This is a genomic window from Pseudobutyrivibrio ruminis AD2017, from assembly GCF_000424305.1.
Classification (GTDB): Bacteria; Bacillota; Clostridia; order Lachnospirales; family Lachnospiraceae; genus Pseudobutyrivibrio; species Pseudobutyrivibrio ruminis_B.
Genome location: NZ_AUJQ01000003.1, coordinates 173,015 through 288,357 on the forward strand (window position 1 = coordinate 173,015; position 115,343 = coordinate 288,357).

Genomic DNA, 115,343 nt, shown 5'->3' on the forward strand with positions numbered 1-115,343 from the left:
TCATACTTAGTATTTATCGTATTATCAGGCGTGCTTTTCTTCGGTGGATTTGATATTTTGCTTGTTGTATTTTCACTTTCTACAGCAGCAATGTTCTTAATCCTTGCTTCAACATCAACTCATTCACCATACTCTGCACAGGGTACTCACAGAGAGCTTGTTCAGATTATGTCATGTGAGCCAATGGAGCTTTTAGTTGCAGTTGGATTTTATCTTGCAATCGGTACATTTAATGTAAACGAAATCATCAAGACATCGATTTCACCAATCGCATACCTTCCTGGATTCTTTGTAGGATTCGTATTTATCCTTACAATCAAATTCAGAAAGTCACCATTCGATATTGCTACATCTCACCACGCACACCAGGAAGTTATCAAGGGTGTTACATCTGAGATGGTAGGTAAGGAATACGGTATGGTAACACTTGCTGAGTGGTACGAGAATGCAATTCTTCTTGGTATAGTTGGATTGTTCTTCCTTAACAGCAACCCAGTTTCAATCGTAGCTGCAATTATCGCAATCCTTGTTGTATGGTTCCTTGAAATCCTCATCGACAATACATCAGCAAGAGTTAAATGGCAGCTTATGCTCAAGCTTGCTTGGGGCGTAACAATTGTAGCAGCCGGAATGAACCTCTTATTATTAGAGATTATTCGTGGTTAATGGGTGAGTATATAATTAGGAGGAATTAAAATGAGTACAATACATAAATCACCATGGTTACTCCACTATGATGGAAGTAGCTGTAATGGATGTGATATAGAAGTTCTAGCATGTACAACACCTGTTTATGATGTAGAGCGTTTCGGCGTAATCAACACAGGTAACCCAATGCATGCAGATATTTTCCTTATTACTGGTGGTATCAACTCTCAGAACGAAGCTGTTGTTAAGCAGATTTATGAGCAGATGCCACAGCCAAAGGTAGTTATCGCCGTAGGTACATGCGCATGTACTGGTGGTATTTTCAAGGAATGCTACAACATCAAGGGCGGAGCAGATACAGTTATCCCTGTAGATATTTATGTTCCAGGATGTGCAGCTCGTCCAGAGTCAATCATCGATGGTGTTGTTAAGGGTGTAGCACTTTTCAAGGAAAAGGCAGCAGCTCTTAAGGCTTCTGAGAATGCAAATTAGTAGGAGGATATTATGCAGGAAATTAAAAAGGATATGTATTTAATTGATAAGGCAGAGCTCCTCCAGGTCATCATGGAGAAGAAGAATGCTCTTTGGAGACTTTGCCAGATTTGCTGCTCTTTCCCAAAGGCAGAAAATCATTACGAGGTAACATATTCATTCGCTAATGGATATGACTTCGCTAACTATCGTCTTATCGTTGAGAAGGACGAGGATGTTCCATCAATCTCTCGTGTATACAAGTCAGCTATCTACTATGAGAACGAGATGCACGAGCTTTGGGGACTTAACGTAGAAAACATTAAGGTTGATCTTCACGATAAGCTTTATCGTATCGATGTAGAGACACCATTTATCGAAAAGGAGGACAAGTAGCATGGGAAAAAGAAGTATAGTACCTTATGGCCCACAGCATCCTGTTCTTCCAGAGCCTATTCATCTTGACTTAGTTTTGGAGGACGAGAAGGTTTTAGCTGCTATTCCTTCTATTGGATTTATTCACAGAGGTCTTGAGAGCCTTACAAGCAAGAAAGATTTTAACGAAATGGTATACGTTGCAGAGCGTATCTGCGGTATCTGTTCATTCATGCACGGTATGGGTTACTGTATGGCAGTAGAGGACATTATGAACGTTGAAGTTCCTCGTCGTGCAGATTACCTCCGTACAATCTGGGCAGAGATGAGCCGTCTCCACAGCCACTTATTATGGCTTGGACTTCTTGCTGATGGATTCGGATTTGAATCACTCTTCATGCATTCATGGAGACTTCGTGAGAACATTCTTGATATGTTCGAAGCATCAACAGGTGGACGTGTTATCTTCTCAGTAAACACAATCGGTGGTGTTCTTAAGGATATGCCTAACGATATGCTTAAGGAATTCGTTAAGAAGCTTGATGACATGGAGAAAGAAATCCGTGAGACAACAAGCATCTTCCTTAACGATTACACAGTTAAGAGCCGTCTTGTAGGCGTTGGTATCCTTACAGGTGAGGATGCGATTCGTCGTGGAGCAGTAGGTCCTATGATGAGAGCATCTGGTATCAACGTAGATATGAGAAAGAACGGTTATGCAGCATACAACGATATCGACTTCGATGTAATTACATCTAACAACTGCGATTCATACGCTCGTTGTGAAGTACGTATTGGAGAAATCTTCCAGTCAATCGATATCATCAGACAGTGTGTAGCAAAGATTCCTGATACAGAAATCAATACAAAGGTTACTGGTATGCCAAACGGTGAGTCAATCATCCGTGTTGAGCAGCCAAGAGGTGAGGCTTTCTATCATGTACGTGCTAACGGCACTAAGTTCTTAGACCGCTTCAGAGTCCGCACACCTACATTCGCTAACATCCCTGCTCTTACACAGACACTTCAGGGATGCCAGTACGGTGACGTGCCACTCTTGGTATTAACTATCGACCCTTGTATCAGTTGTACTGAACGATAATTAAATGAGCTTAGTATACAGAAATTATAAATAGCTGATAGTCTGCAAGCTCTGATAATTCTCAGCGAAGCATTCTTAGCTGAGCAGAGAATTATTCAGGCTTGTAGGCGTAATCAGCGGGAGAAAGATTAGGCTATACTAAGCGGATTGGAGGATATAGAATGGGACAATTTTTACCATTTACTAAACAAGTTTTAAAGAACCTCTTTTCTGAGCCAGCTACAACTCAGTATCCTTTCGTACCAAAGGAGTACCCAGAGCGTACAAGAGGTCATGTAGATATTAATAAAGACCAGTGCATTCTTTGCGGAATGTGCATGCGTAGCTGCCCTCCAGGGGCAATCAAAGTTGATAGAGCAGGTAAGACTTGGACTATCAATCGTTTTGATTGTATCCAGTGTGGCTACTGTGTAGAAAAGTGCCCAAAGAAGTGCTTATCTATCACAGCAGGTTATCAGGAGCCAGGTCCTGAGAAGTTTACATACTCAGTAGAAGTTCCTTATGAACCACCAAAGCCAGCTGCAAAACCACAGGCATAAAATTAAGGCTAACCCAAACGGGTTAGCCTTCTTTATTTAAAGCTTATCTTGCCCTAATATCTAAAATTTCTCCAATATACATCGTATGGAAATCATCCAAATGCTTGGCAGTGTAGTTTTCATTCAGAATCTTCTCATCCAATATAGTGTTTTCAGTCATAGGAACAGCAGCAATTTTTCTGCAAAGGATAATGAAATTAGCCTCATCAATATAAGGTGCATTAAGTGCATGCTCAATGTTAACATGACAAAGGTGAAGCTTGTCTTCGTTACGTCCGCTAAGCTGGTCTAGAACCTTCATAAGCTGAACATTGTTTTTCTCACTCATATCAAAAAAGCATGCTGAGAAGTACTCGCTTTTGTCTAAAAGCTCTTTGGTGTAGCGTGTATTTCTAAGAAATGCATAGACTACATTTTTTCCCCACATATGCCCGACACCGCCATTGTGTGATGACATGGCATTAACGGTGCCATCTGCTTCTGCAACGATGGCAATTCCTTCGTCTGCCACCTTTTGAATTGGGTTCCATTCTAGCATGTCGATTGGATAAGGCTGAAAGGTATGCATATTATTCCTCGCTTTCTATATTATAGATTGAATTGTTGTATAAATCTTAAAAATTCATGTTCAGGCAATGGATATGAAAAATAATATCCCTGGAGGTAATCGATACCAAGATCTTCCATAGCAATCTTTTGTTCCTCGGTTTCAATACCTTCAGATATAATTCTAAGCCCCATGGAATGTGCCATTTGAACAACTGTTTTTACAATGGCCTGAGCCTTAGGGTTGTTAAAATATTCTTCGGTCAAATGCTTGTCCAATTTAACGATTTCAACAGGCATATCAACAATATAATTCAAATTAGAAGAGCCAGCACCAAAGTCATCTAAAGAGAATGAGATGCCGTGTTCCATAAGCTTTTCCATATTTGCTAAAACGGATTCCTTACTTTGAATAGAATTTGTCTCTGTAATTTCAAAGTTCAAAAGCTTAGGGTCGATAGTATTATTGTTAATCAGTTCTAATATTCTTGAAACAAAAACAGGATTCTCGCTTTGCTTTACTGAAAGGTTCAGCTCTATCTTCTGGATACCAAGCTTTTCAATACGGTAAGATTTCATAAAGGTAAAAACATTCTTGTAAATGCTATCAGATAAAGGAACGATTCTACCTGTTTCTTCAACGATAGGAATGAAGTCGTTAGGATATACGAGAGTGCCATCTAAAAGCTTAATACGAACAAGTGCCTCAGCACCGGTATAGGTTTTAGTTTGTACGTTATATATAGGCTGATAGTGAATCTCTAATCGGTTATCCTCCATAGCCGCTACAACCATCTTTTCAATCTGCTTACGCTTCTGAAGGTCAGCCATGGTGCTCTTATCAATGATTATTTCGTTTTTAGCGATGGTCTCATGATTGTTAGGAAGAAAATTCGTCAGCAACATCATAAGCTCATCGGCATCGAAAGCAATACTGCTGTCAGGAACTATGGTGTAGAAAGGATGAAGCAGTGTGACAGCATCCGCAATATCTGGGTTATCTTCAATGGATTGGAAGTAAGTGGCAATCTTAAATTTGGTGCTTTCCATGAAGTCATTACTTTCAAATACAAGAAGGAAATAACCTTCGGCTGTATCAAATACCTTTGCTGATTCAATATTAAATAGAAAATCAGATAGCATATTTATGGTTTTTCTAAGCATTTTATTTTCTGTAGCGGCATCACCTAATGTTTTGAAGGAAATCATCATTACAGAAAATCGCTGTTTACTTTGATATAGATAATTAAAGTAATCGTGAATAACGGCCGAACTAAAATGGCCTGTCTTTCTTGAAATGGTACTTTGAGGATTTTCCATTTCAAAATACATTATTAACGCGCCAATACAAGCGGCGAAGCTGACAATCAGAAACTGAGGCTTGATGAACTGGATAATAGCGCACATGCTCCATATAGCCATCCAAACCAGTATTGCATTAATCTTTCGTTGTTTTAGATGAGCCTTGAAAAATATAGTGGAACCAATGATTGCTAATATATGTAAGGCAACCAAAAAATAGGTGGCGTATGTAGCTGGACCGTAAGAATAAAGAGATACGCCATCGTAATAATAACTAATTGGAAGAGAGATGGTGATAAACATTCCTAATATATAGAAGAACTGTAGGAATCGTCCAATCATCTTCTCGTGGTACGTGCCGTAGAATGTAAATAAATCTGCAATAGTATAGCCTAAAGTTGCAAAAGAAACAGATTGCAAGCTCAGCAAATAAAGCTTACAAAATATCAGCACAACTGTTTCCTTATACCTTCCGGAATTTACTATAAAATAGCAGGACGCAATATCTAAAATGACACATCCTATAATCATATATAAAGTTATTATAAAACGGCGTTCGGAACTAAGTCCCATGGTAGGCTCTTTTTTATAGAAGAAAAGGAGCACTGCAATGATGGCTAGACCACAAAGTTGAGTGTAAATATTCATAATCATTTCCTTATTTCAGATATTTACTTGATTATAACATTGATTATCACACCATGACTCTAAAACTCAGAAAATTCAAAGAATGTTCAAAAATGAACCAAAAAAGTGGATTTAAAAATTTAACGATTTAGTGTATTGAAGTGTTGACTCAGGTATACAAAAGTTAGATAATATAGGGAAAATAAGTGATTTTAGGCGGAGGCAGATAAATGGATATCAGATTTGAAAAAAGGGAGCAATTAAAAGAAAAGCCAGATTGGAAAAATCTTGGTTTCGGAAAGTACATGACAGATTACATGTTTGTATGTGATTGGGATAGAGAAATAGGATGGCACGATGCACGAATCGTCCCAGAAGGACCAATTGAGCTTGATCCAGCATGCATGACACTTCACTATGCGCAGGAAACATTCGAAGGAATGAAGGCTTATCGTAGAGAAGACGGAAAGATTCAGCTTTTCAGACCAGAAATGAATGCAAAGCGTATGATTAATTCTAATGAGAGACTTTGCATGCCAGCATTTCCTGTAGAGGATTTTGTTGCAGCAGTAAAGGCATTAGTTAAAACAGAAGAGGCTTGGGTTCCTTCTGAAAAGGATACATCTCTTTATATCAGACCATTTATGTTTGCTACAGAGGCAGCACTTGGGGTTCATATGGCAAAATCATACAAATTTATGATTTTATGCTGTCCAGTTGGAGCATATTACGCAACAGGTCTTGACCCAGTTAAGATTTTAGTAGAAAATGAATTGGTAAGAGCAGTTGCAGGCGGTACAGGCTTTACAAAATGCGGTGGTAACTACGCTGGTTCTATCGCAGGTCAGGTAAAGGCTGAGAAGCTTGGTTATTCTCAGGTTCTTTGGCTTGATGGTAATGAGAGAAAGTACGTTGAAGAAGTAGGAACAATGAACATCATGTTCAAAATAGACGGAGAAATCTGGACAGCACCAACAGTAGGTACTGTACTTCCAGGTGTAACCAGAGATTCTATGATCCATCTTCTTAGAGACTGGGGATACAACGTAAGAGAAGAGCGCCTTGCAATTGATGACCTTATGAAGGCTGGCCACGATGGAAAGCTTGAAGAGGTATTCGGAACAGGAACAGCAGCAGTCATCTCACCTGTTGGAGAGCTTCGCTTCAAGGATGATGTTGTTGTAATAAATGGAGGTAAAACCGGCGAGCTTACTCAGAAGCTTTACGATACACTTACAGGTATCCAGTGGGGTAGACTCGAGGATAAATATGGATGGACACAAGTAGTAGACTAAATTTAGAATTAGACATCAATACTGAAGATATGCAGTCGTTACAGGATGTGTTCTGTAAATCTAACGACTTGTATTTAATGTGTATTGGGAAAAAACATGGTCAAATCACATCCTTCTCAGGCTCTCAGTCTGAGGAGGATTTTGTTGAAAGAGAATTTCCATCATCACTCAGACAAGAAATCATGGATTCATTTGTTGATGGAATGGCTGAAAACATCGTTGAAAGATTTGGCAAAGAAGAACACTTCATGTATCGAGGCGTGGCAATTCGCGGTACAAATGGCGAATTATTAGGGGCATGGCTATGCTTTGGTATCAATCAAGATAAGCTTCCAGAGACAATGCAGCTGCCAACTGAGATGAAAGTCACAACAAGTAGCGCATTTGACAAATCAATTCTTCTAATTGAAACTCTGACAAAATACTATTTCGCAGAAAAATTAAAAACACTTGCCCTTCAGGCTCAGCTTATCCACGAAAAGGATACAGGCCAGGACATAAAATATAAGCTTAAGAAAAATGAAATCATGACAGATATCCTGAGGTTTATGGAGTCTGAGAATTCATTTTCAAAGATTGCAAAGGACATCTTGAAGGATGCAGGCAAATATTTAGACTGCACAAACACAGCACTTTTGCAGATATTTGAAAACAACAATAGTGTTGATATGATTGCAGAGTGGAGCAAGACTGAGGAAGACGCTCTTATGGAGCAGTTCGTTCATATCCCAAGAATGGAGCTTCCTTTTACTAATGGCAAACCATATACCATTTCATCTGATGCAACACTCCCAGAGGCATTTGAAATCTTTTTCCTTAAATATGGAATAAAGGCTGCAATCTTTTTACCTATCAATGTTAACGAATCTCCTGCAATGTACATGTGCTTTTTCGTATTAGATCAGGAGAGAAAATGGAGCGTAGAGGATTTACGCTTTGCCAACGATATTAAGCGCATGGTTCAGACTGTGCTTGTGAAGAAGATTACAACCAATTCACTTGCCAGCTCCTATAGCGCCCTTGAGGCAATTCTTAAAAATGCAGGATACGGCCTTATCGTTGCTGATATGGAAACAAAACAGGTGCTTTATCGAAACGACACCTTTAACAAGATGTTTGCCAACGAGGCGGACCGCGCAGCCGTCAGGGAAATCATCTATGATGATAAGTACGTGCAGCCTGATTTAAATGGATTTTCCGTACCAGGCTCAGGAAGATGGTTCGACATTTCTGTAAGTACTATCAAGTGGGTAGATGAAAGAGATGTTAGGATGATTACCTTCTATGACACTACTGACTTAAGACTATATCAGAAGAAGGTTGAAAAGCGTGCATCACAGGATGCTCTTACAGGCTTGTTTAACAGAGGTATCTGCGAAAGAGATATTGCACTTGAACAGCATGTGGCTAAAAAGCTTAATAAGGAATTTGCAGTCCTTATGCTTGATATTGACGATTTTGCAAATGTTAATGAAGGCATGGGATTTAAGGTGGGAGACGAATTACTTGAATATGTTGCCCACAGTATCAACGATATATCTCAGGTTAAGGATAGATGCTACCGTGTAGGTGGCGATGAGTTCGTAATCATTGTAAATTGCGAAAACTACGGACATTTAGATTACATAGTTAAGCGAATAACCAACCTATTTAAGAACCCTTGGACTTTAGAAGGTGTGGATTACTTCTGCTCTATGAGCATGGGTTGTGTAAAGCTTAAGGATAATGAGGACAGTGTATCAGACATATTCACTTATCTTAATATCGCCGTACACAGCGCTAAAAACAAGGGCAAAAACAAATTAGAATATTACAACGAAAAGTCAAAGGCAATTATCGCTGAACGCAAAAAGCTAGAGCAGAATCTTAAGGAAGCTGCAAGTGATGATTGTAATGAATTTGATATTTACTATCAGCCAATCATGGAATTTGTAAATGGTATTCCAATCTGCCAGGGTGCAGAAGCTTTAGTTAGATGGAATTCCAAGGAATACGGTATCGTCAGACCAGACAAATTTATCCCAGAGGCTGAAAAGCTTAGGGTTATGGATGCAATCGGAAACCATGTTATTGAAAGCGCCATCAAGGCCTGCAAGCACTGGAACGATTTCGGATGCCCAGAATACAGAATCAACATCAATCTATCTGTTTACCAGTTATCTCAGAAGGATATTTTGGAAAAGATAAAGGCTGTTATCAAAAAGACATCCATCAATCCTGCTAACATCATCTTTGAGGTGACCGAGGCGTTAACATTAGAGGATATGGAATGGGTTACAAGAATCCTATCTTCTATCAAGGAGCTTGGTTGTAAGGTCGCCCTAGACGGATTCGGCAAGGCAAATTCTTCTCTTATGAGTATTAGAGACCTGCCAATCAACCTGTTGAAGATTGATAAGAGCTTAGCCGCTGATATGAACACTGATAAGTTCGCGGCAGCCTTCATAAAGACTATTACTGAACTTGCAACTTCAATCGATGTAGATGTTTGCGTTGAGGGAATAGAAGAGGATAGTCAGTTAGAAAAGTTAGGCCTCTACGGGGCTAAAATGGCACAGGGCTACTACTTCGATGAACCACTTACAAAGGGAGATTTCGAAGAAAAATATTTATAACAGAAAGGTAAGGGGAATAATGTACACACTTGAAGACATCAGAAACACAGATGCAGAAGTAGCAGAGGCTATAGTAAAAGAGTTTAACCGTCAGTCACAGCACATCGAGCTTATAGCATCAGAAAACTGGGTATCACCAGCAGTTATGTCAGCCATGGGTTCAGTACTTACTAACAAGTACGCTGAAGGCTATCCAGGCAAAAGATACTACGGTGGATGCCAAGAGGTAGATGTTATTGAAGAGCTTGCTATCAAGCGTGCTAAGGAGTTGTTTGGCGCTGAATACGTTAACGTGCAGCCACATTCAGGAGCACAGGCTAACATGGCTGTTCAGTTTGCAGTTTTAAAGCCAGGCGATACTGTAATGGGCATGAACTTAGACCACGGCGGACATCTTACACATGGCTCAAAGGCTAACTTCTCCGGAACCTATTTCAACATTGTTCCTTATGGCGTAAATGATAACGGCTTTATCGATTATGATGAGGTTGAAAGAATTGCACTTGAGTGCAAGCCAAAGATGATTATCGCAGGAGCATCTGCATACTGCCGCAAGATAGATTTCAAGAGATTCAGAGAAATCTGTGACAAGGTTGATGCAGTACTTTTTGTAGATATGGCTCACATTGCTGGTCTTGTTGCAGCAGGTGTGCATGAAAGCCCAGTTCCTTATGCTGATATTGTTACCACTACTACACACAAGACATTACGTGGACCTAGAGGTGGTATGATTATGGCAACTGCTGAGGCCAATGAAAAATACAACTTCAACAAGGCTGTCTTCCCAGGTATCCAGGGAGGCCCACTTATGCACGTAATTGCCGGCAAGGCTGTTTGCTTCAAGGAAGCCCTTGATCCAAGCTTCAAGGAATATGGCAAGCAGATTGTAAAGAACGCACAGGCTCTTTGCAAGGGATTGCAGGATAGAGGAATCAAAATCGTTTCAGATGGTACAGATAATCACCTTATGCTTATCGATTTAACACCATTTGAACTTACAGGAAAGGTAGTAGAAAAGCTTTTAGATGAGGCTCATATCACTGCCAACAAGAACACAATTCCTAATGATCCTAAGTCTCCATTTGTTACATCTGGTATCCGTCTTGGAACACCAGCTGCCACAACAAGAGGCTTAAAGGAAGAAGATTTTGATAAGGTAGCCGAAGCTATTTCCATTGTCATCAAAGAACAGGAAGCTGGCATCGAAAAGGCTCGCGCTATTATCAAAACATTAACAGACAAATATCCACTTTTAGGTGGTCAGGAATTCTAAAAAATACATGCAGCCATTCAGTAGACCTTCAATTGCAAGCTGGCAATAACACTGCAAAATCAGAGCGAGTGTGGTCTGCTGCGAAGGCTGCATCATTTTTATTAAAATAAATGTAGGATGGCTTTGAAAAATTATCTGCGATTACGTCATCCCAGGTTAAATCTACGTTGTAGTACATACCATCTATATAGACGATGTTCCAGGCATGATTTATGCCTTTTGAAGTCCCTGTCACATAATAGCAAGGAATGCCCACTTTGTTGCAGGCCAGCTGGAAAGCTCTTGCATAGCCGGCGCATACAGAGTAAGAAGATGTAAGGGCAGAATATGCGCTTTGATTTAAAGGCGAATCTACGTTATATGCTGTGTTAGAACAGATATAATCATGTATATATTTTTCTTTTTCAATATCAGTAGACAAAAGCGATGCATTATATACCAGATGATTAAGCTTGGTCTCAAATAAAGTATTTGCATTTGGAAAATCTGAAGGACTAATTCCGAATTTCAATTGAAGCTTAATAACGGTCTGGCTGCTGTTTAATGCATATCTATAAGATGTATTAAGCCAAAATAGCTCTGGATGATCAAAGAAGAAGCAGTTCATTGTGTAATCCAGCTCTGAAGCAGAAAGAGGTACCTGTAAAGAGAACATAGAATCATCAAAGGACATAGCTTTATCATAAATCTGGCTATATACGGTCAGTTCGTTTTGGGAGAGACTATTTCTGTATACTGCATAGTCAAGGGGGTACTCCTTAGCGCGCGCAGTTGTAGAGACGGATAGTGCTAACATCATAAGAATCGTGTATAATGTTTTAAAGAGCATCAAAGAATTTCTCTTTTTTTTCATACCTGCAATCCCCTAATTGATGTTTTAACAATTTGAAGTATTATTCATTATAGAAAATAAATATGAACAATTTTCAAACAATAAAGAGATTCACAAAGAATTCACAGAGATAATACACACGTGTGTATTAAAGTGCCATTGTACTAGAATTTATGCCGCTTTGAAGAATATCTGGTAATTGACAAAAAATTATCATTTAGAGTATATTATATATACAGGAAACTCTTTTTTTGAGTTAGAGTTTACTAACACACTTTATAAATGTAGGAGCAAATATGCTAGATTACAAGGTAATTGAAGTTAAGCAAAGCATCTTTGAAGACAACGATGCTGACGCCGAAAAGCTTCGAGCAGAAATCAAGGCTCAGAAGACATTCTTAGTCAATTTGATGTCGGCTCCAGGCTCAGGCAAAACTACCACATTATGCCAGACAATTGCTCGTCTTAAGGACGAAATGCAAATCGGTGTAATGGAGGCTGATATTGATTCTGATGTAGACGCTGCTACTATCATAGCGGCAGGCGCTCGTGCAATTCAGATACATACAGGAGGCATGTGCCATCTTGACGCAGATATGACTCGTCAAGGCTTACACGAATTTGGCACAGAGGATTTAGATCTGGTCTTCCTGGAAAATGTTGGTAACTTAGTTTGTCCAGCGGAATTTGATACCGGTTCATCAAAGAACGTTATGATTCTCTCAGTTCCTGAGGGAGACGACAAACCTGCTAAATACCCACTGATGTTTTCAGTGTGTGACGTAGTTCTTATCAACAAATGCGACACACTTGAAGTGTTTAGCGAATTTTCAAAAGAGACAGTTGTTGAACGCATCCACAAGCTTAACCCTAACGCAAAGGTTATTTTTGTTTCGGCAAAGACTGGCGAGGGCTTCGACGAATGGGTCGACTGGTTGAGGGGCCAGGTAGCTGAGTGGAATGCATAGTGTCTTTTTGACTGGAGTTAATAATTAAGGGTTGTAAAAGGAGGAAAGAAATTATGGGAATTGGACCAGATAATTTGGGCGATTTCTACCCTGATTGGGTAAACGAGTTAAAGGATGAGGATATCCGTCCTGAGATTCTTGAACTTGGAAAACTTATTACAGACCGTGCTAAGATTAAGCTTGGTCTTCAGAAGATTACAAAGTATGATCCAGAATACTGGGCAGTTGCTAATCTTGCACCAACAAAGGAAATTGCAGAGCTTGCACTTTCTATGGGTGGCATCAGAAAGCCAAAGACATTCAAGCAGCTTCTTGAAATCACAGGTCTTGATGAGAAGACATTAACAGAGCGTCTTGAGAAGGCTAGCTGGACAGGTCTTTTAGAGTGGAACTATGAGAACGATGCTCACGAGAAGCAGTGGGTACTTCCAATGTTCGTACCAGGTTCTGCAGAGTTCTCTAACATGAACCAGGATTTCCTTGCAGAGCATCCTGAAATGGGACGTTTCTTCGAGAGAATGAGCCGTCTTCCACTTGAGGGACTTACACACATGGTACCACCAGGAGGTGCTGGTATCGGTATGCATGTTATCCCTGTAGAGGATGCTATTTCTATGGAGCAGGAAGCAATCGGACTTGAGAAGATTTCTTACTGGCTCGATAAGTACGAAGGAAAGTATGCTAAGTCACCATGTTCTTGCCGTCTTTCTAGAAAGACATATGACGAAGGCTGCGCTGACGATCCAGAAGGATGGTGTATCGCAGTTGGTGATATGGCAGACTACGTTGTTGAGACAAACAAGGGTGGTGTTTACATCACTAAGGAAGAGGCTCTTGATATCTTCAAGCAGGCTGAGGACAACGGCTTCGTTCACCAGATTACAAATATCGATGGCGAGAACAAAATCTTCGCTATCTGTAACTGTAATGTAAATGTATGTTATGCGCTCAGAACATCACAGTTATTCAATACACCTAACATGTCACGTTCAGCATATGTAGCTCACGTTACAGCTGAGGACTGTGTCGCTTGTGGTAAGTGTGTTGAGAACTGTCCAGCAGGTGCTGTTAAGCTTGGTCAGAAGCTTTGCACAGCTGATGGAAAGCAGGTTACATATCCTAAGCAGGTACTTCCTACAGAGCGCAAGTGGTCTACAGACGAGTGGAATGATAACTACCGTGACACTAACAGAATCAACTGCTATGACACAGGTACAGCTCCATGTAAGACAGCTTGTCCAGCACACATCGCTATCCAGGGTTACCTTCGTATGGCAGCTCAGGGGCGTTACAAGGAAGCTCTTGCTCTTATTAAGCAGGATAATCCACTTCCAGCTATCTGCGGTCGTGTATGTAACAGACGTTGTGAGGCTGCTTGTACAAGAGGTACAGTTGATGAGGCTATCGCAATTGATGAAGTTAAGCGTTTCTTAGCAGAGATGGATCTCAAGGCTGAGACACGTTACATCCCTAAGAAGATTGTTCCTTCACAGAAGGGTGAATTTACAGAGAAGGTTGCTATCGTTGGTGCAGGTCCTGCAGGTCTTTCATGTGCTTACTACTTAGCACTTAAGGGTTACAAGCCTACAATCTTCGAAAAGAGCAATCATCCAGGTGGAATGCTTCGTTATGGTATTCCTTCATTCGTACTTGAGAACAACGTTATCGACGCTGAAATCGAAATCATCAAGGAACTTGGTGTTGAGATTAAGTGTGGCGTTGAGGTTGGTAAGGACATCACTCTTGATGAATTACGTAGCCAGGGCTACAAGGCATTCTACGTAGCTATCGGTTGCCAGGGTGGTAACCTTCCAAACGTACCAGGTGATAAGGCTATCGGTACAGCAACAGCTGTTGATTTCCTTCACGAGTGCTCAGAGAACGAAGCATACGATATCAAGGGTGACCTTGTTGTTATCGGTGGTGGTAACGTTGCTATCGACGTTGCTCGTTCTGCAAGACGTGTTGGTAATGAAAAGGTTTCTATGTTCTGTCTTGAGAGCAGAGACATCATGCCAGCTTCACCAGAGGAAATCGAAATCGTAGAGGCTGAAGGCGTTGAGCTTAACTGCGGTTGGGGTCCTAAGGAAGTTCTTGTTGATGAGGCAGGAGCTGTTAAGGGAATCGTTCTTAAGAAGTGTACACGTGTAAAGGATGAGACAGGACGTTTCAACCCACAGTACGATGAGAACGACACAATCACAGTAGAGTGTAAGCACGTTATCTTCTCAGTAGGACAGCGTAGCGTATACGGAGACCTCTTCAAGGGTTCTAAGGTTGTTATCGAGAGAGGCCCTAAGGCTGACGCTCTTACATACCAGACAGACGAGCCAGACATCTTCGTTGGTGGTGATATGTACACAGGTCCACGTTTTGCTATCGATGCTATCGCAGCAGGTCGTGAGGGTGCTATCTCTATCCACCGTTTCGTACAGCCACACAGCTCACTTACAATCGGACGTAACCGTCGTGACTTCATTGAGCTTGATAAGGAAAACCTTAAGATTGGTGATTACGATCACAGCCCACGTCAGATTCCAGGCGTATCTAAGACTACAGTGGACGGAGAGCTTACATTCCGAGATAAGACAGTAGAGCTTACAGAAGAGCAGATTAAGGTTGAGACAGCTAGATGTCTCAAGTGCGGTGCTTCAGTTGTTGACGAGAATAAGTGTATCGGTTGTGGTGTATGTACAACTAAGTGCGAATTCGACGCAATTAAGCTTTACCGTGAGCGCCCAGAGTGCTCTAAGATGACTCCATCTGAGGACAAGCTTAAGTACGTTCTTCCAAACGGCTTAAAGCAGCGCATCAAAGTTGCTTTCAAGCATAGATAATTTAAAAATGTAATTTGAGAAACAACCCGTTGTTACCTACGGGTTGTTTTTTTTGACGATTTTAGTCGGTTGCTTAGTTCATTTGAATAAGATGGTTATTTTGTTAAGTTTATAAACTAAGAATCTGCATTTCACTTAAAAATTGGAATATGAGTTAAGTGAATATAAAAAAAATAGAAATAAACTTAAAATAGGTTAAATACTTTTAGGCAAACTTAAGTTTATTAAAGAGATTAAAAAATTCACTTAACTTATCATGGAGAGATTATAAGTTTATTTTGGATAATTCATTAGAGACTTAACAAATTCAAAGATTGGAATTATAAAGTTAAGTTTATTTTGATATGATTCTTTTTCACTTAAGTGGATTTTGCATTTTTAAGTGAAAATATTCAAATCTGAAATTCACTTAATTAACAGCTGGTTTATATATAAGTGAATTTGATAAATATATATATAAAACTTAACATCAAAAATAAGGACAATTTATGCTATCATATAGGCATAGGAGGGACATATGCGAAACATTTATTTATTTGCAAACGGATTTGGCGAGACAGTAAGAACTCTGATTATCGCATACCTAATTCTTACATTCGTATTTACGGTATATTCAATAGCAAGAATGTACTACATTGAGCATAAATCAAATAATGTGAAGACAGGAAGGACCAGAGTTAAATATCTTCAATATACAGGGCGATTCATACAAATGCCTGTTTATTCCATGGAAGAAATGGCAGCGGATAAACACAAGCGAGATGTTAAGCTTATGTATTTCCCAGCAGATAATCCAAAGAGCAAGCGATTTATTATGATTCTACCAGGTGGCGGCTACGCGCATCTTTGCACCAAGCAGGAGGGATACCCTGTTGCAGCAACTCTTAACAAAATGGGAATCAATGCATTTGTATTAGAATATAGCGCAGGAAGAGACTGTGAGCCTTATTCACCTATGATAGATTTAGGTACAGCGCTTGTTCTGATAAAAGATAATTTAGAGAAGTTTGACGTTGTTATGGATGGCTATGCTCTTATGGGATTTTCCGCAGGAGGAAACCTTGCCGGAATATTCTCAAGCCATAAATTTGGTTATTTAGATTACCAGCTTCCAAAGCCAGCAGCTGTCATCCTGGGCTATCCTTGGACATGTGTTAACGATTGGCTACATCATCCATATTGGAATATTTGGATTGGTTTACTTGGAATATGGCTTAGCAACAGAGGAAGCTTTTATATGTTCGGCTTACGCCACATCAGAAAAGGTCGTCAGATGTTAGATGTTCAAAAATACATCGGTGATGATTACCCACCTACATTTATGTATTCTGGCTCTTGGGATGTATTAGTCCCAGCCAGCCGCCATGCAGATGTATTTGACGCAGCCCTTACTGAGCACGGTGTAAAGCATGTATACGAAAAGTACTTCGGCGTCCCACACGGCATCGGCCTCGGCCTCCACACCAAAGCTGAAGGCTGGCTAGAGCGCGCCGTAGAATTTTGGGAAGCAAACTAAGCCTTCTCCCTCTGGGAGAAGGTGTCACCGCAGGTGACGGATGAGGGTTTTCTCCAATTCTATCTTTCCTAGAATTTAACTCTAGTATCACATAATCGCAACTCTACGACACATAGGTTTCTATATCATCCTGCATCTTGTACCCTAAAGGTGTAACAATTGTAGCGACAGGAGGTCACTATGTTAGATTTAATCAAAATCGGTTCGTTTATATCTAATGTCAGGAAGGAACAGGGCTTAACGCAAAAGCAGCTGGCAGAGCTTGTAGGAGTTAGCGATAAGGCCGTATCCAGATGGGAAACAGGCAAAGGATTGCCGGACACTAGCATCATGCCTGAATTATGCAAGGCCCTTGATATTAATATAAATGAACTGTTATCTGGTGAGCGCCTGGACGCAGATACCTATAGTGGAAAGGCGGAGAAGCTTATGGTTGATTTAGTAAGAGATGCACAAAAGAACAGAAATGAAAGAAAATCAGTAATAATTGGGCTATTGCTAGGTGTTGTATTTTTGATAGTAGGCTTGCTGTTTATTGCGTTTGTCAGTGGAAGCAGCCTGGTCTATTATTTGGATACACCATCCTTTATTATTGTTATAGCATTTCAATTTATATTATTAGGGGCTGGTGGACAGATGCATAGCTTTATATCGGCCTTTAAGCTTATTTTTAGCAAGCATAAGGAAGACTTGATGTCAGAGGTGGAGCAGTGTGAATATGCAATTAAGTATGCCAGAAGGGCAGCAATCTTTGGAGGCATTCTTTCTAGCATAATGGGATTTGTTACAGTATTTGCTATAGTATTCCGTGAAGCTTACGATGTTCTCGGACCTAATCTTGCCGTTGCAGTACTGTCACTGTTCTATGGCCTGCTTATTTCAATTATACTCATGCCAATCCAAGGCAGATTACATAAAATGCACTAGTTTTATATTATGTATTACTACCTGAGAGCAAAAATAGAGGATAGGTAGTAGTGGAAAAAATATGTATTACTACCTGAGAGAAAAAAATTTGAAATAGATAGTAGAGAAAAATACATGTACTACTACCTGAGAGAAAAAATAGAGGATAGGTAGTAGAGAAAAAGATATGAACTACTACCTGAAAGAAAAAATAGAGGATAGGTAGTAGAGAAAAAGACAAGTACTACTATCTGAGAGCAAAAATAGAACATAGATAGTAATACAATGAAAAATGCCTACTATCTCAGAAATAAAAAATGTGCTAGATAGTAATAAAGCGGCTAGTCAGGATAATCTGGCTAGCCGCTAAATAATTATCAGGTTTTTTAGGTCTCAATTCTTGTGGATGAACTTACAGTGGAGATGTTTTCCATGTAGGTTAGATTAGTTCCAGCTGGGATACTGAATCCTGCGCCCGCATTAGTGCCTGCAGAGCTGTTGTTCTCAGGCTTGTAGGTGCCGTTCTTCCACTGACTAAATTTATCTTCTACAGCGTCGTAGGTCTTCTTAGAAATGTCAGGCAAATCCTTGCCCCAGGTGCCTGTGGCCTGCTCGTAGCCTTTCTTGAAGGCGTCTAACAGCATATCAGCCTTTGATGTGTCACCACCAGAAAGAGCAATTGCAAAATCTACAATTCTATCAGATGTTTTGTTAACACCCCAATATCCATCTTCAGAAATGTCTTCCTTTGCTTTTTCAATAGTTTCAGGGTCTGCATCGAATTTGCCCTCAGCTAAGAATTTCCACATGTCATCCTGAGTAGCAATAGCGAATGTACTTCCCTGCCCATTGATTGTCTTCATAACAATATCAAGAAGATTGTTTAACATCTTCTCCTGGTCAGCCTTTAACTGCTGGATTAAAGCAGTGCGGTCGCCCTTTTTGTAATTGTCAGTGGTGAGAGCCTTGTCATCTGATGATTTTTCGTAAACAGCTGCCTCATCAGAAAACTTTGAAGCCTTGATTTCTTCTTTAGAAGCGTTAAATTCTAATGACTCAGTAACCGAACCATCAGCATTAGTAGTCTTGGTGTAGGTTCCTGCTATATTAGAAGAAACGCTAGAGAGTGTACTTAATTCCATAGTATAACCTCCTTGTTATGTGGTTTAAAACAACAAAACCATATGGAAATCCTTTTCCTATCTCTAATATCGGTAGCTTAATGATAAAAATTAACGATTAGATTGTATTTATTTTAATACAAAATCCTTGCCAATATGTGTGTTCTTTGTTAAAATTTATAAGGATTGAATACAATGTACACGAGTGTACAAAATTTGGAGTATAGATATGGATAGCATTTCACTTAAGGCGTTAGCCAAGATTAATATAGGACTTGATGTTACAGGCATTAGAGAAGACGGATATCATGAAGTAAGAATGATTATGCAGACAGTCAATCTTTTTGATAAGGTTACCATTACAAGAACTACTGATGGTAGCATTACTATGTCTACAAATCTTAAGTTTTTACCAGTAAATGATGATAATTTATGCATAAAGGCTGCTAAGCTTTTGATAGAAGAATTTGGCATCAAGGAAGGCGTGCACATCGATTTGGAAAAGCACATTCCAGTAGCTGCTGGTATGGCTGGTGGTTCCACAGATGCAGCAGCTGTTTTATTTGGCGTTAACAAAATCTTTAATCTCAAATTAAGCAAAACAGCTTTAATGGAAAGAGGAGTTAAGATAGGCGCTGATGTGCCTTATTGCATCATGCGTGGCACAGCACTTGCAGAGGGTATTGGCGAAGTACTATCACCACTTCCTCCAATGATAAAATGTTCAGTGCTTATAGCAAAGCCAGGTATTTCTGTATCTACTAAGCAGGTATATGATTCGCTTGACGCATGCTTTGACAATGTTACTCACCCTGACATAGATGGACTTATAGATGATATCAAAGCAGAGGACTTACAGTCTCTTTGCTCACATATGGGGAATGTGTTAGAGGAAGTTACTATCCCATTGCACCCAGTCATTGCAGATATCAAAAAGTGCATGATGGATAATGGTGCTGTCGGTTCAATGATGAGTGGCAGTGGCCCAACAGTATTTGGATTTTTTGACGATAATAGGAAGGCAAAGGCTGCAAAGGAAGCCCTTACAGCTTCTGGCATGGTAAAACAGCTATACCTTACTACTATTTTCAATAATAAGATTTAATGAAGAGAAGGAGATATATAATTCATGACTGAAAACCTTACATTACAAATGGATGATTATTTGCCACTTCGCGATGTGGTTTTTAACACCCTTCGTGAGGCTATTCTTAAGGGGGAACTTAAGCCAGGCGAAAGACTTATGGAGATGCATCTTGCGACAAAACTGGGGGTAAGTCGCACACCAATTAGAGAAGCTATTAGAATGCTTGAGCATGAGGGATTGGCAGTAACAATCCCACGCAAGGGTGCCCAGGTTGCCAAGATGACAGAAAAGGATTTACAGGACGTTTTAGAGGTAAGAGACGCTCTTGACGCTCTTGCTGTGGTATGCGCTTGTAGACGTATGACAGATGCTCAGTTTGTAGAACTAAAAGAAGCTATGAAGGCTTTTGAAGATGCTACCAGAACTGAGGATGTGAGAAAAATTGTGGAGACTGACGAAGCCTTCCATGATGTGATCTACGCATCAGCCAAAAATCCTAAGCTTGTTAATATAATCAATTCAGCCAGAGAGCAGATGTATAGATATCGTTACGAATACGTTAAAAATCCATCTGTTTACTCACAGCTTATTGCAGAACACAAGCAAATCATCGAAGGCTTTGATAGAAGAGACGAGGAATTTTTAAAAGGAATAATGCACGTCCATTTAACCAACCAAATAAACGCAGTGCGCGAGGTTATTAGAGAGCAGAAATAATTTATGGAAAAAAAGAATTGTAAAATCCGTCTTAAGGCCATTCAAAAAATGGGCAAGGATGTTGAGACAACAAATCAGGAATACATTGGTGAATTAGCTGAAAAAGAGGATAAAAGATATCTTACCTACAAACGAGGAAGCGAAGAGGGCGATATCAGCTGCTTGCTTACTTTTGACAGACGCAGCATGTCACTTACCCAAAGAGGTGCCATGAATTCCAAAATGAATGTATTTCCAGGTAAGAAAACGGAATATATCTATAGCACCCCAATGGGCAATCTGAATCTTTCTATTTTCACGAGAGAATATCAGGTGTCAGATTTTGAAAACAAAATCAAGCTTGTTATAGATTATGATTTACTTACAGGTGGGGAAGCCATCAGAATATCCATGAATATCGAAATTGAATATGTGTAAAATAAACAGGATGAAAGCAAATGCTTTCATCCTGTTTTGGGATTATATATTTAGTTAGTAGCCATATCCTTAAGATTGTTCATAAGCTGCTTAACTGGTGGTAAGCATAAGATAACGATTGTTATAGCAGCTTCTGCGAAGATGTAGATTGCATTGTAAGCAAGTGAGTATGCAAATGGATTCCAACCTTCCCAAGCCCATTCGCCAAAGAAAATCCATCCAGAAATTACCGCAAATATGTAGCGACCTAAAACAGCTGCGATGTAGCCTTTGATAAGCCCGTGCTTTGCGTTCTTGAAAAATCCAGATAAACCAAGTGCACCGAAGGCTAAAATGTAATCAACAATAACCTGTGCAGGGAAAAGAATATATGGGTCAACGATAAGGTTTAATAATCCGTAAGCAACACCAGTGATGATTCCTACGATTGGTCCAAACCAAAATCCTGGAAGGCAGGCAACAAGCATTGAAAGTAATGTAATTGAACCACCTGTTGGGAATTTGAAAACCTTAATGTTTGAAAGTACAAATGCAAGCGCCATAGACATTGCGCAAAAAGCAATCTTCTTAGCTGTAAAGCTGATCTTTGAGTTAGAATTTGTGATGTGATTAATCATGAAAAAATCTCCCTTCATACATACATGCTAGGAGATCGTAAAAAGCTTCCTTCCGCTGGTATTATCCAGTTCAAGTAATAAGGGTCGGTGATAACACCTCTCAGCATATGCGCGCCCCTAGCGTCATTATTTATTTCTCAATAAAAATACCACGTTAAAATCTTTTCGTCAATGTTCAAATCAAAAACACATCTTAGCATAGAAAGAGTCCCAATAATTTGGTACACTAACAGTATGATAAACACAGATAAGATAATAGAAAAAGTAATACTTGTATCAGTGAACGAAGGAGACGAGGCAGAAGCCAAGGATTCCCTTAAGGAGCTTGCAGAATTATGCAAGACTGCCGGGGCAGAGGTTGTAGGCGAGGTCATGCAGAATCTTGAGCGCCGCAACCCAGGCACCTATGTAGGCACTGGTAAGGTAGAAGAAATAGCAGATTTAATATGGGAAAAGGAAGCCACAGGTATCGTATGTGACGACGAGCTTACACCAGCACAGATGCGTAATCTTGCTGATGCCCTTGACACAAAGGTCATGGATAGAACACTTATCATCCTTGATATCTTTGCCGCAAGAGCAGGCACAGCAGAAGGTAAGATTCAGGTAGAGCTTGCTCAGCTTAGATACGAAATGACCCGTCTTACAGGCTTCGGTAAGAACATGTCCCGTGTAGGTGGTACTGCAGCAGGTGGCGGCGGAGCCATCGGAACACGTGGCCCTGGTGAGAAGAAGCTGGAGATGGATAAGCGTCTTATCGCTGGCCGTATATCTCAGCTTAAAAAGGAATTAAATGATGTAGTAAATCATCGTGAGCTTACACGTTCCAGAAGACAGAAGAATGGCGTGCCAGTAGCAGCAATAGTAGGCTACACAAACGCTGGCAAATCCTCACTTCTAAATAAGCTTACAGATGCAGATATATTAGAGTGGGATGCATTGTTTGCAACACTTGATCCTACCACTAGAGAATTGCTTTTAGACAACGACCAAAAGCTTCTTCTTACAGATACAGTAGGATTTATTAGAAAGCTTCCACATCATCTGGTTGACGCGTTTAAGAGTACCCTTGAAGAGGCTAAATACGCAGATTATATCATTCACGTTGTGGATGTCAGCAATCCACAGATGGATAGACAGATGGAAATTGTGTATGAAACATTAGATAAGCTGGGAGTTAGTGGAAAACCTATCCTTACAATCTTTAACAAGGTGGATAAGGTACCAGACGAACTGGATTATCATGATTTGCGTGCAGATTACACAGTTCATACATCTATCAAAACAGGAAAAGGCTTAGATAAGGTACGAGAAATCCTTGCTACTATGATGCGTGGCAACAAGGAATATATCGAAAAGCTGGTGCCATACACAGAAGCTGGAAGTATTGCAAAAATAAGAGAAAACGGAGAGCTTATTTCAGAAGAATACCGCGAAGACGGCATTTTTATTAAGGCATATATTTAATTTTACCAAATCTTTACCATTATTACATAAAATACTTAGACAATGACCGGTTAACGTGTTATCATATCTAAGGACAAAAAGAGAAGGATTTGGTTTTTACTTTTCATGAAGGAAAAGTACGGTAGATAAAAGGAGAAAATAATGACAATTGCAGAAGTATTATCGCTACTAGGTGGAGTAGGCTTGTTTTTATTCGGAATGTCTATAATGTCCACAGGTCTTAAAAATAGTTGCGGTGACAATCTACAGGTTATCTTAGAGAAAGCTACTACTAACAAAGCAGTGGCAGTCTTTGTGGGACTTCTTATGACAGTCCTTGTGCAGAGCTCATCAGCTACAGATGTAATGGTTATCGGTTTTGTTAATTCAGGCATGATGACATTAGCACAGGCTATAGGAGTTATCTTAGGTGCCAATATCGGTACTACTATCACAGCTCAGATTACAGCTTTTAATATTGCTACATTCACACCAGCTATATTGTTTGTTGGCGCTGTTATGTATCTTTTCATGAAAAAGGATTTAGTGAAGCATTTAGGTTCATTCTTTATGGGATTTGGTATGCTCTTCCAGGGTATCACCATCATGAAGGCAGCCATTGCACCACTTGCACAGTCGGTAATGTTTAAGAACTTCCTTGCAGGACTTACAAATCCATTTGTTGCCCTTGTATTTGGTATTGCATTTACTGCATTATTACAGAGTTCATCATCATCTACAGTTATCTTCCAGACATTTGTAGCTCAGGGAATCTTGGATTACAATGTTGCAGTTTATTTGGTAATTGGTGCCGCTATTGGTTCTGTTGCACCTAACCTTTTAGCATCACTTACAGCTAACAGAAATGGTAAGCGTTCAGCTATTCTTAATCTATTGTTCAATGTTATCAGAGCAATGGTTATTGTAATTATTATCAATGTTACACCACTTCTGACATGGATTCAGTCTACATCATCTGATCCGGCCAGACAGATAGCTAACACACATACAATATTTGCTTTTATTGCAGTGCTTATCATCTTCCCATTTACAGATTACATCATTAAGCTTACATACATGTTTATTCCAGAACTTCCAGAAGAAACACGTGCTGCTGAGGATAGACAGCTTGTATTTATGACACAGGTTAACAATGTGCCACCTAACATGGCTATTCACCAGGCACAGCTTGAAGCAGCCAGAATGGGCGCTATTGCAGCAGAAAACTTTGAAAAGGCTATTGATTGCTTCTTTGATTATTCACCAGAAAAGGTGGAGGACGTTGAACAGCGTGAGGAAACAGTTAACATCCTCAACCATTCTATTCAGGATGCTATGGTTAAGCTTCAGACTCTTAACCTTACACCTGCAATGCTTAGAAGAATATCTGCAATCACTATTGCAGTTACTGATATGGAGCGTATTTCTGACCATGCAGAAAACATCATCGAATACGCTACCCGTATGAAGAACAAAAAGACAAAGCTTTCTAAGAAGGCAGCCAAGGAGCTTAAGGATATGGCTGATAATTCCATGGAAGAGGTAGAGCTTGCTATCGATATCTTCACATCAGAGAATTATGAGAACTTAGGCAAGATAGAAAAGCTTGAAAAGAAGGTTGATAAGCAGGAGAAGCAGCTCATCAATCACCATGTTGAGCGTCTTATGGAAAACAAATGCGAGCCAATCGCAGGTGTTATCTTCTCTGACATGGTAACAGACTTAGAACGATGCGCCGACCACGCAATTAACATTGCATACGCATTAAAAGAGCACCCTTAAAATCCAAGCCCTTAATTGTTAGCGTAACAATTAAGGGCTTGCTTTTTTATGTAGCTTATAGTATATTGTACTCAATTAAATAGGAAATCTTCAGGGCAAGGTGCGAAAGCGTAGGCTTTCAATTCCTGACCGGCGGTATAGTCCGCGAGCCTTCGGGCCGAACCAGTGAGATTCTGGTACCGACAGTATAGTCTGGATGGAAGAAGATAAGCGCAATATGTTTATTGAATTTACAGCCCTGAGTGTATCTCAGGGCTTTTTGATTGCGCACAATCAAATGAAGATTCCTAACAAATAATAATTTTATTTTTAGGAGGATGAATTAATGGATTCAACACAAATGACAAACGGGAGAGCAGTAATGAAATCAAGGGTAAATGTAAGAAAGATGACAGTGACAGCAATGCTATCAGCCATCGCTTTTGTGCTTATGTTTTTAGACACAGCTGTGCCAATCATGCCATCATTTATCAAGCTTGATTTATCGGAGCTTCCAGCACTTATGGCAGCTTTTGCACTTGGACCAGTATGGGGCGTAATTGTTTGCTTGATTAAGAATCTGTTACATCTTTTGATGACACAAACAGGCGGTGTAGGCGAGCTTTCAAACTTTATTTTAGGCGCAGCCTTCGTGCTTCCAGCAGGCCTTATTTATCATCATAAGAAAACAAAGAAAAATGCTATTATAGGCGCATTATTAGGTGCTGTTATTATGGGTGCTATAAGCTTCCCATCAAATTACTTTATCGTATATCCGGTATATTATAATTTTATGCCAAAGGAAGTAATTGTTGCTGCATACCAAGCACTTGTACCATTTGCAAATATTGATTCAATTGCAAAATGCTTATTGTTTTTCAATGTCCCATTTACCATTGTAAAAGGACTTCTATCAGCAATTATTACGATCCTTATTTACCAGCCACTTAGACCACTTCTTAAAGGCAATAATTAATAATTAGAAAAAAAAAACAGCAGATAAAATCAGGTCATTAATGGCCTGATTTTTTCATGAAGAAAATTAAATCCCTTGACTTGTATACAAGATTGTATTAAATGTATTAAATAGGCAATGTGCTAAATATAAGTCGGGAGATGATACATGAAAGCGGTAGAAAGATATAATTCTGAAACAGCAAGAGAATATGCAATGCGTGCAATCACGGAGAATATTATATCCATAGACCTGGAGCCGGGGCAGTTGATTAGCGAAAATGAGATAGCCAGCTTCCTTGGGGTTAGCCGTACTCCAGTTAGAGAGTCTATTCAGGAATTGAATAAGGCCGCATTGATAGAGATATACCCTCAGAGGGGAAGCTACGTGTCATTGATTGATTCAAAATATGTGGAAGAGGCAGTATTCCTTCGTAAGGTTTTAGATATTGCTGTTATAGAGGAAGCCTGTGATCTTGCTACAGAAGATGACATTGCATTACTAGAAGAGAATGTGGCGTTGCAGGAATTTTATTTAAAGAGCAATAATACTAAAAAGATTTTCGAGCTTGATAATGAGTTTCACAGAATGATTTATGTAGCAGCTAAAAAAGAAATGATTCATAACATGCGAAGAAATGTAATGATTCATTTTGATAGAGTGCGAACTCTATCAATGCTTGCGGTAAAAGATACAAAGATTGTAGCTGACCATGGAATCATGCTTAGCGCAATAAAAAACAAGGACAAAAATAAGGCCAAGGAGATAGTCGAGAAGCACTTAGACCGCTATAGAGTGGACCAGGAAGAGCTTTTAAGAACATATCCGCAATATTTTGCAAAAGAATAGCAATAATTAATAGGCAATATAGCCATTATGTGTAAAACAACCAAAATGCTTTTGGCATTTTGGTTGTTTTTTTAGAATAGACAAAACTCTTACGAAAAACTAATATACTTGTATACTAGTTCGAAGGAGAGGAAATTTATGAAAGTATTAGCAACAAAAAATGCTGCAGTATCAACAGCCAGTTTTAACTGGAAAGCTTACATAAAAAGATATTGGCAGCTGTACGCGCTACTTTTTTTACCAATGTTGTATTTACTTATTTTCAAGTACATTCCAATGAAGTATGTACTGATTGCATTTAAGAAATACAGTATTGTGCAAAAGGTTGGCGAAATGCCATGGGCTGATAATCATGGCTTTCAGTATTTCATTCAGGCATTCCACAATAAGGATTTCTTGAATGCATTACGCAACACTGTATGTTTGAATTTGCTTGATTTATGTATCGGATTTCCGATACCAATCATATTTGCATTGATTCTGAACGAGTTGAACATCAAGTGGTTTAAGAAGACAGTTCAGACAATTGCTTACATGCCACACTTCCTTTCATGGGTTATCATTTATGGTTTGGCAATTCAGCTTTTTGCACCAGGTAACGGTCTTGTAAACATGGTAATTACAAACCTTGGTGGAGATGCAGTTCCATTTTTGAACGATCCACATAAATGGGTAGGAACATATATATTCCTTGGAATATGGCAGAGCTTCGGTTGGAACTCAATCATCTACTTAGCTGCAATCGCAGGTATTTCACCTGAATTATACGAGGCAGCATCAGTTGATGGAGCAGGACGATTCAGAAAGATGTGGCACATCACATTGCCAGGAATTAAGAGCACAATCGTAGTACTTCTTATCATGGCACTTGGTAATATCTTAGGTTCAGCATTTGATAGACCATTTGCTTTACAGAACAACTTAGTAATGCAGAATGCAGAAGTTATTTCAACATTCGTTTACAAAAATGGTATTAAGGGATTACAGTTCTCACTGACAACAGCTGTTGGTTTGTTCCAATCAGTGGTAGGTGTATTCTTCTTACTCTTCGCAAACTGGCTTTCTAGAAAGCTTGGCGAAAGAGGAATATGGTAAGGAGGTGCGACATGGCAAACGATATGGCTTTAAAGAGAGGAAAATTTGGTTTGAAAAGTTTTGCACTTTCTAGAAAAAAAGATAAAGACGATGAGATGGAATCAAGCCGAATGGTTAGATCAGACGGAACAAAGGTGGGCGATATAGTATTCGTAGCAATCTGCGTGATAATCAGTTTAGTTTGTTTGATTCCAATGATTAACCTTTTAGCACGTTCATTATCAGGAACAGATTTCTTGGTAAGAAGAGAGGTTTACTTACTTCCAAAGGGACTTAACATTGACGCTTACTCAACAGTTTTAGGTGATCCCAAATATATTAAGTCATTCTTTTGGACAGTATTTTTAACAGTGGTTTGTACATTTATTTCATTAACAATGACAATACTTTGTGCATACCCACTTATATTTAATAAGCTTAAGGGACGTTCATTTTTCAATATCGTAATTACGATAACAATGTTCTTTAATGCAGGAACAATTCCTAACTACTTATTGATGAAGGAGTTAAACCTTCTTGATAATCCATTAGTACTTATCATCCCAGGATGTATGAGTGTTTACAACATGATTATCATGAGAAGCTTCTTCTACGGAATACCAGATTCTCTTAGAGAATCAGCAGAGATTGATGGAGCATCATTCTTCCGTATCCTTTGGTCTATCTACCTACCGCTGTCAAAGCCTGTTATTGCAACATTAGCCCTCTTTTATGCGGTAGGCAGATGGAACGGTTATTCAGATGCTTTGATGTATATGAAGAACAAGGATTTCTATCCTCTTCAGCTTTTACTTTATAACATTTTGAACAATATGAATTCAGTAGAGGTTGCCACACAGGAAGGATTCTCAACACCTGGTTTATCAGAGTCCTTAAAGGCTGCAATCGTAATGTTCTCTACGATTCCAATCCTCTGCATCTATCCATTCTTGCAGAAGTACTTCATCCATGGAGTAACCTTGGGTGCTGTGAAAGAGTGATGAATTCATATTATATATTATTTTAATTATACTTGGGAGGTATATGAATGAAAAAAAGATTAGTAGCATTAGTGCTTGCCGGCACAATGGCACTAGGAATGGTAGGCTGCGGTGGCTCTAGCGATAAGTCAGCTAGCAAGTCAGAAAGCAGCGAAGCAGCAGGTTCATCTGAGCTTGTTGATGGAAAGTTTGCTGAGACAAAGCACATCACTGTTGAGGTTTATGACAGAGGAAATGATGGCGGTACAGATCCTACAGACAACATGTACACAGATTACATCAAAAAGGGTATGCTTGAGGATCACAACGTAGAGGTTGAGTTCGTTTCAGTTCCACGTTGGACAGAGACAGAAGAAATCAACAACCTTCTTGCTTCAGGCGGAGCGCCAGACATCTGCTTAACATATTCATACCCAACAATCCAGACATACGCTAACATGGGCGGTGTTACAGATTTAAAGCCACTTATGGATCAGTACGGTTCAGAGCTTACAAATCTTCAGGATTGGCTTGGCGATACAAACATCTACTGGGATTTAGATGATGAGAAGGGTACACTTTGGGCAATCGAAGGAAAGCGTGCTAACAACAGACGTATCAACACATTCATGAGAAAGGACTGGCTTGATAAGCTTGGTCTTGAAGAGCCAAAGACAAAGGAAGAGTTTTACGAAGATATTTGTGCATTCCGCGATAACGCTAAGGAGCTCCTTGGCAAGGATGCAGACAAGATGGTTCCATTCTCAGTTTCATTTGATGTAGGTTGGAGAGCAGCTCTTCTTATTGAGTCAGAGATGGATCCAGCTATCACAGATAAGGAATTCTACATCAACGGATTTGATGATAGAAAGCTTACACAGAAGGGCACAAAGGAAGCTATGAAGACACTTAACAAGTGGTACAACGAAGGCTTACTTTGGAATGATTTCGCACTTTACACAGCTGGTGATTCAACAGAGGATGATATGATGAAGGCCGGTTATGTTGGTGCATTCCAGCACAACTGGGATTATCCTTTCCGTGGTGGAGATGATTCAATCCAGGCTAACCTTAAGAGAATCGTTGGCGATGATGCTAAGTATGTAGCAGTTGACTGCTTCGAAAACTCAAAGGGTGAGACACTTAAGTATGTAGATTCAACAGCAGGCGATAGAAAAATCTTCTTCCCTACAACAAATGATGAGCCACTTGCATCACTTCTTTATCTTGACTGGATCTCAGCTCCAGAGCACATCAAGTACTTACAGATTGGTGATGAGGGTGTAACACACAACGTACTTGACGATGGCGCTATCGAGTGCATCGCTGCAACAGGCGACCCAATCATGAACTCAGGTAACAACATCGATTACACAATTACATGTAACGGTCTTTCACTTGGTGATGATGATCTTACACTTCTTTCTATGGCACACAGCTACCCATCATGTGACCCAGCTGATGTACAGCAGGCACTTGATTATGCAGCAACAAACAACAAGATTGCAAAGAACGTAAAGGTTCCAGAAATCGTTGCTGAAAATGGTATGGGTGAGGCACTTTCATCTAAGAGAGATGTAGTATTTGATACAGCTCTTGCAGCAAAGCCAGCTGATTTCGACAAGGTTTGGGATCAGGGTGTTGCAGATTACCTTTCAGCAGGTGGACAGGCAATCATGGATGAGAGAACAGAAAAGTTTGAAGCTAAGTATGGTTCTTCTACATCAGTTGAATAAAAACTAGACATTAATTTTCTCCCACTAACATCTAAAATTTGTCAGTAGATGTTAGTGGGATTTTTTTTATAAAATATTACCATCCAAGATAATATCGGGAGGTAATGTGTAATGGAAATTTTTAACCCAGATAGTGAAGTAATGGAGTTTCTAGGCAAGGTGGCTGATTTCATAATCATAAATCTACTTTGCTTTCTATGTTCAATTCCAATTTTTACCATAGGAGCAGCTTTTACAGCTAAATATTATGTTTCAATGAAAATCGTAAGAGGTGAGGAGCCTAGTGCTACTAAGTCTTATTTTAAATCCTTCAAGGATAACTTTAAGCAGGTTACAGTAGTATGGGCTATGTTCCTTATCGTATATGCGATACTTGCTTTTGACTGGTATAACGTGTTGTATGGTATGGCAACTGGAATGCCTTTTATTTTAAAGGCGGCCTTAGGTGTACTTACTTTTCTTGTATGGTCTGTAACCTATTGCATGTTCCCATTTTTAGCAAGATATGATGTTGAGTCTAAGGAACTTGTAAAGGCATCCATGGTGATGGCGATGTTAAACTTCCCACGTATGGTACTTATTTTTATAGTGACATTCCTTCCATATATAATTTGTGCCTGGTATATACAGTGGGGACTTTTGATTTGGATATTAGCAACAACAGTTTCTCTATACTACATAAGCAAAGAATTTAATAAACAACTAGAAATGATTACAAAAGGAGAAGAAGTTAATGAATCAGGAGACGTTGAAGCAAGCTAAAGAGCTTGTGTCAAAGATGACAATTGAGGAAAAATGCTCTCAAATGTTACATCACGCCGAGGCTATTGACAGACTTGGCATTCCAAAATATTGTTGGTGGAACGAGGCTCTTCACGGCGTTGCCAGAGCTGGAGATTCCACAATGTTCCCACAGGCAATTGGCCTTGGTGCTACATTTGATGAGGATTTAGTTAGACGTGCGGCAGATGTTACATCTACAGAAGGCCGTGCAAAATACAACGAATTTATAAAGCATGGTGACAGAGATATCTACAAGGGACTTACATACTGGGCACCTAACGTAAATATCTTCCGTGATCCTAGATGGGGACGCGGCCATGAGACATACGGTGAGGACCCATATCTTACAGGTCAGCTTGGTATGGCTTTTGTAGAAGGCTTACAGGGTGAGGACCCAGACCATCCAAAGGCTGCTGCTTGTGCAAAGCATTTTGCAGTTCACTCTGGTCCAGAGGCAGACAGACATCATTTTGATGCAAGAGTTTCTGACCAGGATTTATATGACACATATCTATATGCTTTCAAGCGTCTTGTAAAGGATGCAAAGGTAGAGGCTGTCATGGGTGCTTACAACAGAGTAAACGGCGAGCCAGCCTGCGGAAGCAAGAGACTATTAAAGGATATTTTGCGTGGCGACTGGGGCTTTGAAGGCCATGTAGTTTCAGATTGCTGGGCAATCAGAGATTTCCACGAAAATCACAAGGTAACAGGCTGTGAAGTGGAATCAGCAGCTTTGGCTGTTAATAATGGCTGCGATTTGAACTGCGGATGTGTATACGAGAAGCTTCTTTACGCATACAAGGCAGGACTTGTTACAGAAAAAACTATTGATGAATCAGTAGCAAGACTTATGGAAATCAGACTTCGTCTTGGCACACTTGAGGGTCAGACAACAAAGTATGATGAAATCCCATACGAGGTAGTAGAGTGCAAGGAACACGTGGACTTAGCACTTTCAGCAGCAAGAAAGAGCCTTGTGCTTCTTAAAAATGATGGAATCCTTCCACTTAAGAAGGGCGAGCATAAGACTATTGGTGTTATTGGACCAAACGCTAACTCACGTGCAGCATTAGTTGGAAACTACGAGGGAATGTCTTCAGAATACATTACAGTTCTTGAAGGAATTCAAAGATATGTTGGGGATGATGTTAGAATCTTCCATTCTGACGGAACTCCACTTTGGAAGGATAGAACTCACGTACTTTCAGAGGCAAGAGATACATTTGCTGAGGCCATGACAGTTGCAGAGCATTCTGATTTAGTAGTTATGTGCTTAGGTCTTGATGCAACAATCGAAGGCGAGGAAGGAGATGCTGGAAACGAATTTGGTAGTGGAGATAAGAAGGGACTTAAGCTTCCAGGCTTGCAGCAGGAGCTTTTAGAGAAGATTACAGCAATCGGAAAGCCAGTTGTACTTTTAATTCTTGCAGGTTCAGCACTTGATTTGTCTTGGGCACAGGATAACGTAAATGCGATAATGCATTGCTGGTATCCAGGAGCCAGAGGTGGAAAGGCTATCGCACAGGTATTATTTGGCGAAGAAAGCCCAAGCGGTAAATTACCACTTACTTTCTATGCATCAGATAAAGATTTACCAGCCTTTGAAGATTATTCAATGGATAATAGAACCTACAGATATTTCAAGGGCACACCACTTTATCCATTTGGATACGGCTTAAGCTACTCAAAGGTAAAATACGAAAATGCAGCAGTAGACAAGGCTAAGGGCAACATCGGCGATACATTTAAGCTTACTTGTGATATCACAAACGCCGGTGATATGAGCCAGATTGAAACTGTGCAGGTATATGTAAAGGATGTTGAAGCCAGCACAAGAGTACCAATCCGTTCTCTTAGAAAGATTAAGAAGGTAGAGCTTGCAACAGGTGAGACAAAGAAGGTTGAAATAGAGCTTTCAGCCCGTGATTTTGCAATCATCGATGAAAAGGGAAGATGCATTGTGGAACCAGGACTCTTTACTGTATCAATCGGCGGTGCACAGCCAGATGCAAGAACTGAAGAACTCACAGGCACTAAAATCGCCCTCTTTAATATAGAACTAGAAGGCAACGTAACTGAAGTAGAGTATTAATAGCCTTCCCCCTCTGGGGGAAGGTGCCCCGCATGGGGCGGATGAGGGTCAAATATAGTTACAACCCTCATCAGTCACCTGCGGTGACAGCTTCTCCCATAGGGAGAAGCCATATAGGAGGATAATGTAATGGAAATAGTAAAAGCACCAACAGATCCGGAAAAGGATAGGCCATATTTTTACGTAATAAAGGACAAAGAAATCTTCACAGCAGAAGATGAAAACGGCAAAGGTGTTTCATATCTTTACCAGAGCGATGGCCGCTTAATCAGCAGCGCATCCTTCACAGGAAACGTAACTGATGAGGCTACACTTAAGCTTATGGAAACAGTGGAAGGCTTTAGAAAGCTTGTACATTCCGTAGGTGTTTCAATTGAGATGGAAGACAAGGATAAGACAGCAGAATTTGTTTTCCAGATGTATGGAAAGAAGGATTTGTATGGCGGCGGAGCTAACCTAAAGGCTACCGTAAATACGAATTCTAAAGAAGAAAGAATCTACATGAGTGATATAGAATGGACAGATGATGACGATGTGCCAGGCCAGATTAGAATTCATACAGATGCCCCAGAGGAGAAGGCCTATCTTTCAGTAAGATTCTTCTTAAATGATGGATATACAGCTCCACCTCAGCTTGAGGAAAAGCCAGTAGATACAAATTCTAAAGAATACAAAGAGATGATTGACCGCTCCTTAGTAAACCTTGGAAACACAAAGCGCATCCTTGATGTAGTTGAAAAGGCAAAAAGAGGAGAGGATGTAAACATCTGCTATATCGGTGGTTCTATTACACAGGGCGCAGGTGCTACACCAATCAACACAGAATGCTACGCATACAAATCATTCTTAGGCTTCAAGAAGCTTATGGGTGACGGCGATAACATCCACTATCTTAAGGCTGGTGTAGGCGGAACACCTTCTGAGCTTGGTATGTGCCGCTTCGAAAGAGATGTATTATGCTATGGTAAGGTTATGCCAGATATTCTTGTTGTTGAATTTGCAGTAAATGACGAGGGTGATGAGACAAAGGGTGATTGCTACGAAAGCTTAGTAAGACGTGCTCTTAGCCTTCCAAGCAACCCAGCAGTACTTCTTATGTTCTCTGTATTTGCAGATGATTATAACCTACAGGACAGATTAGCACCTGTTGGATTTAGATATGACCTTGGTATGGCCAGCGTAAAGGATGCCGTAACACCACAGTTCTACGACAGAGACAACCGCATCCTTACAAAGCATCAGTATTTCTATGATATGTTCCATCCTACAAACTTGGGACACACAATCATGGCAGACTGCTTAATCAACATTATGAAAAATGCTATCGAAAAGGGAGCAGATGCTTCATATGATCCAAAGCTTGCTGATGCACCAGCCATTGGAAATACATACGATAATGTATTTTTACTTGATAAGAAGGACAACACTGATGCAGCTACAATCGATGCTGGCGGCTTCACAGAAACTGACACAGTCCTTCAATCAGTAGAAATGAACATGGACCTTCATCTTACACCAGAGTTCCCATACAACTGGATGTACGACGGAAGCAAGTCCGACAACAACGTATTTGCCATGGACATAGACTGCAAGGCACTTGTAGTTATCATGAAGGATTCAGGAGAAGTAGACGCAGCCACAGCAAAGGCATACGTTGACGGCAAGTTCATCCGCGACCTTGACCCATACGTAAACCGCTGGTGCCACTGCAACCCACTAATCCTCATCGACGAAAAAACATCAGGCACCCACCACGTAGAAATCCACGTGGACAAGGACACCACCCGCAACAAATTCACTATCCTAGGATTTGGGGTAGTTAAATAGTTACGCTAGCAGCCCCGAGTGTTCCGTGCTCCCGCAAGCCATCTCCCATTGCGGCCAAGGGAACCTCCCTAAAGGGTCCCTCCTTAACCACATGGGGTTCTCCGTTCCACTCCGGTCGTTGCTAAGCAAAGGTCCACCGGACCTTTAGCAACCTCTTGCTCGCGCTTGCCAAGGTTGAGTACTGCTAGCTGGTTCTTAGATGAGCCTGTTAATGGAAATAAAAGTTGGTGAGCGCGAGTAGGGAGGTACCATACCGAGCAAGGGTGGGTGCCCACGCCGGCGGGCTCCCTTGCGAAAGTATGGGGGGTGCCCTACGGGAGCATGAGCATCTAGGAGCATTAACAGGCGGACAACCGGGAGCACGGAGTACTTGGCGGCTATTAACAGGCGGACTAACGTATACGAAAAAGGAGAGAATATAATGACAACAGCACACAATCCAATTTTAAAGGGCTTTTACCCAGACCCAAGTGTATGCAGAGTGGGCGACGATTTTTATATTGTTTGCTCAAGCTTTGTATATGCACCAGGGGTTCCAATTTTTCATAGTAAGGACTTGGCTCACTGGGAGCAGATCGGTCATGTACTTCATAAGGAGAGCCAGCTTCCAGTAAGCGGCGAGATTTCACGTGGAATCTTTGCTCCTACAATTAGAGAGCACAATGGCACATTCTATATGATTACAACAAATGTGAGCCATGGCGGTAACTTCATCGTTACTGCAAAGGACCCAGCAGGCCCATGGTCAGAACCATATTATCTTGGGGAGGATGCACCTGGTATCGACCCATCACTTTTCTTTGATGACAATGGAAAATGCTATTATGTAGGAACAAGACCAAATCCAGAGGGCGTTAGATATAACGGTGACTGGGAGATTTGGGTACAGGAATTAGATTTAAATACAATGAAGCTTACAGGTGAGTCTATGGCTATCTGGAAGGGCGCAGTTAAGGATGTTATCTGGCCAGAAGGTCCACATCTTTACAAGAAGGATGGATATTATTATCTTATCCACGCAGAAGGCGGTACAGGCCCAGAGCATGCAATTTCTGTAGCTCGTTCAAAGGAATTATTTAAGTGGTTCGAGGGCTGCCCAAGAAACCCAATTTTCTCACACAGAAATCTTGGTAAGGATTATCCTATCATCTATGCTGGACATGGTGATTTGGTAGATGATAAGAACGGTAACTACTATATCGTTATGCTTGCATCACGTCCTTGCAAAAAGCACTGCAGTATCGGCCGTGAGACATTCCTTGCAAAGGTTGAATGGGAAGATGGATGGCCAGTAATTAACCCAGGTATTGGCAAGCTTACAGATGATGTTGAGGTTCCATTTGATGAGCATCCATTCCCACAGGAAAATGATTGGAGTGATACATTACATTTCTATTCAGACAAGCTTGATGACAGATTAGTTGGAATCGAAAAGAGAAATGAGGAGATTTATTCACTTACAGATCGTCCTGGATTTATGAGACTTCACACAAGAAAGGAACGCATCGAGGACACATGCTATCCTTCTTATTTAGGATTACGCCAGAAGGATTATGCATTTAAGGTAAACACCAGAGTGGAATTTAATCCTGCTAATGAAAATGAATGCGGTGGTTTGGTATTATTCCAGAATCATGCAAATCATTTGGCAGTAGAAATTGTTAAGCGTAACGGAGCACTTCATCTTCAGGTTAGAACTGTAATTAAGGGGGAAGAAAAGGTTATCGCATCAACATTGCTACACAATCCATCAGCTGAAATTGAGATAAAAGCAAAAAATCAGTCAGCTAGTGTATGGCTAATCCGCGGCAATAATTATATACTAGTAAAGGATGATGTGGATTTAATTCCATATACAACTGAAGAGGCAGGCGGATTTGTTGGCTGTACAGTGGGAATGTACACTTCATCTAACGGCGAAGAGAGCAACAACAATTGCGACTTCTCTTGGCTTAGTGTTACAGAATTAGAGTAAAGGTATTGGGGAAATGTTTAAGCTTTTTTCTAAAATTAAAGGAAGATTCAATCCAACAGAAAATAGAAGAAGACTTGTAGTTTTATATATTATTTTTGTTGTGATTCCAATTATCCTTTCGGATAGTTTGATTTTGACATCTATTTATAATACCGAGCAAACTGTTCGCAGACATCATTTAGAAAACGAAGCTAATGCTATTCACTATACTTTTTTTAATCAGGTTGACCAGGCTGCTAAACTGGGTAGTGCCATTTATAGCAGCCTGTATGTCGATCGGTTTATACATGACAATTACGAATCAGGGTTAGATTATTACAATTCATATAGACAATTCTTTGATGATACTCTGTTGCATTTGGTCACAAGCCAGTCAGGAATGGATTTTAAGATTTACACCGATAATGACACAATAATAAATGGTGCAGAGTTTCAAAATATCGATAAGGCTAAGGGAACAGATTGGTATAACTATGTAATGAATTCAGGCTTAAAAAAAGGCTTGTATTTTGATACAAAAATAGGACCCAATAAATCTATTTTAAGAACTATATATTTATTCCAGAGATTAAATTACTATGAATATAATTCACCAAATGTTATGCTAATAGAGATTGATTACGCTCAGTTCGTGGAGGAACTTGAGAATCTAAACTATGAGTTTAAGGCGTACATTTGCGATGATGACTATATACTTATGTCTAATGGCAAATACAGTAATGTTGCTAAAGATTACACATCCGTAGATAATCTTCATGATATATCTTACACTCAGAATTTTGAGGCTTACGGTAAGGAGCTTCAACTAAAGATTGTGGGTGCGCCAACCAGCTTCTGGTACATAATAAAAAATAGATGGTATCAGTTGTGCTTTATGATTCTTATTAACATTGCCTTGCCGCTTTTTGTAAGTGATTTGATGCATACAACTTACAAGAATAAATTAAAGGAGCAGGAAACTGTTGTTGCCAGAAAAAATGCAGAGCTTCTGGCACTACACAGTCAGATCAATCCACATTTCCTATTCAATTCATTAGAGAGCATAAGAATGCATTCTTTGCTTAAGCAGGAAAATGAAACGGCGAAAATGGTAGAGCATCTTGCGAAGCTTCAGCGCCAGTACACGGAGTGGCAGCAGGATAATATTTATATTGAGACAGAATTAGATTTCGTAAAAGCATATTTAAATCTACAAAAATATCGATTTGGTGATAGACTATCATTTGAGATAGATGTGGCTGATGAGTGTAGAGAATTGTTGATACCTAAGCTCACCCTGGTAACTTTTGTGGAAAACGCAGTTGTACACGGAATAGAAAGTAAGACTACACCGGGCTGGATTTTTGTTAGAATATCAAGGGATGAATCTAAAGTCACAATTGAAATAGAGGATACTGGAACAGGTATCCCAGAAGAGGAGGCAGAAGAATTATTAAGTAAAATGCGTGACGCTAATATCGATATGCTCAAGGAAAAGGGCAGAGTTGGTATTGTGAACGCATGTCTAAGATTAAAAATGATTACAGATAACAATGTAACATTTGATCTAGATTCAGAACTGGGTGCAGGTACTTTGGTACAAATCTGTATTCCGGTAGATAAATTAGAAGGTGTGAATTAATGTTAAAAGTATTACTAGTTGATGATGAGCCATTTATTTTACAGGGGTTAAAGCTATTATTAGATTGGAAGGCAGAAGGGTATGAAATTTATACTGCCACCAATGGAAAGGAAGCTTTAGATTTTATTAATTACAATCCAGTGGATTTAGTAATCGCTGATATTAAAATGCCAGTGATGACAGGACTGGAGCTATTAAAGGAACTTAGAGAATCTAAGCACAGCGATATTTATTTTGTTATTCTAAGCGGCTTCGCAGAATTTAATTATGCCCAGGAAGCACTTAGATACAATTGTACAGACTACATTTTAAAGCCTGTTGAAAAGGAACAGCTGCTTGGAATTCTTAGAAAGGTTTCTGAGCTTAATTCAGAAAAGGAAACACTGGACAAGGATAGAGCCAAAAAGGAAAGAGCGTATTTGGACAGAAATCTTATGGCCCTCCTTAGTGGAAAGTTTGATAAGGGGAATATCGAATATCTTTCTGGAAAAATAAATTTAGATGAGGAAATGTGTTATCTTGAGGTCCAGTTAGAGGATGAAACCCTTTCAGAGGATTATTCTGATGATGATAAAAAGGAGCAGCTTAAAAAGCTATATGCAGCTGCTACGGAATTCCTTAAATCAGATGCAGATTTTTGTGTGATGGATGTATCTGATAGTGAAAAGGTTTACGACCTTGGATTTATTTACGCAGAATCAATGGGACAGCGACGTCAGATGTCCATGAAGGAATTTATTGAAGCCTTTCTTGATTATATTATCGCAAATACGGATTTATCAGCCACTGTTCTTGTTGGTAAAACCGTATCGGGAATTAGAAATATTTCTAAATCCTATGGTACAGCAAATATGCTTCGTTCCCTTCAGGGATTTAGAGAAAAGAAAAGTCTTTACTACTACGAAGAAGAATATAAGATAACTGATACAGGCATTCTTATTTGTAAGAAACAGCTGGATGACCTTATTGATGCCATCGAAAAGGGTGGCCATATAGAAATCCGTGAAAAGGTAGATGCCTTCTACGGAGAAATGAAAAATACAGGTGTTACAGAATCTACCATGAATCTTAACATCAACTATTTGATGTTTCAGTTGATTCACCTGGCTAGTGAGCTTGATAGCGAGGTTAACCAGGAGGAAATCCTTCGTATGATATCTGAAAGCACATCAGAAGAAGGAATCCGCAGAGGCGGAAAAACTCACCTTTGTCGTATGGCATACGCCTATGGAGAATATTTAGCCCAGCTACGTAAAAACGTATCTAAGGGCGTGCTTGGGGACATAGAAGAGGAAATAAAACGCAACTATGCAAGCAATCTTACTCTTAAGGACTTAAGCGAAAAATACTTTATCAATTCCGCTTATTTAGGACAGTTATTTAGAAAGAAATATGGCTGTTCATTTAAGGATTATCTTAATGAAAAACGTATCGAGGAAGCATCACGCTTACTTCGTAAAAGCGATATGAAAATATATGAGGTCGCAGAGGCAGTTGGCTATAAAGACGTGGATTATTTCGTCAATAAATTTATCGAGGCCAATGGCTGCACACCTACAAAATACAAGAAAAACCTAGGGGTTTAGCCGTTTGGCAAACCCCTTATCTTTTATCTGCTACTATTCACGGACATGCATAAACTTAAAAAGTGTGGTTTTGCCTACAGATGGCTGCCTAACTTGGGGCGGACTAGCTGCTAGGTTTCAGAAGGCGCCTTTTATGGCATCAGTATTTGCCCCTTTCCAACCCCATCATTGGAGAAGAATTGCTGATTTTCTTAATGACACAAACGAGCATACATCACGTGTCCTTTCACGGCTTTGACTATTCGAAGGGACTGTATGTATCTCGCAGACACTTGTTAGGTTACTTAATAGCAGTGGCGGCAATATTAGTATTAATTGCATTCATATTACATTCGCCAAGTAGAATTAAAAGCAGTTTTTGGATGTTTTCCTACCGGCTTCAAGCTCAGTCCGTTTCGCTATCAGCCTTGGGCTGCCGTCCGTGGCAGCCCATATGAAAACATCCAAAAACTGCTTTAAGATTCTACTAGGCTCATTCCAAAATCATGCAATTAATACTAATATTGCCGCCACTGCTATTACTCTAGGTTGAGGGTGTCTGCGAGATACATACAGTGCCGACAGAATTGTCAAACCTTGAAAGAACACGTGTAATAGGGGATGCGAGTGTGGCATTTAGAAAATCAGTAATTCTTTGACTGTGGGGTTGGAAAGGGGCAAATACTGATGCCACAAAAGGCGCATCATAATGTAGCTAGTCCGCCCCAAGTTAGGAAGCCATCTGTAGGCAAAACCACAGCAGATAAAAATTGCATGTCCGTGAATAGTATATTTTTTCGGGGAAAAAGTTTAAATTTTCTCCCCCTTTAATCTATACTTTTTTGGGTGTTTAGTTCACAGAATTGTCATACAATACCATTATGAACGAGGGACAAATAAGTCCCACAAATAAAAGGAGGGTTTATAATTTATGAAGAAGAAAATCGTAAGTGCATTACTTATCACTGCGATGCTCTCAAGCATGCTTGCTGGCTGCGGTAAAGAAGCAGGAAGCGGCGGAGCAGTTAATGAGGATGGTATCAAAGAATTCACAGCATTCTTTGCAGTACCAGGCTCAGAAATCAATGATGACAACGAGATCCAGCAGATTATTGCTGAGAAGACTGGTTGCAAGGTTAAGGAGACATGGCTTACAGGTCAGACAGCTGAAGAGGCAATTGGTACTCTTATCGCTGGTGGCGAGTATCCAGATTTCGTAGAAGCTGGAAATGGTTCAGTTCAGATGTACGAAGCAGGTGCTTTAGTACCACTTGATGACTATATCGACAAGTATCCAAACATTAAAGAATATTTCACAGAGCAGGAATGGGATCAGCTTCGTCAGAGCGACGGACACATTTACTGGATTCCACAGTTCTCAAACATCTATGGAGAAGAGCGTGTATGTACACACAACGATGAAGCATTCTGGATTCAGGCAAGAGTTCTTGAGTGGGCTGGATATCCAAAGGTTGAGACAATGGATGAGTACTTCGACTTAATCGAAGCATATAACGAAGCTAACCCAACAATGGCTGATGGTACAACAAAGAATATCCCATACACAATCCTTTGTGATGATTGGAGATACTTCTGCTTAGAGAACGCACCAGAGTTCCTTGATGGTTATCCAAACGATGGATCAGTTATCGTAGATCCAGAGAAGCTTCAGGTTATTGATTACAACACAACACCAACAGCTAAGAAATACTTCCAGAAGTTAAATGAGGAATACAAGAAGGGTATTGTAGATCCTGAGTCATTCACACAGACATATGATGAGTACATCGCTAAGATTTCTTCTGGTCGTGTACTTGGTATGATTGATCAGTGGTGGGATTTCGCTTACACAGGTGAAGATGCAATCAAGTCAGCAGGTCTTGATGAGCAGGGTTGCCAGTACGTTCCACTTCCAATCACAATTGAAAAAGGAATGCACAACCAGTGGCATAACTCAGGCGGAGTTCTTAATGTATCTTCAGGTCTTGCAATCACAACATCATGTAAGGATGTTGAGGGCGCACTTCAGTTTGTAAATGATCTTCTTGATCAGGACATCCACGATTTAAGATTCTGGGGTGTTGAAGGTGAAGATTACTTAGTTGACGATGACGGTATGTACTACAGAACACCTGAGATGAGAAAGCAGGCATCTGATACAGCTTACAAGGCTTCACACACATGCTCATACTCATACTTCCCACAGTATTCTGGAACAAGCCGTGATGGCAAGAATGCTATGAAGTCTGATGGACAGGAGCAGGAATTCTTCGATGGACTTTCAGAGCCAATCAAGAAGTGCTTCGAAGCTTATGGTGCTAAGACATACGTAGAGATGATTGGTACATCAGAAAAGCCAGGTCCTTGGTATCCAATGTACACATTCTCTAGCTCAATGACAACAGCTACACCAGGTGGTACAGCTTGGACAAAGATGGGTGAAATTAAGCACCAGTATCTTCCAAAGGTTGTTATGGCTGACGACTTTGAAAAGGGTTGGGATGAGTACATGAAGGTTTATGAAGAGTGTAAGCCAGAAGACTTTATTTCAGAGATGCAGGCTGAACTTGAAAGAAGAATGGAAGAAGCAGCTAAATACGAGTAAAAATAAGTAAGAAAAACGGGTAGAGGTATAAACCCCTTGGCGAGCACTGATCAAAGGGTACACTGTGAGAGGTGCTCGCTATATTTCTATCAAAATTGGGAGGAAAGTATGACTAAGAAATCAATAACCATGGCCGACTTTAAACGCCAAAGAGTGCTGATTGTCTGGGCTGTTGCAATTGTTATTTATGGCGTAATATTCCATTATCTACCACTTTGCGGATGGCTTATGGCATTCCAAAACTACAAACCAGTTACAGGTCTTTTACATTCAGAGTTTGTTGGATTAGACAAATTTAAATTATTATTTTCAGACGCAACATTCATAAGAGTAATTCGAAATACTCTTGCAATGGGAGTTATCAATCTTGTTTCTACATTTATAATGGCAATCGTATTCGCCATCCTGTTAAATGAAATGGCATTCAAGGGTGGAAAGAAAGTAGTTCAGACTATTTCTTATCTTCCACACTTCCTTTCTTGGATTATCGTTACTGGTATCCTTCATGATGCACTTTCAGGAACAGGTATTATTAATACACTTTTACTTCATTTTGGAGTGATTGATCAAGCAATCAATTTCTTTGCTCACGAAAAATACTTCTGGCCAATCGTAGCCTTCGCTAATGTTTGGAAGGAAACGGGCTGGAATGCAATTATATATCTAGCAGCTATTACATCTATTGATCCATCTCTTTATGAAGCAGCAGCTATTGATGGTGCAGGTAGATGGGCAAAAATTAAGAACGTAACACTTCCTGGTATCAAACCAACAATTATGATTCTTTTACTTATGAACGTTGGTAATGTACTTAATGCCGGATTTGAAATTCAGTACTTACTTGGAAATGGTCTAGTACAGAACGTATCACAGACAATTGATATCTACGTACTTAAATGGGGTATCAGCCAGGGTGATTATTCAATCGGTACTGCAGCAGGTATTTTCAAGAGTCTGGTTTCTATTATTCTTATTGTGTTCTTTAACCACATTGCTAAGAAACACGGCGAAGAAAGACTATTCTAGGAGGTGCACATTATGGATCAGACAATTAATATTGCAAGTGCCACTGGAAAAATCAAAACCAAGGAGGTCGCTATGCAAAAAGCTAAAAAGCGTAAGAAAATTTCAGGTGCTGATTTAGCATTTAGAATTTGTAACGGCTTATTCATGATTATATTTGTTGTTGTTACACTTTATCCTGTACTCAACACTTTAGCAGTTTCATTAAATGATGGTACTGATGCTCTTAGAGGTGGTATTTACCTTTGGCCTAGAGTGTTTACATGGAAAAACTATGAGACAGTTTTGTCTAAAGATAACCTTATTACAGGTGCTGTCGTTACTGTAGCAAGAACTTTAATAGGAACAGCTCTTGCTCTTGTAACAAATGCCATACTTGCATTTATCGTTAGCCGTAAGGACTTTATCTTCGCTAAGCAGGTATCACTGTTTTGGGTAATTACAATGTATGTTAATGGTGGATTGATTCCTACCTTTCTTCTATTTAAATCCCTCGGTCTTACAAACAGCTTTGCTGTATATGTAATTCCTGGAATGCTTTCTGCCTTTAACATGTTAGTTATTAGAACCTATATGAGAGGTATTCCTGACAGTTTGGAAGAGTCTGCACAGCTTGATGGTGCTGGCTACACAACAATCTTCCTAAAAATCATTTCTCCATTATGCAAGCCAGTTTATGCAACTGTTGCACTCTTCGTTGCTGTAGGACAGTGGAACTCATGGTTCGATGCAATGCTTTATAACAGAATGGCATCACAGTATACAACATTACAGTACGAGTTAATGAAGCTCCTTTCTTCAGTATCTAACCAGAGCTCATCAGCCGAGGCTATGAAGAACGCAGGCGAAGGTTCTGTAACACCAACATCTGTAAGAGCAGCAGCAACTATTGTAACGATGCTTCCAATTATTTGTATTTATCCATTCTTACAGAAGTACTTCGTAACAGGACTTACACTTGGTGGTGTAAAGGAGTAATACATGCGTAACGTCTTTTTAGAAATTGGAAAATCTCATGAGGAAATTGATGCTCGCGTTGAAGAGACATTTAATGAGATTTTTTATGGCGATAATAATTTTTATGGCACCACAGAAGATGGTTCCATGGGATATCTCATCGATACGGGTAACAACGATACCCGTACCGAGGGAATCTCCTATGGCATGATGATGTGTGTCCAGCTTGATAAGAAAAAAGAATTCGACCAGTTATGGAACTGGGCAATGACAAACATGTATCTTGATGAGGGAGAAAACAAGGGATACTTTGCTTGGTCAGTGGCAACTGACGGAAATAAAAATGCTTTTGGACCAGCTCCTGACGGAGAAGAATTCTTTGCAATGGCACTAATATTTGCCAGCCACAGATGGGGCGATGGCGAAGGTATTTATAACTACAGCCATCAGGCAAAAGAGTTGCTTAAAACATGTATCCATCATGAGGAGCTTTATGGTGGACACAACATGTGGACAGATGATGGATTAATCAAGTTCGTACCAGGACTTGAATTCACAGACCCCTCATATCATCTACCACATTTCTATGAATTGTTTGCAGAAAATTGTTATGAAGAGGATAAGGACTTCTGGAAAAAAGCTGCAGCTGCAAGTAGAGCTTATTTACAGAAGGCATGCCATCCAGTAACTGGTCTTTCTCCAGAATACAGCTACTATGATGGAAAGCCATATCCAGACCACGAGCATTTTGGTGGACGTCATGATTGGTTCTACAGTGACGCATATCGTACAATTGCAAACATAGGATTAGCTTATGAGTGGGAATCAAATGATCCCGATTTTGATAAATTTTGTAGAAATGCTGCAAATAATTTACAACGCTTCTTCTTCACTCTTCCCTCTGATAAAAACAGAGGTATATATGAAGTAGACGGCACAGTTCTTGAAGGCAACGCTCTTCATCCTATAGGCTTGACTGCTACAATCGCTCAGGCGACTTTAGCAGCGGATGGGGAGTATGCCTTACGTGCCGTCGAAGAATTTTGGAACACACCACTTAGAACAGGGGAGCGCAGATACTTCGACAATTGCTTGTACATGTTTGCAATGCTTGCTTTAAGTGGAAAATATAAAATATATTAATCGATTCAGTGTAGGAGTACCTTTAATGGTGCTCCTGTTTTTTTATAGGTAGATTAAACCATTAATAATTGTTATAATATATAACGATTTAAGTTTTGTTTGGAGGAAAGCTTTTAATGAAACTCTCCCAATTATTAGAGTATGACAACATAATAGTTCAATGTCACAATAATCCAGATGCTGACGCTCTTGCATCAGGTTTTGCTGTGTTAAAATATTTGGTTCGTAATGGAAAGAATGCTAAGTTCGTATATGGCGGGAATTTTGAGGTTGCCAAAAGTAACCTTAAGCTCATGATTACAGATTTAGCTATTAATGTTAGCTTCGTGAAAACTCAGGAAGGCCTTGCTGAGCTTTTGGGCTTGTCAGAGGGTGAAATACCAGATTTACTGGTTACTGTAGATGGCCAGTATGAGGAAGGCAATATACAGAAGTTTGAAGCGAAAAATATTGCCATTATAGATCATCATCAGGTGGAAGGTCCCCTTCCAGCACTTTCAGAGGTTAGATCATATCAGGCCAGCTGCGCCACTGTAGTGTGGGATTTGCTTAGAGCAGAGGGCATAGATGTTAACGAGGATATTAAGCTATCCACAGCCCTTTATTATGGACTTTTAACAGACAGTAATAATTTCTCTGAGCTACATCATCCAATAGACATGGATATGCGTGATGAGCTCAAATTCAGTCAAGCTATTATTACCAAATTCAAGAATTCCAACATTTCTCAAGAGGAGCTTCGTATTGCAGGAATTGCACTATTAGGCTCTGAATATTACAAGGATAACCATTACGCTATAGTTAAAACAGATCCTTGTGACCCTAACATTCTTGGTATTATTTCAGATATGCTGTTAGAGGTTGAGGATGTTGAATGCTGCTTAGTTTATTCAATCCACGAAGGTGGAATCAAAATATCTGTTAGAAGTTGCGTTAAGGAAGTAAAGGCAGATGAGCTGGCGCAGTTTATATGTGAAGGTGTAGGAAATGGCGGTGGCCACTTAATTAAAGCAGGCGGCTCCATCCAAAGAAGACTATTAGAGCTTCAGGAATTGGAATACACTCCTGCGGCTATCCAACAGTTTTTCAGAAGTAGAATGCAGGATTATTTCTATGATAACGATATTATTTACGCCAGTGATTACAGCATCGATACATCAGACATGCAGCGTTACGCCAGAAAATCCCTTAAAGCAGGATATGTAATTGCTACTGATATATTACCAATAGGAGTAAATGCAACTATTCGTACTATCCAGGGTGATGTTAAATTCGAAGTTGAAAAAGATACTATTATCGTTATTGGTATTCGTGGAGAAGTCACTGCAATATCCAAGAAGCAGTTTGATAAATACTTCATTGAGGATTCATCTGAATACGTTTATCCAGGTGAATACATTCCTACAATTAAAAGCGATATAGATGGAAGAAATGTAGAAATAACAAAACATGCCCACAGCTGTTTAACTGCGGGCAATAGTTACATGTTTGCTAAAGAAATAAATAATAGAACCAAGGTATTCACTAAGCATGACCCAGAGAATTATTGTCTTGGTAAGCCTGGCGATTATATTGGCGTATTAGAAGGTGACACATCTGAAATATTTATCTTTGAACGTGACATCTTCAAAAAAATGTTTGATCCAATTTAACTAGAAAGACACAATACAAAATCCATCCTTCAGGCCTTCAATCTGCAAGTAAGATTTTACATCAAGAACACGCTTTGTCAGTTTGTGGCCTGTCTGGGTGAAACCATCTGCTTCCACTTCATTAAAGGTAATGTCGTTACCATCTTCAATACCGCGTCGATCTGTTACGTGATACTTTACGACGCCACTTGCGATTCGTGCAAATTCAGCCTTGGAAACAATAACACTTACTTCAACATTACCACCTGCAGCACCGGTTTTAAGAGTGTTTGTATCAGCAAAAAACTGACGGCCAAGCTCGTCCTCTTTGTTTACGTTCATAGCTTCGTTTAATCCCTTAATTAGATCCTCTCTACCTGCCATGGCGCCCTCCTAATTAACAAAAATTTTCATATTAAGTATTATTAGAATACAATGTATCTTTGAAGAAACTGTGATAGAATAGTGAAAGATTGTACTAATTAAAATTAATTATTGGAGGAAGAATAATGGCAAAGGAATTGATGTCTAGAGACCAGGTAAAGGTTGAAGATACCTGGAATGTTAAGGATGTATATGAAACAGAGGAACTATGGGAAGCTGATTTAAAGCTTGTTAATGATAAGCTTGAGGACCTTAAAAAGTTCGAAGGCAAGGTTTGCGAAAGTGCTAAGACACTTCTTAAGGTATTAGAGGAGACAGCTTTCGTAGAGGAGAAAGTAGAGAAGGCATATTTTTATTCAGCAAGACTTTTTGATGAAGATCAGGGAAATTCTAAGCATAGAAGCATGAACCAGAGAATGGTTTCTTTGTATGCAAAAATGGAATCAGATTTGTCATTTATCACTCCAGAAATATTAGCTTGTGACAGCGCAAAGCTTGAGCAGTTCTACAGCGAGGAGGCTGGACTTGAGCTTTACAAAAATGAGATTAAGGAAATCGTTAGATTAAAGGCTCACACATTATCAGCAGAGCTTGAAAAGGTTGTTGCCATGACAGCAGAAATGTCAAACACACCTGGAGAAGTATATGAAGCATTCACAAACATCGACCTTACATTTCCTAATGTAAAGGATGAAAACGGTGAAGAGTCAGCTCTTACAAACGGTAATTTCGTTCCATTTTTGATGTCAGCTGACAGAAAAGTTAGAGAGAACGTTTTCAAGACTTACTATGGCACAATGAAGGGCTATTTAAATACATTTGCTGCAGCTTACAGCGGCGAAGTTAAGCAGCGTATGTTCTATTCTCGCGTTAGAAATTACGAATCAAATCTTAAGGCAGCTGTTGATGCAAACAACGTATCACCAGAGGTTTACGATAATTTAGTTAAAACTGTAAACGCTAACTTGGATAAGCTTCACGCTTATGTATCTCTTCGTAAGAAGTGCTTAGGCGTAGATGAGCTTCATATGTACGATATCTACACACCTATGCTTGCAGATGTTGCAAAGAAGGTAACATACAAGGAGGCTCAGGAGACAATCTGCAAGGCCCTTTCAGTGTTAGGTGACGATTATGTAGCACTTCTTAAGGAAGGCTTTGCTAACAGATGGATTGATGTATATGAGAACAAGGGCAAGCGTGGCGGAGCTTATTCTGACACAGCATACGGCGTTCATCCATACATGCTTTTAAACTATCACGATACCTTCGATGATATGTTTACAACAGCTCACGAAATGGGCCACAGCATGCACAGCCATTATTCAAATGAAGCACAGCCATTTATCTACTCACACTACAAGATTTTCGTTGCCGAGGTAGCATCTACTTGTAATGAAATCCTCTTATTAGAGTACTTACTTAAGAACTGCACTGACAAAAAGGAGAGAGCTTATCTTCTTAATCACTATCTTGATAGCTTCAAGGGTACAGTATATCGTCAGACACAGTTTGCAGAATTTGAAAAAATCACAAACGAAATGGTAGAAAAGGGCGAGAGTCTTAACGCTGAAAACTTATCGTCTTTATATAAGGACATTAATGCGCGTTATTATGGACCAGATATGATTTCAGACGATGAAATCGCATATGAGTGGGCACGTATCCCTCACTTCTACTACAACTTTTATGTATATCAGTATGCAACCAGCTTCTGCGCAGCAGTAGCCATTGCAGAAATGATTCTTAAAGAGGGTGAGCCTGCAGTAGCACGCTACAAGAAGTTCCTTTCATCTGGCTGCACAGATGCACCAGTAGAGCTTCTTAAGATAGCTGGCGTAGACTTAACCACTCCAGCCCCAATCGAAGCCGCCCTCGGCAAGATGGGAGACATCGTCGACGAACTCGCGTCATTAGTATAAAAATTATATGAGTAGAGGTATTTAATGAGTTTTGTACATTTACACACCCATACAGAGTATTCACTGCTTGATGGGTCCAACAAAATAAAGTCTTATGTTGCCAAGTGTAAGGAGATGGGCATGACAGCAGCAGCCATCACCGACCACGGCAACATGTACGGCGTAACAAAATTCTATGATGAATGTATGGCCCAGGGTATTAAGCCAGTCATAGGCTGCGAAGTCTATGTGGCTCCAGGGTCTAGATTCGATAGAGAAATGGTAAAGGGTGAGGATAGATACTATCACCTTATTTTGCTTGCCGAAAATGACTTGGGTTACCACAATCTTATGAAAATCGTTTCCATCGGATTTGTGGAAGGCTTTTACTATAAGCCACGTGTAGATTTCGAAACCATAGAAAAATACCACGAAGGAATCATCTGCTTGTCAGCATGTCTTGCAGGAGAAGTAGCAAGAGCTTTGGCAAGAGGTGATTATAATGAAGCAAAGAAAGTAGCAATCAAATACAGGGATTGCTTTGGAGCTAATAACTATTTCCTTGAAATGCAGGATCATGGTATCGCAGAACAAAAGGATGTTAACCAGGGTCTTCTTCGTCTTTCTAAGGAAACAGGTATCCCTCTTGTAGCAACAAACGATTGCCACTACACAAATAAAGAGGATGCAGCCAGCCATGATGTATTGCTTTGCATCCAGACAGCAGCAAGACTTGACGATGTTGATAGAATGCGCTTTGAGACAGAGGAATTCTACGTTAAGTCTGAAGAGGAAATGCTAGAAATTTTCCCTTATGCAAAGGAAGCTGTGTATCGCACAGCAGAAATTGCAGAAAGATGTAATGTTGAGATTCAGTATCATATCGCGGGCCTTCCTCCATTTGAGGTGCCAGAAGGATATAATGCCTGGACATATCTTAACAAGCTTTGCTTTGATGGTTTGAAGGAACGCTACGGTGAGGAATCTGTTAAGTATGAGGAGCGTCTTACCTACGAGCTTAACACCATCAAGGAAATGGGTTACGTGGAATACTTCCTTATCGTATGGGATTTCATTAACTATGCCAGAACCCACGATATCCCTGTTGGCCCAGGACGTGGTTCAGCAGCAGGAGCTCTTATCAGTTACACCACAGGTATTACAGATATCGATCCAATGAAATACAATTTGGTATTTGAGCGATTCTTAAATCCAGAGCGTGTATCCATGCCTGATATTGATACCGACTTTGACCCTGAGGGCCGTGAGGAGGTTATCGATTACGTTCGTAAGAAATACGGAGATGATTGCGTAACTCAGATTGTTACCTTCGGTACACTTAAGCCAAAGAGTGCCATCCAGGATGTTGGTAGAGCCATGGGACTTCCAATCCCATATACAAACAGCATCAAAAAGCTTATACCAGATTCCATCCCTGACAAGAAGGTTACCATCGAAAACGCTCTTTCATATAGCCCTGAGCTTAAATCCTTATACAATGAGGACCCTCAGGTTAAGGAGCTTCTTGATTATGCCATGTCATTAGAAGGTCTTCCAAGAAACACTGGTGTCCATGCAGCAGGCGTTGTTATTTCAGGAAAGCCTACTGTAGAATACATGCCACTTGCTCTTGGAAAGGGCGATGTTATCATCACTCAGTACGAAAAGGAGGTTATCGAAGACATCGGTCTTCTTAAGATGGACTTCTTAGGCCTTCGAAACCTTACAGTTATTAATGACACTATAAAGCAGGTTGAAAAGAACTACGGCAAAAAGCTTGATTTACACACTATCGATTACAATGATAAGGGTGTTATGGAGCTTTTCGCAGAAGGCAAAACCGATGGTGTATTCCAGTTTGAATCAGCAGGAATGAAGGGGTTACTGAAACAGCTTAACCCTACCCAAATCGGAGATTTAATCTTGGCCAACGCCGTTTATCGACCAGGCCCAATGGATTTCATTCCTAACATCATCGAATGTAAAAATACAGGAAAACAGTCGCCATTTATCGAAAGATTTCCTATTCTTAAGGATGTGCTTTCTGATACATATGGCTTCCCTGTTTATCAGGAGCAGGTTATGCAGATTATGACAACCTGCGCCGGCTTTACAATGGGTCGTGCTGATAACGTAAGACGATTCATGAGTAAGAAAAAGAGAGACAAGCTTGCAGCAGAGCGTCCAGCATTTGTGCAGGGCTGCTATGAAACAAATAAAATCAGTGCCGAAGATGCAGGTTGGTTGTTTGATCAGCTTATGCCTTTCGCTGAGTACGGATTTAACAAATCCCACGCTGCAGCTTATTCATATGTTGCAGTTCAGACTGCTTACCTTAAGAAATATTATCCTTTGGAATACATGGCTGCGTTGATGACATCAGTTCTTAACAGCAGTACAAAGATAGCAGCATACATTGCAGAATGTAGAGAATCTGGAATCGAATTGCTTCCACCAGATGTTAATTATGGTGAAGCAGATTTTTCTGTTGATAATGGCCGAATCCGTTACGGACTTTCCGCTATCAAATCAGTAGGTGGCAGCACAGTCCTTTCTATAATAAAGGAACGTGAGCAAAACGGATTGTATCGTGATCTTGAGGATTTCATTAACCGTATTAGTCAGTACGATGCTAACAAGCGTACCGTGGAAAACCTTATTAAAGCAGGTGCTTGTGATACCTTAGATGGAAATCGTCACCAGAAGATTCTTGTATATCAGCAGATTATGGATTCTGTTAACCAAAATAAAAAGAATTCTATGGCAGGCCAGATGACACTGTTTGATTTTGCCAATGATGAGCAAAAGGAGGAGTTAAAAATATCTCTTCCTAAGGTAGATGAATTTCCTAAGGAAGTTCTATTAGCATTTGAGAAGGAACTAATGGGCGTGTACGTTAGCGGCCATCCTTTGGATGATTACATTTCTATTTTAGAGAAAAACGTTACAGCTCATGCCAGCGAATTTATGTCTGACACAGAGGAATCAGATGATGCAGCAGCTTCTATGGATTCAGCCTCTCAGTTCGCATCTATCAAGGATGGAGCAGAGGTTGTAGTTGGTGGTATCATCATGGATTCTACTGTTAAATACACTAAAAACGGAAAAGCAATGGCCTTCATAACATTAGAGGACTTATCAGGTTCCCTTGAGGTCATCGTTTTCCCAAATAGCTACGAAAAAGCCCGTTCATTTGTTGTTGAAGGAAACAAGGTCTTTGTTAAGGGGCATGTTCAGAATGAAGATGAGCGAGGAGCAAAGCTTATTTGCGATGATATTAAATCTTTCGATGATTGTAAGCGAGAGGTTTGGATTCAGTTTGCCAATAAAGATGCCTATACAAATGGAGAATCTAAGCTTTTAGATTCAATCCGCGAAATGGATGGAAATGATTCTCTTGTAATATATCTTACAGAAGAAAAAGCTGTTAAGAGAATGGGAGCAAACTGCAGTTTATCAGCATCTGAGGATAATCTGACAGCACTTCGTGGATTATTCGGTAACGACAATGTTAAGGTTGTTGATAAGAAGGTGGAATTTGCTTCTAATAGAAGAAGATATTAGATTTTTTTATATGTTTTATATTGAAAACGTTCCCAAAAGAGGATAAAATAAGATGGATTTATTTTGAAGAGGGATACAATTTAGGAGGATTTATTGAAATGGCAGATAAGATAAACTGTATAGGTGTTCTTACATCTGGTGGCGATGCTCCTGGTATGAATGCTGCAATTCGTGCGGTTGTTCGTCAGGCTATTGCTAGAGGTAAGACAGTTAAAGGTATTAGAAGAGGTTACGCTGGACTTCTTTCTGGCGAAATTATAGATATGAATGCACACAGCGTGTCTGAGACAATTCAGCGCGGTGGTACTATTCTTCAGACAGCTCGTTGTCTTGAAATGCTTGATCCTGAATATCAGGAAAAGGCAGCTAAGAACGCTATCGCAGCAGGTATCGATGGCCTTGTAGTTATCGGTGGTGATGGTTCTTTCAAGGGAGCTCAGAAGATTTCTAAGTTCGGTATTAACACTATCGGTCTTCCAGGTACAATCGATCTTGATATTGCATGTACAGAATACACTATCGGATTTGATACAGCTGTTAACACAGCTATGGAAGCTATCGATAAGGTTCGTGATACATCTACATCACATGAGCGTTGCTCAATCATCGAGGTTATGGGTCGTGGCGCTGGTTATATCGCTTTATGGTGCGGTATTGCTAACGGTGCAGAGGATGTTCTTCTTCCAGAGCGTTATGATTACGACGAGCAGAAGCTTGTTAACCATATCATCGAAGGACGTAAGAAGGGTAAGCAGCACCATATCATCATCAATGCTGAGGGTATTGGTCATTCAACATCTATGGCTAAGCGTATTGAAGCAGCTACAGGTATTGAAACACGTGCTACTATCCTTGGTCACATGCAGCGTGGTGGTTCACCTACATGTAAGGACCGTGTATATGCATCTACAATGGGTGCTATGGCAGTTGACCTTCTTTGTGAAGGAAAGACAAACCGCGTAGTTGGTTACAGACATGGTGAGTTCGTTGATTTCGATATCGACGAGGCACTTGCTATGAAGAAGGACGTTGACGAGTATCAGTACTCACTTTGCAAATCTTTGAACAATGATTACAAGTACGAATAATAATCAAATCAAAAATATAATTGCACTTAACAAAAAAGCCAGAGAGCGTAAAGCTCAAAGGCTTTTTGTGGTTGAGGGTATTAGGGCAGTAGCAGAGGTTCCAGGAGAATTACTTACTGCTGTTTTTTGCGTTGAAGGCTTTGGCTCTACCGAAGAGGGCAAGGCGTTTCTTAAAGAAATCGCTAACAAAGCTAATAATATTTCCGTTGAAGAGGTGGCCACTAACGTTTTCAAGTCCATGTGTGACACTGTTACACCTCAGGGGGTTCTTGCAGTTGTTAAAATGCAGGACTTCACATTAGATGATGTGTTAGGAACAGGCAAGGATGCAAACGCACATATTGTTATTCTTGAGACATTACAGGATCCTGGAAACATGGGGACAATCATTCGTACTGCCGAAGGAGCAGGCGCTACAGGAATCATTATGAATTCCACATCGGTGGATTTATATTCACCAAAGGTAGTTCGTTCCACAATGGGCAGCATTTTTAGGGTCCCACATCTTTGCGTGCAGGATTTAGCGGGCACCATTAAGGAATTAGAGGAAAAGCACGGCGTTTCAGTATATGCCGCTCATCTAAAAGGGGAACGTTTTTATGATGAGATGGATTTTACAGGCCCTACAGCTTTTATGATAGGAAACGAAGGTAACGGACTTACAGATGAAACAGCTGAGCTTGCGACAAGCTATCTTAAGATTCCGATGGAAGGACAGCTTGAATCGCTTAATGCGTCTGTGGCAGCTAGTTTGCTTATGTACGAAACACACAGACAAAGAAAATAGGTTTTTGGGTTAAATTATAAAGGGATAATTGTATAGGATGGTTTGGGGTATGACAAAAACGAGGTTTCGACAGAAAAAAGGCGAAGAAAAAATGAGAGTCTCATTTGATCTTGATGAGGTATTGTTTGTTTCGCCTCTTACACACAAAACAGAGAAACCTCTACATTTTCCGTTCAATTTAATATATAAAGAAAGACTTAGGTTAGGAACACCAGAGCTTATAAATAAGCTTCAACAGCTAGGATACGAAGTTTGGGTTTATACATCTTCATATAGAACAGAAAGATATATAAAAGGACTATTTAGTCACTATAAAGTCCATTTTGATGGTATAATAAACGCTCAACGTCATCTTAGGGAAGTACAAAGGGATAACAAAACCATACTTCCACAGAAGTTACCAAGCAGATATCGAATATCATTACATATTGATGATGAAACTGTTGTATGCAATATGGGTGCACAGTATGGATACAAGACATATCAGCTTGATGCTCAGGATGATGAATGGAAGGACAAAATATTACAGAGAGTAGAGCACATTAAAAATTTGCCTAGATAATAGTGGCTGATTTGCTTAGAGGTTAATGTTATGCGTATATGGTTTAAATCATGGAAAGACAATCACATGCTCCATGACTTTATGGTGGAGGATGATTCTGAGGAAACTCGTACACATAAGATTTTTAACGCTGTTGAGAAAGCGTGTTATGAGTTTGATACAAGTAAGCCGGTTTGGCTGGATTCTACAATCAGAGAATTCAAGCGTCACGGTAAAGCTAGATTTAGCAGTGATAATTTTGTAGATGATATTCCGTTTGATTACTTAGAGATACACGTTATAGAAGAGGACTAGTAGATGAATAAAAAATCGGTTGATTTGTTGAATGGTTCAATTGTTAAGGGGATGATACAGTTTTGCATCCCCCTTTTTATTGGTCAACTTTTGCAGCAGCTCTATAATATTGCTGACGCATGGGTTGTAGGAAATTTCGCCGAAAGCAATGCATTTGCTGCCATTAGTTCTGGCGGTGCTCTGAGCTTTTTTATTGTAGGATTCTTCGGAGGAATGGGCGCTGGTGGAGGAATAATAATCAGCAGATATTTCGGAGCAAACGACAGAGAAAACGTGGTTAATTCTATTCACAGCAATGTTTTGTTTGCTATTATTTGTTCTGTTGTTGCAACAGCAGTGGGACTTATATTTGTGCCATTGATGCTTCATATAATCGATACACCAACCGAAGTTTTGCCTTATAGCTTACAGTATTTCAGAATATATTTTGGCGGTATAGCTACAATAGTTTTGTATAACACATTCATGAATATTATGAGATCCGTGGGAGACAGCTTCCACCCTCTTATTTATTTGTTAGTGTCATCTGTTATTAATGTAGTGCTTGATTTATTGTTTGTTGCATACTTACATACAGGTGTTGTTGGTGCAGCAGCTGCAACAGTAATATCCCAGGGAATCTCAGCATTACTTTGCTTTATCAGACTCCTTAAGACTCCAGATTACACAGGTGTTAAGCTGTCAAAGATTTTTATTTGGCATCCTAAAATTATTCATCAGATTCTTGTTCAGGGACTTCCTATGGGATTACAGAATTCTGTAATTTCTATTGGAAATATCGTTGTTCAAAAGAACATAAATGCATTTGGTGCTCATGCCATGAACGGAATGGGAGCCTACGCTAAGATAGAAGGCTTCGTATTCCTTCCTATCAACAGTATATCCATGGCTGTTCCTACATTTATTAGCCAGAATTTAGGGGCTCGCAAGTACGACAGAGCTAAGCAGGGAGCTAGATTTAGTATAGTAGTTGGCGTGGTATTAGCTGAAGTAATTGGATTATTATTCTATCTATTTGCTGATCCACTCCTTAGTATATTTATAAAAAATCCACAGGATATTTTGTACGGCCACATGCAGGTTGCTACATGCGCATTTTTCTATTGCCTATTGGCGTATTCTCATTGTGCAGCAGGTGTAATGAGAGGGGCTGGCAAATCAATTATTCCTATGGTAACAATGCTTACCTTCTGGTGTGGAATTAGAATTGTTTATGTTACTATAGCGGTACATTTCATTCCTAAATTTACTACTATCAGTTGGTGCTATCCAATCACCTGGGCATGCTCAACTATCGTATTTACGATATGGCTTTTAACACATGATTGGACTCACGCATACGACACACAGCACGTGTGGCATCAAAATTTATAAAGAGTTTATAATTATTTTGGGAATTTTATGGTATTATTAAATTGAAATAATATTGGGGAGGTGATTCACAGTGGATGCGTCAATGTTTCCTGATGATGGTGTTAATTCATGGAATACCGTCATGTTGTTGTACGAATCAGCTATTAAAAAATTTCGTACCAAGGTTGAAATCTTAAATGATGAATTTCAGCAGGTACATCAATATAATCCTATTGAATACATTAAAACTAGAGTAAAAACTCCAGAAAGTATCGTTAAAAAGCTTAAGAAGCATGGGTATGATATTTCTATCCCTAACATGATTGAGTATTGTAACGATATCGCAGGTGTTAGGATTGTTTGCTCGTTCACATCTGATATTTATCAGATTGCAGAAATGATAGGTCGTCAGGCTGACGTAACAGTCATTTCTATCAAGGATTACATTAAGAATCCAAAGGCTTCTGGATACAAGAGCTACCATATGCTTGTTACTATTCCTATCTATCTGTCAGATAAGACAGTTGATACAAAGGTGGAAATACAGATTCGTACCATCGGAATGGATTTCTGGGCAAGCTTGGAACACAAAATTTACTACAAATTCGAAGGTAATGCTCCAGATTATATCAGCCGCGATTTACGTGAGTGTTCTGAAATCGTGTCGATGATGGATACTAAGATGCTTCAGCTAAATGATGCTATCATGCAAACAAAGCATCAGGAGGAAGAAAAGCTTAAGGCACAACGAAGGCATAAGAATAACTGGAAAGAAAATATTTAATGTAATATAATATGAGCTGTCGTGAGTAACGGCAGCTCATTTTTTTATGGAGGATAATTTTATGTTAGAGATATTAAAAGCAATATTATTTGGTATTGTCGAAGGAATCACAGAATGGCTTCCTATCAGTAGTACAGGACATATGATTCTTTTGGACGAAATCATTAAGCTTGATGTTTCAGAGGAATTCTACAGCATGTTCCAGGTAGTTATTCAGCTTGGCGCAATCCTTGCAGTAGTTCTTATCTTCTGGAATCAGATTTGGCCATTTGGTAAAAAGAACAACAAGGCTCCTTTATCAAAAACAGGTATCGGCGCATGGATTAAGACAGACATCTTCGTGCTTTGGTTCCACATTCTTGTATCTTGTGTTCCAGCAGCAGTTGTTGGACTTCTTTGGGATGATTTATTTGAAGCACTTTTCTACAACTACACTACTGTAGCAATCATGCTTATCATCTTTGGTGTAGCATTTATCGTTGTTGAAAACATGAAATCTGGTCACAGCGCTAAGATTAATGCAGTAGCAGATATCACATACACAACAGCATTTTTAATTGGTATGTTCCAGCTTATCGCTGCTATTTTCCCTGGCACATCACGTTCAGGAGCAACAATCGTAGGTGCACTTTTAATCGGAGTATCACGTACAGTTGCGGCAGAGTACACATTCTACCTTGCAATCCCTGTAATGTTCGGCGCCAGCCTTCTTAAAATCCTCAAGTTTGGATTTTCATTCACAGGAATGGAGGCAGCCATCCTTATTGTTGGTATGGTAGTAGCTTTCGCAGTTTCAATGTTCGTAATCAAGTTCTTAATGAGCTATATCAAAAAGCACGACTTCAAGGTCTTCGGATGGTACCGAATTATCCTTGGTATCGTTGTCCTTGCCTGCGGCATCGCAGGTTTAATCGGCTAATACCTTAGGCTGAGTGACATGTCGAGAAAGGCTCTAGGCCCTATCTTATTTGCCACTACACTTGCTAAGTAAAATTAAAAAAGTGAGTTTCACATATTATATGTGAAACTCACTTTTTATTTTACTAAGCTGTCATACAAAGTGAAATATCCGTTAGAAAGTGTTAAAATAGGCAAAGACTATTGTTGAAGGAAAGTTTGATGATTAGGAAATATACAATTAAGGGCTTGGTGCAGGGAATTGGGTATAGACCTTGGGTGGCCAAGCTTGCTGATGAACTTAATATAGAAGGATATGTTAGAAATACTGGTGGCATTGTAACTGTGGTGGCAGTAGGAGATGAGTCAAAGCTTGATGAGCTAAAGAACAGGCTTAGTCAGGATGTGCCAACAGGTGGATTTGTCACATCCATAGATGAGGAAGAGCTTGATGATGTAAAACTTCCTGAGGCTAATCAGTTTAAGATTGTGGAATCTGATAGTGATGTAAAGGCTAATCTACCTCTGATACCTGCGGATATTTGTACCTGTGATAAATGTAAGGCGGAATTGCTAGACCCTAACAACAGAAGATATTTGCATCCATTTATTAGCTGTACTATCTGTGGCCCTAGATATTCCATAATAGAAAGATTGCCATACGACAGAGACACTATCACTATGGGTGATTTTAAGATGTGCCCAGAGTGTGAGAAGGAATATACAGGAAAGCTAGATAGAAGACGCCATGCTCAGACTATTGCCTGCAAGGCTTGCGGTCCAAAGCTTTCATTTGAGCAGGTGGCAGGAGTAGAAAAAGCTAAAGATACATTTGATAAGGCAGTAGATGTTATTGCAGAAGGTGGAATCCTGGCGGTTAAGGATATCGGAGGATACCATCTGTGCTGCAATCCATTTGATGAAAAGGCTGTGGCAGCCCTTAGATTATTAAAGCATAGGGAAGCTAAGGCATTTGCTGTGATGTTCCCTGATGTGGATTCTATCAGGGACTATTGCAAGGTAAATGACCAGGAGCAAAAGCTTTTGGAAGGGCCAGCCAGACCAATCGTTTTGTTAAAACGTATATACGATAATAAAAAGAAGCTTGCAGATAACGTATGCCTAACAAGCCCATCGATAGGGGCCATGCTTCCATGTAATCCAGTGCAGATTTTGCTGGCTGAAAGACTTGGACCAATCATTATGACCAGTGGAAATGCCAGTGGTGATGTGCTTGAAACAGATGATGATAAGATGCTTAATTGGCTTAAGGAAAGAGCAGCATCAAAGGAGTTAGGGGATATTTCGATAGGAATCCTTAGCCACAACAGAAGAATCCTTCGTCCAATGGACGATTCTGTAATGAAGGTGGTTTGTGGTAGACAGCAGTTCATAAGACGTGCAAGAGGTTATGTTCCAAACCCTATCAGTGTGGATATCTCAGGAGATTTGTTTGCAGCAGGTGGAGATCTTAAATCCAGCTTTTGCTATGTAAAAAATGGATTAGCCTATGTGAGCCAGTATTTAGGTGATATGGAATCAGTTAGCTGCCAGCATTTCTATCAGAATGAAAAGGCAGCCATGGAGCGTATATTTGGATTTGCACCAGAGGTTATGGCTGTAGATAAGCACCCTGGATATTTCAGTAGAAGAGTAGGTGAAGAAGCTGCGGCAAACAATAATCTACAGGCTGCTGAGATTCAGCATCACAAGGCTCATGTGGCAGAGGTTATTGCGGAACATAAGCTTAAAGGGCCAGTGCTTGGATTTGCTTTTGATGGAACAGGCTTTGGTGATGACGGCAGCATTTGGGGAAGTGAAACCTTCCTTTGGGATGGTGTTTCTCAAATGAATAGAATTGCTCATCTAAAGCCTATGAAGCTTATTGGAGGAGACGAAGGCGCTAAAAACTGCGATACCATATTAAAGGGAATGCTTCATAACTATGGTATGCAGCTGTCAGCTGAGGAGTCTATGGAGCAGCAGCTTATAAAGGCAGCTATAGATAACAACATAAACACAGTTACATCCACATCCATGGGAAGACTGTTTGATGCAGTGTCTGCCCTCCTTGATATTTGTCACTATAATTCCTATGAGGGACAGGCTCCTATAGAGCTTGAAAACATAGCCACATTAACTGATGAGGTATATCCACTTACAATAGATGAAGGTGGGGATACCAAAAAGCTCTTTGAGAATATCGTATATGCGATATCAAATGGAGTAGATAAGAGTCAATTGGCAAGAGGCTTTATTATTGCAGTATCAGATTATATTGTAAAAATAGCCCAAAGTAATAAAGACAAATTAGATGATAAAAAACAGATAGTCTTAGCAGGTGGAACCTTCCTTAATCGCATCCTTTTGGAGGATGTAATAGGAAAGCTTGAAAAGGCTGGATTTAATGTATATACTGCCGAACAGCTCCCGCCTGGAGATGGTGGCATTTGTTTAGGTCAGGCCTACCTACTTTCAAGGTAAGTCTGCTCAATATTTTGTACAATATAAAGGTTTAAATTGTGCTAAACTAGTAGCAGTAAGTTAGTTATAAGAGGTAATGATTATGTGTGTAGCAATACCAGGTTTAGTTAAAAAGAAAAAAGATGGAAAGGTCACTGTAGATTTCAACGGTAACGAGGTTGAAGCATATGCAGGACTTGTTAATGTCAACGAAGGAGATTACGCATTAGTACATGCAGGTTGCGTTATCCAGACATTAAAGAAGGACGAGGCCGAGGAAATATTAGAGCTCATGGGAGGCCTTGAGGGCTAATGGAAATTACAGAAATCGTTGACTTTTTACGAAATTACGATGGTAGAAAAATCCGTCTTATGGAAGTGTGCGGCAGTCACACTCATGCCATTGCAAAGCATGGTATCAGGGATTTGCTATCACCTAACATAGAGCTGTTGTCAGGACCTGGTTGTCCTGTTTGTGTTACTCCAACAGCCTACATTGATAAATTAATAGAACTTAGTCTTGAAGAGGGCACAACAGTTGCCACATTCGGAGATTTGCTTAGAGTACCAGGCTCCAAGGAAAGCCTTAACGAGGCAAAGGGACGTGGCGGCTCTGTTGAAATGGTTTATTCACCTATGGATGTATTAGGACTTGCTAAGGAACATCCAGATAGAAATTATGTGTTCGCTGCCGTTGGCTTCGAAACAACAGCGCCAGTATACACATTACTTTTAGATAATGCTCAGGCAATGAATCTTACAAACATTCGCATTCTTACAGCACTTAAAACAATGCCAGGTGCTATTTCTTATTTGTGCGACCACGGCGCAGCCATCGATGGCTTTATTGCGCCAGGACACGTAAGTGCCGTTACTGGAGCAGATTATTTTAATGCTTTAGCTGACAAATATCAGATACCATTTGCAGTTTCAGGCTTTGGTGATCAGGAGCTTGTTATTGCAATCTACGGCTTGGTTCAGATGATTATAAAGAATCAGCCACAGGTTAAGAATTACTATACATCAGTTGTAGATGCCGGTCAGAACGATATCATCACAGCGCAGTTAAACAAATACTTTGAGCCAGCTGATGTAGTATGGCGAGGCATGGGAGTTATCCCAGGCTCAGGCTTAATGCTTAAGGAAGAATATGCTAGCTTCGATGCTGGAAGCGCAGGCCTAGACGAAGACAACAAGCGTAACAAGGCATGCCGCTGCGGCGACATCCTTATGGGCAAAGCAAAGCCTACCGACTGCCCACTTTTTGGCAAAGTATGCACCCCAATGTCACCAGAAGGCGCATGCATGGTATCCGAGGAAGGCAGCTGCTTCAATGCATACTTGGTGAAACGTTAACAAGCTATTATTGTTTCGAACGAGACATTAGTCGCGTGAATATTTAACAAATTTAAGTGAGCTTCGTAGTTAACAAGCTATCATAATTCTGAAGGAGACATTAGTCGACGTAAGAATTATGATGCTTGTTAGCGTAACGAAGCGGACTAAAGTGGAGATATAAAAGATGGATAAGATTATTATGGAGCATGGCTCAGGTGGCCGTGCAACTGGAGAATTAATTAGAGAAATATTTGAGGCACAGTTTAATAGTGATGTACTTTCAGAGATGGAGGACGCTGCAGTAGTCCCAGGCGATGCAACAATCGCTATGACTACAGATAGCTTTGTCGTAACTCCATTGGAGTTCCCAGGTGGAGATATCGGAAGATTATGTATCTGCGGTACAGTTAACGATTTGTGCATGAGAGGAGCAGTTCCTAAATATATTACTTGTGGATTTATCCTTGAAGAGGGCGCAGATGTAGAAACTCTTAGAAGACTTGTTAAATCCATGGCGGAAACAGCAAACGAAGCTGGCGTTAAGATTGTTGCAGGCGATACAAAGGTTATCGAAGGAAACGGCGGAATCTATATTAATACAGCTGGTGTAGGATTTGTTCCAAAGGGCGTTGATATTAAAGCAAAGAATGCCACAGCAGATGATGTAATCATCGTATCTGGTAACGTAGGTGACCATCACGCTACAGTTCTTAGCCAGAGAATGGGCATCAAGAACACTATCGTCAGTGATAATGCACCACTTCAGGAGATGGTAGGAAAGCTTACTTCAAACAACATTCCTGTGCATGTACTAAGAGATGTTACAAGAGGTGGTCTTGCAACAGTTTTAAAGGAGCTTGCATTATCTAGCAGCCTTACATTTGAAATTGCTCAGGATAGCCTTCCAGTGGACCCTCAGGTTCAGTCATTCTGCGGATTGTTAGGACTTGATCCATTATACATGGGAAATGAAGGTAAAATGGTAGCCATCGTTCCTAGAGAATACGCTGATAAGGCAGTAGAGCTTATCAAGAGCAGCAAATATGGTGAGAACGCTTGCATCATTGGTGAGGTTAAGAATCCTGCTGATGATTCTGAAAAAGGCGCTCTTGTTATGAAAACAAAAATAGGTGGACGAAGATTTTTGGATATTCTTCAGGGCGAGGGATTGCCTAGAATCTGTTAAAATATTCCACGCAAAAGCCATAAGTCACCAAAAGTTCATACATAGTTCGATATATCTTGTGCTATAATAACCTTAAATCATCCATATGTTAAAAAGTGAGGAGGATGACACCTTTGGGAAAAACAGTACTGATAGTCGACGACTCCAAATTTATGCGAGCTGTCGTTAGAAACGAAGTGGAAAAAAATGGCTGTACTGTTGTAGCTGAAGCCGATTGTTCTGATGGAGCGGTTGAAAAATACAAAGAGTTTAAGCCTGATATAGTAACGATGGATATTACAATGACTGTTGATGGTCATACTGTAGGAAGAAGCTCTAACGGTATTGATGCTATCAAGCAGATTATTGAATTTGATCCTGACGCTAAGATACTTGTGGTTAGTGCCATGGGACAAAAGTGTTATGTTATCGAAGCAATCGAAGCTGGAGCAAAGGATTTTGTCATCAAACCTTTTGACGAAGTAAGATTTGCTGAGGCACTGGGACATTTTAAATGATAATCGAATGTTTATAAGAGATCGCACTGCGGTCTCTTTTTTTGAGCAATTTTTGATGTGCGCATATTGAAATAAATGTGGCTTAACTGGAAACTGATTGTATAAAATAGGTTTCCATGTGCAGATAGTGTAATACTATGGCAAAAGAAAAAGACCGAAATTTCGGTCTTTTTGAGGGGAGTATAAATAATTAATAAGGGTGCAGCTAGGAAACTCCTAACTACGAGAAAGATTATAATATATAGTATTAATTATTGCAATAAATTTTATCTGAATTTTATCTGAAGATTTCAAATAGTTGCATTCCAAGAATGAATTTATTGTAAAACTAGACCGTCTGAGGAGTAGTTGCTTTTAGAATTCCATAAAATCCATTCATCGTATCCAGCCTCGTAAACAGCGTCTATTTCTTTCCTGATGGCGGTTCCATCGTATTCTATATAACCATCTACCCAAGATGCGGTGAAGGCCTGAAGCCAAGGCCTGATAACAGCACAGTCGTTATCTTGTATCTCAGAAAGTACATCTTTTGAACCTGTAAGTGCGTAGTAAATGGTGTCGTGAGGGTTGGCATCAGGTGTCTCTAATCCAAATTCACCACTTGCATAATGAGAAGGATAAATCATAGGACAAAGGCAATCTAAGGATTCAGCAAGTTTTGTATAGCTTTGACCTATATGATGGGAATCGATATCGCTCCTTATGATGGTGCCAAAAACATCTGCAGTTACAGGCATGTTTTTATCGTGCATGGTAGTTGTTATCTTTTTAATAAATGAGTTGATGTACGCTTGGCGGCTTTCATCATCGCTAGGAGCACCATAGTAGGCATTTTCAGCATTGGTTCCAACTGGGAATCTAACATAATCCAGTTGTATTTCGTCAAAGCCCAAATCGGCACAGCTGGAAGCGATGCTTATAATATAATCCCAAACCTTTTCCTTGCATGGGTTTACCCAGGCGTTTCCACCAGCATCAGTTACAGCGTCACCTTCAAGTGTGCGAAGGCCAAGCTCAGGATAAGCGGCTGCCAATGTAGGGTCCTTAAAGCAAGGGATTCTTGCGATTACATAAATATTGTTGTCCTTAAGCTTTTTCATTAAAGCGTTGATATCTGAAATGTATGGAATGCAGGCACCTGTCGCTTTAACTAAATCGTTATCCATATTAAAGGAAATATTTCCTGCATCATCCTTAACATCAAGAACTATGGCGTTAAGCTCCGTTTCATTTATTAAATTGATAATATCATCCATTCTTTCAGTGCCCGCAGTAGGCCCTGTAATATATATACCTCTTACTTTTGGATGATTGGTTTTGTAGGATTCTAAAGAAAAAGCCGCTGGCTGGCTACTGGTTGGTACATCGGTTTTGGCAATTTCAATAGTCGAATTAAGATTTTGAATAGATACTATAAAACAAAAAATAATTAGTAATACAATAGTAATTGCAGAAATAACACGTCTCATTTAAACTCCCTCTATCTCGCATTTTTATTATTATATCAAATCAGGATGGAAACTACACATATTCTTTCTCTTTTTTGTGGTATGGAAGGGTCAAAATCGGTATAATAGATAAGTAAAAGTATATTTATACAAAATAAAGTTATAGAAAGAGCAATATGAAAAGAGATATTTATACAATCAGTTGCCCATGCCATTTTGGATTAGAGGCACCACTTAAAAGAGAAATATATGATTTAGGCTATGACATCACAGAAGTGACTGATGGCCGTGTAACATTTACTGGTGATGCAGAAGCTATCTGTAGAGCTAATATACATCTGCGTGTTGCAGAACGTGTATTGGTTGAGGTAGGCCGATTCCATGCCACTACCTTCGAGGAGCTTTTCCAGGGAATCAAGGCATTACCTTGGGAGGATTTCATCCCTAAGGATGGTAAGTTCTGGGTTACAAAAGCTACATCAGTAAAGAGTAAGCTATTTTCTCTTACTGATATTCAATCCATCGTTAAAAAGGCCATGGTAGAGCGCATGAAATCCTACTATGACATCAATTGGTTTGAGGAGACTGGCGCAGAATATCCAGTTAGAATTTTCCTGTTAAAGGACGATGTTGTAGTTACACTTGATTCGACAGGAACACCTCTACATAAAAGAGGCTACAGAACATACACAAGTAAGGCCCCACTTTCTGAGACAATGGCGGCAGCACTTATTCAGCTTACACCTTGGAGAGCAGACAGAATCCTTGTTGATCCGTTCTGTGGTTCTGGAACATTCCTTATTGAGGCGGCCATGATTGCTGCAAATATCGCACCTGGTTTGAATAGAGAATTTACATCCATGGATTGGGATAATCTTATAGACCAAAAGACATGGAAGGATTGCTTTGATGAAGCCAGAGCAGATGTTGATACATCCGTAGAATGCGATTTGCAGGGCTACGATATTGATCCAGAAATGGTAAAGATAGCACGTCTTAATGCCAAGCAGGCTGGTGTAGATCATATGATTCACTTCCAGGCAAGAGATGTAGCAGATTTACATCATCCTAAGAAGTTTGGATTCATACTTACCAACCCACCTTATGGTGAACGATTGGAGGAGAAGAAGGATTTGCCAGAGCTTTATGGTAACCTCGGCAAGGCTTTTGCATCATTAGATAGCTGGTCTATGTACGTAATTACAAGCTATGAGGATGCCCCTAAATCAATAGGACGCAAGGCGGATAAGAACCGCAAAATATATAATGGCATGATAAAGACATATTTTTATCAGTTTTTGGGACCTAAACCTACTAAAAAGAAGGACTAAAACATAATGAAACTTTCCAAGAGATATTTGGTTTTTACTATTATCATTGCGGTAGCATTGATATGGAAATTGAATAATTGGAATGATAGATACGCAGTAGTTGAGACATTCCGAGGAGCAACACTAAATGAAGATGTGTTGTATCCTTTGATGTCTAAAAATCTTAATGATGCGGGACAGTTAAAGGTATACATTAACGGAGAAGTCTACACATCAAATCAGCCTAATATCATGCTTGATGATAAGCTTAATCCAGTTGGCTCACTTGAATTTATCAGAGCTGAGCTTAAAGGCTCGGCTTTTATGGAGGATGAATCAAGCGCTTTAGTTCAGATCACAAACGACATCTACGAATTCGTAGAGGGTAATCCTTCAGCCACAGAAAATGGCGACGAAATAGAGCTGGCCATTGAACCATCACTTCATTTAGGTGAGCTGTACATTGGACTTGAGGATTTGTGTAATGTTTTTGGCTATGATTACAGCTATGACAAAACAGCATACACAGTAACAATCGATTATGATAAGGCACCATCACTTCCATCAAAATATGATTTGAGAAGTGTTAACAGAGTCAGCACAATCAGAAACCAGGGCTCAACAGCTACATGCTGGGCATGTGCATCGTTAGAATCCCTGGAATCATCTTTACTTCCAGCTAAGCCATATCTGTTTTCTGTAGATTCCATGATAAATGAAAACAGCTTCGGATTGGACGAAACAGCAGGTGGAAAATACACCATGGCTTTAGCTTATCTTTTGTCATGGCAGGGGCCATCTATTGAAACTAATGTGTCTACTAACAGCATTATTTCAAATCTAACTACAAATGAAGATGATAATCCTAACATTCATTTACAGGAAGCACATTTTTACGATTCGGAAAATCTTGATGAGATAAAAAGAGCAGTATATCAGTACGGTGGAGTTTCTTCTTCAATCTATGCCAGCGTTACTACTTCTAACCTGAATCGTTCTAAAAGCTACAATAGAAGAACAAATGCATACTGTTATTTAGGAAATTCAAAGCCTAATCACGATGTGGTTATAATTGGCTGGGATGATAAATATCCTGCTGATAATTTCAGTGAGAATGTTCCTAAGGATGGAGCTTTTATTTGCCAAAACAGTTGGGGAAATGGTTTTGGCGATGACGGAGTTTTTTATATTTCTTATTATGATTCTAATATTGGAAATCAAGCAGTTTCTTATGTGACTGTTGATACAAATAACACCTACAACTACATTTACCAAAGTGATTTGTGTGGTTGGGTAGGTCAGATAGGCTACAACAAGGAATGGGCTTACGGTGCAAACACCTTTAAGGCTACAGCTAATCAGCAAATAGAAGCAGCTGGTTTTTATGCATTAGGCAAGGATACCAGCTACGAAATATTCTTCGTACCTAACTATGAAAATACAAGTACACTTTCTGATAAGGAGCTTGTAGCATCTGGTACAGTTAGTGACAAGGGCTACTATACAATCAAATTCAATTCTGCAAAGACTGTCACAAAGGGGGAAAGCTTTGCAATTGTATTATATGTGAACACACCTGAGACTAAGCGTCCGCTTGCAGTGGAATACGCTACAGATAAAATGACTCAGGCTGTTGATATCACAGATGGAAAGGGCTTTATAAGCAATAATGGTTTGGATTGGGAAAATGTTGAAGATGCAATCCAGGCAAATCTTTGCATCAAAGCCTACGCAAATAATGTTATGGAAGTTTTTGAGGATGAGGCTAAAAAGGTAAGACAGTAATGGAACAGAAGGTAATGGGAGCCTTCACAGCGATAATTCTTGCTGTTGTTATTATTATGAGCTGCATTTTGATATACGTGCCAAACATGCATATCATCGCTCTGAGAATCGAAGACAGCAAGCTTTCTGGGGGAAGAGTGTCTGTAATGGACATGTTACGTGCCAGCGATTTAGAGCTGCAAGGCGAGGGAGAAGCGACAAGAGAATCTATATTGAAGGGGCATCAGATACGTTTGACGTTACCACAAAATGTAACAAGTGCCAGCGTAAAAGTTGATAATATCCATGTTGAAAAGACAATAACAATATCTATAAATGGTATAGGCAAGGATTATTTTGATAACTATCCTATGCGTGGTGAATCCAACAACATTATAGATATAACCTATGACAGCGAAAATCTTGTGGGTGTTATAGAGCTTACATTGGATACTGTAAAGGAAGCTATACTTACATCTGAGGATGAATATATTTACATCGATTTTGTAGAGCCACATGAAGTATATGACAAGATAGTTGTTGTGGATGCAGGCCATGGTGGAAATGTTCCTGGTGCATCTAAAATGGGTGTTAATGAGAAGGACATTAACTTAGATATTGTTCTGGAGCTTAAAAAGCTTTTTGATAGATGCGATAAAAATATCGGAGTTTACTACACCAGAACAGACGACAGCAATCCTTCCTTTGAAAACAGAGTGGGGCTGGCAAATGATTCTAAAGCTGATGTTTTCTTATCAGTTCATAATAACTCTACAGCTTCAGGCCGTATGTCATCAATCAACGGAACTGAAGTAATGTATAAGGGCGGCGATTCAACTGGAGAATCTAAAAAGTTTTCAAGCATGTGCCTTGCTCATTTGTTGGATCAGCTTGGATCAAAATCCAAAGGTACAATAGTAGGTGACGAGGTTTATATTATTCGTATGTCAAAGTCACCGGTAGCACTGGTTGAAGTTGGATTTATGACAAATCAAAAGGAGCTTGAAAATCTTCAAGATAAAGAATATCAAAGAAAGGCAGCACAGGCACTTTATGATGCAGTGCTAGAGTATTTAAATGAAAAGTAAGATTATTTTTGCAACAGGAAATGCCAACAAGATGCGAGAGATTCGTGAGATTCTTGGTGAAGACAAATACGATATCCAGTCCATGAAGGAAGCAGGAATTGACGTGGATATTATAGAGGATGGAACAACATTTGAAGAGAATTCTCTTATTAAGGCAAGAGCTGTTGCAGGGTTTGCAAAGGACGCCATTGTTTTAGCGGACGACAGCGGACTTGAAATAGATGCACTTAACAAGGAGCCTGGTATTTATTCTGCCAGATATATGGGTGAGGACACATCCTACGATATCAAAAATGCTAATCTAATTGAAAGATTGGAGGGTGTTGAAAAGGAAGACAGAAGTGCCAGATTCGTATGCGCCGTTTCTGCAGTTTTCCCTGATGGAAAGGAAGCCTGCGTTCGTGGAACAATCGAAGGCTATATAGGCTATGAGCCAATGGGTGCCAACGGCTTTGGCTACGACCCAATCTTTTATTTGTGGGACAAGGATGTTAGCACAGCCAGCTTAAGTCCAGAAGACAAAAATGCCATAAGTCATAGAGGTAAGGCTCTTAGAATGATAAAGGAAGAAATTGTTAATCATGAAAATATTGGTTGTTAGTGATACTCATGGCAAAGCAGAAAATCTGAGAGATGCCATTCAAATAGAAAAGCCAGATATAATCTATCATCTTGGAGATGGACAAGGGGTAGAGGATAATCTTTGGATGATGTCAGAAGCACCAGCGGAATGCGTATGTGGCAATTGTGACTGGGGCGTTAATCTACCGGGAGATATTGTACTTGAGGTTGGAAAGCATGTCATACTGCTTACTCATGGGCATGGATACGGTGTAAACTATGGCTACGATAGAATTGCAGAGGCTGCACATCAGAAAGGCTGTGACGTAGTTTTATATGGTCACACACATGTCCCAATAATCGATCATTACCAGGATTTGATTATTGCAAATCCAGGAAGTATATCTTATCCAAGACAAAATAGTCGTGAACACACTTATATGACAATTTTAGTGGATAATGAAGGTGAGTTCAAAATGGATTTACATTCGTTAGAGGAATACGATAGGACACATGGAAATTAGAATTGTTATTGAAGGTGCAGATCCGCAGAAGGAATATATGCTTGTGTCGGATGAGCCAATTAGCTTCATAGAGGCCATGAATCAGCTGGGACTTAGCTTCTACCGCCCATGTGGTGGTATAGGTAAGTGTCTAAGCTGCGCCATAAAATTTGTTTATGGTATGCCACCTATGACATCTTTTGATGAGCGAGGATTGGATTTCTCGGAAATGCGTGCAGGCTATCGATTAGGTTGCAAGTGTGTCATCACTCGTGATTGCAAAATATTAGTACCAGCATCTCTTGCATCAGAAATCACATCTGTCCTTGCCGATGAGGTGGCAGAGGATGAGGATTTCGATAAGGAAAACATAGGTATTGCTGTTGATATTGGAACTACCACATTGGCTACAGCGGTTATCGATATGGATACTGGCAAGATGTTACGTCAGCGCAATTGCACCAATTCCCAAATTAGATTTGGAGCTGATGTTATGAGCCGTGTTAAGGCGGCTATGGAAGGCCACAGCGATGAGCTTATGGATTGCGTTAGAAAGGATTTGATGAAGCTTGGTGAAGAAATCCTTGGCGAGAATTATCTAATGCATAAAGTGGTGTTTAGTGGAAATACAATCATGACCCATCTGCTGCTTGGTATGGTGGTAGATGGCTTTGCTAGATATCCATTTGTTCCATATACACTTGATAGCGTAAAGTTTGTAAAGGACAGAAGAAATATCTTCTTTATGCCAGCTATCGGTGCATTTGTTGGTGGTGATATTGTTTCAGGACTTTACTATCTGAAGGATAGAGGAAGCTTCCTTTTGGTAGATATGGGAACCAATGCGGAGCTTGTATTATATGATGGAAAGACTTATTATTGTACATCTGCATCTGCAGGCCCAGCACTTGAAGGCGCTAATCTAAAATGTGGTGTTGCCTCAGTGCGAGGAGCTATTAATCATCTTAGCATTAATAATGGAAAATGTACTTACACCACCATCGGTGGCGAGGCTCCAATAGGATTATGTGGTAGTGGTGTTATAGATTTGATTCACGAATTAAGGCGAAATCACCTTATAGATGAAGGTGGATTGCTGGTAGAGGAATATGCCGAAACAGGCTATCCAATTACTGAAAACGTAGTTGTAAGTGGTGAGGATATTCAGCAGGTACTCTTAGCAAAGTCAGCTATTTATTCTGCTATAACCCTTCTTATAAAGGAAGCAGGAATACAGGTTGATGATATAGACCATCTATTTGTTTCAGGCGGCCTAGGGGCAACTATTGGTGTGTGGTCTGCAGCAGGAATAGGCATCTTCCCTAAGGAGCTGTTGCCAAAATTCGAAGCAGTGGGAAACACATCACTTCGAGGTGCAATCAAATTTGTACGAGACGGTAACGAGGAAGAGCTACAAGAAATAAAGGACAATGCAAAAGTAGTAATTCTAAACGAGAAGCCAGAATTTCAGGAACTGTTTTTTGATAATTTGAAATTGAGTTAAATAAAAAGGAGCACAATTACGTTAAACGTAACTGTGCTCTATTTTTATATTATTTTACGTAGTTAATAAGTAAGCGGAATGTGTTTTCGGCACCCTTCTTGTGAGAACGCTCGTAGCCGTGGCTAGCGTATACACCTGCACCAATGAGGCCGTGCTTTACATCATAGCCTGCCCTAAGAGCAGCATCTGCATCAGAACCGTAATGTGGATAAACATCTACAGCAAAGTCGATGTCGTTAGCTTTTGCAGTGTTAATTAGGTTAGTAACAACATCATAGTTGTAAGGGCCAGCAGAATCCTTAGCACAAATGCTAACCTGAGTTTCCTTACAATCAAGACCTTCACCAATGCATCCCATATCTACAGAAAGGATTTCGGTAACACCAGCTGGAACAGTACCGCAAGCACCGTGACCAACCTCTTCGTATACTGTGATGTGGTGATAGATTTTTCTGTCTGTAGTGATTTTGTTGTCGGCAATGTATTTAGCCTGTCCTAAAAGAATACCTACAGAAAGCTTATCATCTAAGAAACGGCTCTTGATGTAGCCTGATTTTGTAACTCTTGTGCGAGGCTCGAAGGCAACGATATCACCAATCATAATGCCAAGCTTTTTAGTATCATCTGCAGTGGCAACTTCCTCGTCGATAACAACCTCCATGCAGTTGAACTCTCTGGTTGTAGAAGAGTAATCGTCGTTTACATGTACAGATGCGTTGTTAAGCTGAAGTGTTCCTTCGTATACCTGTCCATCGCGTGTGTAAATGCGGCAGTTTTCTGATTCACCATTGTTAGGATTGAAACCGCCAAGAGGTGTGATTTCAAGATTACCGTTAGCCTTGATTTTGCTAACCATACCACCAAGTGTATCCATGTGTGCTTCAATAAGGATAGCGTCATCGGCGTTGTTTCCGCCTAAATCAACAAGTACGCCGCCCTTTGTAGTAAGCTCTGGTTTGAAACCAAGCTTTTCGTATTCAGCAATAAGATGCTTTGCAGCGTTTGCTGTAAAACCTGTAGGGCTGTCGATTGCTAGAATATCTTCTGTCTGCTTTACAATGTAATCAACATAGTTTTCTGTATTCATATCTGCCTCCTAAAAATTAAAATCAATTGCACAAAATCGGTTTACACCATCACTTTATTATGCTAAAGTATACCTAAATAAAAAAAGCTGGTGACGGGAATTAAGCGAAGCGCTGATTCTTGAGCTTGTCTCAAGAATAGATTCAATTCCCTTTTTAGTCTTTTTAGGTACTAAAAAAAGCTGGTGACGGGAATTGAACCCGTGACCCCTTCCTTACCAAGGAAGTGCTCTACCTCTGAGCCACACCAGCTTGCTATTCAGCAAGAAAAAGCATATCAAAGTTGGGTAGCGATGTCAATAGATGAAGGTCATTTTGTGAGGGATTGAGTATGAAAATTTCGGTTGCAACTGCGGACTCTAAGGTAACCTATGAAGAGATAATCGAGGGTCCAGCAAAGGAGACTTCTACTAGTAATACAAATGCAACTAGCGAGGCATTTGTAAAGGCATTAAACCAAAAAACAGTAGCTGATAATATCAAGACTGCCACCTCCTATAAAGATATCTTTATAGAAGCAAGTGAGAAGTATGGAGTAAGCTATGATTTACTGACAGCCATAGCTGAGCAGGAATCTGGATTTAATCCTAATGCGGTAAGTCACACAGGCGCAATGGGAATCATGCAGATAATGCCAGCCACAGCAAACGAGCTTAAGCTTACACATCCATTTGACGCCTATGAAAACATAATGGCAGGAGCTAATTATATTTCTCAGAAGCTGAAGGAGTATAACGGCGATTTGGATAAGGCTTTGGCTGCTTACAATGCTGGAAGCAACGCTGTAGATATGTATGGCGGCGTTCCACCTTACGGTGAAACATTAAGCTATGTGGAAAACGTAAAAGCGATAATGCAAAGAGGTGCAAATGTACCTTATACTAACTACATTTCGCGTAACGCTTCCAAAGCAGAAATCGAAGCTGATTTGAAACTGCTGCTTAAGGATTTGCCTGATACAGAAGAGTATGCTGAACTTAGAAACACACTAGCGGAGATTAATTATTTATGAAAACCCCATTTGTTACAAAGAATCAAATCGAAGAAATTACAAAAACTATCCCAACTCCATTTAACATTTATGATGAGAAGGGAATCAGAGAAAACGCAAGGGCTGTAAACAAGGCTTTCAGCTGGAACAAAGGATTCAAGGAATATTTTGCAGTAAAAGCTAATCCTAATCCCTTCTTACTTAAAATCTTACAGGAAGAGGGCTGTGGTGTTGACTGCGCTTCTTATGTAGAGCTTGCATTATCAGACGAGCTTGGGTTCAAGAAGGATGACATCATGTTCTCATCTAATGACACACCTGCAAGCGAATTCAAATATGCAGATGATTTAGGTGTAATCGTAAATCTAGATGATTTCACACATATTGATTTTTATGAAAAGGCTGTAGGACATTTCCCTAAAAAGATGTGCTGTCGCTTTAACCCAGGTGGAGTATATGAGCTTTCAAACGGAATCATGGACAATCCTGGAGACAGCAAATACGGTATGACTAAGGACCAGCTTTTTGAGGCATATCAGGTTCTTAAAAGCAAGGGCGTGGAGGAATTCGGAATCCATGCATTCCTAGTTTCAAACACAGTTACTAACGACTATTATCCAACACTTGCAAAGACATTGTTTGAGCTCATTGTAGAGCTGAAGGAAAAGACTGGAATTGCTATTTCATTCGTTAATCTTTCGGGTGGTGTTGGTATTGCATATCGCCCTGATCAGAAGGCTAACGATATCGCTGTTATTGGCGAAGGAGTTCATAAGGCATTCGATGAAATCTTAGTTCCAGCAGGACTTGGTGATGTTGCTATCCTTACAGAAATGGGCCGCTTTATGACTGGCCCTTACGGTGGACTTGTTACAACAGCCATCCACGAAAAGCACACCTACAAGGAATACATCGGTGTTGACGCCTGCGCTGTTGATTTGATGCGTCCAGCTGTATATGGTTCATATCATCACGTTACAGTTTTAGGCAAGGAAGGGGCACCTGAAGACCACGTATATGATGTGGTAGGTTCTCTTTGCGAAAACTGCGATAAGTTCGCCGTAGACAGACAGCTTCCTAAGATAGAAGATGGTGATATCCTGTTTATCCACGACACCGGTGCTCACGGATATTCAATGGGCTACAACTACAACGGCAAGCTTAAAAGCGCCGAGGTTTTACTTAAGGAAGACGGCTCATTTAAGCTAATCAGACGTCCAGAAACAATCAAGGATTATCTTGCTACTTTTGATAATTTAGGTATCGTCGACGGACTGTTAAAATAAATAATTTTTTGGGAAAAATAATCCCAAATCGTATTGAAAACGCAGACAAGATTTAGTATACTAGTCTGCGGACGCCGGCTTGTCGGAATTGGCAGACGAGGCAGACTCAAAATCTGTTGGTGGCAACATCGTGCGGGTTCAAGTCCCGCAGCCGGCATAATAATACCTCTAGCATGAGCTAGAGGTATTTCCTTTTATTTTGACATTTTCACATAAACATGTTAATCTATAACCAGCTAGAAAAGTGATTATTTTCAAGTTGTACAAAAACAAAACCCTAGGGAGTTGCCGCTCTCTAGGGTTTTTTCTCGTTTTAAACGGTTGAGCATCCGCTAGGCTAATTGTCGCTACCATCTCCATCTAGCCATTTGCAAATGTAGTAGCCGACTACAGATGCTGCGACAGAGATTAGAAAAGTGATTATTATGTCCAAATTGTACACCTCCTTTCTGCTGTCAGAATGGAGTTGCGACAACGTCAGCGATTATATCATCAATCTTACAAATTCTCTATAACTATTCTCTATTCGCTTGATAAATACAATTCACATCAACTTACATTCATTTCACAACAAAAAAACTGCGTTTCACGCAATAGGCAAGGTATATATATCGTAAAATCAGTTATAATATTCGTATATACGGTGGGGGTGGAAATGAAAATTGCAATATGTGATGATGAAAAATATATAAGAGATTTCATAGCAAAAAGCATTTCTGATGAGATTACAGATGCCATTGTTAAATGCTATGAATCTGCTGAGGACTTATTGGAAGCAGCATATAATCCTGACATTCTGTTTCTAGATATACAGATGCCTGGAATTGATGGCATGGAGCTTGCTAAGCAAGTCCGCGCTAATGGAAGTGATGCAGTGATTATCTTTGTTACTGCTTTGGAGGAATATGTTTTTAATGCCTTCGATGTGAGAGCTTTTAATTATCTTGTTAAACCCATTGATAAAAATAAGTTAAACGAGGTGTTGCATGCAGCCGTTGAAGAAATAAAACATAGACAAACTAGAGTAACGCCAGTAGTGCCTGATAATAAGTCATTTATAATCAAAGCCAATGGATTAAGCCGAAGTGTTTCTATATCAGAAATTGCATTTGCTGAGGTATTTAACCGTAGAATTGTGCTTCACATGAGGGATAATGATGAGATTGAATACTATGGACGAATGACAGATTTAGAGAATACTGTTGGAAATGATTTTTTTAGGGTTCATCGGGCATATCTGATTAATCTTTCAGCAATTCAATCTTATAATTCCAAAATCGTAAAAGTGGCTGGCGAAGAAATCCCTGTTGCCCGAGGCAAGTATCAAGATTTGGTAAGAGCTTATTTATCATTTAATACAAGAGGATTGTGATGATGGTGTCTGATGCATTCTTTAATTATTTTATGAATACTGTAATTGAGATATATTGCATAATTACTTCTGTGTTATTTATATATTGGCTCAGGCCGTTTGTAAAAAATATGAAGTCAGTTTATTATGCAGTAGTTTTCGAATGGACTACAGACTGTATACTAAGGCATGTTGATGTCCAAAATGGAATAAGACTGACAATCTCGATTTTTTCATTGTTTTTTGTTGGCGTGATTCTTTTCTATTTAGATGAAAAAAGAAATCTTATGCAGAAAATATTTCTATGTGTTAGCTTTTTTATCATTAGATGGTTAAGCTTGGAAATATTCACTGAGCTTGGTTTTTATGAAAGGGATTTTGTTTTTAACTTTAAATTATTTAGAGAAAGCATCCCTGCAATTGTAGCTGAATATGTTGTATCAACGATTGTCGAGTATGGATTAGCTTTATTGCTACTCTTCTTCTCTATCAAGCTGCTTCTAAAAACATATAAAAATAAGCAAGAAGACCTATCTTGGAAGGAACTGATTATGTTATTAATTCCATGTATAAGCATCTTCCTTGCTACACGAATTATTTATTCGTACTATATGCTATGGTTTGATGGCATTGAAAACGGAAGCATCAAGGCTAATATTCCAGGCAATATGTATCGCATACTGTTTTGCATAATGGCTTATTTGACGCTTTGTGTTACACTTTACTTTTATCAGAGCATAAAGGCTAACAAGGAAATAGAATATGCTAATCGTGTGTTGGCTAAACAGATCGAAGATAGCAAAAAGTATGTAGGTCAAATTGAGACTGTATATCAACAGATGAGAGCCTTACGTCATGATACAGGCAATCATATGGCTGTAATGAAAGGTCTTTTGGAGACAGAAAAGTATCAGGAACTAAGGGATTATCTTGGTAATTGGGAAGAGACATATAAGAATATAGTTCCATCAGCTAAAACTGGAAATGCCGTAACTGATATTGCAATATCAGAGTTTGTAGATAGGTTTGCTGATAATGGCATAACACTAAAGACATCCTTAAAATATCCAAGTAATGTAGCCGTTAATCCATTTGAAATGTGTGTGGTTCTTACAAATGCCATACAAAATGCCTATGAAGCCTCACTTAGTGTTAATGAGCCATATGTAGAGATAACATCTGTTGAACGAGAAAATGTTTACATTATTAGCATTAAGAATAAGTCTGATAAAAAGGCTCAGATTGATGAAGAAGGTATTCCTATTTCAATAAAGAATGACGATGGCCATGGATTTGGTGTACGTAACATAAGGGAGATCGCCAGAAAATACAATGGTGATATTGAAATTAAGCAATTCAGTGAAAATGATGGGTTATGGTTTGTGCTCAACATAATGTTTGTTGGATAAGAATATAGAATGGTGCCTGCTGCAGAAATGCAGCAGGCTTTTTTAGTGCTATTCACATCATATTAGATGCAGTCCACATCAAATGGGTTTAGATTGAAAAATTCATAGTCGATAGCGATTATAGAAAGCTATAAGTATCAGTTTTTATAAGAAAAGGATTTCGAATCTATACCAAGGAGGGTTAACGTATGGGGACAGTTTCTATGAATATCAATATGAATAGTATAAGTGAACTACATAAATCCAGAACAACATTTCAGATAAACCAGAATCAACAGATGGATTCATATAGTAAAAGCCTTCAAGAGCAGATAAATAATGCCAATGAACAGCTTCAATCTCTTGGCGATGATAAAGAAATGTCCATAGATGAAAAAATGAAAAAACGTCAAGAAATTCAAAAGCAAATAACTGATTTGCAAAATCAATTACGCCAACATCAAATTGAACAGAAGAAAGAAAACAGACAGAGCAAAGGTTCGTCTATGGAGGATATGCTTGGAGGCAAACAAACAGCTAAATCATCTAAAGCAGCAAAAGGAATTTCTACAGCTAGTATGAAAGCTCTTATATCAGCAGATAGTGCTATAAATCAAGTTGAAGCAGGTGGCGCTGTTAAGGCCAATCTGAAAGGCGAAGCAGGCATTCTTGAAACAGAAATCAAACTAGATTCTGCCAGAGGCAAAGATGTAGAAAAGAAACAGGAACAACTTGTTGATATTGAATCTAGAAATAGGGATGTAGAATCAGCTCAGCTGGAAGTATTAAATCGAGCAGATAAAGAATTAGATAAGGCTGCTGAAAATAATAATGATGAAATTGCAGATAAATCAACTAATTCAAATAAAGAACAGCCTGAAGCTACTGTAGACAACTCAATTCCAGAGGGAGTTGAGATTAATCCAGATAACCCTGTTGGTAATAATATTGATGAGTTGTTGTAAATCATTCTAGGAGGATTTGCCTATGAATATAAAGTTACAGGGCATAGATTTATTAGGTAATCTTGGATTAAAAAGTACGCAAGATAGATTAAATAGACAAGCAGAGAGGGACAATAAAATAGCATTCTTTGAGCAGCAAAAAGAAAATCTGAAAAATATGAAAGCGGACACAATTGATGAAATCGCCAAAAAGCTTGCTATGTTTCATGGATATGAGGATCAGATTGCGGCAGCAAAAATGGAATACAACAATGCTCAAATGTTTCATGTATTTGATGAGGCTCAGGAACTCGCAGAAAAGATTGCTGAGGCTGCTGAAAAGAATGAACCTAAGACTCCTGAAGAGCGTCGTGAAGATATGATTGAAGAAGCAACTGGCGTTGAGAATGACGGATTGCTTGACGAATTAATGGATAATCTTACAGATGCAGTTGAAGAAGTTACTGAGGAAATGGTTGAAGACTTACAGCAATCATCAGAAGAGATACTATCCGAGGATGAGTTGAATCAGATGATGCTGACTGAAGAAGAGTTAGAAAAACTTGAACAGGAAAAGAGGATTCCTGTGAATTATATACCATTTGATTATCGTATTTAAAAGGATTGGGTTATAGACAAGGAGGTCGATTATTATGGCAAGGATTAGCGACTATGTATCAAATCACAAGTATTTCGACGAGAACTACAACGTGAACAATCAAAACTATTCAAATGATTTCTTAGATGGGTTAAGTGCATCAGCACCTAAAGTTTCCAGTGGATCATTTAGTCTATCCGACTATTCACTCATCAAAAGTGGAACTTACGGAAAGCTAATGAAGGCTTATTATGCACAGGACAAAGCCCAGAAAGCCAATGCCGGAAAAGACTCTTCGGCTAAGTTAACAGCAATGGCTGAAGCAGCAAGTGCTTTATCCAAATCTTCTGAAAGGCTCATGAGTGCATCCTTATGGGAACAAAAAACAATTACAGAAAAAGATGAATTAACAGGAGAAGAAAAAGCTAAATCAGATTATAACTGGTCGGATATTGAGAAGGCTTTAAATGCATTTATTGAAGACTATAACAGTACTGTTGAAGCTGCAGGTAATTCCAACACTAAAAGCGTTTTACGAAATGGTGCGTGGATGACAAAAACAACTTCCGCACATCAGAAAACTCTTAACAAAGTAGGAATATATATTGGAAAGGGAAATAAGCTTTCGTTAGATGTGGACCAGTTAAAAAAGGCTGATATAGGAGCCCTTAAATCGCTATTCACTGGCCATAATTCATATGCTTCGCAGTTAATGAATAAGGGAAATTCAATTGCGAATGCTGCTGGTGTAAGAAGCTCTTATAACAAACAAGGACGCTATTCTAATTCTCTAAATGACTTAGTAAAAAGTAAGTATGACTTCAAAGAATAGTTTTGTATGGAGGTATTTATTATGGGTATAGATATAAATGGAATTTCGAATGTAACACCTACAGCTTTAACTTCAAATGAACCTAGTAATATTGAGAATACAGAAACACCAGTAAGAATAAACAGTATAAATAAAAAATCGAATGATGAAGGGGTTACATACGAAAAGGGTGATAAAACTGAAACGGGTTCATACAAAATCAATAAGATGAGCAAAGAGGACCGCGCTGCCCTAGTACAACAATTAAAGGATAATATGGAAAAGCAGAAGCAGCAGATGCTTGAATTAGTTAATAAGACTATTTCAGGACAAGTTGGAACATTTGGAAAAGCAAATGATGACAGCTTTTGGCGAATGTTAGCTGGCGGCAATTTCAAAGTTGATGCTGCCACAAAGGCCAAAGCTCAGGCTGATATTGGAGAAGATGGTTATTGGGGCGTAAAACAAACGTCACAGAGACTTTTTGATTTTGCTAGCGCATTAGCTGGTGATGATGTAGAAAAAATGCATGAAATGCAAAAGGCAATGCATAAAGGATTTGGTTTAGCAGGTAAGTCTTGGGGAAGAAAACTACCTTCTATTTGCCAACAAACCATGGATGCTGCGGATTCGCTCTTTGATAATTATTTTAAGGCGAAGGAAAGCGAATCTAAGGAAGTGATTAATGAGAATACAGTATATGTCAGCAAGTAAACTGATAATAAAATAACAACGGTTTGTTCAGTATCAAAGCTGCACAAACCGTTGTTTTATGTTAGGCAAACATCAATTGATTTCAAAAATACATAATTACAAGTAATTAATTCTGTCGTACATTTCTTTCCAGTTATCGGGGAGTCATTTTTGGTATTGTATTTCTATGTTAATCATTTATCCTTTTGTTGCCTCTGCTTATATTCTTCTTCAGCTATTTCTATCTGCTGCTGTATTTGTTCAGTTGTAGGCAAGTGTTCCTGTATCTCTTTAATTTTGACATTCTCATATGTAGCAACACCCATTGGAGTAGTTATACCTTGAAATGCTAATTGTACCTCAGTTTTATCCATATCTTTACAGATTAAAAGGCCAATTGTAGGATTATCACTATCTTTTCGTATAAATTCATTCACCGCATTTACGTAAAAGTTCAATTTGCCTGCATGTTCTGGGTCAAAAGAAGTAACTTTTAATTCTATAACTACATAACAACGTAGGTATATATGATAGAAAAGCAAATCAATTTTTCGTGTTTTCCCGGCTATAATTATTTCTTTTTGCCTTCCTATGAAGGCCCAGCCTTCTCCAAGTTCCAGCAGGAAACGTGTCATGCGTGCTTCTATAACATTTTCTAAATCAGTTTCATCATAGCCCTCTGGTAATGTAACAAAACCTAAATCATAATTGCTTTTAAGAATCTCCTGAGCGATTTTTCCTTGAGCATCAGGAAGCTTCTCTGAGAAATTTGTAAGAGCCGCACCTGAAGTATGAAATAAATCTGCTCTAATGCAATCATCCAGCGCCGATCGGCTAAGACCACGCTCTATAGTTCGTTTTATGTAGAATAAAGCTTCATCTACATCCTTACATTTAGTTATGATTTCGATGTGATGTCCCCAAGGAACAAAACTAAAAACAGTTGGAAACTCAATTTCTGCAACAGCCTGTTGCAGTTTTGCAGATGAACAGGTCTCGTGTATTTCTGCAGCAACTTGTTGCAGTTTTTGATTATTATCAAGAATTGAATCTAACTGTCTGATTGTAGATTCAAAAGAATCATTTGTGGAATAGAAAGTGTACCATTTTTTCATATTCCATAAGTTGCGGGCAGAAAAACCTTTTACATTTGGAAACTCTGCTTGCAAATCTAAACTGATTTGCTCAACGATACCTGTGCCCCACTTTTCCTCAGCTTTTCTTATAACTAAATCTCTGCCAAGCTGCCAATTAAAGAGTAATTGCTCTGAATTTACTTTAACAGCAGCTTTAACCTGAGAGTTACGATATCGTTGTTTAAGATCAATTATCCATTCTGTATAATCTTTATCAAGAGTAAGATCATGTGATTTCACAACCCTTGGTTTATTCATATTGTTATCGGTCATTAAAAATGCCTCCTAAATTCTTATAGCATAAATTTTATATCAGGCCTTAGCCATTGGCAAATAGATTATTTTTCATATTTTCATGAGCTTCATATGAATATAAAAAAGGGCAACCAAAAGGGCAACGAGACTTCCGACATGCTTTTCCTCCTTGATTTTATAGTATTTGTGAACCCTGTTTAAGGTTCAAGTCCCGCAGCCGGCATAATAATTTTTAATGATTAGAGCTTGAGAATGTTGAATTCTCAAGCTTTTTTCTTTTTTTAATTTTACAGAGTAGAAAAATTGGGACAACCTAGGATTATTTTATGTATTTAAAAGGTCTCTAATTTATCTCAATGAAGAGTTTTGATCTATTTTCTAGGAATTTATTTTTGAGGTATGCATCCCATTTGGCAAAAAAGGTCATTTGGGATGCATGATTTTTATGAAAATTAGTGTATTGTAAGCGAATCTTTGCTGAAGCCTTAAGTGAAATATTAATTTGTAGGAGATATGCAACAACATAGCGTATCGGCGGCGTAGTTACGCCACAGTATAAAAATTTAATCATCCCATATCCTGTTTTTTAAGATAGGGATGCATAGCTCAAAAAATGCAATCATCCCATATTCAAATTATATTAGATAGGGATGTATTAACGAACATTTAGTGTAGGAATTCTCAAAAAATTGTGAATATTCTAAAACTTCACATATTTTTAACCGATAGTCCATAAAATGAAGTTAACCCGTTGTTTTAAAGGGAAAGTGGTAAATGTTTATGGGTGATTTAATTAAAAATGTAATAGTGATTTTAGAGCTCATAGGGCTGGCAAATTAGTCGGCTCTATGGGCTTTTCGATTTTTTTAGGGGAAGGAGGGCAATATGAGGTCAAAAATAGCACTTTTAGTTATTGTTTTTGCTATCGAAAAAACTTGTACATTGTCCTTAGCTGCTGGGGTGGAAGGAAATTTAGAACAGGATGATTTAGGTGGAATAATTGACCAGGAAGAAATTGTGGATGAGACAGAAACAACTCCGAATCCTATAGATGAAAATACTTTAGACACAAATACAAATCTACCTATAGAAAACACGATTAATGAAACCAATACAAAAACACAGCCTGAGCTTGAAAGAGAAGCGCAGACTCCATCAGATAATAAATCATCAACAGAATTGAACGTAGATGATAAGTTACAAAATGAAGAAGATTTGCTGCAAGAAAAGGAATTAAAGGAATTAGCGAATGCTAATGATGTCACCGACAAGACAGATGGCGCTGATGATATAGACGCTATAGATGAAGAAGAGACAGACGAAGAGTTGGCAGAAGAAGAAACCAATGAAGAGCTGGAGGAAGAGTTGAAGGACACTGTTCCTACAGGAATAGAAGTAGTAGTGGTGCCGTTTGTTATTCTTATTATTTTATGCATAGGACTTGCCTTTGTTTTTCATAATAAACAGGTAGAGGAAGATGAATAAGAGTGTTGCATATCAAACAGACAAAGTTAATAAAGTGCCTGAGCCAACTCTTAAGACTATTAGAAGGATAAGAGCTCGTATTAGAAACATTCATGAGGTGAAAATATTTTTGGCTCGATTATTAGTGCTGATAGGCTTCATCGTATTGGTTTTTTATGGTTTGTTTGGGGTATATGCAGTTTCAAATGATGAAATGACACCAAGAATTAGCCCTGGAGATTTGCTGTTGATATTCAGGCCAGGAAACATATTCATTGCTGACGACATTATAATCTACCAGGTTGAAGGAGAAAAACACGTAGGGCGTGTTGTGGCAAAGGAAGGGGATTCAGTAGAGATAAAGCCCGATGGCGGATTATATATAAATGATAATTATAAAATAGAGAAGGAAATCTATTCTAAGACGTATTCGTACGAGGATTGTGTGGAATATCCAGTGAAGTTAGAGGAAGGACAATATTTCGTATTAGGAGATAATAGAGAAAATGCCTTAGATAGCAGATATTATGGGCCAGTTTCCGGTAACCAGATAGTTGGAAAGGCGATTTCTCTCATAAGGAGGGGAAAGCTATGAAGGTAGAAAATAACATTCCTACCACAATGGAAGATATATCCGACATCCTAAAAGACATGAAGTTCAAGCATGTGCTTGTAGGTGGAGTGGATGATGCAGATGTGTGGAAGCAAATTGAAAAATTAGATGAAGCGTACAGGACGATACTGGCCTTTCAACAGGATGAATGCAATCGGCAGTGTGCCATACTTGAACAGAAAAACACGATTTTGACTAGTAAACTAATCCGACTTGGAAAAAATTATAACTGGGCATACAAACAATTGGAAAAATTAAAGGAAGAATTAGAACAGATGAAAGGAGGCGAGAAATCATGAAGGTCTCGAAGCTCATAATTTCAATGATATTAACCTGCGGACTGGTAGTAGGACTTATTACTATAGGTGTGTTGGTTAAGCCTATAAAGGTTGAGGCAGAGGATGCATCTACCATAACAGATAACAGTTTCTCGGCTACTGGTGAAACATTTAATGCAATCAATATTCCTGCCAAATTAGAGGTTAACAATATTACAAAACCAGAAAATGGTGAAAGCGCTCACATTCCTGCTTTTGATGCATATATTGTGGCTAAACCACTGACTGATGCAAGTGATCGATATCATCCTTATGATTTTGCAACGGGCGATTTCCCAGGAGGTGGAAAATGGATTAGTGGTAATTTTAAATTGACGGATTCATCAGACAAATTTGATTCGGATAAAATATATGAATTTAATTCTGCATCCTTTGGATATTATGATAGCTGGTTTAATGGGAAAACTGGAATGTACCGATATCAGATATTCCTTTACGATGACACTGACAATTCCTTTGGTGGAATGTTTACATTACCAGATATGACTCAGGATTCTAACAAGATTTTCCTGGATTTTTATGTGGATAATGGGGCAGTTAATGGCGTTGTTCTTGTAGATAAAGATAATAATAAATTGGTTAGCAATAATACCAGTCTTGATAGTACCATAACATCTACTAGTACAAAGCCAACTATCGGAGCGGGTACTACCATTAAATACAACGTCGCCGATGTGACTATATCTAACTCTATAATAGATAGGAATGGAAGAAACTCACCATTCCATTATACGGCAACCTTTGAAAATAATTTGGTTGGCGGAGCAACAGCCTTTGATACTATTAATTTTTCAAATGGAACTGCCACATATAAATATGAAAACAACACAAGGCAATATGCGATAGATGAAAAGTATGGTGATTTTGATTGCACTATTTTGAACTGTCCTGTAGGGCTTAACCTTACAGTAACACAGATTAGTCCTCCTGATGCAGCAGGAAAATTGCTTGTGTACGTAGCGCCTAAGCTAAAGATTGAAGTTGGTGGTTATAATAAATCAACCTGGGATGCAAATGAGGCCAGTGCACAGGGATATGAACATGCTTCAAGTCAGGTGATTACCGTAGCTGCTACAGATTCCAACACAACAAATAAAGTGAGCTTTATAAACGTTGCAGTGGTAGATTTACCACCAACAGGAATCAACCTCACAGTCTTACCATTCATCATATTGATGGGACTTGCTCTTTTATTGTTAGCTATTTTCAGCAATAGAAAATACAAAGAAGTGTAGCCTATGAGTAGCGTAGCAAAGGAAATCGAAAAAGATGATAGGGCTGGGTATGTAATCCCAGGTAAAATGGCTAGGGGCGCAAATGCTGCCCTTAGCCTTATTGCGTTCTTTATTGTTATAGTGATTTTTGTCTACTCTATTTATTCTCTTTTGTATACATACCAGATATACAACGATTCTTATTTGGATTCTGAGATAATTGATTTGCATCCCACATTTTCTGGGGGCGATACTGATAACAGACTAACCTTTAGGGAGCTTTTAGCAATAAATGAAGATACTACTTCCTGGATTACAATTGATGGAACTAAAATAGATTACCCTGTCATGCAGGGAGAAGACGATTATGAATATGTAAATAAGAATGTTTACGGAGATTTTGAACTTTCAGGCTCAATCTTTCTTTCTGCCAGAAACGCCAAGGATTATAGCGACCCATACAATCTGTTATTTGGCCATCACATTTATAACGGTGGAATGTTTGGGGACGTTATGAAATATAAGGATGCAGATTTTTTCAAAAATAATACTTCGGGAATACTTTATCTGCCTGATGCTACCTATTCTATTAAGCTATACGCTTGTGTTGAATGCAGCGCATATGATGAAAATATATTTTACGCTGCAAAAGAGATGGAAGAGATGGGGGACTTTCAAAAATGGGTAAGGGAAAATGCAACCAATTATAGAGATATTGGTATTACTGCAGATGATAAGATAATCGCTTTAACAACCTGCGAGAATGCAACGACAGATGGCAGGTGTGCTGTTGTTGGAAGATTAGACAGGATTGCGATGGTGGAACAAGGCTTTGAGGAAGATATAGATGAAAGCAATAAAGATAATGTAGAAGAATCTGTCAAAACAGATAGGGATGAGATATCATGGAAATATTTTTTTAGGAAACCAGATAATTATTACTATCTAATCATTATATTTGTTTTTCTTTTATCCCTACTTACAATCGGGCTGATGCAAAAGGATGAGGCCTTGAATTTTGATATAACCGACGAGGATAAGCAGGCAGCAGAGGATAAAGCAGCGAAAAAGAGAAGGAAAATGCACAGGATTTTGTGTACAGTCAGCATAGTTGTGGGAGCAGGCTGTGTATATTTGGGACAAAGTATTTATGAAGAGGTATGCGCTATAGTATCTATTTCAACGATATCATTTCTTGGATTAGCGGAGTATATAAGACAAAAGAAAAGCTAGCAACTACACAAAATTTCAATAATTAAATCATAGATTAGTCACAAAGTAACGTTACAAACATGATATGATATTAAAAATGCAAGCCATTTATAACGTAACGCGAAAAGGAGATGCGTCTATGGTTAGAATTCCCCCAACTCGAATTACAAAAATAACTGGCGGTACACAGGGGGAATTTGGGATTTTTTTAATAGCAATAAATAAGCTCAGATGTGTAACTTTGGATTAGTCAAAGTTGAACATTTGAGCTTTTTTATTTATATAGATTTAGAGGTTTAAAAGGGTATAAAAAATCAGGGGTATTAATTATGAAGGGTGAGACAATTTTTTTAAAAAACAATTTAGTAAAGAGAACATTGGCGCTTGCTATAACATCTTCAATGTCATTAACAATGTGTTTCAATCCTGCCATTGCATATGCTGAAGAAATTACTACAGATGGCGCATCAGCTATTACTTCAATTACTGCAATTGATGATAACGTAGCTGTTCAGTACATGGAACTTGGTTCAAAGGAAGAAGATATTATTTTCCCAGATTCCTTTACTGCTACAGTTGAAACAACTAAAGAAGTCATCATAGAAGAGCAGGTGCCAGTAGAAGAAGAAACAGTTGAAGAAGAGCCAGTTGAAGCTACAGAAACTGAACCAGCTGAAATGCCTGAAGAAGAGCCAGCTACTGAACCAACAGAAGATTTGGAAATTCCTGCACCAGAGGTTGTAGAAGAACTAATAGAAGAACCAACAGAAGCACCAACAGAGCCATCTACTCCAGCTGAGACTGAACCTACATCAGAAGAAACACCAGTAGAAACACCAGTAGAAGCACCAGTTGAAACACCAGTGGAGATTCCAGCAGAAACTCCAGTAACAGAAGCACCAGCAACAGATGTTCCAGCGGATCCTGTAGCATTTATTATAGATAAAATATTCCCAGCAATGGTTGTAAAAGCTGCTGAGGAAACAATTATAGAAGAACCAGAAGAGCCTGTTATGCAGACTGTACAGCGCATAGAGACAATCACATCAACTTCAGAGATTACACTTACAGGTGTGACCTGGACAATCGATGCTTTAAATAGCACTAATCCTACATTTGATTCTAGTATTGAGGGCGCAAGCTATGTGTATGTAGCAAACATTCCTACTTCCTATATAATATCTGCACCTGTTCCAACAATTAAAGTTATCATTGGAACAAATGGTACATCTGCAAGCTTTAGACAGAGCGTAGTTGTTGACGGTGTTGTAATTACAGTTAAGGCAGATGAAGGAGTATTTCCTGAGGGAGCACTTCTCACAGCAAGAGCAGCAACAGCTGAGGAGACAGAAGTCGCAGAGGTAGCTGTAGAGGCAGAGCGTGAGTCAGCAAACGTTGCTTCTTCTTATACATTTGATATTAAGGTACTTAATTCAGATGGTGTGGAAATTCAGCCAGACACAACTAAAGGAACAGTTAAGGTAGAGTTTGCCATGGAGGAAGCAAGGGCTGAGTACCTTGAGGCAGATATCTATCATATTAGTGATGCAAATCCAGCTGCACCAGTAGCTGAGAAGCTTGAAACTGAAAATACAGATAATATTGTAGAAGCTGAGACAACAGGCTTTTCATTCTATACAGTAGAATTCACATACAACGGTTTGCAGTATGTAATGAAGGGCGGAACTATTGTTTTACTTTCTGAAATTCTTGATTACATAGGAATAGAAGGAAATGTAGTATCAGCAGAAAGCTCTGATGAAAGTTTATTCTACGCAAAAAGATTTGTTAAACAGGAAGAAAACCAGGGCGCAGGTATTGGTGGCTTCGTAGAAAGTGAAGCAGGGGACTGGTACATAGTTTCACTTAAGGCATTTACCTCGGAAGAATCATTAGTTGTAACTATGGATAATGGCACAAGTTTTGATATTGTAGTTACAGATGACCCAGGCCTTGTAGGTGCACACAGTGATACTAATAGTAAAGGTGATGTATTCCTTGGTGGTAATTATATTGAAGTAGGTGTTGCAAAGACTGGTTCCTTTGGTACAGCAGGTGAACCATCTGCAGAAAATAAAAGCAAGTTCCATCCAATAGAAAGAACTACCCTTGGTCTTAGTGTAGATGGTGACGGCTTTGAAAATGGAAATACATCTACTACAGGTGATTTCTTCTTACCAGGTAACCCTGCAGAGCAATATATTTTAGGTTATAAGATTGATGGAAAAGCAGTAAGTAATAACAATGCTGAAAGATGTGATGGTTCGTGGGAATCTCCAAAGGTAGCTCCAACAACTGTTGATAAATCCAATGTTGCAGCAGGATTGCTTAAATCTGTTACAACAGGTACAACTAAAGATGGTGTTGATATGGAAATGACTATATCATTCAATGAGAATGATATGTTTTTTATCACAGATGTAGTAATTACAAATAATACAGGAAAAGATATTACTGATGTTAGATGGGTTAGAGCATTTGACCCTGACCAGGATGCAGATCTTAATGGTAGATATGACACATATAATAAGGTGATTAGTAATCCAAACAGCAAAATAGCTTATACTCCAGATCAATGTGCAATGGTAGTTGCAAAAGGTGGTGAAACACAGGAAGGCTTCTTCTTTGCAGCATTTGATGAGCGCGCAAGAGCAGCAATTATTAATGATCTTGCAGTAAGTAGTGCTTACGATGAATCATTATGGATGGATTCTGACAGTATCCCAACAGTACCAGTGGAAGCTTCATACTCAGGTATTGATGGATTTAACAAGCGTGACACAGGTATCGCCATTACATTTGCCTGCGGCACTCTTAAGGCAGGAGAGTCAACAACTTTATCATATTACTCAAGTCTTGATCCTGACGTAAGCAGAACATTCTCACAGCTTTCAGGAAAGGTTAACTATGCAAAGGAAGTAATCGAAGGCTTTGAACCAGATACAACTTACGATGTAACTATCGAGGGTGATGAGACAAGCACAGTTTACAAGGTTAAGGCAAATAGCGAAGGCCAAATTAAGTTCGAAGGAAAAGATACATCTGATAAAGAATATAGCTTATTAGGAAAGACTGTGCACATTTCTTTGACTGAAGAAGATGTAACCAGCACAACGGATATAGATGTTAATGACAGACCTACACCAACAGAAATTGATTCTACAGGTACTCTTGATGATGGTGATGCATCAAAGCCAGAGGAAGTAGGTAAGGATTTGATCGTTACTACAGATGATTCTATTACAATCACTGCTGGTACAAACGGCCAGGAATACGGTATAGCAGGTGAAGATAGTAATGTAGATGAATGGATTGGCTTGAACGAAAACCAGAGCCACACATTTGATGGCTTGGACGCAGGCGATTACACTTTGAAGACTCGTGTTAAGGCTACAAACAAAGCCCCAGCATCATTGCCTTCAAAGGGAATTACTGTTACATTGAAGCCTACAGCTACAGTAAAGCCTCATGAAAATACAGTTGTAGATTATGACGGCGCAGCAAAGGAAACAGCAGTTGAGTCAGATGATGATGGTGTAAAGATTACATATAGTACAAGCCCTGATATGCCATACTCTGCTACAGAGCCAAAATTCACAGATGCCGGAACATACACAGTATATTACAAGGCTATAAAGGATGGCTGCAGAACTACCTATGGTTCTTATACAGTTACTATAAATAAGCAGAAGAGAAACTATGTTGAGCTTGAGCAAAATTATAATATCCCAGCTGAGTCTACAAAAGAAGGCGTAATTGATATTCCTGAGCTTTGCAAGGATCCTGAATTAATTAGGTATGAAGCTTTAGGTGATATAAAGAACTATATTAATGATGTAAAAATTATTGATGGAAAGGTTGCATACGATATTTCAGAGAGTAAGTCAGGTACTACAGGTGTATTGCGCTTATACGTGCAGGGCAAAAATGATGAACCATATTGGATAGCAATTCCTATTACAACAAAGGCTGCACCAGCACCATCATTTGTTAACTTCACAACAGAAGAAACAACAAAAACAACAAAAGCAGCAGCTTTAGAGCTTTTGGAAGTTGATACACAGACAGAGGAAAGAGAGCTTGAGCTTCCTAATGCCGTACAGAAGCTTGTTACAGGTGATTTAGAGTCAGAAAAAATAGAGGAAACAATTGATAAAGGAAATATCATTGATCGCGGAGATATCTGGGGTGAAATGACAGATGATTCTAAGCGTAAGCTTTTAGATAAGCTTAATGAAACAGGTGGCGAAATTGTTAAGTTGGCAGATGAAGCCATGTTAAGTGGTGAGACATCAGAAACTGATGCAGAAGATAATGAAAAGGTTCCTGTAAAGGAAAAACCAATAGCACTTGTTATGGGTGAAGGTGCTATAGTTGTCAAATTGGAGACACCTGTAGATTCAAGAAATACTGCAGGTCTTGCAGATGCAAAGGCAGTTGCAAAATCTATCCTTACAGAGGAACAGTATGCAATGGTTGCATCAGGAAGCATTCTTGAAATTAAGGTTGAGGTTATTCCTCTTGATGATGAGACAATCCCTGAATTTGACAAGCAGGTTATCACTGATGGTGTAGCAGCGCTTGTAGAAGAAAAGCCAAATCTTGCAATGGCAGATTATATAGATATCAGTATGTTTATGAGAATAGATGATAGCGATTGGAATCAGATTACTGATACAGACCCTATTGATATTATTGTAGATATTCCAGAAAACTATAAGGGCTTATCGGATACATATTACATCATGCGTGCACACGAAGGTGTAAGCACATTACTTGAAGATTTGGATGATGACGATGATACTATCACAATTTCAACAGGTCAGTTCTCTACCTATGCATTGATGTTTGATGATGTTAGTGAAGTGCCAGTAGCTGTAAATGTTAATCTTACAGTTCCAGAAAAGTGCCAGTTATGTCATCTGTGCCCTACATTATTTGGTATTTGTTATTTCGTATGGATTATAATCCTCACAATTGCAGCAGCTAGCATTATGCTGTATGTGACACTCAGAAAAAAGAATTAATTCCCTTTTAATCCCCATAATAATTGCCCTCCCAGAAGGGAGGGCAGTTCTTTATGACTTTTTATTTTACTTAAAGTAACGGTTTAAAAGACCTTCAAGGGCCTTGCCATGTCTTGCTTCGTCACGAGCCATCTCATGAACTGTATCATGGATTGCATCAAGGTTGTTCTTCTTAGCGCAAGCAGCAAGGTCGAACTTACCTGCTGTAGCACCGTATTCGCAATCAACACGCCATGCAAGATTCTTCTTTGTAGAATCTGTCATGTTAACTTCAAGCTCTGAGCCTAAAAGCTCTGCAAACTTAGCAGCGTGCTCAGCCTCTTCAAAAGCGGCCTTCTCCCAATATAAGCCAATTTCAGGATAGCCCTCTCTGTGAGCTACACGTGCCATGCAAAGGTACATACCAACCTCTGAGCACTCGCCAGTAAAGTTAGACTTTAACTGATCTAATATATATTTCTTATCTTCATCTGTGATATCTGGATTGTTCTTAACTGTCTTTGCATAGATGCCAAATTCATGCTCTGCAGCAAGCTTAAGTTCGCCCTCTACCTCTTTGAATTTGTCAGCGTCTGCGTGACATACAGGACATTCTTCTGGAGGATTGTCCCCCTCATAAACGTAACCACATACTGAACATACATACTTTGCCATAACTAGACTCCTTTCATTGTGTAAAATATAATAATCATTACTGATTTCACTATTAATTATTATCCTGCTCTAAAATACAGTCTTTGCACACGCCAGTGAATAGCAAGCTTGCCATTTCAACTGTGCCAAGACCCGCAGAAGAAGCAGAAAGAATCTGGTCAACACTAGGTGTAACCTCCAAATCCATTACCCTGTGACAGCATCTACAATAGTAGTGACTATGAGCTGATGTATCTGCATCATAATGCTCTGTTCCGTCACCAGTGGAAATCTTTCTAACCTCCCCTAAATCAACGAGAAGAGTGAGATTTCTGTAGACTGTGCCCAGGCTGATTTTAGGGTAATTCTCCTTAACATGCTGATATATAACATCGGCCGTAGGATGCTCCTGGGTTGACATTAAATATTCTTTTATTGATTCACGTTGCCTACTATAATTCATATAACACCGCCAATCCGAAAAATTAATAGTGACTATATTTATAATAGCAGAGATGAATGAAAAGTCAATAGTAAAATAGTAATCATTACTGATTTACCCAAAAAGCTTTATGAAAAGATTAGCTACTTTACTATAGAATAATGAAGAACAGATTAAACGTCAGTCCGAAAGGGCTGGCGTTTTTTTATTGAATGATTTTGATAAAAAAAGTTCATTTTCGATATAAAACTAGTATTAAATTTTTTATCATAACCATATCATTTCTAAAATGAAAGGAGAATGTGTAATGAAATTGGGACGCGGAAAGTGCGTACTGGCTTTGGGGATGGCCAGTATGATGGCTGCTACAGCTTTTCCTGTGCAAGCCAAAGAGACCAGTGCGGATGGTCTTGAGGATAAGTATTCAGATGAAGGCTACAGCCTGGTATGGAACGATGAATTTGATGGGGATAGCTTGAATTTAAAGGACTGGAATGTTGAAAAGCATGAGCCAGGCTGGGTTAATTCGGAGCTTCAAAGATATACAGGTATAGATGAAGGAAACATCGAGGTAAAAAATGGCAAGATGGTCATCAAGCCTCATGTGGAAGAAAAAGAAACTGAAGGGGAAGAGAAAACTGCAGAAGAAAAGATTACAAATGTAAGCTTTGATTTCACAGTAGGGGATGATAAAAAAACATCTGATACAATTGCTCTTCAGGTTAATTTTGGAAAGATAGATGATTCGGAAGCTGGAAATGCAAAGGCTACAGTAAAGCTTTCAAATGTATCTTTAATCGATACAACAGAGGATAAGGAGCTTGTAAGAAACGGAAGCTTTTCAAACGGAGATGATTGGTACTGCGGTATCACATCGCCAGCTGCAGGCTCATATAAATACGAAGATGGCAAGGCAGTTCTTACCATAGATAATTCGGGAGATGCTAACTGGAATTACCAGTTGCAGCAAAACGGTCTTAAGCTTGAAAGTGGTCATTCATATAAGTTTTCCATGGATGCATCAGCAAGCGCAGACAGAATGGTAGAAATCAGTTTGCTTGATCCTGATAACGGCTACAACTGGTATGCCGGAACAAAATCTACTATCGAAAAAACTGAAATGGCCGGCCAGTCAGGAAGCAATGGAAAAAGAGAAATAACATCAGGCCGTATTACAACACAGGGCTTACATGATTTCACCTATGGTAGATTCGAAGCCAGAGCAAAGGTGCCTGAGGGTAAGGGATATCTTCCAGCATTCTGGCTGATGGCTACAGACGAAGGTCTTTACGGACAGTGGCCTAAGTGTGGCGAGATAGACATCATGGAGGTTATGGGACAGGACGTTTCAAAGTCATATCACACCATTCACTATGGCTACAGTGCAGGAAATGGTCATAAGGAAAATCAGGGAAGCAAGGTACTTTCAGATGGAAGCTTTGCTGATGAATATCATACCTACAGAGTAGACTGGGAGCCAGGACTTATCACATGGTATGTAGATGATGAAAAGGTGTTTAGCACAAACGATTGGTACACAGGAAGTGATGACAACAGTCAGGTTACATATCCAGCACCATTCGACCAGGATTTTTACATCATACTAAATCTTGCTGTTGGTGGAAGCTGGGTTGGCTATCCAGATGACAGTGTTTATGAGCACATGAATGATGATTCCTTTGCAGTGGATTACGTAAGAGTTTATCAGAAATCTGCAGAAGAATATGAAAAGGAAGAATCAAAGGTAAAGCGTCCTGAAAAGGAGCCAGTAAAGTTTAGAGAAGCAGATGAAGATGGTAACTACGTTATCAACGGAGACTTCAGCAAGGACATTGCATTTGAAGGTGCTGAGAATGCTGATGATAATAATTGGAAGCTTCATTTGGAAAGCGATGCTAAGGGAACTGATTATAAGGTAGATGATAACAAAATTAAAATTAACCCATCTGCAGTAGGTTCACAGCCACACAGTGTGCAGCTTAAACAGCAGAACATCCCAATGTATAAGGGGTGGGAATATGAGCTGACATTTGATGCAGTGGCAGATGAAGATAGAGATATCATTATAGATGTTGAAGGTCCAGACAGAGGCTGGATGAGATATTTGAAGGACACATCAGTGCCGGTTACAACTGAAAAGCAGTCTTACAAATATACATTTACAATGGATGAAAAAACTGATCCAAACGGATCACTTGAATTTAATTTAGGTAAACAGGATTCGACAGCAGCAGTTACAATTTCGAATGTAAAGCTTGTTCACAAATCAGGAGATGAAGTTGTTGAGGACGATGCGAAGACAATTCGTCCAGATGGTAACTATATTTACAATGGAGGGTTTGATCAAGGTGAAAATCGACTGGGCTATTGGGATTGCAATAATAAAAAGGCAGTTTCTGTTACTAATAAGAAAAACTTACGAGTACTTAAAGTGGTAGCGCCTGAGGGTACATCGAAGGCTAATCCTGTTGTTGTTTCACAGAAAGAGCTTTCACCACTTAATGCTGGTCAGTACGAAATCAGCTTCAATGGATACGCTAATGTAAAGGATGGTCTTACTGTTAATGTTGCAGATAAGACTTTTACCCCAGAGCTTTCAGATAAGAATGCAAGCTACGCTCATAAGTTTGTGTTAGATAAGAATGTTGAGCGTAAGGATTCAAATGTTGAATTTGTATTTACGAAGCCAGGTGAGTATTACATTGATAATGCATTTTTGGCTGAGGCAGCATTGCTTAAGAATGGTTCATTTAATGCTGGACTTGCTGGGTTTAATCCTTACATCTACGATTCAGTAAAGGCAAACTATGTCATCGACAACATGAATGGAAATGATAATGCTTTTGCAATTACAATAGATGACACAGTTGCAGATACAGATGACAACTGCTGGTACATTCAGCTAAACCAGGATGGAATCAAGCTTGAAAAGGGCAAGAAATATAGAGTTTCATTTAAGGCTAAGTCTTCTATTGATAGAATAATCAAATATTCACTTCAGGAGTTTGAAGGCAATTGGACGAACTACAGTGGTACAGGCTCTGTTGAAATTGGAAATGAGTGGAAGACATTTACTCATGATTTTGTAATGGAAAGTGAGACGGACCCTAACACAAGATTCAACATCACAATGGGTTCTGTTGATGGTATCAGAATTACAGATAAGCATGACATCTACATTGATGATATCAGCTTAATCGAGCTTACTGATGAACAGCAGCCAAAGGCTGAGCCAGCTAAGTCACAGCCATCACAGTCGCAACCATCACAGTCACAGCCATCACAGTCACAGCCAGCTCCAAAAAAGATAGCTAATAATAATACACCATTAGCAGGAAATGTGGCTGTTGTAAATAATAATACAAAGACAGATAATACTGTTAACGAGAAGCATCAGGCTAAAGCTGATTCAACAAAAAATCAGACTAAGTTCACAGAAGAAATAACAACAGAAGTAGAAGAGACAAAAGAATCAGAAAAAGAGGAGTCAGTAGATTCCAACAAGGCCTCAGAAGAAAAGATAGAAAAGATAGAAGAGCCAGAACCAGCTAAAGTAGCTGATAAGAAGGAGCAGGTAGGCTTCTTTGGTGCAATAATCAATTTCTTCAAGGCAATCATTGAATTCTTTAAATCGCTTTTCTCGTAATTCTTAGAAAAGAGAGGAACAAAGAGCATTATGGCAAACAAGATTTTCGATATTACAGAGTTTGCTAAGGTAGCAAGACAGGCAGTTGCAGAAGGCGTTGTATTACTCAAAAACGATGCCAAGGTATTACCACTTAAGGAAGGCACAAGGGTTGCAATCTTTGGAAGAAGTCAGTTTAACTACTACAAGAGTGGAACTGGTTCTGGTGGAATGGTAAACACAAGATATGTGGTTGGAGTTTATGAAGCCATAGAACAGGATGGCACCCTGGAAATTAATAGCAACTTAAGAAATACCTACGAAGACTGGGTAAAGGATAACCCATTTGATGCAGGTGCTGGTTGGGCTGCAGAGCCTTGGTTCCAAAAGGAAATGCCAGTAACAAAGGAATTGGCACTTGAAGCAAGAGAAGATTCAGATGTTGCTATTGTTCTGATTGGACGTACAGCAGGTGAAGATCAGGATAATAGCAACGCTAAGGGTAGCTATTTACTTACAGATGATGAACAGCAGATGCTTGAGAACGTAACAAAGGCATTTGAGAAAACCATCGTATTGTTAAACGTTGGAAATATTATCGATATGAAGTGGGTGGATAAATACAATCCATCTGCAGTAGCTTATATCTGGCAGGGTGGCCAGGAGGGCGGAAACGGTGTTTTAGATGTACTAAAGGGCGCAGTTTCACCTTCGGGAAGATTGACAGATACAATCGCATACAACATAGAGGACTACCCATCTACAAATAATTTTGGTGATAGCAAGCGTAATATCCAGCAGGAGGATATTTATGTAGGCTATAGATATTTTGAAACCTTTGCAAAGGACAAGGTTATGTATCCATTTGGATATGGCTTGTCTTATACATCCTTTGACATTTTTTCTAACGGATTTATTGTTGATGATGGCCAGGTAAAGGTTTCAGTTACAGTAACAAACATTGGCGACTACAAGGGCAAGCAGGTGGTTCAGGCTTATGTATCAAAACCCCAAGGTAAGCTTGGAAAACCAGCTCTTGAGCTTGTAGGCTTTGCCAAAACAAAAGAGCTTAAGGCTGACGAAAGCGAAATAGTTGATATCGTATTTACGAATTATCAGATGGCAAGCTTCGACGATAGCGGAGTAACCGGCCATAAGAACGCATACGTATTAGAGGAAGGCACCTATGTCTTTTATGTAGGTGAAAACATAAGAAATCTTACAAGAATCGGTACATATAATGTGGGAAGAACTAAGGTGGTAGAGCAGTTGACAGAAGCTCTTGCGCCACAGATTGATTTCACACGTATTAAGCCAGAGGCTTGTGAGGACGGCTTTAGCATTTCATACGAGGATGTGCCAAAGGCCACTGTGGATGCTACTGATATTAGAAAAGCTAATATTAAGGCACCTATAGCTAAAACAGATTCAGACTTTAAGCTTGTTGATGTTTTAGATAACAACTGCACATTGGATGAATTTATAGGACAGCTTAGCGAAGAGGAGCTTTGCGCCATTGTCAGAGGAGAGGGCATGAGCTCTCCTAAGGTAACACCAGGCTGTGGTGGAGCTTTTGCAGGCGTTACAGATTCCCTTGTTGCAAAAGGAATTCCTACATGCTGTTGTACAGATGGACCTTCTGGTATCAGAATGGATTCCGGCAAGAAGGCATTTGCTATGCCTAACGGCACATTGCTTGCATGTATGTGGAATTTGGATTTAACAGAAAAGCTCTATAATTACGAGGGCTTAGAGCTTAGAAAGAATAAGATTGATGTTTTGCTTGGACCTGGTATGAACCTTCACAGAAATCCTCTTAATGGACGTAACTTTGAGTATTTCAGTGAGGACCCATTTGTTACAGGAAAGAATGCGGCAGCTCAGCTTAAGGGCATGCATAAGATGGGTGTGACAGGAACAATCAAGCATTTTGCCATGAATACACAGGAGGCATATCGCCACACTGTAGAACATGTAGCCAGTGAGCGTGCCATCAGAGAGCTATATCTTAAGGGCTTTGAAATAGCTGTTAAGGAAGCAGGGGCAACTGCTGTAATGACAACATACGGTTCAATAAATGGCTATTACACATCTTCAAGCTACGATTTGGTTACAAGAATTCTTAGAAACGAATGGGGCTTCGAAGGTATTGTAATGACTGACTGGTGGGCAAAAGGTGGAAAAGCTGAGTGTGGCGATTCTACTGATATGGCAGCCATCGTTAGAGCACAAAATGATTTATACATGGTTACACAAAGTGCGAAAGATAACACAAACAAGGATAATCTTGTGGATGCACTTTCAGATGGAAGCTTAGATATAAGTGAGCTTCAAACTTGTGCTAAAAACATCTGTCAGTTTGTATTACACACACCTACATTTGCAAGATTCATTGAAAGAAACAATGAATTAGATATAGACCTTGCAAATGAGGCAGAGGATGATGAGACAGAATTTGACAATATTATAGATTGCAGAATCGATGAAAGCGGTAGTGCACATATTTCTACTGATTTGATTGAGACTGCAAGAAACAGCAGTAACACAGTTTCTGTTTCCTTCAAGGAAAGAGGAGATTACAAGCTTTCAATGCGTGTGCGCTCTAATGCCACAAGCGATTTGGCGCAGATACCACTTAGTATCTTCAGAGATAAGGAGCTTGTAAAGATGGTTACTTTAACAGGTGCTGACAAGGATTGGCAGAATGTTGAAGTTGTATTTGAAAACTGCGCTATGACATTCTTTATGAGATTATATTTCGCTCAGGATGGAATGGAAATAGATGATATAACCATTTCTTTGGCAAAGTCAAAGGAAGAAGAATTTAGATTAATGTTTGCCAGAATGGGTGAGCAGTAAGGAGTACTTGAGTTGATAGAGTTTATTGATAAAAATGGAAGCTTCAGGGTTCAAAAGGCCGAAGATACAAGTTATTTATATTTTCCAATTGCTGGAGAGAAGGGACTAAAAGCATCTGTTGCACCAAATCTTGCTGGAGATGCAATGGTGGACCAGGAAACATTTTTGTTAGAACCTGTCAGCGTGGAAAACTTACATAATAACAAAAACGGAAGAAATTTCTGGGTTTATATGGATAATGGTAAGGTCTGGTCGGCAGTGGGAAATTCTGCAGATCAGGAAAGTAAAAAGTTTACATTGGCCCAGGATGAAAGCTCTGTAACAGCTGGATTTATGTGGCACAAGGTTAACCGCTACAGCAATGAATACAAGATTAGCTCAGAAATCACATCCTTCATCCCAGTGGATGCAAATGTGGAAATAATGTCGGTTCGAATCAAAAACGAAGGTGACGAGCCAAAGACAATCACAAATATTGCAGCGGTTCCTATCTACGGCAGATCAGCAGATAATCTTAGGGACCACCGAAATGTAACATCTATGCTGCACCGCATCAAAACAGTAGAGGATGGAGTACTGGTTACACCTACAATGTCCTTTGATGAAAAGGGACATAGAATGAATCACAAGACTTATTACGTAGTAGGCGTTAGTGATTGTGGAAACAAGCCAGAGGGATTTTTCCCAACTGTGGAAAGCTATATTGGGGAAGGCGGAAGCTTTGCAAAGCCTAGAAGCGTTTATCGTCAGGAAAGCGGTGTGACAGCAGGATTTTCTGTAGCTGGTATGGAGGCTGTTGGTGGCCTTAGATTCCCAGAGGTTTCCCTTGGCGCTGGAGAAAGTATCGCATATACGATAATCCTTGGCGTCACAGAGGACGAGTCAGAAATAGATGGTATTGTAAAAAGATTCAATACATCTGAGGCCGTTTCAAAGGAGCTTGAGGCTACAAAGAAATACTGGCTTGATAAAGTAAATGTCAGCTTTAAAACAGGCGACAAAGCCTTTGATGAATATATGCGCTGGATTGCATTCCAGCCATTCCTTAGAAGAGTTTATGGCTGCTCCTTCCTTCCATATCACGATTATGGAAGAGGTGGCAGAGGCTGGAGAGATTTGTGGCAGGATTGCCTTTCACTTCTTTTTATGGAGCCAGCAAATGTGCGCCAGATGATAGTGGCAAATTTTGGTGGTGTGCGAATGGATGGAAGTAACGCCACAATAATAGGCGACGGCCTTGGCAACTTTATTGCTGATAGAAATGGTATTGCCAGAGTTTGGATGGATCATGCCTATTGGCCACTTAAGACATTGCTTTTATACATTAATCAGTCAGGTGATTACGATATTTTAAAGGAACAGGTTCCATACTTTAAGGATTCCATCGTTCATCGTGGAGCCATTGTTGATAAAAAATACGAAAACAAAGAAAACAAGCAGCTTACAGCTGATAAAGAGGTGTACTTAGGTTCAATTATCGAGCATTTATTGGTGCAAAACTTAGCAGCATTCTACGAGGTAGGGGAGCATGGCGTGCTTAGACTTCGCGGTGCTGATTGGAACGATGCCCTTGATATGGCAGAGGCAAATGGTGAATCTTGTGCATTCTCTTACGCCTATGTTGGAAACCTAAAGGAATTAGCAAAGCTTATTTCAGATTATGCTAAGGAACAGGGAATAGATACTATATCAATCGCTGAAGAACTTGTGACACTTGTTAATTCGTATATACGAAGCGATAAGACTATCCCAGCTAAGAAAGAAATTCTGGAAAACTATCTGAAGCTTGTGGATGGAAACATCTCTGGAAAGCAGAGCATCATTACTGTCACAAGCCTGGTTGATACTATAAATGAAATGGCTGAGGACTTTGCTGCCCAGCTAAATGCAAATGAATGGATTGACGGCAAGGACGGCGAGGGCTGGTTTAACAGCTATTATGATAACAGTAAAGAAAAAGTAGAATTCTTTGATGAAATAGATGAAAAAACTAGAATGATGCTTACAGGTCAGGTGTTTGCAATCATGGGTAATGTGGCAGACGATGCCCGTATCCAAAAGATTGTAAGGGCTGCTGATAGATATTTATACAGAGGTGAAATTGGTGGTTACAGATTAAACACTGATTTTGGTGAAGTAAAATCTGATCTTGGTAGAATGTTTGGATTTGCATACGGTGAAAAGGAGAATGGAGCAGTATTTTCTCACATGTCTGTAATGTATGCAAACGCATTGTATCAAAGAGGCTTCGCTAAAGCAGGCTACAAATCCCTTAAATCACTTTTTGATGCATCAATGAATTTCAAGGTAAGCCGAATTTATCCTGGCATACCTGAATATTTTGCAGCAGACGGAAGAGGCAAATACCCATATCTTACAGGGGCAGCTTCATGGTATCTACTTACACTGATAACAGAGGTGTTTGGTGTTAGAGGAAACAGAGGAAATCTGGAAATCGCACCAGCCCTTTTGAAGGAACAGTTTGATGACAATAATACTGCAGCAATTGAACTTAATTTTGCAGATAAGAGATTTGAAATCATCATAGAAAATCCTGAAAGAAAGGATTTTGGTTCATATAAAATAAAGGCAGCTCAGTTAAATGGTAACGAGCTACCTGTTAATCAATCACAGCTAATAATTAATCGAGATGTTATTGAGAGGCTTGAAAATAACAATAAGATTCTCGTGTTATTAGGATAAATTTTCTTCATTCTGGGACCCATCGGTATAAGACATTATATCGTTTGCGGTCCCCTTCCATTGTGTACCGTAGTATTTCTCACGGTACTTTTTTGGTGTCAGACCAGTTTCTTTTAAAAACAGCTGGCTGAAATGACTCTGGGAAGTAAATGAATAATAGTTTGCAATGTCTGCAAGACTATAATCGCTAAATCTAAGCAGATTCTTAGATGCCTCAAGCTTGGCACTTCTAATATAATCACTAGTGGAAACGCCCAATTCTTCTTTGAAAAGTCTGGAAATGTAGCTGGCTGAGTTGCTGGTGTATTCAGCCAAATCCTTTACAGTGATTCTTTCTTTAAGATGAGAATAGATAAAGTTCATGCATTCTGTCATAGGACGGGACAATCCTGCATTCTGGCGGATTACACGCATTTTTTCAGTGTAATCCAGTACCATCTTGTCATGAATCTTTTCCATATCTGTTATTGAATTAATATTATCAAGCTCTTGGATGTAATGGTCGCTAAGGCGATAGGATTTTTCCATCTCCATACCGTTATCAACACAAAGACGAGAGATGATGGCTACGGAAACGACAAAATGATATTTAAGATTTTGAACAGGATCCTTAGAAAGGGTTCCAACACCTGCTTGGTTGAGAAACTCATGATTTTGGCAGTTGTTTTTGATGGCCTCTACATCCCCCTTTGCTACCTGTTGATAAAATAAAAATTCTGTATTTTGATGACGATGTACAACGTCCTTATCTTCGTCTGTTAAATTGATTTTTGTGTCTAGTGATTGCATTGTTTGCCTCTTTTTGAAATTTTGATTTAGTGTTTAGGCATTAAGTCTATCGTATATACGAAGGTCATAATGCTTGTTGTACATATCATCCAAGCTATCTATTTCGATGGAATTACTGATTAGTATTTTATCAAATGAATAGTTGAAATGATTGCTGAGGAAATCCTTGTAGCTCATGTAAGCGAAGGTCTCCATAATAGAGGCATTGGCCTTGTATATGTTATCAATAGCAATTATATCACGGTTTGTAAGATAAACCCTGTTATTTATTGAATAAAAGCGCACTGATATTATTGGATTGTCAGTGGTGCTGCTAGGGTGGAAGGTGGCAGCGATTTTGATGGCACCTTCAGTTCCACCAGAAATAACGCAGCTGCCTAACTCTTCGTTAGTGCTAGGCTGAGTTTTAACGTCGAATGTATTGTAGTCATCAAAGGATTTGATGACGTGAGTGGCGGTAGTGTCAGTTGCTGGGGAATCAGCTACAAAAGCCTCCATAGCACTGACAATCTTTTGAAGCTCACTGAATAGAGCCATATTGCCAATGGTGATGGCAGTATGTTTTGCGTAATCAGTAAGGTCGATGAAGTTGTATTCTTTATCAGGTTCAAAGTTAGATGGCTTAACAGCCTCTAAGCTGGAATCTACAAAGTTAAAATCTGGATTTTTATTTTTTTCGAATAAAAGAGCCTTGGAAAACTCCTTAAAATCACACTTTTTAAGGTTAATGGACATAATATCCCTGTCAGGGATGTTGGTGTCATCACTGTCAGTTTTAGCCACATTAATGTGATAATTCAAATGTGAGCTGAATAAAAAATCAGTTCTATACATTATTTAATCCTCCACTTATACCTATAATAGCACATATAGTGGTATTCGCACAATAATATTACTACATTTTGTGATTGTACTCTGTGAATTTTTTCGAAATTTGTTGTTTAGCTGGCGTTTTGCTGATAAAATAGACAAGAATAACTTAATAGGGGGTATAAATGAAGGACCTAAAACATTTATATTATTTCGAAAAACTTCTTGAGGATAGCTACAACGACCTTGCAAGAGTAGCAAAGGACGAGGGAAGACATGCTATTGGCCATGTTTGTTTTCAAATTCCTGAGCCTTTACTTAATTTGCCGGGTTGTTTTTCTGTCAGACTCCGTGCACCTCGTACCGGTTCAATTGAAATGGGAACATATTATATGAGCTCCACTTTGTGTGAGGCTTGCCGTGCATTTTTGGAAAGAGCTTTAGAGGGGGGCTTTAATTTCCTGGATTGCATTATCGCACCAGATGCCTGTGCACAGATGAATCGCTGCGTGGAAAATATCGAGCATCTTAAAACTAATCCAAACCCGGATTTCTTTGTTACATATTCAGATGTTCCTATGAAATCTGATGAGACAGCACTTAAGCATTATGTTAAGCAGATGCGCATTCATGTGCTTGAACCGCTTCATGAAAAGCTTGGAGTAGATATCTCAGATGAGGCACTTCGTGCAGCTGTAGAGCAGCAAAATAAAGTAAGTGAGCTTCTTACTGCTATTGGAGATTATCGTAAATGCGATAATCCTGTTATCACCGGATACGAGTTTGCGGTGCTATGTCTGGCCAGCTACTGTAGTCCAAAGGATATGATTATTGATAAATTACAGGACACCTTAGAGGAGCTTAAAACAAGAGAGCCTGATGAGAAGAATAAATATCGCATCAGGGTTGTGATGGTTGGCTCTGAGATAGATGATCCAGAGTTTATCCGTCTTGCAGAAGAATGTGGTGCCCTTGTTGTGGCAGATAGATACTGCTTTGGCTCACTTCCTGGCAGACAGGTGATTGAGCTTAACGATGATGAGGATGTGCTTACACAGATTTGCCGTACTTATTTGCAGTGGGGCAAATGTCCACGCTTCTTCAATCAGGAAAAGATAATGGAGCGCAGGGAGTACGTGGATTATCTTGCAAAGGAATACAAGGCTGACGGACTTATCTATGAGCAGATTAAGTTCTGTGATTACTGGGGCTACGAGCGTGCAGCAGCCTTCCATATTATGGAAGAGGAATACGGCTATCCTGTTCTTTCAGTAGACAGGCCATATTCTGTCAGATCATCAGGCCAGCTGCGTACCAGAATACAGGCTTTTGTTGAGCGAGTAGAGCATAAACAGCTTATAAATAATCGAAACGAAGGAGGGGCGAATTAATGGGAAAAGCATTAGGAAGTGAGCCTCTTGGTAAGGTACTATATTCAGGCAGACGCCCACGTCGCCGCAGGGAATGGCGCGGCCTTAAGGACACCTGGTACGATTACACCAGATGGCTATATTATTTATTTACACTCGGCAAATTTATGATGAAGCCTAACAATTTCAAAGGCTTCTTTAGATATCGCTGGATGAGCAATTATCTGGCAGTCCCAGATTTCATGGACAGACATACAGAAGGCTTACGCGGCACAGCCCTTCGTCTTGCCCACGAGGGAATTGGCCTGATTGTCATCGATATGACAGAATCTTTGACTGACATGTTCAAGGCAGACCCTGAAATTGGAAATGATGTTGAGCTTTCCAAAAAGATGGTTATCTTTGATGAAAACATGATGAGCACACTAATGGGTGGCTTCCCTAATCTTAAATGGGTAAGCTACGAGGTGCCAGCCATCTATTCCAGCTCCTTCATGTGCCAAAACGGTGTAATGCATTACATCGATAAGACACATGAATACGGCGTGCCTACCGATGTATGTCCTATGCCTGCAGCAGAATTTGGCGCAGCCTTAGAGGATGATTTTCCAATGATTGGTGCCTGCGCCGTTCAGTGCAACACAACCTGTGACGGTAGTCTTATGGGTGGCGGCCTTATGGCTCGTTCCATGGGCATTCCTACATTCCAGCTGGCAGCACCTATCCGTCATCGTCAGGAGAGCGTACAGGAATATGCAGGCGAGGAAGTATTAAACGCTATCAAATTTATCGAAGAGCATACAGGAGAAAAGTTCGACTGGGATTATCTGTTCAGCAACATGGCCCGCTTTAACGAAGAAACAAAGGAGTTTCTAGAGTGGCTTGAAATTAACAAGACACCATATCCACAGCTTCTTGGTGCAACACTTGGTTTCTATCGTTACGGTGTTTACATGGCAGCAGGTGGCCGAAGCCAGCTATTCTTAGACACAGATAAAAAGATTACAGCCCTTGCCACAAAGGCATACCAGAATAAGGAAATGGCCTGCAAGGAATACAGACATCGTGCCATCCTTTGGGGCGTGCAGGCTGCATATTATACAGCCTTCCCTAACTGGCTGATGAACTGCTGGGGAATCCTACCTATCAACGATATGCTTTGCTGCGTTTCCACAGAAATGGTTAGCACCACCGATAAGCATCAGGCACTTTTAGATCTTGGGCATCTATATGAAAACATGATTATGAGAAACCGCTCTAACGGAGGTTACGAAACAGGCGTTGAAGACCTGTTCAGACTCTGCGAGCAAATGAATGTAGACATGGTAATCATGTATGTCCACATTGGCTGCAAAGCCATGTCCGGCTACCACGGTCTCTTTGAAGCCGAAGCCAGAAAGCGTGGCATCCACTGGATTTGGGTAAACCACAATCTTATGGTTCCTTTAGATGGCACTAGACGTGACATGCGTACCGAAGTCAACCGCTACATGCGCACAATCCTTAAGGAAGAGCCTGTAGACGCCAGCCTTGAGGAGTTTGATGATTCACTGAGTTGGTAAAAAGTCAGATAATTTATTAACAAAATATAAAATAATTATAAATTATTAGCACTCGTACTTGACGAGTGCTAATTTTAGGTATATAACATAATCAACAAGAGGGGAACAAAAGAAATCCTCACTTGGAACTAATTCACAATCCACTAGACCGAGAGCCTAGCGTCAATAAAAGGAGGTAAGTATTATGTTAATGCCTAGTATTTTATCAAATGATTTTATGGATGATTTCTTCTCAGTACCACGTGTAACAGGTTTTGGTGGTTCCAGATTCGATCGTGATTTTTCACGAATGATGACAACAGATGTAAAAGAAACTGATAATGCATATCAGCTAGATATGAACCTTCCAGGATTTGCTAAGGAAGATATCAAAGCAGAGCTTAAGGATGGATATCTTACAATCCATGCTGAGTCAAACAGCAGCAATGATGAGCAGGATGATGATGGCAACTTCATCAGACGTGAACGCTACACAGGTTCATGCTCTAGAAGCTTCTATGTAGGAGATGGAGTAACACAGGATGATATCCACGCAGCCTTCAAGGATGGCGTTCTTACCCTTACAGTTCCTAAGAAGGAAGCAATCCCTGAAAAAGAAGAAACAAAATATATAGCTATTGAAGGATAACTTGAAAATCACAGGTCCCATGGCAAGCGCCATGGGACTTTTTATTTACGATTTCCATTTACTACAAAAACACAAAAACTACTTTCCTGCATACCCCATGTCTTGTCTTAAAATTGTTAAGTGAATTTATACTCTTTTAGAATTCCACTTAAAACTTGGAAATTGAGTTAAGTGAGAAAAACAAAAAAATAATTCCACTTAACTTTACATAAATTTTTTGAGCTAAAGTTAAGTTTCATATCGAATTCAATTTTTTCACTTATGTTTATGTTAAGTGATTTTAAAACATATCCGTTTCACACTTAACTCCCATAATAATTAATACCAAATGAAGCAAAAAAATTAAGTGAAAAAAATTTTTTCACTATAAAACTTAACAGGAAAGTGTGATTTTAAGTGAAAATATGTTTTTCTCATTTTCACTTAACTCCAGCAGAATTTTTTGTTAAGTGAAAAAGCTTTTTTAGAATATTCACTTACTTCTTTAGCACATACATCTAAATGACAATTTAAACAGTGATACTACATGTTTACTGAAAGCTAAAATATGTACTATACTGTTAAAAAATGTTAGAGAGAAGGAAATGCTTATGAAAAAAGGCCTAGTTATGGAAGGTGGTGCCATGAGAGGCATGTTTACCTGCGGTGTAATTGATGTTCTCATGGAAAATGGAATTGAATTTGATAGTGCGGTGGGAGTATCTGCCGGCGCCACTTTTGGTTTGAATTATAAATCAAAGCAGATTGGTAGACCACTTAGATACAACAAAAAATATTGCAAGGATAAAAGATATGCCAGCATGGAGTCACTGATAAAAACTGGTGATATCTACAATGTGCCATTTTGCTACGGCACACTTCCTTATGAATTAGATATATGGGACGTGGATACATTTTATAGCAATCCTATGGATTTCTATTGTGTAGCAACAGATATTAAAACGGGCCAGGCAGTGTATCACAAATGTGATAATTACGATGCCACTCCGGAAGGAGCTGATATCAGCTGGATTAGAGCATCAGCATCTATGCCTGTGGTTTCACGCCCAGTGGAGATTGACGGTGGAGTATATCTTGATGGTGGTATGTCAGATTCCATTCCGCTTAAGTTTATGGAGTCTCAGGGATGCGACAAGATACTTGTAATAGAAACTCAGCCTGCGGACTATGTGAAAAAGCCTCAGAAATACATGGGATTGATTAAGCTTATGCTAAGCAAATATCCTAAGATGATAGCTACAATGGCTGGCCGCCATGACATGTACAACAGCCAAAAGTCATATATTAAATCAAAGGAAGCCACAGGTGATGTCTTTGTCATCCGCCCAGATGCTCCACTTCACATCGGAGCCACTGAAAAGAACCCTGATGAGCTTCAAAGAGTGTATGACGTGGGCAGACGCATAGCAATTGAAAACCTGGATGAATTAAAAAAGTACTTGGCATAGTGCTCATATCGCCGTTGTAAAAAATAGGGGAAAATTCATGACTTCTTGTGGGCTACTTAAGGAAAAAGCCCACAAGAACTTGGCTTCGCCAAGCAATATTTTCTTTCAGAAAATATTGGTCTATGTCCGGTTCTTGTTTTTCTGATGAAAAACAAAAACCTATACTAAATGTGTAAATTTACTACTGTCCAGTTGGTTGCAAAATATATTGTTGGTGCTAAAATAGGCAGTGCAAAACTTATGGACATAATTATAGTAAAGAGGTAAATGTTTATGAAAAAGTTATTAGTAGTTTTATGTGCACTTGCGCTTACTGCAACAGCTTGCGGAAACAAGGAAGAGGCTGTAAATAATGCAGAAGCTACAACACAAGAGGCAACAGAAAACCAGGCAGTTGAAAAGTCTGATGATGCCACTGAAAGCGCAATCAACTTAGATGAATACATAGGCGATTACGTAAACGAAGAAACAGGCGAGGTTACTATCAACAAAGATGGCGACAGCTACGCTATGAGCGTAACTATTTACGGCCTTGCAAATATGGATGAAGGACAGGTAATGCCATTTGAAAATGGAGTAGCTTTTTACACAATCGACCCAAGCGGCAGCCCTATGACACTTTCATTTTGCAAGGCAGATGATGAATCATATACTCTTAAGGTAGAATCAAGCTCATGGGCTAATTTGGAAAATGGTACAGAATACGAAGACTTCCACAAGGATAATGCTGATGCTGCAGTTCAGGGTACTTCAGATTTAGAAGATGGCGTGTACTACACAACATTAAGCAATGAGCCAGCTGAATATGCTGAAGAATATGCAACAAGCTTTATGCTAGAGTCTGATCATGTAGCTGTAGATGCATCTTTTAGCAAAATCGCTGATGATGGTATTACAGAGCTTGATAAATTTGAGAAGAAGGTTTACAACATCGCCATCGATGGTAACACAAAGTTCTTAGCAGGTGGCGGCGAAGGCGAGCCACAGTACATGAGCGCTACAGAGTTCAACGACTACATTGAGCAGTGCATGGGCTCAGGACTTGGTTTAAATATCATTATTAAAAATGGTGTAGCTGAAGAAATTGGAATTTGGTCTTAATTAATATTAAATAATTATAAATTATTAGCACTCACACTTGTCGAGTGCTAATTTTTGTGTTAAAACATAATTACAGACAAAAGGGTGGAGGTGAGATTTATGAACATCCAGAAATTTACACAGAAATCAATTGAAGCAATCAATTCCTGTGAGAAGATAGCTATGGATTATGGCAATCAGGAGATAGAGCAGGAGCATTTGTTGATGGCACTGCTTCGTCAGGAAAACGGATTGATTCCTTCATTGATTAGCAAGATGAATATAGATGTGGCTCAGTTCACAAATGCTGTAGATGCAGCGCTGCAGGCTAGAGTCAAGGTTCAGGGAGGTGATCTTAGAATAGGGCAGCATTTAAATTATGTGCTTACCTATGCTGAGGATGAGGCCAAGGCAATGCGAGATAGCTACGTTTCAGTAGAACATCTGATGCTTGCCATGATTAAAAAGCCTAGCACTCCTGTTAAGAACATTTTCAAGAGCTTTGGCATTACAAGAGACGCATTCCTTGCAGTGCTTGCAACAGTTAGAGGTAACCAAACCGTAAATACGGATAATCCAGAGGCTACCTACGACACACTTGAAAAATATGGTTACGACCTGGTTGAAAGAGCTAGAGAAAACAAGCTTGACCCAGTTATTGGCCGTGATGAGGAAATCAGAAATGTAATCAGAATCCTTAGCCGTAAGACTAAGAACAACCCAGTGCTTATTGGTGAACCAGGTGTTGGTAAAACAGCGGTAGTAGAGGGATTGGCACAGCGTATCGTACGAGGAGATGTGCCAGATGCACTTAAGAATAAAAAGGTATTCTCACTTGAGATTGGTTCTATGATAGCAGGTGCCAAATATCAGGGTGAATTTGAGGAAAGATTAAAAGCAGTCCTTGATGAAATTAAAAATTCTGACGGTGAAATCATCCTATTCATCGATGAGCTTCACACCATTATCGGCGCTGGTAAGAATGGCAACGGTGGACTTGATGCAGGCAATATGCTTAAGCCAATGCTTGCACGTGGTGAGCTTCACTGTATCGGTGCAACAACACTTGATGAATATAGAGAATACATCGAAAAAGATGCAGCATTAGAGAGACGTTTCCAGCCTGTTATGGTAGACGAGCCAACAGTTGAAGATACTATCTCTATTCTACGTGGACTTAAGGAACGCTACGAAGTATTCCATGGCGTAAAGATTACAGATGGCGCTTTAGTATCAGCTGCCACTCTTTCAAATAGATACATCTCAGACAGATTCCTTCCAGATAAGGCCATCGACCTTGTGGATGAAGCATGTGCACTGATTAAGACAGAGCTTGATTCAATGCCAGCAGAGCTAGATGAGATGAACAGACGAGTAATGCAGCTAGAGATTGAAGAGGCTGCTCTTAAGAAGGAAACTGATAAGCTTTCAAAGGATAGACTTGCAGACCTTCAGAAAGAACTGTCTGAATTAAGAGATGAGTACAACACCAAAAAGGCTGCTTGGGATAATGAAAAGAAGCTAGTTGAAGATGTTGCAAAGGTCAAGGAAGAGCTTGATGATGTTCAGGGTCAGATAAAGATTGCACAGCAAAAGTATGACCTTGAGGAAGCAGCAAAGCTTCAATACGGTAGACTTCCAGAGCTTCAAAGCAAGCTTGCAGCAGCAGAAGAAAAGCTGAAGGCAAGGGATGCAAACCTTGTTCATGAAAATGTATCAGAGGATGAAATCGCAAGAATCATTTCAAGATGGACAGGCATTCCTGTTGCAAAGCTTAACGAAAGCGAACGCAGCAAGACACTTCATTTGGACGAGGAATTACACAAGCGTGTAATGGGACAGGATGATGCAGTAAAGCTTGTATCAGAAGCTATCATCCGTTCAAAGGCAGGCATCAAGGACCCTACAAAGCCAATTGGTTCATTCCTATTCTTAGGACCAACTGGTGTAGGTAAGACAGAGCTTGCTAAGACACTTGCGCAGGCACTTTTCGATGATGAAAATGCAATGGTTCGTCTTGATATGTCCGAGTACATGGAAAAGTTTAGCGTGTCTAGACTTATCGGAGCGCCTCCAGGATATGTAGGATATGACGAGGGCGGTCAGCTTACAGAGGCAGTAAGACGTAAGCCATATTCGGTAGTACTTTTTGATGAGGTTGAAAAGGCTCATCCAGATGTATTTAACGTACTGCTTCAGGTTCTTGATGATGGACGAATCACCGATTCTCAGGGACGTACAGTGGATTTCAAAAACACAATTATAATCATGACAAGTAACTTGGGTTCTCAGTATTTGCTAGAAGGTATTGATGAGAACACAGGCGAAATCACTCACGCGACAAATGAGCTAGTCATGACTGAGCTAAGAAATTCCTTCCGCCCAGAGTTCTTAAACAGACTAGATGAAATCATTATGTTCAAGCCTCTTACAAAGGCTAACATAGGTGGAATCGTAGATTTGATTATGAAGGAATTAAACGACAGACTTGCTGATAGACAGCTCCACATCGAGCTTACTCCTGCAGCAAAGCAGTTTGTAATCGACCAGGGCTATGACCCAGTTTACGGTGCCCGTCCACTTAGAAGATATATTCAAAAGAATGTTGAAACCATGGCTGCCAAAATCATACTTGGTGGTGATATCCATGAGGGTTCAACAATTACAATAGACAGTGATGGCATAAGCCTCATTTCAAAATAGCATAGCATGCGCAAAATCAATGCCACAAATATCCTAAGATGTTTGTGGCATTTTTGTGCATTATGCAACAAATTTGTAATTATATTGAAATATAGCAAGAATTCGTATCTAAATAGCAAGATTTAGCAATTGCGTTAAGTAAAATTAAGTTAAAATAATTTTGGCTTGAGGGGAGATGAGTTAAATCATTTTAAGGGAGAAATGAAGATGAAAAAGAAATTTTTAAAGAGCTTGATGAGCAAGCTCTTGGTAGTTGCATGCGCTGTAACAATGTGCGTATCAACACCATCAATCAATGCCCAGGCGGCAGAAACAACTCTTCTGAATACATATGGTTCTACATATGGTTATTCAGGAACATGTATCAATTTGTATCAGCTTCGTGATGCAAATCAGCTAGCATTTTTAAAGAAGCATTACAACAGTATCACTCTCGAAAATGAGATGAAGCCAGATGCTTTGTTGGGAGGTTCGGCTAGACTTATCTCAACAGACCAGGCTAAGCGTCAGGGATACTATATTCCTGATAATTATCGTGAGCCTTATGTTCCACAGATCAACTTCAGCACAGTAGATGAAGTTATGAAAATCTGCTACAACAATGGTCTTAAGATGAGAGCGCATACTTTAGTATGGCACTCACAGACACCTTCATGGTTCTTCAGAAGTAACTATGCTGGATACGGTGGCTTTGTAAATCCACAGGTTATGGATGCTCGTCTTGAAATGTATGTAAAGACAGTAATGAACCACGTATACACAAACCAGTATGGTAGTGTTGTATATGCATGGGATGTAGCAAACGAAGTACTTCATGCACAGAATTCTGGCTGGGAAGCAGTTTATGGAAACAACAAGGTAAACGCTTCTTATGTAAAAAAAGCTTTCAACTATGCTTACGATACACTTGAGTATTTCAAGCTTACAAATTCTGTAAAGCTTTTCTACAACGACTTCAACACATACATGGAAGTTAACGATGTAATTAAGCTTGTTAATTACATCAACCAGGGAAGAAAGGTTTGCGCAGGTGTTGGTATGCAGTCACACCTTGGAACAGGCTTCCCTTCAGTTGATTATTATACAAATGCACTTAACTCATTCTTAAGAGCAGGCTTTGAAGTTCAGATTACTGAGATGGATATTTCTAACAAGGGTGATTATGACATGGCTAA

General features: G+C 39.5%; 90 protein-coding genes, 2 tRNA genes and 2 riboswitches (2 of these 94 running past the window's edge). Of the genes, 78 read left to right on the plus strand and 14 right to left on the minus strand.

All coding sequences use genetic code 11. From position 1 onward, the window contains the following. The 5 genes from G611_RS0100730 to G611_RS13460 all read left to right on the plus strand — a co-directional run. Positions 1–666, plus strand: partial view of a complex I subunit 1 family protein gene (locus G611_RS0100730; RefSeq protein WP_036947643.1) — the 3' portion only. 204 nt of this gene lie to the left of the window's left edge; only the last 666 of its 870 coding nucleotides appear in the window; the start codon falls outside the window, past its left edge; it ends in the stop codon at positions 664–666. 30 nt (positions 667–696) lie between these two features. After that, the gene (locus G611_RS0100735) at positions 697–1,140 is read left to right on the plus strand and encodes an NADH-quinone oxidoreductase subunit B family protein (protein WP_028241972.1); all 444 of its coding nucleotides are present in this window, start codon (positions 697–699) and stop codon (positions 1,138–1,140) included. Between the two features lie 12 nt (positions 1,141–1,152). Further along, positions 1,153–1,515 carry an NADH-quinone oxidoreductase subunit C gene (locus tag G611_RS0100740; RefSeq protein WP_036947649.1) on the plus strand — a complete coding sequence of 121 codons (363 nt, stop codon included), beginning with the start codon at positions 1,153–1,155 and terminating at the stop codon, positions 1,513–1,515. 1 nt (position 1,516) lies between these two features. Next, complete coding sequence (locus G611_RS0100745; RefSeq protein WP_028241974.1) at positions 1,517–2,596, plus strand: nickel-dependent hydrogenase large subunit; 1,080 nt, start codon at positions 1,517–1,519, stop codon at positions 2,594–2,596. Between the two features lie 161 nt (positions 2,597–2,757). Next, a complete protein-coding gene (locus G611_RS13460; RefSeq protein ID WP_036947651.1) occupies positions 2,758–3,135 on the plus strand; it encodes a 4Fe-4S dicluster domain-containing protein in 378 nt (125 codons plus the stop codon). A gap of 43 nt (positions 3,136–3,178) precedes the next feature. Here the strand turns inward: G611_RS13460 and G611_RS0100755 are convergent, their stop codons facing one another. After that, positions 3,179–3,703: a flavin reductase gene (locus tag G611_RS0100755; RefSeq protein WP_028241975.1), complete on the minus strand. Its 525-nt coding sequence runs from the start codon at positions 3,701–3,703 to the stop codon at positions 3,179–3,181. A gap of 20 nt (positions 3,704–3,723) precedes the next feature. Further along, positions 3,724–5,403, minus strand: a complete 1,680-nt coding sequence (locus G611_RS0100760) for an EAL domain-containing protein (RefSeq protein ID WP_207636283.1) — start codon at positions 5,401–5,403, stop codon at positions 3,724–3,726. A 437-nt stretch (positions 5,404–5,840) separates the two neighbouring features. Between G611_RS0100760 and G611_RS0100765 the strand changes: the two genes are divergently transcribed. Genes G611_RS0100765 through glyA form a run of 3 tightly spaced genes read left to right on the plus strand, consistent with a single transcriptional unit; the run spans position 5,841 to position 10,793 of the window. Next, positions 5,841–6,905, plus strand: a complete 1,065-nt coding sequence (locus tag G611_RS0100765; protein ID WP_028241977.1) for a branched-chain amino acid aminotransferase — start codon at positions 5,841–5,843, stop codon at positions 6,903–6,905. Further along, positions 6,884–9,520, plus strand: coding sequence for a bifunctional diguanylate cyclase/phosphodiesterase (locus G611_RS0100770; RefSeq protein ID WP_081656927.1), 2,637 nt, complete (start codon positions 6,884–6,886; stop codon positions 9,518–9,520). The genes G611_RS0100765 and G611_RS0100770 overlap by 22 nt, the downstream gene beginning before the upstream one ends. Before the next feature lie 19 nt (positions 9,521–9,539). Then, positions 9,540–10,793 carry a serine hydroxymethyltransferase gene (glyA, locus tag G611_RS0100775; RefSeq protein WP_028241979.1) on the plus strand — a complete coding sequence of 418 codons (1,254 nt, stop codon included), beginning with the start codon at positions 9,540–9,542 and terminating at the stop codon, positions 10,791–10,793. A gap of 28 nt (positions 10,794–10,821) precedes the next feature. Here the strand turns inward: glyA and G611_RS0100780 are convergent, their stop codons facing one another. Then, positions 10,822–11,646 carry a transglutaminase domain-containing protein gene (locus tag G611_RS0100780; RefSeq protein WP_028241980.1) on the minus strand — a complete coding sequence of 275 codons (825 nt, stop codon included), beginning with the start codon at positions 11,644–11,646 and terminating at the stop codon, positions 10,822–10,824. 275 nt (positions 11,647–11,921) lie between these two features. On the opposite strand from G611_RS0100780, the gene hypB reads away from it, so the two are divergent. The 4 genes from hypB (at position 11,922) to G611_RS15040 (ending at position 17,873) form a co-directional block, all read left to right on the plus strand. Further along, the gene (gene hypB, locus G611_RS0100785; RefSeq protein WP_028241981.1) at positions 11,922–12,593 is read left to right on the plus strand and encodes a hydrogenase nickel incorporation protein HypB; all 672 of its coding nucleotides are present in this window, start codon (positions 11,922–11,924) and stop codon (positions 12,591–12,593) included. A 53-nt stretch (positions 12,594–12,646) separates the two neighbouring features. Then, the gene (locus tag G611_RS0100790) at positions 12,647–15,430 is read left to right on the plus strand and encodes an FAD-dependent oxidoreductase (protein ID WP_196801519.1); all 2,784 of its coding nucleotides are present in this window, start codon (positions 12,647–12,649) and stop codon (positions 15,428–15,430) included. 517 nt (positions 15,431–15,947) lie between these two features. Beyond that, complete coding sequence (locus G611_RS0100795) at positions 15,948–16,946, plus strand: alpha/beta hydrolase (protein ID WP_028241983.1); 999 nt, start codon at positions 15,948–15,950, stop codon at positions 16,944–16,946. 180 nt (positions 16,947–17,126) lie between these two features. Continuing rightward, complete coding sequence (locus tag G611_RS15040) at positions 17,127–17,873, plus strand: helix-turn-helix domain-containing protein (RefSeq protein ID WP_051194988.1); 747 nt, start codon at positions 17,127–17,129, stop codon at positions 17,871–17,873. 365 nt (positions 17,874–18,238) lie between these two features. Here G611_RS15040 and G611_RS13470 read toward each other — a convergent pair whose 3' ends face one another. Continuing rightward, a complete protein-coding gene (locus G611_RS13470) occupies positions 18,239–18,994 on the minus strand; it encodes a hypothetical protein (RefSeq protein WP_196801520.1) in 756 nt (251 codons plus the stop codon). Positions 18,995–19,202: 208 nt separating this feature from the next. On the opposite strand from G611_RS13470, the gene ispE reads away from it, so the two are divergent. The 3 genes from ispE to G611_RS0100820 are packed head-to-tail and all read left to right on the plus strand — an operon-like array spanning position 19,203 to position 21,194. Further along, complete coding sequence (gene ispE / locus G611_RS0100810) at positions 19,203–20,078, plus strand: 4-(cytidine 5'-diphospho)-2-C-methyl-D-erythritol kinase (RefSeq protein WP_028241984.1); 876 nt, start codon at positions 19,203–19,205, stop codon at positions 20,076–20,078. A 24-nt stretch (positions 20,079–20,102) separates the two neighbouring features. Beyond that, entirely contained in the window at positions 20,103–20,777 is a 675-nt protein-coding gene (locus tag G611_RS0100815) for a GntR family transcriptional regulator (RefSeq protein WP_028241985.1), read from the plus strand. Between the two features lie 3 nt (positions 20,778–20,780). Beyond that, positions 20,781–21,194 (plus strand): DUF1934 domain-containing protein, encoded by a 414-nt coding sequence (locus G611_RS0100820; protein WP_028241986.1) that lies wholly within the window; start codon positions 20,781–20,783, stop codon positions 21,192–21,194. A gap of 50 nt (positions 21,195–21,244) precedes the next feature. On the opposite strand, the gene thiT is transcribed toward G611_RS0100820, so the two are convergent. Next, on the minus strand, positions 21,245–21,811 hold the full coding sequence (gene thiT, locus G611_RS0100825) for an energy-coupled thiamine transporter ThiT (RefSeq protein WP_028241987.1): 567 nt from the start codon (positions 21,809–21,811) through the stop codon (positions 21,245–21,247). Between the two features lie 30 nt (positions 21,812–21,841). Then, a riboswitch (TPP riboswitch) is annotated at positions 21,842–21,940 on the minus strand. A gap of 105 nt (positions 21,941–22,045) precedes the next feature. Here thiT and hflX point away from each other — a divergent pair. From hflX to G611_RS13480, 18 genes are all read left to right on the plus strand, one after another. After that, complete coding sequence (gene hflX, locus G611_RS0100830; protein ID WP_028241988.1) at positions 22,046–23,278, plus strand: GTPase HflX; 1,233 nt, start codon at positions 22,046–22,048, stop codon at positions 23,276–23,278. A gap of 141 nt (positions 23,279–23,419) precedes the next feature. Next, positions 23,420–25,039, plus strand: a complete 1,620-nt coding sequence (locus tag G611_RS0100835; RefSeq protein ID WP_028241989.1) for a Na/Pi cotransporter family protein — start codon at positions 23,420–23,422, stop codon at positions 25,037–25,039. Between the two features lie 82 nt (positions 25,040–25,121). Continuing rightward, positions 25,122–25,251: riboswitch (FMN riboswitch) on the plus strand. A gap of 113 nt (positions 25,252–25,364) precedes the next feature. Continuing rightward, positions 25,365–25,994 (plus strand): ECF transporter S component, encoded by a 630-nt coding sequence (locus tag G611_RS0100840; RefSeq protein ID WP_036947653.1) that lies wholly within the window; start codon positions 25,365–25,367, stop codon positions 25,992–25,994. 147 nt (positions 25,995–26,141) lie between these two features. Continuing rightward, the gene (locus G611_RS0100845) at positions 26,142–26,822 is read left to right on the plus strand and encodes a GntR family transcriptional regulator (protein ID WP_028241991.1); all 681 of its coding nucleotides are present in this window, start codon (positions 26,142–26,144) and stop codon (positions 26,820–26,822) included. A 138-nt stretch (positions 26,823–26,960) separates the two neighbouring features. Beyond that, positions 26,961–27,917, plus strand: a complete 957-nt coding sequence (locus tag G611_RS0100850; RefSeq protein ID WP_028241992.1) for an ABC transporter permease — start codon at positions 26,961–26,963, stop codon at positions 27,915–27,917. 11 nt (positions 27,918–27,928) lie between these two features. After that, on the plus strand, positions 27,929–28,897 hold the full coding sequence (locus G611_RS0100855) for a carbohydrate ABC transporter permease (RefSeq protein ID WP_081656928.1): 969 nt from the start codon (positions 27,929–27,931) through the stop codon (positions 28,895–28,897). A gap of 47 nt (positions 28,898–28,944) precedes the next feature. After that, positions 28,945–30,612, plus strand: coding sequence for an extracellular solute-binding protein (locus G611_RS0100860; protein WP_028241994.1), 1,668 nt, complete (start codon positions 28,945–28,947; stop codon positions 30,610–30,612). 111 nt (positions 30,613–30,723) lie between these two features. Further along, the gene (locus G611_RS13475; protein WP_051194989.1) at positions 30,724–31,374 is read left to right on the plus strand and encodes a YesL family protein; all 651 of its coding nucleotides are present in this window, start codon (positions 30,724–30,726) and stop codon (positions 31,372–31,374) included. Further along, complete coding sequence (locus G611_RS0100870) at positions 31,346–33,487, plus strand: glycoside hydrolase family 3 C-terminal domain-containing protein (protein ID WP_028241995.1); 2,142 nt, start codon at positions 31,346–31,348, stop codon at positions 33,485–33,487. The genes G611_RS13475 and G611_RS0100870 overlap by 29 nt, the downstream gene beginning before the upstream one ends. A gap of 129 nt (positions 33,488–33,616) precedes the next feature. Beyond that, positions 33,617–35,314 carry a GDSL-type esterase/lipase family protein gene (locus G611_RS0100875; protein ID WP_028241996.1) on the plus strand — a complete coding sequence of 566 codons (1,698 nt, stop codon included), beginning with the start codon at positions 33,617–33,619 and terminating at the stop codon, positions 35,312–35,314. A 421-nt stretch (positions 35,315–35,735) separates the two neighbouring features. Continuing rightward, entirely contained in the window at positions 35,736–37,289 is a 1,554-nt protein-coding gene (locus G611_RS0100890) for a glycoside hydrolase family 43 protein (protein ID WP_028241997.1), read from the plus strand. A gap of 13 nt (positions 37,290–37,302) precedes the next feature. Further along, a complete protein-coding gene (locus G611_RS0100895; protein WP_028241998.1) occupies positions 37,303–38,910 on the plus strand; it encodes a sensor histidine kinase in 1,608 nt (535 codons plus the stop codon). Then, on the plus strand, positions 38,910–40,496 hold the full coding sequence (locus tag G611_RS0100900; RefSeq protein WP_028241999.1) for a response regulator transcription factor: 1,587 nt from the start codon (positions 38,910–38,912) through the stop codon (positions 40,494–40,496). Before G611_RS0100895 ends, G611_RS0100900 begins: the two co-directional genes overlap by 1 nt. Before the next feature lie 910 nt (positions 40,497–41,406). Then, positions 41,407–43,080, plus strand: a complete 1,674-nt coding sequence (locus G611_RS0100905; protein ID WP_028242000.1) for an extracellular solute-binding protein — start codon at positions 41,407–41,409, stop codon at positions 43,078–43,080. A 108-nt stretch (positions 43,081–43,188) separates the two neighbouring features. Then, positions 43,189–44,106 (plus strand): ABC transporter permease, encoded by a 918-nt coding sequence (locus tag G611_RS0100910; RefSeq protein ID WP_028242001.1) that lies wholly within the window; start codon positions 43,189–43,191, stop codon positions 44,104–44,106. Between the two features lie 72 nt (positions 44,107–44,178). Then, positions 44,179–45,081, plus strand: a complete 903-nt coding sequence (locus tag G611_RS0100915) for a carbohydrate ABC transporter permease (RefSeq protein ID WP_028242002.1) — start codon at positions 44,179–44,181, stop codon at positions 45,079–45,081. A 3-nt stretch (positions 45,082–45,084) separates the two neighbouring features. Further along, positions 45,085–46,203: a glycosyl hydrolase family 8 gene (locus tag G611_RS0100920; protein WP_028242003.1), complete on the plus strand. Its 1,119-nt coding sequence runs from the start codon at positions 45,085–45,087 to the stop codon at positions 46,201–46,203. Between the two features lie 116 nt (positions 46,204–46,319). Beyond that, the gene (locus tag G611_RS13480) at positions 46,320–47,855 is read left to right on the plus strand and encodes a DHH family phosphoesterase (RefSeq protein WP_051194990.1); all 1,536 of its coding nucleotides are present in this window, start codon (positions 46,320–46,322) and stop codon (positions 47,853–47,855) included. Here the strand turns inward: G611_RS13480 and G611_RS0100930 are convergent, their stop codons facing one another. Next, positions 47,856–48,218: a hypothetical protein gene (locus tag G611_RS0100930; protein ID WP_028242004.1), complete on the minus strand. Its 363-nt coding sequence runs from the start codon at positions 48,216–48,218 to the stop codon at positions 47,856–47,858. Positions 48,219–48,343: 125 nt separating this feature from the next. Between G611_RS0100930 and pepF the strand changes: the two genes are divergently transcribed. The 14 genes from pepF to G611_RS0101000 all read left to right on the plus strand — a co-directional run bounded on the left by pepF (position 48,344) and on the right by G611_RS0101000 (position 64,932). Continuing rightward, positions 48,344–50,140, plus strand: coding sequence for an oligoendopeptidase F (pepF, locus tag G611_RS0100935; protein ID WP_028242005.1), 1,797 nt, complete (start codon positions 48,344–48,346; stop codon positions 50,138–50,140). Positions 50,141–50,164: 24 nt separating this feature from the next. Beyond that, entirely contained in the window at positions 50,165–53,683 is a 3,519-nt protein-coding gene (locus G611_RS0100940; RefSeq protein ID WP_028242006.1) for a DNA polymerase III subunit alpha, read from the plus strand. 98 nt (positions 53,684–53,781) lie between these two features. Beyond that, entirely contained in the window at positions 53,782–54,771 is a 990-nt protein-coding gene (gene pfkA / locus G611_RS0100945) for a 6-phosphofructokinase (RefSeq protein WP_028242007.1), read from the plus strand. Next, complete coding sequence (locus G611_RS0100950; protein WP_028242008.1) at positions 54,752–55,558, plus strand: TrmH family RNA methyltransferase; 807 nt, start codon at positions 54,752–54,754, stop codon at positions 55,556–55,558. Before pfkA ends, G611_RS0100950 begins: the two co-directional genes overlap by 20 nt. Positions 55,559–55,649: 91 nt before the next feature. After that, a complete protein-coding gene (locus G611_RS0100955; RefSeq protein WP_028242009.1) occupies positions 55,650–56,120 on the plus strand; it encodes a hypothetical protein in 471 nt (156 codons plus the stop codon). Positions 56,121–56,150: 30 nt separating this feature from the next. Next, on the plus strand, positions 56,151–56,414 hold the full coding sequence (locus tag G611_RS0100960) for a hypothetical protein (protein WP_028242010.1): 264 nt from the start codon (positions 56,151–56,153) through the stop codon (positions 56,412–56,414). A gap of 3 nt (positions 56,415–56,417) precedes the next feature. Beyond that, on the plus strand, positions 56,418–57,788 hold the full coding sequence (locus tag G611_RS0100965; RefSeq protein ID WP_028242011.1) for an MATE family efflux transporter: 1,371 nt from the start codon (positions 56,418–56,420) through the stop codon (positions 57,786–57,788). 82 nt (positions 57,789–57,870) lie between these two features. After that, positions 57,871–58,551 (plus strand): GTP pyrophosphokinase, encoded by a 681-nt coding sequence (locus G611_RS0100970; RefSeq protein ID WP_036947764.1) that lies wholly within the window; start codon positions 57,871–57,873, stop codon positions 58,549–58,551. Between the two features lie 61 nt (positions 58,552–58,612). Next, positions 58,613–59,470, plus strand: a complete 858-nt coding sequence (locus G611_RS0100975) for an undecaprenyl-diphosphate phosphatase (protein WP_196801521.1) — start codon at positions 58,613–58,615, stop codon at positions 59,468–59,470. Positions 59,471–59,670: 200 nt separating this feature from the next. Next, positions 59,671–61,932 (plus strand): carbamoyltransferase HypF, encoded by a 2,262-nt coding sequence (hypF, locus tag G611_RS0100980; RefSeq protein ID WP_036947656.1) that lies wholly within the window; start codon positions 59,671–59,673, stop codon positions 61,930–61,932. 82 nt (positions 61,933–62,014) lie between these two features. Next, positions 62,015–62,224, plus strand: coding sequence for a HypC/HybG/HupF family hydrogenase formation chaperone (locus G611_RS0100985; RefSeq protein ID WP_028242015.1), 210 nt, complete (start codon positions 62,015–62,017; stop codon positions 62,222–62,224). Beyond that, positions 62,224–63,267 carry a hydrogenase formation protein HypD gene (gene hypD, locus G611_RS0100990; protein ID WP_051194991.1) on the plus strand — a complete coding sequence of 348 codons (1,044 nt, stop codon included), beginning with the start codon at positions 62,224–62,226 and terminating at the stop codon, positions 63,265–63,267. The genes G611_RS0100985 and hypD overlap by 1 nt, the downstream gene beginning before the upstream one ends. Before the next feature lie 166 nt (positions 63,268–63,433). Then, on the plus strand, positions 63,434–64,435 hold the full coding sequence (gene hypE / locus G611_RS0100995; protein ID WP_028242017.1) for a hydrogenase expression/formation protein HypE: 1,002 nt from the start codon (positions 63,434–63,436) through the stop codon (positions 64,433–64,435). 113 nt (positions 64,436–64,548) lie between these two features. After that, positions 64,549–64,932, plus strand: coding sequence for a response regulator (locus tag G611_RS0101000; RefSeq protein WP_028242018.1), 384 nt, complete (start codon positions 64,549–64,551; stop codon positions 64,930–64,932). 317 nt (positions 64,933–65,249) lie between these two features. On the opposite strand, the gene G611_RS13485 is transcribed toward G611_RS0101000, so the two are convergent. After that, positions 65,250–66,401, minus strand: coding sequence for a putative glycoside hydrolase (locus tag G611_RS13485; RefSeq protein ID WP_051194992.1), 1,152 nt, complete (start codon positions 66,399–66,401; stop codon positions 65,250–65,252). Positions 66,402–66,556: 155 nt separating this feature from the next. Here G611_RS13485 and G611_RS0101010 point away from each other — a divergent pair, with 155 nt between their 5' ends. The 6 genes from G611_RS0101010 to G611_RS0101035 are packed head-to-tail and all read left to right on the plus strand — an operon-like array spanning position 66,557 to position 73,110. Beyond that, positions 66,557–67,711 (plus strand): THUMP domain-containing class I SAM-dependent RNA methyltransferase, encoded by a 1,155-nt coding sequence (locus G611_RS0101010; protein WP_028242019.1) that lies wholly within the window; start codon positions 66,557–66,559, stop codon positions 67,709–67,711. 6 nt (positions 67,712–67,717) lie between these two features. Further along, on the plus strand, positions 67,718–69,475 hold the full coding sequence (locus G611_RS13490) for a lectin like domain-containing protein (protein ID WP_051194993.1): 1,758 nt from the start codon (positions 67,718–67,720) through the stop codon (positions 69,473–69,475). Further along, on the plus strand, positions 69,475–70,542 hold the full coding sequence (locus G611_RS0101020; protein ID WP_028242020.1) for an N-acetylmuramoyl-L-alanine amidase family protein: 1,068 nt from the start codon (positions 69,475–69,477) through the stop codon (positions 70,540–70,542). Before G611_RS13490 ends, G611_RS0101020 begins: the two co-directional genes overlap by 1 nt. Further along, positions 70,532–71,143, plus strand: a complete 612-nt coding sequence (gene rdgB, locus G611_RS0101025; RefSeq protein WP_028242021.1) for an RdgB/HAM1 family non-canonical purine NTP pyrophosphatase — start codon at positions 70,532–70,534, stop codon at positions 71,141–71,143. Before G611_RS0101020 ends, rdgB begins: the two co-directional genes overlap by 11 nt. Further along, positions 71,124–71,627, plus strand: coding sequence for a metallophosphoesterase family protein (locus tag G611_RS0101030; protein ID WP_028242022.1), 504 nt, complete (start codon positions 71,124–71,126; stop codon positions 71,625–71,627). Before rdgB ends, G611_RS0101030 begins: the two co-directional genes overlap by 20 nt. Continuing rightward, on the plus strand, positions 71,617–73,110 hold the full coding sequence (locus G611_RS0101035; protein ID WP_028242023.1) for an ASKHA domain-containing protein: 1,494 nt from the start codon (positions 71,617–71,619) through the stop codon (positions 73,108–73,110). Before G611_RS0101030 ends, G611_RS0101035 begins: the two co-directional genes overlap by 11 nt. A 49-nt stretch (positions 73,111–73,159) precedes the next feature. On the opposite strand, the gene G611_RS0101040 is transcribed toward G611_RS0101035, so the two are convergent. Both G611_RS0101040 and G611_RS0101045 read right to left on the minus strand, forming a co-directional pair. Further along, entirely contained in the window at positions 73,160–74,197 is a 1,038-nt protein-coding gene (locus tag G611_RS0101040) for a M42 family metallopeptidase (protein ID WP_028242024.1), read from the minus strand. Positions 74,198–74,375: 178 nt separating this feature from the next. Continuing rightward, a tRNA-Thr gene (locus tag G611_RS0101045) sits at positions 74,376–74,447 on the minus strand. Positions 74,448–74,526: 79 nt separating this feature from the next. Between G611_RS0101045 and G611_RS13495 the strand changes: the two genes are divergently transcribed. The 9 genes from G611_RS13495 to G611_RS0101090 all read left to right on the plus strand — a co-directional run bounded on the left by G611_RS13495 (position 74,527) and on the right by G611_RS0101090 (position 82,278). Next, entirely contained in the window at positions 74,527–75,207 is a 681-nt protein-coding gene (locus G611_RS13495; protein WP_051194994.1) for a lytic transglycosylase domain-containing protein, read from the plus strand. After that, positions 75,204–76,472: a diaminopimelate decarboxylase gene (locus tag G611_RS0101055; RefSeq protein WP_028242025.1), complete on the plus strand. Its 1,269-nt coding sequence runs from the start codon at positions 75,204–75,206 to the stop codon at positions 76,470–76,472. Before G611_RS13495 ends, G611_RS0101055 begins: the two co-directional genes overlap by 4 nt. A 73-nt stretch (positions 76,473–76,545) precedes the next feature. Continuing rightward, positions 76,546–76,629: transfer RNA gene (locus G611_RS0101060), tRNA-Leu, on the plus strand. Between the two features lie 498 nt (positions 76,630–77,127). Next, a complete protein-coding gene (locus tag G611_RS0101065) occupies positions 77,128–77,844 on the plus strand; it encodes a LytR/AlgR family response regulator transcription factor (protein ID WP_028242026.1) in 717 nt (238 codons plus the stop codon). Positions 77,845–77,954: 110 nt separating this feature from the next. Further along, positions 77,955–79,232: a sensor histidine kinase gene (locus tag G611_RS0101070; protein WP_196801522.1), complete on the plus strand. Its 1,278-nt coding sequence runs from the start codon at positions 77,955–77,957 to the stop codon at positions 79,230–79,232. A gap of 188 nt (positions 79,233–79,420) precedes the next feature. Then, positions 79,421–80,176 (plus strand): FlxA-like family protein, encoded by a 756-nt coding sequence (locus G611_RS13500; RefSeq protein ID WP_051194995.1) that lies wholly within the window; start codon positions 79,421–79,423, stop codon positions 80,174–80,176. A gap of 22 nt (positions 80,177–80,198) precedes the next feature. Further along, positions 80,199–80,774, plus strand: coding sequence for a hypothetical protein (locus tag G611_RS0101080; protein WP_028242028.1), 576 nt, complete (start codon positions 80,199–80,201; stop codon positions 80,772–80,774). Positions 80,775–80,808: 34 nt separating this feature from the next. Next, complete coding sequence (locus tag G611_RS0101085; RefSeq protein WP_028242029.1) at positions 80,809–81,585, plus strand: hypothetical protein; 777 nt, start codon at positions 80,809–80,811, stop codon at positions 81,583–81,585. Between the two features lie 21 nt (positions 81,586–81,606). Then, positions 81,607–82,278: a hypothetical protein gene (locus tag G611_RS0101090; protein ID WP_028242030.1), complete on the plus strand. Its 672-nt coding sequence runs from the start codon at positions 81,607–81,609 to the stop codon at positions 82,276–82,278. Positions 82,279–82,451: 173 nt separating this feature from the next. Here the strand turns inward: G611_RS0101090 and G611_RS0101095 are convergent, their stop codons facing one another. Further along, positions 82,452–83,666, minus strand: coding sequence for a PDDEXK nuclease domain-containing protein (locus tag G611_RS0101095; protein WP_028242031.1), 1,215 nt, complete (start codon positions 83,664–83,666; stop codon positions 82,452–82,454). 867 nt (positions 83,667–84,533) lie between these two features. Between G611_RS0101095 and G611_RS0101105 the strand changes: the two genes are divergently transcribed. The 6 genes from G611_RS0101105 (at position 84,534) to G611_RS15050 (ending at position 93,516) form a co-directional block, all read left to right on the plus strand. Beyond that, a complete protein-coding gene (locus tag G611_RS0101105; protein ID WP_028242033.1) occupies positions 84,534–85,133 on the plus strand; it encodes a hypothetical protein in 600 nt (199 codons plus the stop codon). Continuing rightward, positions 85,126–85,707 (plus strand): signal peptidase I, encoded by a 582-nt coding sequence (lepB, locus tag G611_RS0101110; protein WP_051194996.1) that lies wholly within the window; start codon positions 85,126–85,128, stop codon positions 85,705–85,707. Before G611_RS0101105 ends, lepB begins: the two co-directional genes overlap by 8 nt. Next, positions 85,704–86,024: a hypothetical protein gene (locus tag G611_RS0101115; protein ID WP_028242035.1), complete on the plus strand. Its 321-nt coding sequence runs from the start codon at positions 85,704–85,706 to the stop codon at positions 86,022–86,024. The genes lepB and G611_RS0101115 overlap by 4 nt, the downstream gene beginning before the upstream one ends. Further along, positions 86,021–87,298 carry a hypothetical protein gene (locus G611_RS0101120; protein ID WP_028242036.1) on the plus strand — a complete coding sequence of 426 codons (1,278 nt, stop codon included), beginning with the start codon at positions 86,021–86,023 and terminating at the stop codon, positions 87,296–87,298. Before G611_RS0101115 ends, G611_RS0101120 begins: the two co-directional genes overlap by 4 nt. Before the next feature lie 3 nt (positions 87,299–87,301). Beyond that, a complete protein-coding gene (gene srtB / locus G611_RS15045) occupies positions 87,302–88,510 on the plus strand; it encodes a class B sortase (protein WP_051194997.1) in 1,209 nt (402 codons plus the stop codon). A gap of 308 nt (positions 88,511–88,818) precedes the next feature. Beyond that, positions 88,819–93,516 (plus strand): hypothetical protein, encoded by a 4,698-nt coding sequence (locus tag G611_RS15050; protein ID WP_051194998.1) that lies wholly within the window; start codon positions 88,819–88,821, stop codon positions 93,514–93,516. 66 nt (positions 93,517–93,582) lie between these two features. Here the strand turns inward: G611_RS15050 and G611_RS0101140 are convergent, their stop codons facing one another. Further along, on the minus strand, positions 93,583–94,170 hold the full coding sequence (locus G611_RS0101140; RefSeq protein ID WP_028242037.1) for an NADH peroxidase: 588 nt from the start codon (positions 94,168–94,170) through the stop codon (positions 93,583–93,585). 52 nt (positions 94,171–94,222) lie between these two features. Further along, positions 94,223–94,612 carry a Fur family transcriptional regulator gene (locus G611_RS0101145; RefSeq protein WP_036947663.1) on the minus strand — a complete coding sequence of 130 codons (390 nt, stop codon included), beginning with the start codon at positions 94,610–94,612 and terminating at the stop codon, positions 94,223–94,225. A 286-nt stretch (positions 94,613–94,898) separates the two neighbouring features. Between G611_RS0101145 and G611_RS15055 the strand changes: the two genes are divergently transcribed. From G611_RS15055 to G611_RS0101160, 3 genes are read left to right on the plus strand one after another with little or no spacing between them, the layout of a single operon-like run. Further along, positions 94,899–98,237, plus strand: a complete 3,339-nt coding sequence (locus G611_RS15055; RefSeq protein ID WP_051194999.1) for a carbohydrate binding domain-containing protein — start codon at positions 94,899–94,901, stop codon at positions 98,235–98,237. Between the two features lie 30 nt (positions 98,238–98,267). Then, positions 98,268–101,075, plus strand: coding sequence for a glycoside hydrolase family 3 protein (locus G611_RS0101155; RefSeq protein WP_028242039.1), 2,808 nt, complete (start codon positions 98,268–98,270; stop codon positions 101,073–101,075). Positions 101,076–101,087: 12 nt separating this feature from the next. Further along, positions 101,088–103,778, plus strand: coding sequence for a GH36-type glycosyl hydrolase domain-containing protein (locus G611_RS0101160; protein WP_028242040.1), 2,691 nt, complete (start codon positions 101,088–101,090; stop codon positions 103,776–103,778). On the opposite strand, the gene G611_RS0101165 is transcribed toward G611_RS0101160, so the two are convergent. Both G611_RS0101165 and G611_RS0101170 read right to left on the minus strand, forming a co-directional pair. Continuing rightward, positions 103,770–104,567 (minus strand): helix-turn-helix domain-containing protein, encoded by a 798-nt coding sequence (locus tag G611_RS0101165; protein ID WP_036947665.1) that lies wholly within the window; start codon positions 104,565–104,567, stop codon positions 103,770–103,772. The genes G611_RS0101160 and G611_RS0101165 overlap by 9 nt on opposite strands. A gap of 33 nt (positions 104,568–104,600) precedes the next feature. Then, the gene (locus G611_RS0101170) at positions 104,601–105,401 is read right to left on the minus strand and encodes a hypothetical protein (protein ID WP_028242042.1); all 801 of its coding nucleotides are present in this window, start codon (positions 105,399–105,401) and stop codon (positions 104,601–104,603) included. A 161-nt stretch (positions 105,402–105,562) separates the two neighbouring features. Between G611_RS0101170 and G611_RS0101175 the strand changes: the two genes are divergently transcribed. The 7 genes from G611_RS0101175 to G611_RS13520 form a co-directional block, all read left to right on the plus strand. Then, a complete protein-coding gene (locus G611_RS0101175; RefSeq protein WP_028242043.1) occupies positions 105,563–106,768 on the plus strand; it encodes a 2-hydroxyacyl-CoA dehydratase family protein in 1,206 nt (401 codons plus the stop codon). After that, on the plus strand, positions 106,768–108,309 hold the full coding sequence (locus G611_RS0101180) for a 2-hydroxyacyl-CoA dehydratase family protein (RefSeq protein WP_028242044.1): 1,542 nt from the start codon (positions 106,768–106,770) through the stop codon (positions 108,307–108,309). The genes G611_RS0101175 and G611_RS0101180 overlap by 1 nt, the downstream gene beginning before the upstream one ends. A gap of 184 nt (positions 108,310–108,493) precedes the next feature. After that, positions 108,494–108,937: an Hsp20/alpha crystallin family protein gene (locus G611_RS0101185; RefSeq protein WP_028242045.1), complete on the plus strand. Its 444-nt coding sequence runs from the start codon at positions 108,494–108,496 to the stop codon at positions 108,935–108,937. A gap of 590 nt (positions 108,938–109,527) precedes the next feature. Next, the gene (locus G611_RS0101190; protein WP_028242046.1) at positions 109,528–110,385 is read left to right on the plus strand and encodes a patatin-like phospholipase family protein; all 858 of its coding nucleotides are present in this window, start codon (positions 109,528–109,530) and stop codon (positions 110,383–110,385) included. A gap of 273 nt (positions 110,386–110,658) precedes the next feature. Further along, on the plus strand, positions 110,659–111,486 hold the full coding sequence (locus G611_RS0101195; protein WP_028242047.1) for a hypothetical protein: 828 nt from the start codon (positions 110,659–110,661) through the stop codon (positions 111,484–111,486). A gap of 99 nt (positions 111,487–111,585) precedes the next feature. Next, a complete protein-coding gene (gene clpB / locus G611_RS0101200; protein ID WP_028242048.1) occupies positions 111,586–114,168 on the plus strand; it encodes an ATP-dependent chaperone ClpB in 2,583 nt (860 codons plus the stop codon). Between the two features lie 207 nt (positions 114,169–114,375). Next, a protein-coding gene (locus tag G611_RS13520; RefSeq protein WP_036947669.1) for an endo-1,4-beta-xylanase crosses the window boundary here: on the plus strand, positions 114,376–115,343 show its beginning. The gene runs 1,090 nt beyond the window's last position; 968 of the gene's 2,058 nt are visible here — the first part of the coding sequence; the start codon lies at positions 114,376–114,378; the stop codon falls past the right edge of the window.

What these genes read in the sequence shown, in the direction of transcription:
- G611_RS0100735 (WP_028241972.1), top strand. Translation starts at nt 697, where the DNA reads ATGAGTACAATACATAAATCACCATGGTTACTCCACTATGATGGAAGT.
- G611_RS0100740 (WP_036947649.1), top strand. Translation starts at nt 1,153, where the DNA reads ATGCAGGAAATTAAAAAGGATATGTATTTAATTGATAAGGCAGAGCTC.
- G611_RS0100745 (WP_028241974.1), top strand. Translation starts at nt 1,517, where the DNA reads ATGGGAAAAAGAAGTATAGTACCTTATGGCCCACAGCATCCTGTTCTT.
- G611_RS13460 (WP_036947651.1), top strand. Translation starts at nt 2,758, where the DNA reads ATGGGACAATTTTTACCATTTACTAAACAAGTTTTAAAGAACCTCTTT.
- G611_RS0100755 (WP_028241975.1), bottom strand. Translation starts at nt 3,703, where the DNA reads ATGCATACCTTTCAGCCTTATCCAATCGACATGCTAGAATGGAACCCA.
- G611_RS0100765 (WP_028241977.1), top strand. Translation starts at nt 5,841, where the DNA reads ATGGATATCAGATTTGAAAAAAGGGAGCAATTAAAAGAAAAGCCAGAT.
- G611_RS0100770 (WP_081656927.1), top strand. Translation starts at nt 6,884, where the DNA reads ATGGACACAAGTAGTAGACTAAATTTAGAATTAGACATCAATACTGAA.
- glyA (WP_028241979.1), top strand. Translation starts at nt 9,540, where the DNA reads ATGTACACACTTGAAGACATCAGAAACACAGATGCAGAAGTAGCAGAG.
- G611_RS0100780 (WP_028241980.1), bottom strand. Translation starts at nt 11,646, where the DNA reads ATGAAAAAAAAGAGAAATTCTTTGATGCTCTTTAAAACATTATACACG.
- hypB (WP_028241981.1), top strand. Translation starts at nt 11,922, where the DNA reads ATGCTAGATTACAAGGTAATTGAAGTTAAGCAAAGCATCTTTGAAGAC.
- G611_RS0100790 (WP_196801519.1), top strand. Translation starts at nt 12,647, where the DNA reads ATGGGAATTGGACCAGATAATTTGGGCGATTTCTACCCTGATTGGGTA.
- G611_RS0100795 (WP_028241983.1), top strand. Translation starts at nt 15,948, where the DNA reads ATGCGAAACATTTATTTATTTGCAAACGGATTTGGCGAGACAGTAAGA.
- G611_RS15040 (WP_051194988.1), top strand. Translation starts at nt 17,127, where the DNA reads ATGTTAGATTTAATCAAAATCGGTTCGTTTATATCTAATGTCAGGAAG.
- G611_RS13470 (WP_196801520.1), bottom strand. Translation starts at nt 18,994, where the DNA reads ATGGAATTAAGTACACTCTCTAGCGTTTCTTCTAATATAGCAGGAACC.
- ispE (WP_028241984.1), top strand. Translation starts at nt 19,203, where the DNA reads ATGGATAGCATTTCACTTAAGGCGTTAGCCAAGATTAATATAGGACTT.
- G611_RS0100815 (WP_028241985.1), top strand. Translation starts at nt 20,103, where the DNA reads ATGACTGAAAACCTTACATTACAAATGGATGATTATTTGCCACTTCGC.
- G611_RS0100820 (WP_028241986.1), top strand. Translation starts at nt 20,781, where the DNA reads ATGGAAAAAAAGAATTGTAAAATCCGTCTTAAGGCCATTCAAAAAATG.
- thiT (WP_028241987.1), bottom strand. Translation starts at nt 21,811, where the DNA reads ATGATTAATCACATCACAAATTCTAACTCAAAGATCAGCTTTACAGCT.
- hflX (WP_028241988.1), top strand. Translation starts at nt 22,046, where the DNA reads ATGATAAACACAGATAAGATAATAGAAAAAGTAATACTTGTATCAGTG.
- G611_RS0100835 (WP_028241989.1), top strand. Translation starts at nt 23,420, where the DNA reads ATGACAATTGCAGAAGTATTATCGCTACTAGGTGGAGTAGGCTTGTTT.
- G611_RS0100840 (WP_036947653.1), top strand. Translation starts at nt 25,365, where the DNA reads ATGGATTCAACACAAATGACAAACGGGAGAGCAGTAATGAAATCAAGG.
- G611_RS0100845 (WP_028241991.1), top strand. Translation starts at nt 26,142, where the DNA reads ATGAAAGCGGTAGAAAGATATAATTCTGAAACAGCAAGAGAATATGCA.
- G611_RS0100850 (WP_028241992.1), top strand. Translation starts at nt 26,961, where the DNA reads ATGAAAGTATTAGCAACAAAAAATGCTGCAGTATCAACAGCCAGTTTT.
- G611_RS0100855 (WP_081656928.1), top strand. Translation starts at nt 27,929, where the DNA reads ATGGCAAACGATATGGCTTTAAAGAGAGGAAAATTTGGTTTGAAAAGT.
- G611_RS0100860 (WP_028241994.1), top strand. Translation starts at nt 28,945, where the DNA reads ATGAAAAAAAGATTAGTAGCATTAGTGCTTGCCGGCACAATGGCACTA.
- G611_RS13475 (WP_051194989.1), top strand. Translation starts at nt 30,724, where the DNA reads ATGGAAATTTTTAACCCAGATAGTGAAGTAATGGAGTTTCTAGGCAAG.
- G611_RS0100870 (WP_028241995.1), top strand. Translation starts at nt 31,346, where the DNA reads ATGAATCAGGAGACGTTGAAGCAAGCTAAAGAGCTTGTGTCAAAGATG.
- G611_RS0100875 (WP_028241996.1), top strand. Translation starts at nt 33,617, where the DNA reads ATGGAAATAGTAAAAGCACCAACAGATCCGGAAAAGGATAGGCCATAT.
- G611_RS0100890 (WP_028241997.1), top strand. Translation starts at nt 35,736, where the DNA reads ATGACAACAGCACACAATCCAATTTTAAAGGGCTTTTACCCAGACCCA.
- G611_RS0100895 (WP_028241998.1), top strand. Translation starts at nt 37,303, where the DNA reads ATGTTTAAGCTTTTTTCTAAAATTAAAGGAAGATTCAATCCAACAGAA.
- G611_RS0100900 (WP_028241999.1), top strand. Translation starts at nt 38,910, where the DNA reads ATGTTAAAAGTATTACTAGTTGATGATGAGCCATTTATTTTACAGGGG.
- G611_RS0100905 (WP_028242000.1), top strand. Translation starts at nt 41,407, where the DNA reads ATGAAGAAGAAAATCGTAAGTGCATTACTTATCACTGCGATGCTCTCA.
- G611_RS0100910 (WP_028242001.1), top strand. Translation starts at nt 43,189, where the DNA reads ATGACTAAGAAATCAATAACCATGGCCGACTTTAAACGCCAAAGAGTG.
- G611_RS0100915 (WP_028242002.1), top strand. Translation starts at nt 44,179, where the DNA reads ATGCAAAAAGCTAAAAAGCGTAAGAAAATTTCAGGTGCTGATTTAGCA.
- G611_RS0100920 (WP_028242003.1), top strand. Translation starts at nt 45,085, where the DNA reads ATGCGTAACGTCTTTTTAGAAATTGGAAAATCTCATGAGGAAATTGAT.
- G611_RS13480 (WP_051194990.1), top strand. Translation starts at nt 46,320, where the DNA reads ATGAAACTCTCCCAATTATTAGAGTATGACAACATAATAGTTCAATGT.
- G611_RS0100930 (WP_028242004.1), bottom strand. Translation starts at nt 48,218, where the DNA reads ATGGCAGGTAGAGAGGATCTAATTAAGGGATTAAACGAAGCTATGAAC.
- pepF (WP_028242005.1), top strand. Translation starts at nt 48,344, where the DNA reads ATGGCAAAGGAATTGATGTCTAGAGACCAGGTAAAGGTTGAAGATACC.
- G611_RS0100940 (WP_028242006.1), top strand. Translation starts at nt 50,165, where the DNA reads ATGAGTTTTGTACATTTACACACCCATACAGAGTATTCACTGCTTGAT.
- pfkA (WP_028242007.1), top strand. Translation starts at nt 53,782, where the DNA reads ATGGCAGATAAGATAAACTGTATAGGTGTTCTTACATCTGGTGGCGAT.
- G611_RS0100950 (WP_028242008.1), top strand. Translation starts at nt 54,752, where the DNA reads ATGATTACAAGTACGAATAATAATCAAATCAAAAATATAATTGCACTT.
- G611_RS0100955 (WP_028242009.1), top strand. Translation starts at nt 55,650, where the DNA reads ATGAGAGTCTCATTTGATCTTGATGAGGTATTGTTTGTTTCGCCTCTT.
- G611_RS0100960 (WP_028242010.1), top strand. Translation starts at nt 56,151, where the DNA reads ATGCGTATATGGTTTAAATCATGGAAAGACAATCACATGCTCCATGAC.
- G611_RS0100965 (WP_028242011.1), top strand. Translation starts at nt 56,418, where the DNA reads ATGAATAAAAAATCGGTTGATTTGTTGAATGGTTCAATTGTTAAGGGG.
- G611_RS0100970 (WP_036947764.1), top strand. Translation starts at nt 57,871, where the DNA reads ATGTTTCCTGATGATGGTGTTAATTCATGGAATACCGTCATGTTGTTG.
- G611_RS0100975 (WP_196801521.1), top strand. Translation starts at nt 58,613, where the DNA reads ATGTTAGAGATATTAAAAGCAATATTATTTGGTATTGTCGAAGGAATC.
- hypF (WP_036947656.1), top strand. Translation starts at nt 59,671, where the DNA reads ATGATTAGGAAATATACAATTAAGGGCTTGGTGCAGGGAATTGGGTAT.
- G611_RS0100985 (WP_028242015.1), top strand. Translation starts at nt 62,015, where the DNA reads ATGTGTGTAGCAATACCAGGTTTAGTTAAAAAGAAAAAAGATGGAAAG.
- hypD (WP_051194991.1), top strand. Translation starts at nt 62,224, where the DNA reads ATGGAAATTACAGAAATCGTTGACTTTTTACGAAATTACGATGGTAGA.
- hypE (WP_028242017.1), top strand. Translation starts at nt 63,434, where the DNA reads ATGGATAAGATTATTATGGAGCATGGCTCAGGTGGCCGTGCAACTGGA.
- G611_RS13485 (WP_051194992.1), bottom strand. Translation starts at nt 66,401, where the DNA reads ATGAGACGTGTTATTTCTGCAATTACTATTGTATTACTAATTATTTTT.
- G611_RS0101010 (WP_028242019.1), top strand. Translation starts at nt 66,557, where the DNA reads ATGAAAAGAGATATTTATACAATCAGTTGCCCATGCCATTTTGGATTA.
- G611_RS13490 (WP_051194993.1), top strand. Translation starts at nt 67,718, where the DNA reads ATGAAACTTTCCAAGAGATATTTGGTTTTTACTATTATCATTGCGGTA.
- G611_RS0101020 (WP_028242020.1), top strand. Translation starts at nt 69,475, where the DNA reads ATGGAACAGAAGGTAATGGGAGCCTTCACAGCGATAATTCTTGCTGTT.
- rdgB (WP_028242021.1), top strand. Translation starts at nt 70,532, where the DNA reads ATGAAAAGTAAGATTATTTTTGCAACAGGAAATGCCAACAAGATGCGA.
- G611_RS0101030 (WP_028242022.1), top strand. Translation starts at nt 71,124, where the DNA reads ATGAAAATATTGGTTGTTAGTGATACTCATGGCAAAGCAGAAAATCTG.
- G611_RS0101035 (WP_028242023.1), top strand. Translation starts at nt 71,617, where the DNA reads ATGGAAATTAGAATTGTTATTGAAGGTGCAGATCCGCAGAAGGAATAT.
- G611_RS0101040 (WP_028242024.1), bottom strand. Translation starts at nt 74,197, where the DNA reads ATGAATACAGAAAACTATGTTGATTACATTGTAAAGCAGACAGAAGAT.
- G611_RS13495 (WP_051194994.1), top strand. Translation starts at nt 74,527, where the DNA reads ATGAAAATTTCGGTTGCAACTGCGGACTCTAAGGTAACCTATGAAGAG.
- G611_RS0101055 (WP_028242025.1), top strand. Translation starts at nt 75,204, where the DNA reads ATGAAAACCCCATTTGTTACAAAGAATCAAATCGAAGAAATTACAAAA.
- G611_RS0101065 (WP_028242026.1), top strand. Translation starts at nt 77,128, where the DNA reads ATGAAAATTGCAATATGTGATGATGAAAAATATATAAGAGATTTCATA.
- G611_RS0101070 (WP_196801522.1), top strand. Translation starts at nt 77,955, where the DNA reads ATGAAGTCAGTTTATTATGCAGTAGTTTTCGAATGGACTACAGACTGT.
- G611_RS13500 (WP_051194995.1), top strand. Translation starts at nt 79,421, where the DNA reads ATGGGGACAGTTTCTATGAATATCAATATGAATAGTATAAGTGAACTA.
- G611_RS0101080 (WP_028242028.1), top strand. Translation starts at nt 80,199, where the DNA reads ATGAATATAAAGTTACAGGGCATAGATTTATTAGGTAATCTTGGATTA.
- G611_RS0101085 (WP_028242029.1), top strand. Translation starts at nt 80,809, where the DNA reads ATGGCAAGGATTAGCGACTATGTATCAAATCACAAGTATTTCGACGAG.
- G611_RS0101090 (WP_028242030.1), top strand. Translation starts at nt 81,607, where the DNA reads ATGGGTATAGATATAAATGGAATTTCGAATGTAACACCTACAGCTTTA.
- G611_RS0101095 (WP_028242031.1), bottom strand. Translation starts at nt 83,666, where the DNA reads ATGACCGATAACAATATGAATAAACCAAGGGTTGTGAAATCACATGAT.
- G611_RS0101105 (WP_028242033.1), top strand. Translation starts at nt 84,534, where the DNA reads ATGAGGTCAAAAATAGCACTTTTAGTTATTGTTTTTGCTATCGAAAAA.
- lepB (WP_051194996.1), top strand. Translation starts at nt 85,126, where the DNA reads ATGAATAAGAGTGTTGCATATCAAACAGACAAAGTTAATAAAGTGCCT.
- G611_RS0101115 (WP_028242035.1), top strand. Translation starts at nt 85,704, where the DNA reads ATGAAGGTAGAAAATAACATTCCTACCACAATGGAAGATATATCCGAC.
- G611_RS0101120 (WP_028242036.1), top strand. Translation starts at nt 86,021, where the DNA reads ATGAAGGTCTCGAAGCTCATAATTTCAATGATATTAACCTGCGGACTG.
- srtB (WP_051194997.1), top strand. Translation starts at nt 87,302, where the DNA reads ATGAGTAGCGTAGCAAAGGAAATCGAAAAAGATGATAGGGCTGGGTAT.
- G611_RS15050 (WP_051194998.1), top strand. Translation starts at nt 88,819, where the DNA reads ATGAAGGGTGAGACAATTTTTTTAAAAAACAATTTAGTAAAGAGAACA.
- G611_RS0101140 (WP_028242037.1), bottom strand. Translation starts at nt 94,170, where the DNA reads ATGGCAAAGTATGTATGTTCAGTATGTGGTTACGTTTATGAGGGGGAC.
- G611_RS0101145 (WP_036947663.1), bottom strand. Translation starts at nt 94,612, where the DNA reads ATGAATTATAGTAGGCAACGTGAATCAATAAAAGAATATTTAATGTCA.
- G611_RS15055 (WP_051194999.1), top strand. Translation starts at nt 94,899, where the DNA reads ATGAAATTGGGACGCGGAAAGTGCGTACTGGCTTTGGGGATGGCCAGT.
- G611_RS0101155 (WP_028242039.1), top strand. Translation starts at nt 98,268, where the DNA reads ATGGCAAACAAGATTTTCGATATTACAGAGTTTGCTAAGGTAGCAAGA.
- G611_RS0101165 (WP_036947665.1), bottom strand. Translation starts at nt 104,567, where the DNA reads ATGCAATCACTAGACACAAAAATCAATTTAACAGACGAAGATAAGGAC.
- G611_RS0101170 (WP_028242042.1), bottom strand. Translation starts at nt 105,401, where the DNA reads ATGTATAGAACTGATTTTTTATTCAGCTCACATTTGAATTATCACATT.
- G611_RS0101175 (WP_028242043.1), top strand. Translation starts at nt 105,563, where the DNA reads ATGAAGGACCTAAAACATTTATATTATTTCGAAAAACTTCTTGAGGAT.
- G611_RS0101180 (WP_028242044.1), top strand. Translation starts at nt 106,768, where the DNA reads ATGGGAAAAGCATTAGGAAGTGAGCCTCTTGGTAAGGTACTATATTCA.
- G611_RS0101185 (WP_028242045.1), top strand. Translation starts at nt 108,494, where the DNA reads ATGTTAATGCCTAGTATTTTATCAAATGATTTTATGGATGATTTCTTC.
- G611_RS0101190 (WP_028242046.1), top strand. Translation starts at nt 109,528, where the DNA reads ATGAAAAAAGGCCTAGTTATGGAAGGTGGTGCCATGAGAGGCATGTTT.
- G611_RS0101195 (WP_028242047.1), top strand. Translation starts at nt 110,659, where the DNA reads ATGAAAAAGTTATTAGTAGTTTTATGTGCACTTGCGCTTACTGCAACA.
- clpB (WP_028242048.1), top strand. Translation starts at nt 111,586, where the DNA reads ATGAACATCCAGAAATTTACACAGAAATCAATTGAAGCAATCAATTCC.